Raw genomic sequence first — 113,929 nt, 5'->3', positions numbered from 1 at the left:
TCGCCACGCAAGGTCGAGACGCCGCGGCCGATTCTCCTTTGGACCTATGCCGTCTTCCCAGTTGTAGGCGGACACGAAGTTGCCGCCTGGGTAACGGCAGATCGGCGTGTCGAGCGAGCGCACCAGGTCGATCACGTCCTTGCGCATTCCCTCGGCGTCGGCTTGCGGATGCCCCGGCTCGTAGATGCCGGTATAGATCGCTCGACCGAGATGCTCCAGGAACGAGCCGTAGAGGCGTTTGTCGATATCCGCGACGGCATAAGCCGCGTTCGCCGTGACCCGCGCCTTCATGATACCTCCCCACTGTGGATTAAATCCGCGTTTGCGGTCTATATCCGGATTTTGGGTGAGTTAAGGGCGGAGTCAGTGCGACCGTCAAGTGCTAATGCGTGCTTACGCTCTTAGCAGCCGCAGAATGATGTCTCTGCTGTGATTTCCGAAGCCGCTGCCGAAGATGTTGATGCCGCCGGGATGGCGCGCATCCTCCTTCACGCCGATCCGAATCCGGATCGAGCGGTGACGCTCTAGTTCCAGATCGGCCAGCGAGCATTTTGAGACCTCGGCGCCGTCGCGGTAGGTACCTTTGTTCGTGACGCGCCAGTGCTTGAGGTCGCCATATTGCGATCCTGCGAGCTTCCACCAGTCGGGCGTATGCTTGCCTCTCTTGTCGCCGTAGTCGGCCGGTGCGGTCCAGGTATCTATCTCGTGGCCGTTGATGGCGATCGTGATGTCAGACGGCCAATCCTTGGACGTGCCTGGCACTTCCGACGAAAGTTCCATCGCGAGTTCGAGCCCGCCGACTTCGGCGTGGGCAAGCGTCGCGTTGTTGGGAAACTGGTATTCGACGAAGCCGCGCGTGAACCACAATAGTCCGGCCCGCATGCGGCCGGGATCGAGAAAGGTGTCGGGCACGTCGAGAAGCCCGATCACCTCGTCCCTGGAGCAGAGGCCGCACGGAGCCGAAACTTCGCATCTGGTATAGAGCCCCAGCGGCATTGCCACTTCGATGGCGCTTAGATCTTGCCCGGGGTTGCGCTCCTTGAAAGCGACGACCAATTCGGAGAATGTCGAATAGCAGACCTTCTGGCTGCCCTTTCGGGCCTTCTGTGATTTTGTTTTGATCAAACCCACATCGACAAGAACTTGAATATTTGCCGAAATCGTCGATTGCGGAAGACCAAGTTCATCTGCCACCTGATTGACGTTCCGCGGCCCCCTGCGGTTCAGGAGATCGAGAATCCGCACACGAACCTCGCTCGCGAGGCTTTTCAGCAGGTCGAGCCGTTCGAGCGGATCGACAACGATAATCTCATTCGCCATAAAGCCCCGCGCATCGTCTCACGGGGTTATGTATCAGCCTGTCAGATATAAATAAAGCTGCGGTCGGTGCGTGGCGGTTGCGCTGCAAAGACGAACTTCTTTCTGCATCAATCTCCCGCAACTGGACGCTCCCTTCGCCGGCGCATGTTCCGGTGATGGCGTCGATCATACTCGATATCTGCTTCACTTGGTGTGGTCGGGAAAGCGAGACGATCGGAGAACGGCTGCAGCGCGAATCTTGCCACCATGCGCACGACCAGGCTAGTGCTCATGTCGTGGCCCAGTCGCTGGTGCGCTAAAGGCCACTGACGACATCGGCCGCGCATAAGCATAGTGCGAGTGACGTAGATGGGACATGCAACATATCCAAAAACTGTGCGGCGCGTTTATTTTGATGTGTGCCTGCGCTTTCTCAAGCAGAGTGTGGACTTAAGGCCGGAATTCCGGCGCCCATAGCCGTGACAACAACACACCAGATGCCAAGGCCCGCGAGGTGTTCGCGACAGCCGCTTCCGTGCTTTTGCTCACCCTTGCCGCGCCCGGCGCGACGCAGGCCGCGACGCTCACGGCACGCGGCAACGAGCCGGGCTGGCGAATCGAGATTTCGGACAAAGACATCGTCTTTCACGGGCAAGACGGCGAGACCTTTACGATCGAGCCGCTCCCACAATCCGTTACGGCGAACGGCGCGAAGATCCGTCCGGAAATCATAGTCTGTGCAATCAAGCCATGAATGCACATCGTTGGTTGTTGCGGGCTGTCTGATGTGCTTTCAGCCCTGAAAGATTGGTATCAAGGGCTCGGTGCATTGATGACGGAACCAAGAAATTTAGCACCCCTCTGGATCCTGGCGTTCGCTGCGCTTGTGTGGGTGCTTCAATCTGCGGCGACGGTGATCGCGCCCGTCGCCGGGGCTTTTTTTGTCGTAGCGCTCGCGTGGCCGCTGCAATCTCGCCTTCAACGATTTCTCCCGAAACTGGCGGCTTTGGCGATGGTGGTTTGCATCATAGCCTTCGCCTTCCTGGCGTTCGCATTCATCACGAGTTGGGGCTTCGGCCGCGTCGTTCGGTCGACGGTCGCGGACATTGGTCGCTTTCAATTGCTCTACGGTCAGCTTGTCGCCTGGCTCGAAGGTCATGGCGTCGAGGTAGGGGGGCTTTGGACCGAGCATTTCAACGCAGGTTCGATATTGCGGATGCTTCAGGGTGTTACCCTGCGCCTGAATACTATGTTCTCGTTCTGGGTCGTGGTGATTGTCTACGTACTGTTGGGTCTTCTGGACACGGAAACTGTCGGCAGAAACGCCCGTAAGGCCTTGAGCCCCAAGGCAGCGGCCGTCTTGATCGATGGAAGTGCGCTCACGGCCGCGAAATTGCGCCATTACATGCTGGTGAGGACTCTGATGAGCCTGGCGACCGGCCTGATGGTATGGGTGCTCGCAACCGCATTCGGCCTGCGGTTCGCAGCCGAGTGGGGCGCTATCGCCTTCGCGCTGAACTACATACCTTTCATCGGCCCGTTCGTCGCAACACTCCTGCCTACCTTGTATGCCCTGGCGCAATTCGGATCGCCGCAATCGGCCCTGCTGATTTTCGCCGGACTCAATGTCATTCAGTTCATCATCGGCAGCTACATAGAACCGCGTGTTGCCGGCTACGCGCTGGCGATCACCCCGTTCGTCGTGTTGTTTTCGGTATTCTTCTGGTCGTTCATATGGGGCGTTTTCGGCGCCTTCATAGGCGTTCCCATCACCATCGCGATCCTGACTTATTGCGCGCAATCGCCGTCGACCCGATGGGTCGCGGAGTTGCTGGGATCGCCAACATCCTCTTCCAAAGAGCAGCCGAAATAACGATTGGCAGAGCGAGTACGCGGTCGAACGAAGCGCGATGCGCCTCGCCGTTGTCGATGCGACTATGGCAAATGATAGCGAAACCGCCGAGGAGCTTTTCGTTTCCCCGCCTGAATTGACGCGAGGATTCGGCGGATAGATGTCAGCTTACTGCCGAATTGTCCCTTTCCAGTCCCCTTGCCCTCCCCGAAGTCGGTCATGAATGCCTTGATGTCGTCGCGGCCGCGCCGCGGTTCGTACCGCGAATATTTGAGCAGCATGTCGGGCGCTGGGATCTCATCGACGTCGGCAAAATTCACGTCCTTGCCCCAGAATCCTGTGAATCATTGCACGATGACGGCCACGTCGTCTTCTTCCTTGCTCATTGGAGAGTGGTCTCTTTGCTTTTTTGTGGCCTGCGGGCCTGAGCATTTCAGGTGAGTACCGGATCGCTCCGGCGGACGCCGATTTAGCTTCGATAGCGGCGCAATATGTCCAGCCCGGCGGCAAGAATCAGGACAAGACCGGTAATCATGAGGCCAACTTCAGTGCGTGCGTTCATCAGGATCAAGCCATTGGCGAGCATTCCAAGGAGCACGACGCCCAGCGCGACGCGCAGGAGCGACCCCCGGCCTCCGGAAAACGGCACGCCTCCCAGAAGCACTGCGGTCAGGACGCTCAGTTCCATGCCGACGCCCAACGTGCCTGAAGGGGCGGAGTTGATCCGGGCGATGCTCATCAATGCAGCCAGCGCCGTGGCAAGGCCCACTGCGACGTAGAGCAGGATCGTGGTGCGCTGAACCCGTATGCCCACGAGAAAGGCCGCGCGCTGGTTCACGCCAAGCGCAATCGAATGCCGTCCGATGGCGGAAAAGCGCATGATGACAACGCCCGCCGCCAAGACTGCCAGCATGATCCAGGTCAGGATCGGCAGCCCCAGCACCCGTCCGTAGCCGATATAGGTGAAGGCGTCCGGAAAGCCGAAAAGCGGGTTGGGTGACAGCCATTGTGCCATCCCGCGCATGAGCGTCAGTCCTCCGAGCGTCACGATGATCGGCGACATGGCCAGGCCGCCGATCAGGATTCCGTTCACCAGCCCGACCAGCGCGCCAACAGCCAGCGTCAGGACGATCGTTCCACCTATGCCCAGATGCGGAAAACTCAGGCCTGCCACGACGGCCGAAAGCGCCAGAAGAGAGCCGACACCAAGATCGACCTTGCCCGCCATTACCAATACGGCGGAGGGCACGGCTATTGTCATCAGTGTCGCAACCTGCACCGAAATACTGATGAGATTGTCCACTGTCAGGAAGGCAGGTGACTCGAGCGTGAAGAATAGTCCCAGGAGAAGGACCGTCAACGGCAGGGCAGCGGAGGTTGCATGGTCCAATAGGGCGGAGCGGCCGGCACCCGTGGCGTGCGTGGAAGAGGCGGGAAGGGTCATGATGACGTCTATCCTTGGATCGTTGTGAGCGAGGCTCGCGCCTGCTCGCTCTCAAGCGTGTGAGAGTAGTGGTGGGCGCATTCGACCAGCCGTTCCTCGGTGATGTCCTTGTCCATTTCGAAGGCTTGCCGTCCCTTGGCCAGGATCAGCACGCGATCACACAGGGCCGCGATCTCATCCGGGGCGGAGGAGGCGACCAGTATCGCCCCGCCCGCCGCCGTGAAATCCTGCAGCAGGCGGTAGAGTTCGGCACGCGCGCCTACGTCGACGCCCTGGGTCGGCTCGTCCAGCAGCAGGACCCGGATGCCAAGCTCCGGAAATAGCCAGCGTCCCATCATCAGCTTCTGCGCGTTGCCGCCGCTGAAAAGTTCCCCGGCCTGTCGCGGCAGATGCGGGTGCAGTTGCATGCGCGTGGCGATGTCGTCGAAGAGTTGCGCTTGCCGCCGCGAGCCGCCGGCAAATCCGCCGAAATGGGGCATCAACACGTTCTCAAGCGCCCCCAGCGTGCCGAACAGGCTCTGTTCCTTGCGGTCGGAAGCGACCAGGGCTACGCCTGCGGCCTTTGCGTGACGCGGGCCGGACAGGTGCGTGTCCTTGCCCGACAGGCGCAGCTTGCCCCCGCGGTGCCGCCGCGCTCCAACCAGCCCTTCCAGCAGATCGGTGCGTCCCGAACCCAGAAGGCCATAGAGCCCTACGACCTCGCCGGGACGCAGGCTCAGGTCGACCGGGCCCGTATAGTCCGAACGATACCCCTCGAGTTCCAGGACCGGCAAGGCGTCGAGACGGGCGTTGCTGGCGCGGGCGTGGCCTCGCGCCATATTCGGTGCGATCGCTGCCGTGATTTCGGCATGGGACGCCTCGGCGACCGGTCGGCTCCAGATCACGCGGCCATCGCGCAGGATAGACACCCGGTCGGCGATCATCGCAATCTCGTCGATCAGATGCGTAACGTAGATGATTGCCAGGTTCTCGCTTTTGGCCAGATGCCGCACGACGCGGTGCAGCGCCTCCGTCTCCCGGCTGGAAAGCGCGGCAGTTGGCTCGTCCAGGATGAGAACGCTTGGCTTCAGGTGCAAGGTACGGGCAATTTCGACCAACTGACGTTCGCCGACGCTCAGCGTTTCAATCATCGCGCGCGGATCGAGACGGACACCCAACCGTTCCAGCAACTCCGAGGCAATGCGGTTCTGTTCGGCCGCTCTTACTCGTCCCCAGGACAGGAGTTCGCTGCCGAGGAAGATGTTGTCGGCAACGGTGAGTCCTTCGATCACCTGGAAATGCTGGTAGATGATCGCGACACCCTGCTCGCTCGACTGGTGCGGGGTGAGGGCCTTGTTGATGCGTCCGCCGATCGTGATGGTGCCGGAACCGGGGGTGACCGCCCCCGAGAGGCAACCGAGAAGAGTGGATTTGCCCGCGCCATTGGCGCCCAGGAAGGCGTGAATTTCTCCACTGCGAAAGTCGAGATCAACGCCCTTCAGCACCTCATTCGTGCCGTAGGATTTCCTCAGGCCGCGGATTTCGACGACATCAGACATGACTTTCCTTTCGGCTGCGCAGGCCGTGGGCATGCGCCCACGGCCCCTCGTCGGTCATTTGTCGGCAAAATTGGCGATCAGCTTGTCCAGCAGCGCCTGATCTTTTTTGCTGGCGAGCACTGTCGGGGTATACGCGAAGCTCGGACCCGCGCCGGTAATCGCGTTGAGCGCGAGGTTGACGATGTTGTGCCCAAGGTCGTTGACCATTAGTGCTGAGCTAGCCCTATAGGTGGCACCCTTGTTGATCTCGATCAGTGCCTCGTAGGAACCGTCCTGGCCGCCGACGAAGAATTTGGAAGGATCCTTGCCTGCCATCACCACTGCGCGATTGGCGCCGAGCGCCGAGTCATCGTTCAGGCCGATGATGATGTTCAGGTCTGGATGCTGGCGTAGAACAGCCTCGGCGATCGTCAGGCCGGAGGCCTGGTCGGCGGAGTCCTGCATCGAAACGATGGTTATGCCGGCGTCGGCGAACAAACGCTCGACTTCGGTCCAGCGGGCCGAGACCGAGGGCAGGCCGGTCAGCGTGGTCACCAGCGCCTTGGCCTCGCCATTGCCATTGGCCTTGACCCAATCGATTGCGGCCTGCGCGATCAGTTGGCCGGACTGGGCATGGTCGAAGCCGACGAAGCCGTCCGCGCCCTCCATCGGGCTGACATAGGTGAGCCATTTGATGCCTTTTTGCTGAGCCTGTTTCTGCAAGGGCTTCAGCGCGGCTTCGTCGATAGGCGTAACGACGATCGCATTGACGCCGAGATTGATCCATCCCTGAACGGCGTTGATCTGGGTCTCGAGGTTGTTGGCCTGGGTGTTGTCGTGCATGACGGTCACGCAGCCGAGTTCTGCCGCGCGGGCATCAGCGAAGTCGCGCAGGCGGCGCACGAAAGCGGCTTCGGACACCGAATGGCTATAGGCGATCGTATAGGATTTGCCGCCATCGCAGGCGGTCGACGAAGTCTCGCGCAAGACGGCCGGATCGACCATTTCGATTGTGGACGATTGGGCCATGGCGGCGCTGCAGAAGAATGTCGCAAGAGCTGACGCGAAGAACACGTTTCTGATCACTGTCTTTCTCCTCTGGAAGGGGCTGTTGAGCTTTTTTGTTTTCGTAGTCTTTCAAGATCACAGAGGGCGCCTGGTCCCGGCCTCGCATTCCGGCCGGGAGCGGACCCCTGTGAGGGGACGTCTCAGGCCGCGGTCTGGCCTGCGAAATCACGCAGGACATTGGTGGTGAGCCGGTAGACGGGGTTGTCGAAATCGTTCCAGGCAACCGAGCCGATGTAGGCGATCGAGCCGGCGGAGAAGACTTCGCCGCCTCCGGCGGTCCGGAAATAGACGATGTCCGAGCGCACGACATCCGGCCGGTCGATGCCGTCTTGATTGGGAGCCGTCAGGGTCGTGTCTTCGATGACCAACTGATATTCGCGGCCGAGAGCGGTCGACGTCGCAAGGATCTCGGCATGGTTCGGGCTGCCCAGATTGGCGTCGTAGCGGTCGATCTCGTCCGCTACCGCTCCGCCGAGGATGTGCCCCTGGTCGCCGAAGATTTCGCCCTCGATTCCTTTGAAAAAGCGCGCGCCCTCACCCTCATATGAAGCGGGCAACCGCTTGTAGGCGGCTGCGCGGCCCCAACCTTCGGCGGCGAACCCGATGCCCGCGACCATGTTCGGAGCACGGCCTCTGAGGCGCCAGATGCCACCCAGTTCCGCGGTGGAGGCATGACGCCGCTCGCCAAAAGGAGCGTCCCAGCTTCGGGTGGAGCCGTTGTCCCGGCGAATCTCGATGACCCAGGGGCGATCCGGAAAGCGGGTGGTGACCCAGTAGAAGCCGTTGCCTCCCAGATAGATCAGCTTTCCGCTTTCACCCAGATAGGATTCCAGCGCCTGCAGAGCCCCGTCTTCCCAGTATTCGGGATGAGAGCCGGTGATGACCACCTGGTATTTGTCCAGCAGCGCACGCCCTTCTGTCTCCAGCAGCTCGTCGGTGGCGACATGATAAGGAATGCCGGCCTTTTCCAGCCATTCGATGTAGTAGAGATCGGTCGCGAAATGCCGGTAGCTGTCTGTCAGCCAACTGCGCGCGGCTGGCCGGATCGTCACCAGCGAACGACGTCGGCTTGCATAGCGGGCAGGGGTGCGGTCGGCGTGGGTATCATAGGCAGACCGGCCAAAGCGCGGATCCCGCAGCACCTCCGAGACCTCCGGGTCGATGTCGAGCTGGTGCTCCATCGCGAAGGTGAAGTCCATCGTCGCCAGCCGGTCGTTGCCGTAAGCGAGATAGGTGTTGGTCGGGACCAGGAAGAGAATGGGCGCCTTGTCCGCCTTGAGAGCGGCCAGGAAGAACGGCACATGTACGGTTTCCGTGCCGTCCTCCAACTGCACGGCATAGATTCCGCTCGCCAACCCCGCAGGCAACACGAAATGCAGGTCGTAGTTCCAACCCGCGTCTTCGACGTCGTCGTCATGGAATTGGAGGGCTTGATACTGGTTCGGACGGTCGATGCAGGATTCTGTATCGCCGCTCCAGTTGCGGCCGGTTACCGCCTTTTCGGCACCGTTGAAGGCCCGGCCGTCGGTGGCATTGCCGGTGACGTTGGCGATGCGGACCGTGCCCCAATCCGGGCCGACGCTCCAGGCGACCAGCGCATCGCCACGCGGCGTTTCGCCCTTGGCCGCCATGATCAATTCCGCCTCCGTCAACGGAGCGGAATACAGTCGCGGCAGGTCGATCTTGCCATTGAACGGGGAGAGTGGCGAACCGGCCGTGTCGAAACCGGCTGCCGAAAGCAGAAGCTCCGTGGCAGCGGTCGAGCCGCTCAAGGCCCCTTCGGCCCGGCCTGTTCCCTCGACGTGGAAACCCTTGGACTGCCGTACATCCAGGCTGGCGCGCCCATTGCCGATATGCACGGCGACAGAATACCAGCGCTTGGCGTTCAGGGCGGGCCCGGTCTCGATGCTTCCGGTCGCTCCTGCCAGCCGCAGCCGTCCGCCTGAAAGTTCGAGCCGGAAATCCCCGAGGGTCCAGAGTGTCTGCGGCTGCTGCGCATTAGGCGCCGTCGGCCAGATCCAGCAATGCAGCACGATGTCTGCCGGCAATCCGCTCGGCAACGGCAGTCGCGCATAGGAGCCGATCGCAGTCTGCTGCACTCGACCGGCAAACGTGTGGTCGAGATGCTGTGGGAGCGCCTGGGTCTGCACTTTCCTGTCGTTGCGGGCTCCGGGGCCTCCGACAAACCGGACGAGCGTTGCGCGGACGCTGGCCTGCTCGGAACTGACCGCCAGCCGGGCGGTATCGCCGGGCCGGAGGGTCCACTCTTCGAAATAGGCATGCAACGGCATGGGTCTCCTCCTTTGTCGCGTTGCGGTAGTGTCGGGCACCGGTGGGCTTTAGCGTCTCCTTTGCCGGTGCGAGGCGATGATTTCGCGCGCCATGCGGTCTGCGGCGAAATGGGGCGGGATGTCTTCCTGAGCCCCGCGCTCCAGCACCTCCAGCGTGGTGCGGCGGATGATCTCGGCGCGTCGCTTGCGTTCATCCATGCCAACCGTCTCACCCTTCAGCGGAATTCCCAGCACGCCGCCGGTCATGTGGCTTCGGCTTCGAGCCTCGATGCGCGGCGGCGGACGCGCAAAGGGGAGGGGGCGTTGTAGAGATCACATCCGCATCAGAAGGCCGCCGTCGACGGCGAGTTCGATGCCGGTGACGTAGCCGGCGGCGTCGGACAGCAGGAAAAGGGCCGCATTCGCCATGTCTTGCGGCGTTCCGATCCGTCCCAGCGGCGCATAGGCCGCGACCGCCTTCAGCGTTTCGTCATTGTCCCATCGGGCCTGCAGCGGCGTGGCAGTCATGCCCGGGCAAATGGCGTTGGAGCGGATGCCTTCAGCGGCCAGTTGCATCGCCAACGACTTCGACAACGCGCAAAGCCCTGCCTTGGAAGCCTGATATGCGTCCTGCGGATTGGGATCTCCACGATACCATTGCACGGTCGAGAAATGGACCATCGCGCCACCGCACCCGGTCTTGCGCATGAAGGGCACCGCGAACCGCGCAGTCAGTGCGGGCGCGGTCAGGTTGATGGCGAAAACCTCGTCCCAGGTCTTCATATCCATCTCCAGCACCGACTTGTCGCGTCCGAACCAAAGCACGCCCGCAACATTCGCGAGATAGTCGATGGAGCCGCGGGCGGTTCCGGCCGCGGTGATGGTGGATTGGATGAAGTCGGCATCCGACAGGTCGCCCACATAATAGGTCAGCAGGTCGCCGAAGCCGCTCAGGCTTTCGGGCTGCGGCTTGAGGTCCATGGCGCTGACATAGGCCCCCGCTTCGAGCAGGTTTCTGGCGATCGCCTCGCCCATGCCGCCGCCTGCCCCGGTAACCACGGCATGCCGGCCCGCAAAATTGTAGGTGCTCATCTTCCAACTCCCAGAGGCCGCGTGTCGGACCTTCGCCTTGATTGAGGCCAGCGTAATTCGTCTTGGAAATATTACAAGCAGAATTGGAAAAAAGTTGCCCGTTTGGAAATTTCGCTTATGGTTCGGAAAATTCTCCAATCATGGCGGGCTTTTCATGTCTCTGAATGGTTTCTCGGTTGTTTCCCCGGTTGACGGGTCGATCTACGTGGAGCGTCCCTACGCCTCCGCTTCTGAGATCGAAGCCAAGCTCGCAGTGGCGCAGGCTGTTGCGAAATCCTGGCTGCGCACCCCGCTGGAAGAGCGCGCCACGCTTGTGCTGCGCTTCGGCGAGGAAATGAAGGCGCGCGCCGCGGAACTGGCCGAGGCCGTGACATGGGGCATCGGTCGTCCGCTGTGGCAGGCTGACGAGACATCGCGTTTGGCGCTTGTGGGCGAATTGCTGACGAAGTCGGCGACTGCCACGCTGTCGGACACCGAATTCGAATCCGATCCGGGCATCCGGCGCTTCACGCGACCGGTGGCCAGCGGCTTGCACCTGTCGATCTGCGCCTGGAACTACCCCACCGCCATGCTGGGCTATCTGGTCAGCCAGCCGCTGCTGGCCGGAAATGTGGTGATCCTGAAGCACTCGCCCCAGACGCCGGGCATTGCCGAACTCGCCGAAGCTTCATGGCTTGCAGCCGGAGGTCCGGTGGGGGTGTTCCAGAGCCTTCATCTTTCCCATCCCGACGCCGAGCGGCTGATCGCGGCCGGCACCTTTCGTGCGGTGAACTTCATCGGGTCGGTCGCAGGCGGCAAGCGGGTCCATGCCGCGGCGGGTGGAACCATGACGGCAGTGCATCTCGAGCTCGGCGGCAAGGATCCGGCATATATCCGCGCGGATGCCAATATCGACAAGCTGGTCGCGGATATCGCCGAGGGCTGCTTCTCGAATGCCGGACAGAGCTGTTGTTCCGTCGAGCGGATCTATGTCGACCGCAAGATCGAGACGCGCTTCACGGAGGCCCTGCTGGCCGAGGCGGCCAAGTGGAACATCGGCCATCCGGTCAAGGAAAAGGCGATGCTTGGTCCAGTGGTGAATGCCGGCGCTGCCGGCCGGATTCGCGGGCAGGTGGACGCGGCGCTGGCGGCCGGAGCCAAGGGCTTGTTGCGTGGCGTCAGTGATCTGGGACCGGCCTATGTTCCGGCGACGGTTCTTGCGGGTCTGAATCATTCGATGTCGATCATGCGTGACGAATTGTTCGGCCCCGTGGCCTGCATTCAGTCGGTTTCGGGCGACGAGGAGGCGATCGCACTGATGAACGATTCCGAATACGGCCTGGCTGCCAGCATCTGGACCGAAGACATCGAACGCGGCACCGCGCTGCTGGACGAAGTGGAGGCGGGAACGGTTTATCTGAATCGCTGCGACCATGCTGACCTTTACCTGCCTTGGGGTGGCGTGAAGGATTCCGGCCTCGGCCGTACCAACGGCCGCATTGGCCTGATTGAAACCACCGCAGCCAAGGCTTTCCACATCCGCACCCTGGGGTGAGGTCATGGAACTGGATGCCGATACCGTAGAACGGCTGGCCGTCGACGCTGTCGAAGTGCTGCGCGCCGGCGAAATCAGTCCGCTGCTGCTGCTGTGCGAGCATGCAGGAGCGGTCATACCGGAGCCGTGGCGGAATCTCGGCCTGGCCCCGGCCTTTCTTAGCACGCACTACGCTTATGATCCGGGGGTGGACGGCCTGACGAGGGCGTTGTCCGAAGGATTGCAGGCACCTGCGGTTCTGGCCCGATATTCGCGCATCTTCCTCGACTACAACCGCTTTGCCAGCGATTGGGACCATATGCGTCCCGATCTTGGCGGCATACCGGTGCCGGGCAACCTGGATATCAGCCAAGAAGACAGGGCGCTGCGCGCATCGATCGCGGTGCAACCGCTCGACCGGGCGATCGTGCCGCTGCTGGCCGGCCGCAAAGCCGTCGTATCGGTACATTCCTTTACGCCCGTGATGGCCGGCTACCATCGGCCGGTCGATATCGGGGTGCTGTGGCGAGAGAAGGACCCCTTCGTGCGTTGCGTTCTTGAAGGGCTTGAACGGCGCGCTCCGGCACTCGGGCTGCGCATTGGCGATAACGCGCCGTACGACTGGCGCGAGGTCGAGGCCTATAGCCTGCGGACGCATGGGCTGGATCGCGGGCTGCCCTGCTTTTACCTCGAAGTAAACAATGCATTGTTCCTGCAGCCTGAACGTCTGCCGTTTCTGAACATGCTGTTGACCGAGGTTCTCGCCGAGGCAATCGAGGGCAAGGCGACGTAGTGGTGATCGGCTGACATGCACCGGCGCAGCAACTATAGTCGCACGCGCTTTGAGGAAATGAAGGAGCGACTTTGGAAGACGGTGTTGGAAGTGACCTTGGCGCGGCCATCCGGCTCACGAGGAAGCGGCTCAATCTCTCATTGCGCGCACTCAGCGAACGCTCCGGCTTGACAGTCTCGCAACTTTCAAAACTGGAAAACGGCAAGCAGCGCATCTCCGTCGAACTGGCGCTGAAGATCGCGGGCGTCCTGCAAGTGCCGGTGACCTCTTTCCTCACCGCGCCCAGTACACGGCCGCTCGCGCGCAGGTCGATCGTGCGTGCCGGGACCGGCACACGGCATGAAACGAAGGGAATGGTTTTCGAGGTCCTGAGCAGCGATTTCCGCGACAAGAGCAACCTGTTCTGGAATGTCACCGTAACCGGGCGCAGCCTCGAGGAAACGGGAGGCTGGCGCTCCCATTCCGGAGAGGAATTCCTGCAGATCCTTTCAGGCAGTCTTGTTCTGCATACCCGGCATTACGAACCGCTCTTGCTCGAGACAGGAGACAGCATCCTGTTCGACGGCGAGATGGAGCACGGCTATGTCTGCCATGGAGAAGGCCCAACGGTCCTGTTCATGTCGAATTCGATGCGCGGGCCCATGCCGTTGAATTTTCCTTCCGGAGGGGAATGATTGCGCACCGTCCTGATCCTCAAGGCCGGGACGCTGGCCCCGGTTTCCAACGAATTCGTCCTGCGCCACGGCGATACGGAAGACACCTTCATAAAGTCCGCCGGGCTTGGCGCGGACGAAGTCGAGGTCGTCGATGTGTTTCGCGATGTTGCTCTGCCGCCGGTTGGCCAGCATGCGGCCGTAATCGTCACCGGCGCTTCTGCCATGGTGACGGAGCAGGCGCCGTGGATGCTGCGCACTGCGGAGTGGCTGCGCCAGGCGGTCGCGCAGGAGCAGATGGTGCTAGGCGTCTGCTTCGGACATCAATTGCTGGCCCATGCGCTTGGAGGGACAGTCGGTCCGCTTCCCGCCGGAATAGAGGCCGGTTCGGTATCGGTATCGCTGCACGAGGGCCTGGAAGACGATCCGCTTTTCGGCGCGGTTCCGTCGTCCTCGCGGTTCCAGTCGCATCACTATCAGGTGGTGCTGGCACCGCCGCCGGGCGCGGCCATCCTTGGCCGCACCGCGCTGGATCCGCATCAGGTATTGCGTCACGGCCCAAGGGCCTGGGGTGTCCAGTTCCATCCCGAACTGGACCTTGCCATGATGAAGATGCTGATGGATGCCCTGTGGGACGATCACGCCGCCTTTGGCTTCGATCCTACCGCGCTTGATGCCGGGCTTTCGGAGACTGCCGAGGGACCGGCGCTGCTGCGTCGCTTCGTGGCGCTGTCCCGAGCCTGAGCGCCGCGCTCAAAATGAAAAGGTCCGGCTTTCGGCCGGACCTCTGCATCTAGGGCGCAAACATGCCTCATACCAGCGGCGGTAAACTTTGACCGCCATCGGCATCGGAACGCCAGCGCCGCCAAGCGCGCGGTGCGGATGGCGTTCGCACTGTCGAGAAGCTGGAGCCTAGTCCGAAAGCCGGACGGCAAACACCCGGCCGGCGGTCATGACGTGTCGATGCGCCCCGTGCCGAGAAAGGCCGTTGCGCGCCGCGCCTGCCTTGCGTGGCTCTGCCAGGCAATCGCCGGCACGCTTTGCGCAAGAGGCCGATCCGGCCCGCCGCGAAACGGTCGCCGCCCGGCGGCAGAACCCTGCAAGTCCGCCGTGATGATGGCGGCCAGCACGCGAAAACAGAGAGCAAGGCGCAACGCTTCGGCGCAGCCGTCGCCATCTGGTCCGCAAACCGTAGCCGGAGGCAGCGCGAGCGCGCCGCCGGCCTGTTCCATGGCAAATGCCCGCGCCACGGCCTCGGACGGCCGCAGCAGCGACAGGACAAGGACGCGAACCCGCAACGGCACGATGCAAAGGAACTCGGCCAGAACGGCCAGGCAAAGCAGCGTCGCCGCGATGCCCTTCAGTTCCTGCTGCTCCTCCTCGTATTCCGCCCTGCCCATCCCAGCCTCCCGAAGGTACAATAGCAGAGTGGTCGGAATGAGCAAGGAAATTTTTCCTATAAGCGTCTTCCCCGCCCGACATCGCACGATGTCAGCGAGGAAGAACCGGCAGTACCGGCTGCCGGCTCCGGTCAAATTCAAACGCCGTCGGTATCAGACGAAATAGCGCTGCCATTCGAAATCGGTGATGCGCTGGGAAGCCCAGGTGTCGAAGGCTGCGACTTCGTTGCGGCGGCTGGCGGCATAGTGGCTCACGAAGGTCTCCCCGAAAACTTCGGCACAGAATTCCGAAGCCGCGAAATCCTCCACCGACGCTGCCAGAGACGATTGGAGCGGAACGGTATTCTCGGCCATTCCGGGCGAGACCGGCAGCGGGGCGAGCCCTTTTTCTATGCCATCCGCGCCGGCGGCCAGCATGGCGGCGATCGTGAGATAGGGATTGATGTCCGCGCCTGGCACCCGGTGCTCGAACCGGCAAGCCGAAGCGGCAGGCGTGGTAATCGCACGGATCGCGGCGGTACGGTTCTCGTATCCCCACGACACGTCGGTCGGCGACCACGCGCCACGATCGAAGCGGCGGTATGAATTGATCGTTGGTCGGAAGAACACATGCGTGTCGCGCAGGTGTTTCAGGAGACCGGCGAGAAACTGCTGGCCGACGGGCGAAAGATTGTTCAGCCCGGCGGCCAGCGCGGGCTTGTCGTCTTGCCATAGGCTGAGGTGATGGTGGGCGCCGCAGGCGCTTTCCTTGCCGGGCGGCTGGAAGCGGGTCATGAAGGTGGCGACCAGCCCGCGCTCGGCACAAAGCTCGCGCAGATGCAGCTTGGCGCGCATCGCGTCGTCGGCCGCCTCGACCGCCGGCTTCGGTGTCAGGGCGAACTCGTACATGCCGTAGCCGTATTCGGTGACGAAGGAAGCGACGCCTATCCCCAGCGAGGTCATGCGGTTCATGAATTCGATGACCAGATCCTGATAGTCGCCGCTGCGCACCAGATCGTAGTTGACCAGCGAGTGGCCCCAGGGCTGCAACTCGCGATACCGGCCGGCCTGCATCAGCGCGTGATCGGCATGGAAGATACCGAATTCATATTCCAGGGCCACCTTCGCCTCGTAGCCGAGCGCACGCAGCCGCTGGTCCGCCTTTTGCAGGACATGGCGCGGGTCGACCTCACAGGGCGTGCCGTCGAGCAGGTAGCCGTTCATGATGATCGACGCCGTATCGCGTCGCCAGCCGTGCTGACGGATCGATGCCGGGTCTGCAACGGCCTGGATGTTCGGATAACCATTGTTGCCGGTGGCGAGAGGGGCCGCAAAGGCGGTGTCGCCTATAGGCTGTCCGTCGCCATGCGAGACGCAATAAAGGATGCCGTTCAGCGCATCGCCCGAAGCCGAGAGTTTCAGCGGAGATATCTTCGAGCGGAAGCCGCCGGCCATGTCGACCATGTGGCTCTGCAGGAAGGCGACGCCGGCCTCCTTGAGCTTCTTGTACTGCTCTTCATAATCCTGTGCGAAGGCCGCTGCCTGTTCGGCAAGGTTCATTTTTTACTCTCCCGTTAGGTATTCATAGCCGACGGTTGCGCGTGAAGAAGCTCACGAGCAACTCGTCGACTTCGTGGCGTCCGCAGATCCCCTGCGGGCGCAGCGACATGCACAGCACGATGACCGCGCCCAATGCCACTCCCGAGAGTCCCAGTATGGTCGGCGTCGTAACGCCGCCGATCGTGATTCCGGATTCGACGGTGCGTATGAGTTCCAGCACCACCGACAGGATCATTGCGCCGGCCACCGCGCCCGTCACGCTGCCCATCCCGCCGAGGATCAGCATTGCAAGGGTGAGGAAGACCTGTTGGAAATAGAACAGGCGCGGACTGATGGTGCCGTTGAACAGGGCGAACAGAATCCCGGCAAAACCGCAGATCAGCGCCGACAATATCCAGGCCTGCCACCGCAGGGAATTGGCGTCGATGGCGACCGCTTCCGCGGCCTTGTAGTCCTGCGCGCTTGCCCGCAATTGCAGGCCATTAGGGCTTTCGCGGAACAACCGGGCGATCACGATCACCACAACACCTGCCGCCAGAACCATGGGCAGGTCGATGAGCTTGGGAATGCCAAAGAAGCCCTGATTGCCCTTGAACAGTGCTGGCCAGTGCAAGAAGACCGAATGCACCACAATCAGGAAGGCCAGACTGACAATAGTTGCCGCGATCCCTGAAAGGCGCGAGATCACGCGGCCCGACATCAGCGCCACCACCGCCACGACGAGGAGGCTGGCAAGAATACCCGGGAACCAGTGCAATTCGATCTGAGACAGGCCGAAGGGCGCATTGGGGATCGAAAGCTTCTTCATGGCGAGCGGCGTCGTCAGGATCGCCATCCCGTAGGCGCCCAAACCGACGAAGGCGGAATGTCCAAGATGGACGATACCGGAATTGCCGGTATAGACCTGAAGGCCCACCACGATGATCAGGTTGATGACCGTCGCCGCCGTCAGATGCTGCACCCAGGTCGGCGCGACGGCCAATATCACCAGCCCGACAACCACCATCGGTACGGCCGTCAGCAATCCCCCGGTCAGCCCTCGCTGCCACCAGGGGGCGGGTTTGCCGAGGCTTGACCGTCCCGAAATCGCGTCTGTCAGGTTGGCTGCCATGAATCAGAATTCCTTGTCGCCCAGTTCGCGCCGCGCGCCGAACAGGCCTTCCGGACGGTAGATCAGGATGAGCGTGACGATCACGTAGGTCAGTGCGTCCTTCAGCCCGCCCATTTCCTGCGGCAGCGCGACCACGAGGCCGACCTCGATGAAGCCGAGAAGCATCCCTCCCGCCGCCGCGCCGACCAGTGACCCGAATCCGCCGATGACACAGGCGACGAACGCCTTCAGCACGAGGCCGAAGCCCATATCGGGCGTGACGCCGCCGCGTCGGGCCAGGATAAAGACGCAAGCAATTCCGGCAAGCGCTCCTGAAATCGCGAAGGCCGCGGCCACGACGCGATTGGCGCGAATGCCCATGAGCCGTACCGTGGAGAAATCGCGTGCCGCCGCCCGCATCGCGATGCCCAGCGTAGAGCGGCCCAGAAACAGGAGAAGTGCGGTGACCGCGACAAGCGCCGCCACCAGTTCCAGAACCTGAAGCGAGGACACAGCCCAAGGTCCCACGCGCCAGGTCGTATTAAACGCGTTGAGGGCAGGGAAGGCTTGGGGACGGGGCGAAATCAGCAACTGGAACAGGTTCTGCAGGATGATGCTGACGCCGAACGCGGTCAGAAGGCCGGTCGTCACCGGCGCGTTGCGCACCGGCCGGAACGCGATCCGCTCGAGCGCGACCGAGATGAGGGCAGCCGATAGGATGGCCAGAAGGACGACCAGGGCAGGGGAGGACAGCCCCATTCCGACCGCGAGGAACACGGTGTAGGCTGCAGCTCCGATCACTTCGCCATGGGCGAAATTCACCAGACCCATGATCGAGAAGATCACCGCCAGGCCGAGCGCCACCAGCGCATACTCCGACCCGAAGGCCAGCGCGTTCAGCAACTGCTGGATCAGATACTCCATGGACCCTCAGCCCCCAAGGTAGAGTTTCATCACGTCGGTTCCGGCGATGTCGGCCGGTGTGCCGCGGAATGTGACGCGCCCGGTACCCAGAATGCAGACGGCATCCGCGAAGCGTACCGCCTGCGCGGCGTTCTGCTCCACCACCACGACGGTCAGTCCTTCGGACTTCAGCTTGCCGATGAAGTCGAAGACCCGTGTCACGATCATCGGCGCAAGCCCCAGGGATGGCTCATCCAGAAGCAGCAGCCGGGGGCGCGACATCATCGCCCGTGCGATCGCGAGCATCTGCTGTTCACCGCCCGAAAGCGTGCCCGCAAGCTGGTCGATACGTTCGCCGAGGACCGGAAACAGTTCCAGATAGCGTTCGATGTCGGCGCGGACCCCGGCCGCGTCGCGCCGGGAGGCCGCTCCGAGCCGGAGGTTTTCAGCCACCGTCAGGTTGACGAAAACCTTGCGCCCCTCGGGTGAGACGGCGATACCGCGCAGCGTGCGATCCTCGACTGGCAGGCGGCTGATATCGGTTCCCCGCAGCAGGATGCGCCCTGTTGACGGAACCAGCCCTGTGATAGCGCCGATGGTCGAGCTCTTGCCGGCGCCGTTGGGGCCTAGCAGTGCAATCAGTTGGCCCTCGCCAACCGATAGAGTCAGGTCCTGGACCGCCCGTACCGGCCCATAGCGGACCGACAGGGATTCAAGGCGCAGCATTTCGGCCACGGATCATTTCCATTCCGGCACGAAATCCGGAATGGTGTCCTGGATCAATATGCGCTTTCCGTCCTGGAAGCCGATGACCGGCACTGTCTTGACCGGCGCACTGCCGTTTTCGGCATAAGATATCACCTTCGCCGTCACGCCCGGATTGCCGCCTTCGGCGCGCAGGGCCTTGCGGATTGCCGCCGGATCGACGGAACCGGCGCGCACCGCGGCCGAATGGGCTTCAAGCACCATGTCGGCGCCGAGCGCGTCGAAGATACCCTGCACCGCAAAGCCCCTGGCCTTGCAGTCGGCAAGGAACTCGTCGATCGGCCCGCCGGTGCCAGTCGGACCGTGGGTCGCGAACATCACACGTTCCAGCGTTCCGGAATCCACGACCGTGCCTTCAAGGGAGGGATCGTCGAAACCGTCCGAACCGATCACCCACCCTTCATAGCCGTTGGCTTTGAGCTGGCGGATCAGGATACCTATGTCGGGCAGGACCGAGGAGATCATGATCGCATCCGGCTGCGGCGACATAGCTCGTATCTGGGCGATCTGCGGCGACCAGTCGTTCGTGCCGATGGAATGGTTCAGCCGTCCGATGACCTTGCCGCCCCAATGCTCGAAGCTCTGGCCGAACCACTCGGGCAGCATGTCGGACCAGGAGCCGGCGTCGGCCGACTTCAGGAGAACCGCCGTACGCAGGCCCTTCTTGTAGGCAGCTTCGGCACTCGATGCAGCATTTACCGGATCAGGAACGGCACCGGCAATGAAGTTTTCGAAGCCGGCAACCTGCATCTCCACCTGCGTATTCGGTGCGGAGAAGACGGTCGCTCCATATGGCTCGGCGATCTGCGCGATCGGGATCAACGAGTCCGGGAACGGAATGCCCGTGACGACCTGCGCGCCCTGATCGAGGAACTTCTGCGCGATGGTGACCGAGAGCTGCGGCTCGGACCTTGTGTCCTCCGCCATGATGGTGACTTTCGGGCCGACGCCTGCCACATTCAGCTTGTCGGCCAGGCAGCGTGCGCCCTCGACCTCGACGTAGGGCGCGTAGGCTCCCGTCAGCGAGGCGGCGATACCGATCTTGAGTTCCTGGTCATCGGCAAGTCCGGGCGAGGTCATCGCCAGCAACAGACCCAAGCCTATCCGAGTCCTTCCGTTCATCTGTAGTCCTCCTGTTACTGGTTTTGTTTCTTCATGCGTTGTGCTGGGGCGGTGTTCCCATCTGCCCGCCAGGGCCGACATAAACCTCGATCACCCGTCGATCCGCCCACACGTCCCGAGGCGTGCCGCTTGCGATCAGCCGACCCTGATCCATTACGAAAAGCCGCGCGCAGACACTGTTTATGAAGCGCAGGTCGTGGTCGATAACGACCACGCCGACACCTTTGCTGTTGCGGATCAAGGTGATGACCTGGTGTAGTTTTTCGGTCTCTTCGTCGTTGAGACCGGCAGCCGGTTCGTCCAGCAGCAGGATTTGCGGGGCAGAGGCCATGGCGCGGGCGATCTCCAGCCAGCGCTGCATCCCGTAAGGCAGGCTACCCGCCACCGCGGCGGCCGATGCGGCCAGGCCGAAAGTATCGAGCAAAGCGTCGACCGAGACTGTCGCGGCCCGGTCTGGCCGTAGCTGAACGCAGCGAATATGTGCGACCTCGACATTCTGCCGGACGGTCAGGTCACGGAAGACCCGCAGATTCTGAAAGGTGCGTGCGATGCCTGCCGTGGAAATCGCCCTCGGGTCCAACCCCTGGACATCGCGCCCATCCAGTCGGACCCAACCGCTGTCGGGACTGAGGAAGCCGCTGATGACGTTGACCAGAGTCGACTTCCCCGCACCGTTGGGGCCGATGAGGCCGACAATCTCGTTCGCGGAACAATCGATCCGCGCGTCGTCAAGCGCGCGCACGCCGCCGAAAGATTTCTGAATGCCTGAAACGGACAGCACGGCCCGCGTCCCCTGTTATGGCCGGTCTTTGTCGCCGGCTCTTCGAGCTGAAAGGTTAGCTATCTTTGGCCTTAGAGCAACAACAATTTTCTAAAATCGCAAAGTTTATCGCTTATGGCAATTTTCTTCAGGGTCTGGGCGTCGTCGTCGTTGCGCCATCGAAAGACCGGACCCGCTCCATCCAGGGCGTGGTATCGAGATGCCCTTCTGCGTGGTTTCAAGGATGCCGTGACAGGCGTTCCGCTTCTGCCGGATTTGGGCTATATGCTGTAGAAGCGTTGCGCTACCTGCCCCGGCCCGCCCGCCAATGCCGACAGTGCAACACCTTCAAGTGTGACGCAGGATAGAAAGACATAAACATTTCTTTATATCGCCATTGACATTGGCGATGCGTTGATGTGCATTGACGCCGTCATGGTTCCCTTGGGCCGTTCGTGGTCCAAGGGCTAAGAGGGAAGCCGGTGCCCCAAAACAGGGAAAGCCGGCGCTGCCCCCGCAACTGTAAGCGGCGAGCTGACGTTCATTGATGTCACTGAGGCCATCGGCCTTGGGAAGACGAACGAAGGCGACGACCCGCGAGCCAGGAGACCTGCCGTGACAGATAACGTCCACGGGCGGGGTGTCCTGTTGTGTACGCTGGAGAGCTGGTCCGGTAGGACGCCGCTCGCCTCGCGTCTGCAATCACCCCACCACAACCATATCGGGGTGTCATATGTCTTCCCAAATATCCGTAGCAACGCTCGGCGTGCCGAGGATCGGACGCCATCGCGAACTCAAACTCGCGCTCGAATCCTATTGGTCGCGCAAAAGCTCGGCCACTGACCTGATCGACGCGGCAAAGAAGCTCCGCGTCGCGAACTGGCTCGAGCAGCGCGACCGCGGGGTGACCGCGATTCCGTCCAACGATTTCTCGCTCTACGACCACATGCTCGACACGGCGGTGATGGTCGGCGCGATCCCGTCGCGCTATGGCTGGAGCGGCGGCAACGTCTCGCTCGATACCTATTTTGCGATGGCGCGTGGCAGTCAAGGTGACGCCGAGGCCAACTGCGGCCACGCCCACGCGCATGATCAAGGCCATCATGGCGTCACCGCGCTCGAGATGACCAAATGGTTCGATACCAACTACCACTACATGGTGCCCGAGTTCTCGACCGAACAGAGCTTCGTCCTGTCTTCCACCAAGCCTGTGGACGAGTTTCTTGAGGCGAAGGCATTGGGCATCCACAACCGCCCGGTGCTGGTCGGGCCGTTGACCTTCCTCAAGCTCGGCAAATCGCTGGAAACGGGGTTCAACCCGATCGCGCTGCTGGCGAAGCTGATGCCCGTATACGAGGAGCTCCTGAGAAAGCTGGCGGCGGCCGGGGCTGAGTGGGTGCAGATCGACGAGCCGGCGCTGGCGCTGGATCTCATCCCAAACGAGCGGGAAGCGTTCAAATTCGCATACCGGCGACTTGCCCAGGCGGCACCCGACCTCAAGATCATGCTGAACACCTATTTTGGCGCGCTTGGCGCTGACCTTGACGCCGCGCTGGCCGTACCGGTCCATGGCTTGCACATCGATCTGGTGCGCGCGCCGGACCAACTTGCAGCGGTCGTTGAAAAGGCCCGGCCGGACCTCGTCCTGTCGCTCGGGGTGGTCGACGGTCGCAATATCTGGCGTGCGAACCTGCCTTCGATCCTCGACATGGTCGAACCTGTGGCGGCGCGGGAAGGCGCGGCAGGGATCGAGATCGCGCCATCGTGCTCGCTGCTGCACGTACCGATCGACGTAGAGCTCGAACGCGCGTTGGAATCCGATCTGAAATCCTGGCTGGCATTTGCGGTTCAGAAAATGGAAGAGCTGGCGACGATCGCCGGTGCCCTGGCGGATGGCAGGGCGAGCGTGCAGGCAAAGCTCGACGCGTCGGCGGCCACGCTTGCCTCGCGCGCGTCATCGCTCACGGTGAACGACCCGCTGGTACAGGGCCGCATGGCCGAGATCGGCGAAGGCATGAAGAAGCGGAAGAGCAGCTTCGCTGTAAGGCGCAGGCTGCAAGCGGCAAAACTGCGTCTGCCGGCTTTCCCAACCACTACGATCGGTTCCTTCCCGCAGACGGCGGAGGTACGCAAGGCGCGCTCGAAGCACGCCAAGGGCGAACTGAGCTACATGGACTACGACGCGTTTCTGAAGAAGGAGACAGCGGCCGCGATCCGCTGGCAGGAAGAGATCGGCCTCGACGTGCTCGTCCATGGAGAATTCGAACGGAACGACATGGTGCAGTATTTTGGCGAGCAGCTTTCCGGTTTCGCCTTCACGCAGCATGCATGGGTGCAGAGCTACGGTTCCCGCTACGTGCGACCGCCGGTCATCTTCGGCGACGTCTCGCGGCCCAACCCCATGACGGTCGCCTGGTGGCAGTATGCGCAGTCGCTGGCGAGCAGACCGGTGAAGGGCATGCTGACGGGTCCTGTCACCATCCTCAACTGGTCCTTCGTACGCAACGATCTCTCGCGCAGCGAAGTCTGCCGCCAGATCGCGCTGGCGATCCGCGATGAAGTCGTCGACCTTGAGAAGGCCGGCGCGAAGATGATCCAGATCGACGAGGCCGCCCTTCGCGAGGGGCTGCCTTTGCGCAAGGCGGACTGGAAGACCTATCTCGACTGGGCCGTGGAGTGCTTCCGCATCTGTTCGAGCGGCGTCGTCGACGAGACGCAGATCCACACGCATATGTGCTATTCGGAGTTCAACCAGATCATCGATGCGATCGCCGCGATGGACGCCGACGTCATCTCGATCGAGACCTCCCGTTCCCGCATGGAACTGCTCGATGCGTTCAAGAGCTTCAAGTATCCCAACGAGATCGGCCCCGGTGTCTACGATATCCATTCGCCGCGCGTTCCGGAGGTCGGCGAAATGGCAGACTTGCTGATCCTCGCCCGCGAGCGCTTCGGCGACGATCAGCTTTGGGTCAACCCCGACTGCGGGCTGAAGACCCGAAAGTGGGAGGAGGTGCGGCCAGCGCTCGTCAACATGGTCGCAGCGGCCCGGCAGTTGCGCCAGACGGCGGAAGCGGCATGACAATCGTCGGGGCCGCCGGCTTGCCCGGCGGCCCCGACGGCCGTGTTCATATGAGTTGCAAACAATTCGGCAGCACATTGAAGCATCAAGATGCCTCAGACGTGCATCGTGTTGGTCCGAAATTCCGACGGCGTTCGACCATGGAATTTCTTGAACGTCCTTGCAAAATGCGACGCGCTTTCGAACCCGGCTTCCAGCGCAATCTCCAGCATCGAGGCATCGGTATTCGTGACAAGTGACTTGGCGTGGATCAGTCGGACGCGTTTGTAGGCGTTGGCCGGCGACATGCCAGCCTTTTCCCTGAAGAGACGCTCAAGCTGCCGACGGCTTACACCTACTTGCCGAGCCAATCGGGCGATGGGAACGCGATCGTTGATATGTTGCTCCATGGTCAGCAGAGTTGCCTTGATACGGACATCGTCCGCGCCGTCGGCCAGGGTTCGCCTCGCCTGCAAATGGAATGGAGATCGAGCTTGCTCGATCTGGAGAACTTCAAGAGCGTTCCGCTCCGCATCCTCGCTGATGCAGCGGCGCACAAGCAGTGCCGCCATATCCGCCGAACTGCTGCCGCCGGCGCATGAACCGCGGCTCTCGTCGAGATGGAAAATCCGGTCCGAGCGAACGACATGATCGGGAAACCGGTCCTGAAAATCGCGGACATGCAGCCAGCTTACACAGCACTCATGGTTCCTCATCAGCCCGGCGTTCGCCAGAATGAACGTCCCTGTGCAGAGGCCGATGAGCGGCACCTTGGCCGCGGCTGCGCGACACAGATAGCGTATCGTTTCCGCGTCCACGGGCTCCTCCTCGTTAAGCAGCCCGCCGACCACGACAATGTGGCTGAAGGTCGTGGGATCGACGAAACCTGATGTCGGAATGAGTTGCACGCCGCAGCTGGACCGAACGAGATTCTTCGTACTCGCCAGCACATGCCAGTCCGCGGTTACACGTCCCGATCGATCCAGTTGATCGCTCGCCAGGCGCAACGTGTCGATGAAAAGAGCAAATGCCGACAGCGTGAACGAGCGGCCCAGTATGAATCCAACACGCAATTTCGCGGGGGAGTTCATTTGAGTGTCTCCTGGCTTGTGGTTGCGTCAACGATTCGCGCAACCTGTCCCCAAATAGCTGCAGTACGTAGGTCAGGCCCGTGCGATTTCCTCCAGATACCAGTTGATGTAGCGGAGTTCGTTCTGCTCCATCGGCGCGATCGGGCCGGGGACGAAATAATGCGAGCGAACGCCTCGTGCGGTGTGCTCGATGATCTTCTTGTCTTCCTCGGTGGTGACCTTCCAGAGCCAGGTCAGCCGTGAAAGGTCGTAGTCCCGTCCCTCTTCGGCGTCGCCGCGGACGAGCCAGATCAGTTCCATCTCGCATGTGTCGACCGTCTTCGGAATGAAGCGGTAGATCATGCCGTGGTCGGGGTAGCAGACCAGGAAGCTGGTGCCGCCGAGATGGATCGAGGTGACGCCTCCGTCATATGCGGAGAACCGGCCCATCAGCGGCGCGACCGGCTTGCCGTCCTCGCTGCCGGTCGAGACGCCGTCGTAAAGCGCGTAGCGGAAAGTGTGGATCGCCTCGTGTCCACCGGCTGAATTGCGCCAATGATCGCCGCTGCCGACGTCGATGCCGAGCGCGCAGGTGCGTGCTTCCATCGCCTCGTTGAGTTTCTCGATCATGTGGAGCGGCTGTTCGAGGGCGTGCGTTTGCGAATATTCCGGATGGGCCGGGCCACAATGATAGCACTCGACGTAGTTCTCGACCGCGAGCTTCCAGTTCGCCTGCACAGCGTAAAGCTCGCGATGCGCCACCTTGGCCTCGCCCCAGCCATACTGTCCGCAACTGGTGCGCAGCGACTGCTCGATCGGGTCGAAGTCGAGCGGCGTTTCGGCGAACGAGACGAAGACGAGGCCGGACGCGACGCGCACATGGAGTTTCCTGAGGCCATGCGCGGCACGATCGAAATCCTTGGGCATCAGCCGGGCTGCCCGCAGCGCTCCGTCATTGGTGTAGGTCCAGGCGTGATAGGGACATACGAAGAATTTTGCGTTGCCCTTGGGCTTCGTGCAGACCTCGGCGCCGCGATGCCGGCAGACATTGAGCATGGCGTGGATCGCGCCATCCGCACCGCGCGTCAGGATCACCTGCTCGTCACCGAGCTTGAACAACTCGAAGTCGCCGGCGTTCGGAATGACGCTGGCATGGGCGAGACAGTGCCAATGCCGCCGGAATATGCGTTCCATGTCCCGTTCGAAGATGGTCGGATCCATGTAGAACGGCCGAGCCAGGCCATGCCCGGCGCGGTGCGCGGCGGCCAGCCGGTCGATGGGATCGGCTGGTGGTTCAGTCTGCTGGAGAGGGACGATGCTCATGGCTGCGACCTGTCTGGTTGTCTCAGAGACTTGAAATCGGCCTTGGCCAATCGGCATCGCCCGCCACCGCGACGAGCAGGGTGCGCAGATGACGGACATCTGGGTGCAGGAACAGGGCGGAGCGGTCGATGATCTCGATCTGGTAACGCGCCGCGGCCTCCAGGCAGTCGTCCGGCGGCACCGACATCAGCCAGTCGATGAACACTTCCTCCGGCGGCGGCAGCGGCGATATCGCCGCCATCTTCCTTGCGTCGATCAGATGGGTCGGCATCGCCGTCCCGTAACCGTCGCGCGCGGTCATGCCTCGATCTCCACGGGCGACAACGGCCGGGAACAACAGGCAAGCACATAGCCGCCGGCGATCTCTTGCGCGCTGATGCCGCCATTGTGGCGCATGTCGACATCGCCGGCGCGCTTCAGCACCTTGCAGGTGCCGCAGATGCCGGACTCGCAGGCGGCCGGAATGCGAACGCCCGCCGCACGCGCCGTCTCCAGGATGGTCTGGCCGGGCATGCACGCGATCTGCTCTTCGGAGCCGAGGAAACTGACCATCAGCCCGGCAGCCGTGCCATCGAGCGAGATGTCCGGCGCCTGCTTGTGGACCGCTTCGGCGATCGACGTCGCGCCAAAGCTTTCCTGGTGGTAGCGGCCCATATCGAAGCCTTCGGCCCGCACGATGGTGCTCACCGCTTTCATGAAGGGTTCGGGACCGCAGCAAAAAATCTCGCGGCTCATGAAGTCCGGGACCAGGAGCGCGAACTTGTGGCGGTCGATGCGGCCCATCAGGCCGCCCCACGGCGCGGCTGCCGACCGCGCTTCCGGGAGGAACCCAAGCGACAGGTTCGGCATGCGACGGGCATACATTTCGAGTTCGTCCCGGAAGATGATCTCCTCCGGCCGGCGCGAGGAATTGAGGAACGCGATGTCCGCGCCCGGATCGCAGTCGGACAGCCAGCGCAGCATCGACATCATGGGGGTGATGCCCGAGCCGGCGGAGATGAAGAGGTATTTTTTCGCCGGATTGCGGGCTAGCGTGAAATGCCCGCTCGGCCCGTAGGCGCGAACGCGCGAGCCGGGCCTGACGTTCTCGAACATCCAGCGCGTGCCGATGCTGGTCGGCTGCGCCTTGACGGTGATCGAGATCGAATACGGCCGCGAGGGCGAGGATGAAACCGTGTAGGTGCGGTGGAGGTCGCCACCTTTGGCCCGCAATTCCACGGTGATGAACTGTCCGGGCATGTAGCGGAACCAGCCGCCGCCCTCGACGACGAAGGTGAATGTCTTCACGTCGGCCGCCTCGTCGATGACGCTGGTGCAGACAAGCATCTGCCTGGCCGAGTTCCACGGCTTCATCTCGTCGAGCGGCAGCGGCACGGGCACGGTGCCGGTGACAATCATGTTCATGGCAAGCGGCCTCGGATCAGGCGACGAAGCGCAGCGCCGGGCGGTCGCCCTCGGTCAGCCGGCCTTCCATGAAACTCGAATACCATTCGACGAACTGGGCGACGCCGCCCTCGTGGATTTCCGAATAGGGGCCGGGCTCGTATGCGGGCGAATGGATGCCGCGCGCATTCTCCTCGACGATCTGGCGGTCCTGGTCGTTCGTCTCGGTCCAGACATGGGTCAGTTCGTCAAGACGGTAGTCGATGCCTTCGACAGCGTCCTTGTGGACGAGCCATTTGGTTGTTACCGCCGTTTCCGTCGCGCTGATCGGCATGACCCGGAACGTGATCGCGTGGTCCGACAGAACGTGGTTCCACGTGGTCGGATAGTGGTAGAGAAGCAGGGAGCCGATCCGGTCCATGTTCACATTGTCGGACAGGCGCATCTGAACGGCCTTGCGGCCTGAAATCGTGTAGCTGACCGCCTCGCGAAGCAGCGGCACGCGCGTTGCACGGTATTGGCCGCGGTCATCGATGACGAAGGCGCTGGGCAAGCCGGCGGCTTCGCACTTCTGCCAATGCGCCGCGATTTCAGGATCTTCTTTTGCGCCGTCGATGCCGGTAACGGTCGGTGCTTCCGGGAACGTCTTGCAAAGCTCCGGGTGGTTTCCCGCGCAGTGGTAGCATTCGCGGTTGTTTTCCCAGACGAGCTTCCAGTTGCCCTTCTCGATGATCGTGCTCTCGTAGGCGACCTTCGCGTCGCGCAGACGGTGCGGCAGGAAGTAGGGTTCCATCATCGCCCGGAACGGCGCGAAATCCATCGGCTGGGCGGCGAGGCAGATGAAGATGTAACCGCCGGCGCTCTCGCAGGCGACCTGCTTCAGCCCAAACGTCGACGTGTCGAAATTTTCGCCCATCTGGCGCGCGAACAGCAGCGAGCCGTCGAGGTCATAGGTCCATTGATGGTACGGACAGACGAGCTTGGCCGCACTGCCGCGATGTTCGAGGCAGACGCGGGAGCCGCGATGGCGACAGGAATTGTGCAGCGCGTTGATGCTGCCGTCGTTGCCGCGCACCAGCACGACGGCATAGGCGCCGACCTGAACAGTGAAGTAGTTGCCCGGGCTTGGGATTTCGCAGTCATGGCCGACGAACAGCCAGTCCCTGTACCAGATGTGCTCGAGGTCGAGCTGATGGTATGCCGGGTCGATATAGAATGCCTGGTCGAGACTGTAGCCGGCCTTGCGGTTGCGCAGCCGCGAGAGCATTTCGTTGCGTATGTCCATGTCCGTCCTCGCAAAGCAAAGGACTGAACTTGGTGGTGCTTGAGGATAGATGGCTGCGGGAAGGGTGGCCTGACCCGACCGCAACGCTCTCCCCCTTGACCGCCCACCGCGATCAGTCGAGTTCAAATGGTTCGAGGCTGGTTTCCGGACTCCGAAGCTGTCCTTGCGGGACCTTTCCGACACCTTCCCAAGCCATTCCCGGCCCAGTGGTATCCCGTCGGAATCTTCGCTTCGCTACCGTTGCGGGGGCAGCGCCGGCATCAAACCGGCTTCCCAATTATCCCTTCGGCCAATTCACCGAAGAGCACCTTGAACGATGTGATCTAACCACCGCCGCGCGAGTCCCGTCCATACGAAAGCGACACGAGCCGGGCGTAAAGACGACAAGGCGAGAGTCGTTGGCCGTGCATCCTATTTTGGGGCGGAATACCTCGGGAACGGTTCCTGAATGAATTAAGATTGATATCGACGTTGGCTTTAACGACAGCGGTGATTGTCATTCGAGCGGAACGAAATGAGTATCCGAGCACACACTGTACCTAAATTCCTTTTGGCCGGCTTTGCATCGCCCGAAACGACCATCGGCCACGAGCCATCCATATGGATCGCATCGCTGAAGACCGGAGAGATCAGTCGCCGTTCACCCAAAAATGTCTCGATCGTTCGAGGCTTCTATGACGGCCCCGGCGGCTTTTCGGGCACCGATGCCTCAGTCGAAGTCCATTTGGCAAAAATTGAACGTGAGGCAGCCAAAGCGATCAGACGAATGGCTTTGGAAGGAGAAGAAACCTCAGTCGTTCCTCAACAGGTTTGGCGATTCGTCGCGTGGCAAGCAGCACGTACACCCGGCTTCATAGAAATCGTCGAGCGCGCAGCGAACGAACTTTGGGATACGACGGCTGTCGAATCACCTCCTATTGGCTTCGAAAAAGTTTCAGATCGGCAGTGTCCCCTGAGCGTTGAAGCCCCGGAGGCCGGAGAACTTCGCCAAGTAGACAGCGAAGAAGAATTTCACCAACTACTCCGCAAAGGCTGGAAGTGGAAGCTGCGTAGCGAAGATCGCTTAGAAGCAATACATATGCAGGCATGGTACTTTCAGGTTCGGCACTTCCCTCGACTGTCTTGGCTCAAGCTGACCGCTCCCAAGGGTGAATGCTTTATCATCAGCGATCGCGGTGCTGCATGGATGGTTGATGGATATGCAAATACTCCACCCTCCGCCCTGAGGGACCGAACCGCTCAAATCGTCGCGCCTCTAACTCCGAAAATCGCCCTCGTTGGACGTTACGGAAACCTTCCGCTCAATGTCACCCCGCGAGCAGTGAACCGCTTCGTTGCTTTCGCAAGCGACGCTTGGATTGCTGGTCCCAATCGTGAAGTTTTGGAACAGGCCCTCTCGGATAGAAGAACGACAGACGCGCTGACGCATTGAGGAATGGCAGTCCTCATATCAAAGTCAGAGCTTCTACTCCGCCGCTTCCGCGAAGGGCGTCGGCACGTAGTTCAGGATAGGACCGAGCCAGCGTTCCACGTCCTCGACCGGCATATCCTTGCGCCGCGCGTAATCCTCGACCTGGTCGCGCTCGACCTTGGCGACGCCGAAATAATAACTCTCCGGATGCGACAGGTAGATGCCGGATACCGATGAGCCCGGCCACATTGCCATGCTTTCCGTCAGGCTGACGCCAGCGTTCCGCTCGGCATCCAGCAGCCGGAACAGCGTGACCTTCTCCGTGTGGTCGGGCTGGGCCGGGTAGCCGGGCGCCGGGCGGATGCCCTGATAGGGTTCCCCGATCAGTTCGTCCGGCGACAGGTTCTCGTCCGGCGCGTAGCCCCAGAAATCCTTGCGCACCTTCTCATGCAATCGCTCGGCGAAGGCTTCCGCAAAACGATCGGCCAGCGCCTTGACCATGATGGAGGAATAGTCGTCGTTGGCGCGCTCGAAACGCTCGGCGATGGCGACTTCCTCTATGCCGGCGGTAACGACGAACCCGCCGACATAGTCCGGCTGGCCGCTCTCGACCGGCGCGACGAAATCCGACAACGCGACATTGGGTTTGCCATCACGCTTCGCCAATTGCTGGCGCAGCGTGAACAAAGTGCCGAGTTCACCGGTGCGGCTCTCGTCGGTGAACAGCCGGATGTCGTCGCCCGCGGTATTGGCCGGCCAGAATCCGATGACGCCCTTCGGCGCGAACCATTTTTCGGCGATGATCTTCGCAAGCATCGCCTGCGCGTCCTCGAAGAGCTGGCGCGCGGCTGCTCCCTGCTTCTCGTCTTCGAGGATTTTCGGATAACGGCCCTTCAACTCCCAGGTCTGGAAGAAAGGCGTCCAGTCGATGTAGCGGGCAAGCTCCGCCAGGTCCCAGGTCTGAAACACCTTCGTGCCGAGGAACGCCGGTTTTGGCGGCTGGTAATTCGCCCAGTCGATCCTGTGCGCATTCGCGCGCGCCTTGGCGAGCGGCAGCCGCAATTTATCGGCTTCCGAGCGGTGATGCGCTTCCGTCACCTTCCTGTATTCGGTGCGCACGGTCTCGATGTAGCCGTCTTTCGCCTCCTTCGACAGCAAGGCCGAGACCACCCCGACCGCGCGGCTGGCGTCGTTGACATAGACGGTCTGCCCTTTGGCGTAGCGCGGATGGATTTTAACCGCCGTGTGAACGCGGCTGGTGGTGGCACCGCCGATCAGCAGCGGGATGTCGAAGCCTTCGCGCTCCATCTCGGCGGCGACATGGCACATCTCGTCGAGCGACGGCGTGATGAGGCCGGACAGGCCAATGATATCGACCTTCTCGTCCTTCGCCGTCTGCAGGATCTTGGTCGCCGGCACCATGACGCCGAGATCGATGATCTCGTAATTGTTGCAGGCAAGCACAACACCGACGATGTTCTTGCCGATGTCGTGGACGTCGCCCTTGACGGTGGCCATCAGGATCTTGCCGGCCGTCTTGCGCTCGCCATTGTCGATGCCGTTGGCCGCGTTGGCGAGCTTTTCCGCTTCCATGTGCGGCAGCAGGCCGGCGACCGCCTGCTTCATGACGCGCGCCGACTTCACCACCTGCGGCAGGAACATCTTTCCCGCGCCGAACAGGTCGCCGACGACGTTCATGCCGGCCATTAGGGGGCCTTCGATGACGTGCAACGGCCGCTCGGCCCTCAGCCGCGCCTCGTCGGTGTCGGCGTCGATGAATTCGGTGATGCCGTTGACGAGGGCATGGCTGATGCGTTGTTCGACCGGCCAGTCACGCCATGCAAGATCGCGCTCCTTCGCCTCCTTGCCCGCAGTTCCCTTGAAACGCTCGGCAATCTCCAGCATGCGTTCGGTTGCCGTGCCGCCGACCTTGGGAACGCGGTTGAGCACGACATCTTCGCAGGCCTCGCGCAGCTCCGGCTCAATCGTGTCATAGACGGCGAGCTGCCCGGCATTGACGATGCCCATGTCCATGCCGCGCTGGATGGCGTGGTAGAGGAACACGGCGTGCATCGCCTCGCGCACCGGCTCGTTGCCGCGGAACGAGAAGGAGAGGTTCGAGACGCCGCCGGATATGTGGACATGCGGCAGTGTCGAGGTGATCTCGCCCGTCGCCTCGATGAAGTCGACGCCGTAATTGTCGTGTTCCTCGATACCGGTGGCCACGGCAAAGACGTTCGGGTCGAAGATGATGTCTTCCGGCGCGAAGCCGGCCTGTTCGGTCAAAAGCCTGTAGGCGCGGGTGCAGATCTCGACTTTTCGCACCTTGGTATCGGCCTGCCCCTGTTCGTCGAAGGCCATGACGACAACGGCCGCACCATACATGCGGCATAGCTTCGCGTGATGAAGGAAGGCCTCCTCGCCTTCCTTCATCGAGATGGAATTGACGATCGGTTTGCCCTGCACGCATTTCAGGCCGGCCTCGATCACTTCCCATTTCGAGGAGTCGATCATTACCGGCACACGGGCGATATCCGGCTCGGCGGCGATCAGGTTCAAATACTCGACCATCGCCTTCTTCGAGTCGATCAGGCCCTCATCCATGTTGATGTCGATGATTTGTGCACCATTCGCCACCTGATCGCGGGCGACGTCGAGAGCGGCGGCATAATCGCCGGCGGTGATCAGCTTCCTGAATTTGGCCGAACCGGTGACGTTGGTGCGTTCGCCGACATTGACGAAGGGAATCTCCTTGGTGAGTGCAAACGGCTCCAGTCCGGAAAGCTGCATCAAAGGCTTGTGTTCGGCCGGCTGGCGAGGAGCGTGCTGCCTGACGGCGTCTGCGATGGCGCGGATATGGTCCGGCGTCGAGCCGCAGCAACCGCCGACGACGTTGACCAGACCCTCGCGTGCGAAATCCTCGACCTGGGCGGCCATGAATTCCGGACTTTCGTCATACTGGCCGAAAGCGTTTGGCAGGCCGGCATTGGGATAGGCGCATATGAAGGTGTCCGCGACACCGGAAAGCTCGGCCAGATGCGGGCGCATGGCGGCGGCGCCCAGCGCGCAGTTCAAGCCGACCGTGAAAGGTTTTGCATGGCGGATGGAATTCCAGAACGCCGTCGGTGTCTGGCCCGACAGCGTGCGGCCGGACAGGTCGGTGATCGTGCCGGAAATCATCACGGGCAGCCAGATGCTCTTCTCCGCGAATATCTCCTCGGCCGCGAAGATCGCCGCCTTGGCATTCAGCGTGTCGAAGATCGTCTCGATCAGGATGATATCCGAGCCGCCATCGATCAGCCCACGCAACTGCTCGCCATAGGCGATGCGCAGGTCGTCGAAGGATGTCGCGCGATAGCCGGGATTGTTCACGTCCGGCGAGATCGAGGCCGTGCGGTTGGTCGGCCCCAGCGCGCCGGCGACGAAGCGGCGCTTGCCGTCCTCCTGGCTTGCGCGGATCGCGGCCCGCCGTACCAGCCGTGCCCCATCGCGGTTCAACGCGTAGACCGCGTCCTCCATGCCGTAGTCGGCCTGCGCGATCGACGTCGATGAAAAGGTGTTGGTCTCGATGATGTCGGCGCCAGCGATGGCGTACTGGTAGTGGATGTCCTCGATGGCCCTCGGCTGCGACAGGATTAGCAGGTCGTTGTTGCCCTGCTGGTGGCAGGCGCAGCCGACGAATTTCTCGCCACGGAAATGATCCTCGTCGAAGCCAAGGCCCTGGATCTGCGTGCCCATGGCGCCGTCAAGGATAAGGATACGCTCGCGCGCCGCTGCCTGAAGGGCGGCAAGGATTTCGGCACCGTCCGGCTTTGATGCAACCGGCCCGAAGAGGTCACCGACAGATGCCATTTGCGACGCCCTTCATTCACGACACGACACCTGCTTAGTCACATAACGACATCTTTATGTCAATATATGATTGAGGCATCATTGCCAGGTGACGTCCCCGCCAAGACTTGAGTGGCGGCCGCGTCCATACGTTCGCTGTCTTATGAACGGCTATCTGGAAACGTCGGACGAAAGCTGCGGCGGCGAGTACGTGGCCGGCGTGGCCTGCCGGTTCAAGCGGGGTTTTTACCCGACGCAGGCGATCAGTCATCATGCCGTTTCACAGCGGGTCCTGCGAAGGCTTCTTCATGAGCACGGTGTCCATTATCCAGCCCTTGCCGCGCCGTGCTTCCTCGCGGATGCGTTCGATGTCGTCGACAACCTCCCTGAGCTTGCCCGACACGAGCACCTCGTCCGGCATGCCGATATAGGCCCCCCAGTAGATGTCGAGATCGCCGTCCGCTATCCGCAACGCTTTCTCCGCATTGAGCATGATCACGACGCTGTCGACATTGTTGGGAAAGCCTTCGGCCATGGTCTTGCCGGTCGAGATCAGGATCGATCGGCCGATATTGTTTAACGCCACCTTGTGACGGGCTGCGAGCGCCTGGATGCTGCTGATCCCCGGCAAGACTTCGTAGTCGAGCTCGAAATCCCCGCGCGCCTGAAGCCGATCGAGAATGCGCATGGTACTGTCATAGAGGGTGGGATCGCCCCAGACGAGGAACGCGCCGGTTTCCGACTCGTCGAGTTCCTCCATGATGAGCTTGCCATAGATCGCTTCGACATCGTCGTGCCAGTCCGACACCGCGCCCTCGTAGCACTCATCGCCTCGCCTGCGCACGGGCGCCTTGTACTCGACGGTACGGAACGGCCGGTCGCGAACGCAGCGCTCGATGATTTCCAGGCGCACCCGCGCCAGTTCCTCCCTCTCGATGCCCTTGTTGGGGATGAAGAAAACATCGACCTGGTTCATCGCGTTGACCGCCTGGATCGTAACGAAGTCCGGATTGCCGGCGCCGATACCGATGATAAGCACCTTGCGCCTCATTGAACCCTCGGATGACGGGAGACGGGCTTCAGTGACGCTCGAAAAGTCTTAAACAGGGTCAACAGATGGGCCGGTCCCGGATGTGACGCCGAATATTTGGCGAGACGCAGGATTTCGGCATCGGCGGCAAGGCCGGGGTCGATCGCGTCAGGCAGCGCCACCAGCCATGACAGGAATATATCTTCGGGTTGAGGAAGCGCGGGTAGGGGGCGCTGTTCCGCCGGCGGGTCGAACCTCAATCCCATGCCAATGCTCCGCCGTTCTGGTACTCGATGACGCGCGTCTCGAAAAAGTTCTTCTCCTTCTTCAGGTCCATCGCTTCCGACATCCATGGGAATGGATTGTCGGTCTCGGCAAAGACTGGTGACAGGCCCAGTTGGGCGCAGCGCCGGTTGGCGATGAAGTGCATGTACTCTTCGCAGAGCGCTGCGTTGAGACCGAGGAAGCCGCGCGGCATCGTATCGCGGCCATAAGCTGCCTCGAGTTGAGCGGCATTCGAGATCATCCCGCGCACCTCGTCCTGGAACGCCTTGGTCCAGAGGTGCGGGTTCTCGATCTTGATCTGGTTGATGACGTCAATGCCGAAGTTCAGGTGGATGGATTCGTCGCGCAGGATGTACTGGTACTGCTCGGCGATGCCGACCATCTTGTTGCGCCGGCCGAGCGACAGGATCTGCGCGAAGCCGGTGTAGAACCACATGCCCTCGAAGATGACGTAGAAGGCGACGAGATCGCGCAGGAAAGCCTGGTCCGCCTCCGGCGTGCCGGTGCGAAAATCCGGATCGTCGAGATGCTGGGTGTGCTTCAACGCCCAGGCCGCCTTGTCGGTGATCGATGGCACCTCGCGATACATGTTGAAGAGCTCGCCCTCGTCCAGAGACAGGCTTTCGACGATGTACTGGAAGGTATGGGTGTGGATCGCCTCCTCGAAGGCTTGCCGGAGCAGGTACTGCCGGCATTCCGGGTTGGTGAGATGCCGGTAGATGGCGAGCACGATGTTGTTCGCCACCAGAGACTCCGACGCTGCAAAGAAGCCGAGGTTGCGCTTGATCATGCGCCGCTCGTCGTCAGTTAGCCCGTCCTTCGATTTCCAGAGCGCGATGTCGGCCTGCATGGACACCTCGGTCGGCATCCAGTGGTTGTTGCAGCCGGAGAGATATTTCTCCCACGCCCAGCGGTATTTCAGGGGCAACAGCTGGTTCACGTCGGCGCGCGTGTTGATCATGCGCTTGTCATCGACGGACACGCGCCCCGCGCCGCGATCGATCTCGCCGAGCCCGGTGGCATCGGTGCTTGCTTGCCCGGATTCCAGCGAGACCAATTTGACGGCGTCGGACATGTTCGTTTTCGGTTCAGACCAGTCGAGCATTCATTTTCTCCTTCTTGTTGCTGCTCACTGGCATGCTTCGCACTCAGGATCGTCGATCGCGCAGGCCTTGCCCCACGCTCCTTCGGCATTGACCACGATCGGCTCCGAGACGGATGAGGCGCACACCGCTGCCGACACGGCGTTGAGTTTTCCGTCGGTTCCTTTGAGTGTCGATTTCTCGACATGGGTCGCCGACCGCGACCGCAGGTAGTAGGTGGTCTTCAGCCCTTTTTTCCACGCGAAGCGATAGAGTTCGTCGAGTTTCTTGCCCGACGGATTGGCGATGTAGAGGTTGAGCGACTGTGCCTGGTCGATCCATTTCTGGCGGCGTGAAGCGGCCTCGATCAGCCATTTGGAGTCGATCTCGAAGGCGGTCGCATAGAGCGCCTTGAGATCGTCCGGCACGCGGTCGATCTGCCCGACCGAGCCGTCGAAATATTTGAGGTCCGAGACCATGACTTCGTCCCAGAGTCCGCGCTGCTTGAGGTCGTGGACGAGCTGGGCGTTCACCACCGTGAAGTCGCCGCTCATGTTCGATTTGACGAACAGGTTCTGATAGCCCGGCTCGATGGACTGCGACACGCCGCAGATGTTGGAGATCGTCGCTGTCGGGGCGATCGCCATCGTGTTGGAGTTGCGCATGCCGGTCTTCGTCACGCGCGTGCGCAGTGTCTCCCAATCGAGCGTTGAAGCTCCATCCATATCGACGCCCGGCCGCGCCTCCTCGAGCAGCTTGATGGAATCGATCGGCAAGATACCCTTCGACCACAATGAGCCTTCAAAGCTTGGATAGCGGCCGCGCTCTGCCGCGAGGTCCACCGAAGCCGAGATCGCATGGTAGCTGACGGCCTCCATGCTGCTGTCGGCGAACGCCACTGCTTCCCGCGTCGCATAAGGCAGCCGCAGCGCCTGCAGCGCGTCCTGGAAGCCCATGATGCCGAGCCCGACCGGACGATTCTGCAGGTTTGAGCGTCGTGCTTCGGGGATTGTGTAGAAATTGATGTCGATGACGTTGTCGAGCATCCGCATCGCCGTACTGACGGTGCGAGCCAGCCGATCGAAGTCGAGCCCTTTCTCCGCCACGTGGTTGGCGAGATTGACCGAGCCGAGATTGCACACCGCCACCTCATCCCTGGATGTGTTGAGTGTGATCTCGGTGCACAGGTTCGACGAATGCACGACACCCACATGTCCCTGCGGCGAGCGGATGTTGCAAGGGTCCTTGAAGGTCACCCACGGGTGCCCGGTCTCGAACAGCATGGTCAGGATCTTGCGCCACAGGTCGACCGCGCGGACTTTTCGGAACACTTTCAGACCGCCGCGCGCGGCCTTCAACTCGTAGGCCTCGTAGGCGGCGCGGAACGGGTTGCCGTAGAGATCGTGCAAGTCAGACGTCTCGTCCGGTGAGAACAGCGTCCACTCGGCATCGGCCTCGACCCGCTCCATGAACAGGTCCGGCACCCAGTTGGCGGTGTTCATGTCATGCGTGCGGCGGCGGTCGTCGCCGGTGTTCTTCCTGAGGTCGAGGAACTCCTCGATGTCGACGTGCCAGGTTTCGAGATACGCGCAGACGGCGCCCTTGCGCTTGCCGCCCTGGTTGACGGCAATCGCCGTGTCGTTGGCCACTTTCAGGAACGGCACCACGCCCTGGCTCTCGCCATTGGTGCCCTTGATATGCGCGCCGAGACCGCGCACCGGGGTCCAGTCGTTGCCGAGCCCGCCCGAGTATTTGGCCAGCAATGCGTTGTCCTTGATGCCCTTGAAAATGGCGTCGAGATCGTCGCCGATGGTGGTCAGGAAACAGGAGGAAAGCTGCGGCCTGAGCGTGCCTGCATTGAACAGCGTCGGCGTGGAAGCCATGAAGTCGAACGACGAAAGCAGATCGTAGAACTCGATCGCGCGCGCCTCGCGGTCGATCTCGCGGACCGCCAGTCCCATGGCGACACGCATGAAGAACGCCTGGGGCAATTCCAGCCGTTTGCCTTTCGTATGCAGGAAGTAGCGGTCGTAGAGGGTCTGCAATCCGAGGAACTGGAACTGCAGGTCCCGCTCCGGCTTCAATGCGGCGCCAAGCCTGGCGAGGTCGAAGCGGCGGAGTTCCGGGTCGATCAATTCAGCTTCGATGCCGGCGCTAATGAATTGCGGAAAATACGTCGCGTAACGCGCCGCCATCTCAGCCTGGGTGGCCTGTTCCGACCTGCCGGAGACGAAACTGAGCGCCTCGCGCCGCAGCCGGTCGAGCAGCAGGCGGGCCGACACGAAGGCATAGTTCGGCTCCTGCTCCACAAGGGTGCGCGCAGCCAGGATCGGCGCCAGCGACAGCTCGTCCAGCGTGATGCCGTCGTAAAGATTGCGGCGCGCTTCCACGAGTATCGGCTCCGCCGCCACGTCGTTCAGCCCGGCGCAGGCTTCCTTCACAATGGCCGCGAAACGCGCTTCGTCGAATGGCACAAGGTTGCCGCTGTCGGTCTTGACGTTAAGGGCCGGTATTGCCGCGGTCGCATCTGCAGTCTTTGCAGCGGCTCTCTCCCGCGCGCGTTCCTCACGGTAGAGCACATAGGCGCGAGCCACCTTGTGGTGCTCGCCTCGCATGAGCGCCAGTTCGACCTGGTCCTGTACGTCCTCGATATGGAACGTCCGGCCGTCGCCAACCCGGCGGGTAAGGGCGGAGGCCACCTGATCGGTCAGATCCTGGACGACATCATGCACCCGCCGCGAGCCGGCCGCGGTCGAACCCTCGACGGCCAGAAACGCCTTGGTCAGCGCCACGGTGATCTTGGTCGCGTCGAACGGCGTCACCGTGCCGTTGCGGCGGATGACGCGATAGCCAGGCTCGGCTGGCGCGTTCTGTTCCTGCTGGATATGGATCGAACCCTGTTGGGTCCCATTGGTGTGAAGGACGGTCGCCGGCATCTTTTCCCCGTGGCGTTTCGACGGGGCAGCTGCGGACGCATGCGATCGACGGGAAAAATCCAGCCGGCGCAATGCACCACCAGGACACCCCGCCTGTTGACGTTCATTCCGCCGCGGCAGGTCTCCTGGCTCGCAGGTCGTCACCTTTGTCGGCCTTCCCGGTGCTTCACACACCAGTGGCATTTGTCGACGCAGGCTCGCTGCTTACAGTTGCGGGGGCAGCGCCGGTATCACACCGGCTTCCCTCTTAGCTTCCTTACCGGATGACGATTCGGAAGAACCATGGCGTCAATATGTAGTACCCAGGGCGCCGGCGCTGTCAATGAATAGCGTTGCGATCATCCCCACTATTCCCGCGATTGTTCGACACAGTCGAAGAGGCGGTCGTCGCCCCGCTTTACTGCTTGCGCGTTGATGTCCACGCCGAGTCCGGGCGAAACCGTTGGCACCAAGGACCCGCCTCGCCAAAGACCGATTCTTGAAGGTCAATTCGGCCTATCAGCAGCCCGAATCGCCCGCGCGCAGCTTCGCACGTGGCCGGGCGGCGAGTGAATGGTCCAGCTCTGCCTGACGGCCATCATCAGGACCCTGTGCGAATCAATATGCGCTGCAATATGTTTCTGTGGTGGGACGGGGATGATTGGAATAAGCGCCTGCGGCATGGTCAAGACACGTGATCTCAACGACGCTGTTCTGGCCGGGGCTTGCGGACCCCGGGCATTGCAGGCAGGCACGCTGTATCAGCGGCAAGGGCGGGTGACCGAAGTCGTCGTCGAGGAGAATGGACGCCGGATTACGGCGAGGGTCCAGGGCAACGAGACGCGGCCGTATCGCCAGACGATCGCGATTGAGGAAAAAACGCCCGGCCGGATCGTGGTCTCGGGTGAATGCACGTGCCCGGTAGGCTTCAACTGCAAGCACGTCGCCGCCGCGATCGTTGCCGCCCGCGACGTCGGCGGCAGAACGGGTTCGGTAAATCGGGCTGCCGACTGGGGACAGTCATCACGTCGCGCGATCGAGCCGCCCCCCGGCGTCAAACGCATATCGGCTCCTGCATCGCAGCCGCAAGCCGGGCTGCTGTCCGCCTCCCTGGTCGGCTGGCTGGACAGCCTCGGTGCGGCCGAGCTTGCGGACTCCGAAGACTATCCTGCGGAGGTACATCACAGGCTCGTCTATCTTCTCGACAGCCATGCGAGCGGCGACCGGCACCCGGTTCTCGTCGTCCGCGTGTTCAAGGTGCGCCTGCGCAAGGACGGCACATTCGGAGACGATTCGCAGCCTTTCGATCTGCGGAAAATGTCAGCCAACCCACCCAAATTTGTCAGGCCCTCGGACCTGGCGAATGCAAAGCGCATGTTGATGCTGAGCAGCGAATATTCCAGCACGCCGTCCTTTCTCCTCGCGGACGCCGCGGGAGCCGACTTGCTGCCTTTCCTCCTTGCGACAGGCCGGACACGCTGGCGCAGCCTCGGCGGTCCGGCCATGTCTCCCGGCCCATCGCTCGACGGCAGGCTCGACTGGTCGCTTGGTGAGGATGCCCGGCAGCGCCCCGTTATCGTGTTGGCCGGCGAGAATCATGATGGACTGATCACCTTGCGGGCAACGCCGCCCCTCTGGGTCGATCCGGCGTCCGGACAGATCGGGCAGATCGAAACCGGGTTGAATCGCACGCTTGCCGCTGTGGTCCTTGCCGCGCCACCGATCGCGCCGGGTGATGCGCCGGTGCTTGCCGAAGCCATCCAGAAAAAAGGTGCACATCTTGCCGCCCTGGCGCCGCGGGTGCCGGAAATGGAAGAAACGCTCGGCGGATCGCCGCTGCCGGTGCTGCGGTTGCAGGCCGCCACGCTTCCGGTCGAGCCGCTAACCGGGTCTGGGATTCGCTACGGCTGGACCTGGCCGCCCGCGACCGAGACGGTCGGAGTCGCGCGCGCCGCATTCCTTTATGACGATATCGAACTTGCCGCGGAAGACACCCGGCCGCAGCCGATCCTGGCGCGGCGCGGGTGCCTCGTTAAGGTCAAGCGTGACCTTCGGACGGAAGTAGCACGTCTCAAGCGCCTGTCGGAGTTCGATCTGGTGGCGGTGGCGAAAGCCAGGCCCGGTGCCGCCAGCACGCACGGTTCGGCGCTTGTGCCCCTCGAAGCAGACGCCGGCTGGCTCGATTTTCTATGGCACGACAAGGCCACGCTCGAGGCCGAAGGCTGGCGCGTCATCATCGCTGCCGATTTTCCGGTGCGGCTGGCGAGGCCGGAGACCGGCCTTCAGGCCCGCCTGCGCGAGAGCAGTGGCATCGACTGGCTGGAACTCGACCTCGGCGTGGTGCTGGATGGCGAGACCGTCGATCTCGTGCCGGCGCTGGTCGCCCTGATCCTGTCGCCGGCTTTCGAAGCCACACTTGATTCGTTGCAGACCGACGACGAGGATCTGCCGTTCTATCTGCCGCTGAACGACGGCCGTATGCTCGGCCTGCCGGCTGCACGCATGCAGCCGATCCTGGCGACCTTGGCCGGGCTCCTTCTTCACCAGGGCTCGGGCAAGCCGCGGCTGACCGCCGCCGATGCGGTTGCGCTGGACGCGCTGGAGCAGGCCGGCGTCGTCTTTCGCGGCGGCGACAATCTGCGCGCGCTCGGGCGGCGGTTGCGGGAGCACGGCGGCATTGCCGATGTCGCCCCGCCGCCGTGGTTTTCGGCCGAACTGCGTCCCTATCAGGCGCGCGGCCTCGCCTGGCTGCAACTGCTGGCGCAGGTCGGTCTCGGAGGCATCCTCGCCGACGACATGGGGCTCGGCAAGACGGTGCAGACTCTGGCCCATATTGCGGTCGAGAAGGCGGCGGGCCGTCTCGACAGACCGGCTCTGGTGATTGCGCCGACCAGCCTCGTCGGCAATTGGGTGCGCGAGGCGGAGCGTTTTGCACCCGAACTTGCGTTGCTGGTGCTGCACGGGCTGGACCGCAGGAAGGATTTCGACCGCATCGGTGCGGCCGACCTGGTCATAACCACCTACCCGCTGATCGCCCGCGATCACGAAACCCTCGTCGCGCGCGATTGGAGCGTGATCGTGCTCGACGAGGCGCAGGCGATCAAGAACCCGGAAGCGACCACGACAAAACTCGTCGCCAAACTGTCGGCCCGTCAAAAGCTATGCCTGAGCGGCACGCCGCTCGAAAACCATCTGGGCGAACTCTGGTCGCTGTTCCATTTCGCCAATCCGGGCTTCCTTGGTGACGCCAGGAGCTTCAGGCAGGTTTACCGCACGCCGATCGAGAAAAAGGGCGATGGCGAGCGGGCGCGGCTGCTGGCGCGCCGGGTGCGGCCGTTCACGTTGCGCCGCACCAAGGCGGAGGTTGCCCCCGAACTGCCGGCCAAAACCGAAATGGCCGAGGCGATCGAACTCGGCACCGCCCAGCGCGACGTCTATGAAACGATCCGCATCGCAATGCACCAGAAGGTCAAGGCCGCGATCTCCGCCAAGGGTTTTGCGCAAAGCCGCATCATCATCCTCGACGCGCTGCTGAAGCTGCGCCAGGCGACCTGCGATCCGCGCCTGCTGAAGCTGGCGAACGGCAAGCAGGCGAAGGCGGGTTCCGCAAAACTCGAACGGCTGATGGAAATGCTGGAGGAACTTCTCGCCGAAGGCCGCCGCATCCTGGTGTTCTCGCAATTCACCTCGATGCTGGCGCTGATCGAGGAGCGCCTGACACAGCGCGGGATCGACTATGCGCTGCTCACCGGCGACAGCAAGAACCGACCGGCGATCATCGCCCGTTTCCAGGACGGCGACGTGCCAGTCTTTCTGGTGAGCCTCAAGGCCGGCGGGACAGGCTTGAACCTTACCGCGGCCGACACCGTCATCCTCTACGATCCGTGGTGGAATCCGGCGGTCGAAGACCAGGCGATCGACCGCGCCCATCGCATCGGCCAGCACAAGCCGGTCTTCGTGTACCGGCTGGTGGCGCAAGGCACCATCGAGGACAAGATGGAGACGCTGAAGGACAAGAAGCGGGCGCTGGCCGCAGGCCTGTTCGACGCCGAAGGCGTGCCGACGCTGGCCATGACGGAAGCAGACATCGAGCTGCTGCTGGCTTGAGCAGGTGGTATTTCTTCGCCGGCTGGATGGTCTGTCGCAAGCGCGGCTGAATATTGCCCCCAACTTCTGCCCGATCGGTTTCGCGGCGTCTCGTGTCACATCGGGCTCCGAGCCCGATTGGGACAACGGCTGATTGGCCGCATCCGGGTGTCGAATTCAGGTCAGGGCGGCAACGGCTATGGCATTGGATGTTCATGGTGGCTCGACCAATTTCCGAAGGTGGTGACCAGCATCCCGACATCCGGCAGCATTGGCGCTTGATGCCGCCTCGATTTCAGCCCACATCCGTCCGGATGAAGGATGAGACGTGGGACGAGCACTGGGTATTCAGGTGGGCCTTGCCTGCCTCCTTTGCCTTGCATCTGCTCATTCCCGCGCTCCTGATGTTCGAACTGCCCGCATCGCTGCCGCAGCCGCAGGAAGAGCAGGCGATAAAGGTCGATATCGTGCCGCCGCCCAAGCCACCGGAGGAACCCAGGGCGGAACCGTCGCCGCCCAGGCAAGAGCCCAAGCCCGAAAAGCCGCAGGAAGTAAAGGCCGAGAAACCTCCGCCGGCGAACAATACCGCCCCCCCGCAAGCACCCCAACCTGGCGTGAGGCGAGTCGTCCGATTCGGCGAGAAGGACGCTGGTCCCCGCCAGTCTTCCGATGGTAGCAGCGCGGAGGAAGGCTCGGCGTCAACGACAGCACCGGATGCGCCGGATAAGCAGGATCCCGCGCAACCGCCGGTCCTGGCAGCGGCCGAGGCGAAAAATCAGATCGCGCCGCCCGGCGAACCAGGAATGGCTGCACCCAAAATACGGGCGCCCAAGGCAGCGGATAAGGCCAAGGCGCCAAAAGCCCCGAAGCTTGTGGAAGCAAAGAGATTGTTTTCGCGGAGCGCAACCGGCGATCCGATTGCCACGACCGCGATGGATGGCATGCCGCGCGGACAACGGGCTGGCGAACTGTGCTTCGCGGAACTGAAACTGCAATTGATAAACGCCTCGCCCCCGTATCTGGCCGAGCAATTGCCTCTTTTTGGGCTGAAAGCCGGCACGGTCATTGAAAATGCCGACACAGCCTTCGACGGCAATGGACAATGGCGCCATCTGGGCTTTCGCTGCGAAGTGGACAGCGACGCGACAAGGGTAGTGTCCTTCGCGTTCGGCGTCGGAGGCCCGATCCCGCGCAGCGAATGGGTGCGCTACGGGATCAGGTCGCAATAGAGGCCGGGCGCTGCTTTGCGCCCGCGGCTGCGAAGGTTTGGCTCGCCCATCCCAAGGTAGGCTGGAACTGTCGTCGCCACGCCAGATATCCCGGTCGCAGCCCTTCCGGCCCGATCCCGTCGTGTCGAAGGGCGCGGCCTCACATGCCCCAGCGTAGCGCTGCCGTGTGCACCCTGGCGTCCCACAGGCGCGCCGCCTCATCGTCCAGCATCGACAGCGTGATCGAACAGCCTGCCATGTCGAGCGAGGTCACGTAGGAGCCGACAAGGGAGCGCGCAATCGTGATGCCGCGCTTCTCGAACTGCCGGCGTGCACTGTTGTACATGAGATAAAGTTCCATCGACGGCGTGCCGCCAAAGCCGTTGACGAAGAGCAGCGCATTGCCCTTGGCGGCCGCGCCTAGGTCGCCGGCGATGGCCTCGCAGATCTCCTCGGCGATGGCGTCGGCGGAAGCGAGTTTCGCGCGGCGGCGGCCGGGTTCGCCATGGATGCCGACGCCGAATTCCATCTCGTCGTCGCCGATCTGGAAATTTGGTTTGCCGGCGGCCGGCACGGTGCAAGAGGTGAGCGCCACACCCATCGAGCGGGTCGATCGGTTGACCTTGTCGCCGAGCGTCTTCAAGTCCTTCAGCGCGCGGCCTTCCTCGGCGGCGGCACCGACGATCTTTTCCACCACAAGCGTACCGGCGACGCCGCGCCGTCCGGTCGTATAGAGCGAATCCTCCACCGCAACGTCGTCATTGGTGATGACCTGCATGACGCCTTCCGACATTTCCGCCGCCATCTCGAAGTTCATGACGTCGCCTTCGTAGTTCTTGACGATGAACAGGCAGCCGGCACCGGTGTTGACCTCGGCGGCCGCCTCCATCATCTGGTCGGGGGTCGGCGAGGTAAAGACCTGGCCGGGGCAGGCTGCGTCGAGCATACCGAAGCCGACTAGCCCGCCATGCAGCGGCTCGTGGCCGGAGCCGCCGCCGGAGATCAGCGCCACCTTGCCGGGTTTGAGCACCTTGCGCCGGATGAACTTGTGGCCACCGCCGAGCGCCAAAATGTCGGAATGGGCAGCAGCGAACCCGTCGAGGGTTTCGGTGAGCACCGTGTCGACCGCGTTGATGAATTTTTTCATTTTTCCTCCTCCCGTTCCTGCCTAGCTAGCTGCCCTTGCCAGCGATGCTGGTGATCTTGTGGATGAATTCGTTGATAGCGCGGTCGAGCGCGGCGTTCTGCCTGTCGTCGCCCAAGTCTGGCACCACCAGAGAGATGTGGCGGCTGCGCCTGAGCCCGGCCTCGTGCGCGGCCTTGCCCGGATGCGCGGCGCGGTAGGCGGCGAGGAAGGCGTCGCGCTCCTGCATGCTGAAATGGCAGACGGAAAAGATCGCCTGCAGATGTTTCGCCGGGATTGGTGTCGAATAGGCGGCACTGGTGATCTGGGTGACGAAGCTGCGGTGTTTTCCGAGCGTGTCGGCCAACCGCTGGCGGGTGCCGGACGGACGCTGGTCGATCACCGTGGACAGAACAGTCTTGTAGGCGCGGATCGCCGCCTCGGCGTCTTTCGGCTCGGGCTGCGGGCTCTTCGCCATGGTCAGAGCGTGACGCCGGCGACCGCGGCTTTCGCGAGCGCCAATTGCGCGGGCACGACGGAAAGGTCGCGCAGGCCAGCTTCCAGCAAGGCAGGTATGGCGGTCGGATCGCCGCCGGCGTCCCCGCACAGGCTGACCGGAATGCCGTTCGCCTGGCCGAAGGCGGCGACGGAAGCGATCAGCCGCAGCACCGCCGGATTGTGCACGGAATTGAGCGCCGCCACCGCGGTGTTGTCGCGCGCCGCCGCCATGACATACTGGGTGAGGTCGTTGGAGCCGATGGAAAAGAAGGCGACATCGGCGAAAAGCTCCGGCGCGATTGCCACGGAAGGCACCTCGACCATGATGCCGAGCGGCGGCAGGACGTACTCGATCCCGGCCGTGGCCAAAACTTTAGCCTCCTCGGCGAAAAGCGCGGCGGCAAGGGTATATTCCTCCGGCACGGCGATCATCGGAAACATGATTTTGAGGTTTCCGTAGACGGCGGCGCGCAGCAGCGCACGGATCTGCACGCGAAAAATTTCTGCGCGCGCCAGCGACAGGCGGATGCCGCGCAGGCCGAGGAAGGGGTTGCCTTCTTCGACCGTGTAACCCGGCACTGGCTTGTCGCCACCGGCGTCGACGGTGCGGATCGTGACCGGCTTGCCGGCTGCCCACTCCAGCACCTTGCGGTACGCGAGATACTGCGTCTCCTCGTCCGGCAGTCCTTCAGGCTTGCCGAACAAAAATTCCGTGCGCATCAGCCCGACACCATCGCAGGTCGCGATATCGATACGCTCGACATCGGACGGGTCAGCTACGTTGATGAGAACGCGCACCGGCGTGCCGTCGGCGGTCGAGGCTGGGTTTGCGGAATTCGCCTCCGCCGCGAGCCGGCGCGCCGCAAAGGCCTCCGCCGCCCTATGGAAAAGTTCTTCGGCCTCGTCGCTCGGGCCGAGCAGGACGTGGCCGTGCTCCGCGTCGAGAAAGACCGGAAGATCGAAATCGCTGGGCACCGGCCCAAGACCGACCACCATCGGCACCCCGCGCGCCCGCGCCAGCATGGCGACATGGCTTGCCGAACTGCCCTTTGCCAGTGCGATGCCGCCGCCCTGCGACCAGTCGACCGAGAGAAAACGCGTCGGTGCGATGTCGTCGCCGACAAGTATGGCGCCGGGCGGTAGCGAGAGATCTCCGGCGGGGACAAGCGCGTCAAGGACCTGCTGGCGGATGTCCTTCAGGTCGGCGGAGCGGGCGCGAAAATACTCGTCGTCGGAGGCTTCGTAGCCGGCGATCTCGGCATCGAGCGCGTCGCGCCATGCCCGGTCGGCTAGAGCGCCGTCCTCGATTAAAGCGAAGGCGGGCGCCGCGAGCGATTCGTCGGCGAGCATGGCAAGCTGGAACTCGAGCATGTCGGCTGCCTCGCCGACAGTCTGTGTTGCGAGCGCAGCCAGTTGCTCGGATGCGCCCTCGATGGCGATGGCAAGCGCGCGGGCTTCCTCCGTCGGCGACCCCTTGGCGGCATAGGCCTTCGAGCCGGCGTCGAGGCCGAACACCGGGCCTTTCGCATAGCCGTGCGAAGCGGGGATTCCGCTAAGCCTATGCGGTCCGGACATGCGCTTCGGCCTCGTCGAAATCGCGCTCGACCAGCGCGACCAGCGCATCCACGGCGAGTTCCGCCTCCTCGCCGCTGGCGCGCAGGTGGAGCACGGTGCCCTTCGGCGCTTTGGCCGCCATCACCTTCACGATGCTCTTGGCGTCGAACCACGGACCCTCCGGCGCTAGCGCCATCTCGATCGAGGCCGGGAACGACTTCGCCAGTTTCGTGAACTTCACTGAAGGCCGGGCATGCAGGCCGACCTCATGCGTGATCTCAACCGCTCTTAGTGCAAGCGCCGTCATCAAAAATTCCGATCCATTCAAGCCGGCGCCAATTCGTGCGCCGTTGCCACGACTTCCTTGAGCGACGCTCCTCCCGAAGCCTCCGTCGCAGCCATCACCGCGCCCTCGACGATCGGCGCGTTGCAGACAACGATCCGATTCGCCCTGGGTTCGCCAATCATTTCGATCGCCATCTCGCTGTTGGTCTCGGCGCCGCCGAGATCGACCAGGATTGCGACGCCGGCATCCGACCACGCGCCGTCGATCGCCTGCATGATCGCCTCCACGCTGGTCCCCAGCCCACCCTCCGGATTGCCGCCGCACCAGGCGAGCGGCACCTCGTCGCCGACCATCTGGCGCACCATGTCGGCGGTGCCTTCGGCGACCTTCGCCGAATGCGAGACGATGACGATGCCGACATTCTTCATGCACTGCGCTCCAGGGTTTTGGTGACGGCGCGCACGATGAGCGCGGTGGAACGCGCACCCGGGTCGACATGGCCAATCGAGCGGTCGCCCAGGAAGGAGGCGCGCCCGCGGATCGCCTTCATTGGTTTGGTGGCCTCGGCGGCAGCGTCCGCAGTATCGGCGATTTCGGCGCCGGCGCTGCCAGCGCTAAGTGTCGCCTGCACGGGATAGAGCACGTCGAGCATGGTTTTCTGCCCCGCCTGTGATTTTCCGCGCGCGGCCACTGCATCGACGGCCTTGCCGAAGGCGGCGGCAAGTTCGGCGCGGTCGGGCTCGGCGGGCAGTTCTTTGCCGAGGGTGAGGAACAGCGTGCCGAACAGCGGGCCGGACGCGCCGCCCACGGTCATGACCAGTTTCGTGCCGACCGCCTTCAGCGCATCGGGCAGGGGCTTTTCGGCAAGCGCCGCGCTGTCGGCGCGCACCGCTTCGAACCCGCGCTTCATGTTGAGCCCGTGATCGCCGTCGCCGATCGCCTGGTCGAGCGCGGTCAGTTCCTCGGCATGCGCCGACATCGTGTCCGCGACGGCGGCGATCAGGGCTGAGAGGTCGATCCTGCTCATCGTTTCATCCACACTCATCCCCCGATCCTGTTGCCCGCGCCGTCGAAATAGAGCGGCGCGCGGAACCGCACGGTCACGCGGTCGCCCTTCTGGAAGGACGTATCGGGGTCCGTCAAGGTCACCAGTCTGCGGTCGCTGACGGTCAGGTGCAGGTGGTTCTGGTCGCCGAGATGCTCGATCCAGTCAATCGTGCCGTCGGCGTGGCCGTTGGCCGCCTTCTCGATCTTCAGGTGCTCGGTGCGCGCGCCGACCGTCTTCGTGCCCGCAGGCGCGGCATCCGGCAGCAGGCCGGCGGGCAGCAGGTTGATCGCCGGCTGTCCGAGCCGCGCCGCGACATGCAAATTGGCGGGCTGCGTATAGATTTCGCGCGGCGAGCCGATCTGCACCAGCCGGCCTTCGGCAAGGATGCCGATGCGGTCGGCCATGGTCATCGCCTCGATCTGGTCGTGCGTGACGTAGAGCATCGTCGAGCCAAGTTCGGTCTGGATGCGCTTCAGTTCCAGACGCAAATCGGCGCGCAGTTTTGCGTCGAGCGAGGAAAGTGGTTCGTCCATCAGGTAGATCGCCGGCCGCCGCACCAGCGCCCGGCCGATCGCCACGCGCTGCATCTCGCCGCCGGAAAGCCGTGTCGACTTGTTCTCCAGCTTGTGGTCGATGCGCACCAGTTTTGCGATCTCGGCGACGCGTGCCTTGATCTCGTCCTCGGAGCGTTTGCGCGTCGGCGAGCGCAACGGGAAGGCAAGATTCTCGTAGACGGTGAGATGCGGATAGAGCGAATATTGCTGGAAGACGAAGGCCACGTCGCGCGCCGCCGGCTCCAGTTTCGTGACGTCGCGTCCGGCGATCACGATCGAGCCCTGCTCGGGCCGCTCCAGCCCGGCAATCAGCCGCAGCGTCGTCGTCTTGCCGGCGCCGGTCGGGCCGAGCAGCACGACGAACTCGCCATTGGCGATGTGGAGGTTCAGTTCGGAAACGGCTTCCGTCTCGCCGAAGACCTTCGAGACATTGCGGAGCGATACGTCAGCCATGCGCTGCACCTTCGTTCAACCCGGTGCGGATCGCGCGGCCCGACGCGCGGTCGAACAGCGACACGCGCCCGGCATTGAACGCGAGGCCGACCGGCTCGCCGGTTCGAAGCTGGATGTCTGCCGGCACGCGCGCCTTGATCATGCCGTCGGCGGTCTCGACGGCGACGATCTGCGTCGTGCCGAGATATTCCGTGCCGTAGATCGCGCCGCGCAGTTTCGAGGCATCGTCAAAGCGGATGTGCTCTGGCCGCACGCCGAGCGCGAAACCCGCCGAAGCGAAATCCTCATGGATTTCGGGCACGGAGACGGTTGCACCTTGCACGACGATCTCTTTCGCACCCCTTCGCAGTCCGTTTTCGAACTTAAGGAAATTCATGGGCGGCGAGCCGATGAAATCGGCGACGAACATCGAGGCCGGCCGGTCGTAGATTTCCTTCGGCGTGCCGAATTGCTCGATGAGGCCATGATTCATGACCGCGATCTTGTCGGCCATCGACATGGCCTCCAACTGGTCATGCGTGACATAGACGGTTGTCGCGCGGATGCGGTTGTGCAACTCGCGCAGTTCGTGGACCATTACGTCGCGGAATTCGCTGTCCAGCGTGCCGAGCGGCTCGTCCATGAGGAAGCATTTCGGCCGGCGCACGATGGCGCGGCCGAGCGCCACGCGCTGGCGGTCGCCGCCGGCGAGTCCCGACACCGGCCGGTCGAGCAGATGGTCGATGCGCAGCAGTTTGGCCGTCTCCTCGACCCGCTGTCGGATTTCGGCTCGCGCCATGCCCTGGGCGAGCAACGGGAAGCCTATGTTCTTCCTGACGTTCATGTGCGGGTAGAGGGCGAAAAGCTGGAAGACGAAGGCGATGTCGCGCTCCCGCGCCCGCAGCATGGTAACGTCCTCGCCGCCGAGCAGGATCTTTCCGCCGGTCGGCAGTTCGAGGCCGGCGATCATGCGCAGCGTGGTGGTCTTGCCGCAGCCGGACGGCCCAAGCATGACGAAGAACTCGCCGTCCTGGACGACGAAGTTGGAGTTCTGGACCGCGATGAACGATCCGAATTCCTTGCGAAGGTTTTGCACGCGGATTTCGGCCATCGTCCTAGTCCGGGAATTTCGAGACGACAATGAACATGACGGTGCCGGCGAGCATGGTGACGAACGACCAGGTGTAGAGCTCAATGGCGAAGGGCTGGAACAGCATCAGGAAGCCGAGACCGATCACGACGGTGGCGATGTTTTCAAGCAGACCGCGCCGCAGAGCGCGGGGCCAGGAAGAGCGTTTGGAGGCGACGGATTTGCTCATGCCCCGCCTCCGGCAATTTCAGGATAGCCGCGCCTCGCTGGAACACCCCTCATCCGTCTCGCTTCGCTCGACACCTTCTCCCACAAGGGGAGAAGGGGGAGCCTTGCTTTTCCGCTTCGGCAAATCTCAAACGTCGGCGATTGGCAGAGGCGCAGGTGCCGCGCTCCCCCTTCTCCCCTTGTGGGGTCCGAAGGACGGGCGCGAAGCGCCCAGGGCGGTGTCGAGCCCGAAGGGCGAGACGGATGAGGGGTGTTGGACGGAGTTCGACGGCCGCTCATTTCCGCACCGCCCCGAAGGTAATCCCGCGCAGGAGCTGCTTGCGCAGCAGGATCGTGAACACCAGGATCGGCACGAGGAAGATCGTCGTGCCGGCGGCGACTGCCGGCCAGTCCTGCCCGCCCTCGCCGATGATTGTCGGGATGAAGGGCGGGGCGGTCTGTGCGGTGCCGGAGGTCAGCAGCGCGGCGAAGGCGTATTCGTTCCAGGCGAAGATCAGGCAGAAAATGGCGGTGGCCGCGATGCCGGTCGTGGCCTGCGGAAGCACCACGCGCCAGAAGGCCTGCAGCCGCGTATAGCCGTCGATCATCGCCGCTTCCTCGTATTCGCGCGGGATCTCGTCGATGAAGCCCTTGAGCAGCCAGACAGCCAGCGAGACGTTGACGGCGGTGTAGAGCAGGATCATGCCGAGCGCCGTGTCGGAGAGGCCAATCTCGCGGTACATGAGGTAGATCGGGATGGCCACGGCGATCGGCGGCATGAAGCGGGTCGACAGGATGAAGAACAAAAGATCGTCGGCCAGCGGCACCTTGAAGCGCGAGAAGCCGTAGGCGGCCAGCGTGCCGAGGAACACGGCAAGGAATGTCGAGCCGAAGGCAATGATGATAGAGTTCAGGAAGCGCGGCAGGAAGTTGGACGGGCCGGCGATCACCATGTTTCGCTTGCGCGTGGTCTCGTCGCAGAAGCTCGTCGCCGGCGGCAGGGAGTTTATGTATTCCGCAGTCTGGCGGGTGCGCGTCGTGAACAGGTTGCAATAGCCCTCGATCGACGGCGTGAACACGACCTTCGGCGGATAGGCGATCGAATCCGGCGGCGTCTTGAAGCTGGTGGCAAAGATCCAGAACAGCGGGATCATCGAAATGACCGCGTAGACGATCACCAGCGTGGCGGCGACGCGCTTCGAGGTCGTGCTCGGCTCGACGACGGAATGGGCGGCGGCGCTCATCGGCTCTTCACCCGGTTCAGGACTTTCACATAGATGTTGGCCAGTCCGAAGACGGCGACGAACAGGATGATGGCGAAGGCGGATGAGAAGCCGGTGCGCCATTTCTCGAAGGCTTCGCGTTTCAGCGTGATTGAGGCGACCTCCGTGGTCGAGCCCGGCCCGCCGCCGGTCAACAGGTTGACCATGTCGAACATCTTGAAGTTCTCGATGCCGCGGAACAGCACCGCGAGCATGATGAAGGGCAGGGCCATCGGCAGGGTGATCGACCAGAACTGCCTCCAGTTCGACGCGCGGTCGACCTCCGCCGCCTCATAGATGTAATCCGGAATGGAGCGCAGCCCCGCCAGGCAGATCAGCATGACGTAGGGCGTCCACATCCAGGTATCGACGATGATGATCGCCCAGGGCGCCAACTTTACGTTGGACAGCATCAGGATTTCGGTCGTCGGGATGCCGGTGAAGAACGACACGATATAGGTGAATAGTCCGATCTGCGGCTCGTAGAGGAAGCGCCAGAAATTGCCGACCACCGCCGGCGACAGCATCATCGGCACCAGGATAATTGTGGTCCAGAAGGCATGGCCGCGGAATTTTCGGTCGATCAAATAGGCCAGCGAAAAACCGATCAGCGTCTGAAGCAGGATCGTCCAGAAAACGAAATGCGCCGTCGTCTGCATCGCGATCCATGTGTCCTGGTCGGTCAGGATGCGCTCATAGTTCTGCAGGCCGATATTCTTGACCGCCTCGTTCGGGCGGTTGGCGCGGTAGTTGGTGAAGGAGAGCTGGATCGCCCAGATCAATGGAAAGATGTTGATGGCAAGCAGCAGCAGGATGGTCGGCGCGATGAACAGCCAGGCGACCATCCGGTCGGACAGCCCGCGTACCGTCTTGGCCAGCGGCTCCGGCGTTGCCCGGGCGGCGGCCTCCATGGTCCGATCCAGTAGGGAAGGGTGGGTGTCGGTCACGACGGGCTTTCTGCCGGGCAGGTCTTGCATGATGAGCGATCTCCGTCCCGCGCCAAACTAACACGGCGCGGGGCGGAGTTGGGAGGACGCGGGCTTACATCTTGCCGTCGTCTTCGAACACTTCGGTCCAGTCCTTGACCAGGCCGTCGAGCGCTTCCTTGGCCGTGCCCTGGCCGGCGACGACATAGTCATGGAAACGCTTCTGCGAGGCCTGCAGCAGCGAGGCGTAGCTGGGCTCGGCCCAGAAATCCTTCACGATCGCCATGGAGTCGAGGAAAGTCTGCGCATAGGGCTGGCTGGCCGCGAAGCCAGGATCTTCCACGACAGCCTTCAAACAGGAGAAGCCGCCGAGCGACCACCACTTCTTCTGCACGTCGGCCGTTGCAAACCATTTGATGTACTGAAGCGCGGCGTCCTGCTTGTCTGAGTAGGAAACGACCGAGATGCCCTGGCCGCCGAGCTGGGCGAGCTTTTCGCCGTCCGGACCCGCTGGATTGGCGAAGAAGCCTACTTTCTCGCCCCCGACCATCTCGTCCTTCTGCAGGCCCGGCCATGTGAAGGCGAAGTTCATGTGCAACGCCACCTGGCCGGATTTGAAGGCGTCGATGCCTTCGCCCATGTAGCTATTGGAGGCGCCGGGCGGTGTGCAGCAATCGTAGAGCGCCTTGTAGAATTCGAGGCCCTTCACCGACTTCTCGGAGTTGACAAAACCTTCCATGTCGTAGGGCTTGTCGGGGTTCTCGTATTTGAAACCGAAGGAATAGAGCACGTCCATGACGCCCATGGTGACGCCCTCGGAGCCCCGCTCGGTATAGATCGAGGCGCCGTAGACCTTCTTGCCGTCTACCTCGCGGCCCTGGAAGAACTCCGCAATGTCCTTCAACTCGGCAAAGGTCGCGGGGACGGCCAGATCACGACCGTATTTTTCCTTGAATGCGGCCTGAAGTTCCGGCTTGGCGAACCAATCCTTGCGATAGGTCCAGCCGACCACATCGCCAAAGGCCGGCAGCGACCAGTAATTCGGCGTGTTCTTCGGCCACTGTGAATAGCCGACGACAGTGGCGTCGACGAAGTCGCTCATCTTGATTCCTTCCTTGTCGAAGAAATCGTTGAGCTTGACGTAATGGCCGTTCTCGGCGGAGCCGCCAATCCACTGGCTGTCGCCAATGATCAGATCGCATAGCTTGCCCTTGGAGTTCAACTCGTTGAGGAAGCGGTCGGCGTAGTTGGTCCACGGCACGAACTCGAACTTCATGCCGATGCCGGTCTGCGCGGTAAAATCCTTGGACAGTTCGACGAGGGCATTCGCCGGGTCCCAGGCGGCCCAGCAAAGCGTCAGATCCTCGGCCTGCGAAACGCCCGTCATGGCGGTCGAGGCGGCAAGCCCCGCAGCCAGGCCGAGCGACACTTTCCATGTCAATTTCATGCCTACCTCCCATTTGCGAAACGTGTCCGGATGACCCGTTTCAAGAACCCTCTCGCCCCTCCCGAGGGCGCCCACACGCATCGCGGCGTGTTGAGTAATTTTGTTTAGTTGAAACAGAATTTACTAAACACGCAAGGGGGAAAATGTGCTGCGCTGCACAATCAATTCTCCACGCCTCCGATGATCTGCTCGCCGCGTGTCGAACCTTCGCCGTATTGACGATCCGCCGTCCCGGCCTCACTATTTCGGCAACAGGGTCACGCATCCACGCGAAACGAAACCCTGGGAGGAAATCATGACCACCTCGATCAAGCTCTTCCGGGGCGCGTTCGGGCACGTCTCCGTTCTCAACGTCGCCAGCAACTTCGTTACGCATGCCCATGCCGAGGCGCACATCATCATCTGGCTGGACGGCACGGCGGGAGAGATGACAATCGGCGGGCAGACGGTGCGGCTCGGCCCGGGCATGGCCGCCTGCATCAATTCGTTCCAGCCGCACAGCCACGCGCTGTCCAGCGACGGCGCGCCCGGTCAGTTCCTGGCCTTATACATCGATCCCGAATGGGCGCGCCGCCGGCTTGGCCTCGCGCCCAAGGTGCCGCTGTTTCCGGTCGTATCGCTGCCGCTCGACAATTGGCTCTATCGCGCCGCCGTCGGCCTCTACGACGAGCTCAACGACGGGGCAGGGGACGAACTTGCGGGTTACGAGACCGAGCGGCTGATCGACAGCCTGATCGACGCCGCCGACATGGCGCGACCGCGCAAGGCGCGGATCGCCGGCCAGGGCGCCATGCAGGATTTCCGCGTGCGCAAGGCGATCGAGTTGATGAAGACCAACGTCTGCGAGCGCATCTGCTTCGACGACGTAGCGAGGAGCGTCGGCCTGTCGCGTCCGCATTTCTTTGCGCTGTTCAAGGAGCAGACCAACCTGACGCCCAACGTCTACTGGAACACTTTGCGCATGGAGGAGGCGCTGAAACAGCTCCAGTCGGAGGATTCGCTGACCTCCGTCGCCTGCAATCTCGGCTTCACCTCGCAAGGCAATTTTACCCGATTCTTCCGCGACCATGCCGGCGTGCCGCCGACGATCTATCGTGAAGCGGCGCGGGCGACCGCCTGAACTTTTTCAGACGCATCGATAAGCGTCCAAGACTGATTGATAAGCGACCGCTGACCGTCCGGCTAAGCTTCTCCTAACACGCAATCTGGGAGGAGCGCCTTATGGCCAGTGTCAGGATTTCGAGCGTCATCGACGCACCGGTCGAAAAGGTCTGGGCGCGCATTCGCGACTTCAACGGCCTGCCAAGCTGGCATCCGCGCATGGTTAAAAGCCATATCGAGGACGGCAAGGCCGCAACCGATATCGGCGCCGTGCGCAACTTCGAACTGGCCTCAGGCGCGACCGTCCGCGAAAAGCTCGTCGCTTTCTCGGACGAAGACCGTCTCGTCACCTATTCGATCGTCTCCCATCCCATGCCGATCACCAATCACGCATCCACGCTCAGGCTGGAGCGCGTCAGCGACGGCGACCGTACCTATGCGGTTTGGACGGCGGAGTTCGACGCGCCGTCCGACAAGGCCGACGATATCGCCAAGGGCATGGGCGCAAACGTCTTTCAGGGCGGCTTCAACGCGCTGAAGGACCATTTCGCCGGCAACGGCTGAAAGTTTCGCGGCCAGCTCGGGGAGGATGCGATGCCGCTTGCACTCAAGACATTTGCCAATGTGAACGACGCGGGCGCGGCGCTGAAAGCCGCAGGCGCGCGCTATCTTGGTGGCGGCACTCTGGTTGTGCGCGCCGCCAACGAAGGCGACGTTTCGCTGTCCACCTTCGTGCGCTCGACCGATCCGGTCCTGTCGGCGCTCTCGGTCGAAGGCGGCCGCGCCACCATCGGGGCGTCGGTGACCATGGCGGCCATCGCGCGCCACCAGGAGCTTGCTGCGATCGCGCAGGCAGCGCGCGCTGTCGGCGGGCCGGCAATCCGCAACATGGCGACCGTCGGCGGCAATCTGTTCGCGCCGGCGCCCTATGGCGATTTCGCCGTGGCGCTGCTCGCGCTGGATGCGGAAGTTCTGCAGGGAGACCAGGTAACGCCGATCGACGCCTTCTTGAAGGCTCGGGCCGCGAACGCTGGCCGCATCGTCAGCGCCGTTCGGTTCGATGTGCCGGCGGCTCAAAAATTCCGCTTCGTGAAGGTGGCGCGGGTCAAGCCGAAAGGCGTGTCGGTGCTAAGCATTGCTGCCCTTCTCGACGAGACAGCTGACGGGACGATCCGCACCGCGCGCATCGCGCTGGGCTGCATGGCGGATCGTCCGATGCGCGCTCTTGCGGCCGAGCAGGCGCTGGTCGGCCGCAAGCGTACGGCGGAGGGCATTGCGCCGGCGCTAGCCGTCGTCACGCAAGGCACGTCGCCGATCACCGACGCCATTGCCAGTGCCTGGTATCGCGCCGAGGTTCTGCCAGTCCATCTGGGACGGCTGCTGTTGTCTTAGGTCTGTTCCAAATATCGACGGCCCAGGGAATCGCCGAAATGCGCCGCCTCTTCGGGCCGGCGCGGGAGGAAGAAAAGAATGGCGAAGGTACCGATCCAGTTCGTGCTCAACGGCGACGAAAAGGCCGAGTTCGTCGAAAGCGGCTCGACGCTCCTGAAGGTCCTGCGTGAAAAACTCGGCGACACCTCGCCGAAGGGCGGCTGCCAGCAGGGCACATGCGGAACCTGCTCGGTGCTGGTCGACGGCGAACTCAGGCTTTCTTGCCTCACGCTTGCCGAGACCTGCGAAGGCGCTGAAATCACCACCACGGCCGGACTGGCGGAAGGCGGCGTGCTTCACCCATTGCAGCGCGCCTTCCAGGAAGGATTCGCGACCCAATGCGGCTTCTGCACGCCGGGCATGATCATGGCGGCGAAAGTGCTGCTCGACCGCGTGCCAAACCCGACACGCGACGAGGTGGTCGACGCCATATCGGGCAACATCTGCCGCTGCACCGGTTACGAGCCGATCATCCGCGCGATTCTTTCGGCGGCGCGTTCCAACTCGCATCACGCGGCCTGAGGAGTTTTCCGCAATGGAACTGCGCAAAAACTACTTCGCCGACGAGCGCAAGGACGATCTGCACGAGATCGGCCAAAGCCGGCCGCGTTCCGACGCGCCGGGCCACGTCACCGGCAAGACCGCCTATTTCGCCGACCGCAATTTTCCGGGCATGCTGCACCTGAAGATGGTGCGCAGCCCGCATCACCATGCGCGCATCAGAAGCATCGACATTTCGGAGGCGGAAAAGCTTCCGGGCGTCGTCAGGGTGCTGACGGCCAAGGACATTCCGCACAATCTCTATACCATCCTGATCCTTATCCAGGTCGGGCCGGAAGACGAGCACGTACTGGCCGAGGACAAGGTGCGCTGGAAGGGCGAGGCGGTGGTGGCCGTCGTCGCCGAGACCGAACGCGCCGCGCAGGAGGCGGTGGACAAGGTCAAAGTCGATTATGAGGTGCTGCCCGCCGTCTTTGATATGGAGGAAGCGCTGAAGCCTGGCGCGCCGCTGGTCAATGAATACCATCCCGGCAATTTTTACCTCTATGACAGCGGCGACCACCGCAAAGTGCGGTTCGGTGATATCGACAAGGGGTTCGCCGAGGCCGATCACATCCTCGAGCAGACCTATGCGTCGTCGCCCATCGAGCAGGCGCCGACCGAGACCACCGGCTGCGTCGTCGTGCCGGAGGGCAACGACCGCTTCACCTGCCACACCAACACGCAGGCGATGTTCTTCACGCTCGACAACACCTCGATCATCCTCCAGATGCCGGGCCACAAGCTGCATATGGTCGGCGGCACGGTTGGCGGCGGCTTCGGCGGCAAGGTCGACGTCATCGTCGAGCCGATCGCCATCCTGGCGGCAAAACTGACCGGCCGGCCGGTCTCCTTCATCTATGGGCGCTACGAGGAGATGCAGATTTCCTCGCCGCGCGCGGCGGAAAAGATCATCATCAAGGACGGCGTCACGAAGGATGGGCGGCTCCTCGCCCGCAAGGTGACGGGCTATACCGACGCCGGCGCCTATTCGCGGCATTCGCCCTATGGCGCGCAGAAGGGCGCCGCGCATTATCCAGGCCCATATACGGTGCCGAATGTGTGGATCGACACCTACTGCGTCTACACCAACCGCACGCCGTCCTCGGCCATGCGCGGCTTCGGCGTCACCATCGCCGACTTCGCGCTGGAGGTGCAGATGGACAAGCTGGCGCGGCTGATCGGCATGGACCCGCTCGAGTTCCGCTTCGTCAACGCCTACCGCGACGGCGACATGAAGGCGCATCGCCAGCCGACGACCGGGGCGGCGCTGATCGAGTGCATGCAGGAGGCCTCCCGCGCCGCCAACTGGCCGGTCGCCGAAAAATACCTGCAAATGTCCTCGTACAAGGGAGGCTGAGCGATGGCGATCCGGCGTGGCCGCGGCGTGGCGGCGATCAACTACCCGACCGGCATGAACCTCGGCGGCGATCCCAGCCAGGCGCTGGTCCATTCGACGCCGACCGGCAATTTCATGGTGACGCTGTCTTCCGTCGACCTGGGGCAGGGGTTGAAGCAGGTCATGGCGCAGATCTGCGCCGAGACCATCGGCGTGCCGACCGAGCAAGTCATCATCGACACCGCCGACACCGACACCGGCCCGCACTGCATGGGCACTTTCGCCTCGCGCGGCACGCATCGCATCGGCAATGCCGTGGTGCAGGCGGCGCGGGAGGCGCGGCAGGTCATGCTGGAAGTGGCGGCGGAAGCGCTGGAGGTGAATGCTGACGACCTTGATACCGACGGCACCGGCATCATCCATGTGAAGGGCGCGCCGCAGAAATCCATTTCGATCTTCGACACGGCGCTGATGGCGCATTTCAAACTCGGCCGCTCGATCTCCGGCCGCGGCATGTTTTTGGTGCCGCGCTCCTATCCGGAGGTCGAGACCGGCGCCATGAAGCCCTCCACCTGCTACGCCCATGCCTGCACGGTGGCGGACGTCGAGGTGGACGACGAGACAGGCGAGGTCACGGTCGTCTCGGTAAAGAACGTTTTCGAAATAGGCCGCGCGCTGAACCCGAAGATGGTCGAGCAGCAGCTTGTCGGCGGCTCATGGATGGGCATTTCGCATGCGCTCTATGAGACGACCGAGCCTTATTATCCGAGCCGCGACCACGGTGGCACCGACTTCAATGAATATCTGATGCCTGGCCCGGGCGACCTCGCGGGAACAGAGATCATCGTGCTGGAGCGGCCGGCGGCGGACGGTCCCTACGGCGCCAAGGGGCCGGGCGAGATGTGCGCCAACCCGCAGATCCCGGCGGTGGCCAACGCCGTCTTTGACGCCGTCGGCGTGCGCATCGACATGCTGCCGATCACGCCGGAGCGGATTCTCCGGGCGTTGAAGGAACAGCGGGCGGCATAGCCCGAAGCAAGGTCCGATGAGCGCATCCGCTGAACAGATAGCCGCCTCGCCGGAAGCCATCGCGGCGGCGCTGGAAAATGCCCGCTACATCGCCGACGAAGGTCTTGCCACGGCGGTTTTTTTGGCGATCCGACTGGGAAAACCACTGCTTTTGGAAGGCGCGCCCGGCGTTGGCAAGACGGAGGCCGCCAAGGCGATCGCCGCTGTGCTCGGGCGTGATCTTGTGCGGCTGCAATGCTATGAGGGCATCGACGCCTCGCATGCGCTTTACGAGTGGAACTACCAGCGTCAACTGCTTGCCATCCGCCACGCCGGCGACCAGGAGATCGACATCTATGACGACCGTTTCCTGATCGACCGACCGCTGCTGCAGGTTCTGCGCGCGCCCGAGCGGCGGGTGCTTCTGGTCGACGAGATCGACCGCTCGGATCACGAATTCGAGGCGCTGCTGCTTGAATTCCTTTCGGATTTCCAGATCAGCATTCCCGAGCGCGGCACGCTGTCGGCCGCCAGCCAGCCGGTCGTGGTGCTGACCTCCAACCGCACGCGCGAGCTGGCGGAGGCGTTGCGCCGCCGCTGCGTCTATCACTGGATCGCCTATCCCGACGCCGAACGTGAAGCGGCGATCATCATGCTGCGCGCCGGCGATGTCGCCGAGGCCACGGCGCGCGCGGTGGCGAAGGCGGTCGGCGGTATTCGTGCCCGGCCGCTGGCGAAACCGCCGGGCATCGCGGAGGCGGTCGAATGGGCCAACGCCGCGACCATGTTGGAAAAAACCGGATCGTCTTGGCCACTGGCTTTCCGCCGCGCCATCGGCGTGCTGATCAAGGACGAGGAGGATCTGACCTACATCGCGCCCGAACTGGATCGGATCGTCGAGGAGGCATTGGGGTGATGATCCTAATCACCAGAGTTGATGCCACTTGCAATGCGGCGACTGAGCGGAGCGAGGTCGGATGAGGGGCAAAGGTGCCACGACGTGCGGCGGCGCAACCGTTCCGCCCGCCGCCGCGCCATTCCTCGGCTTCGCCCGCCACCTGCGAAAGTTCGGCTTTCCTGCCTCACCAGAACAGGTGACAAGTTTCATGCAGGCAGTGACGCTGCTCGGTCCCCGGTCGATGCGCGATATTCATGAGGCGGCACTTGCGACACTGGCGCCCGCGCCCGACCGACGCGGCGAGTTCGATGCGCATTTTCGCGCCTTCTTCCATGGCGAGATCGAAAGCCTTGTCGAGGCCGATGGCGAGGAAGAGACCGGCATCAAGGACGATGGTGGCGAGGAAAATCAAGAGGTTGAGATCCGCCGGGACGACGAGAGCGGCGAAAGCGCTTCCACCACCGAGCGGCTCGGGGTACGAGATTTTCGACGCGGCGAGGACGCGCTGGATTTGTTCCGTCGCCAATTGCCGGCGGCGCTGCCGGTGCGCCACTCGTTCCGCAGCGTGCGCACGCATGCGCGTGGAAAACTGGACCTTCGCCGCTCGCTGCGCGAGATCGTGCGGGCGGATGGCGACGTGCCGGCGCCGCTGTTTCGCAAGCGTCAACATGTCCAACGCAAGCTACTGATTCTAATCGATATTTCAGGATCGATGAAATTCTGGACGGAGGATTATCTGGCGGTTGCGCACACTGTCGTGCAGGCAGCGCCAACCGCCGAAATCTTCACATTCGGCACAAGGCTGACGCGCATCACCGCGCCGCTGCGCATCCGCGACCGGGAACAGGCGCTGGCGCGGGCCTCGCCGCTGGTGGAGGATTGGGACGGTGGTACGCGTATCGGCCCGGTTTTGCTGGCCTTTTTGTCGGTCCCGAGGTTTTCGGCTTTTGCGCGCGGCGCGGCGGTGGTGATGCTTTCGGATGGGCTGGAGCGGGGGGACCATGCCGAGATGGAGACGGCGGTGCGGCGGCTAGCGGCGCGAGCGTGGCGGCTGTCGCTGGCGACGCCGCTGGCCGGCGACTCGCGCTTCCGCCCGCAAACCGCTGCGCTAAAAGCGATTTTGCCAGTCCTCGACGATCTGGTCGACGGTTCGTCCGTGGCCGGACTCACCAAGTTCATCCTGTCCCTCGCCCGACCTGCACCGAATGCGGAACATATGTGGAACAAAAGGGTGTAACCATGCGAAAAATCATCGATTCTCACTTCCATATCTGGCGGCAGAAGGACCAGCCGTGGCTGGTCGGGCCGATGGTTCCGCGCATCTTCGGACCCTATGAGCCGATCCGTCGCGACTATCCGATCGAGGAGTTTCTGGCCGACCAGCAGGGTGCGGGTGTCGAGAAGGCGGTCTATGTGCAGACCAACTGGGCGAAGGAGGATTTCGAGAAGGAAGTCGCCTTCCTGACCGAGACGGCGGAGCGCAGCGGATGGCCGCATGCCATTGTCGGATATACGGATTTCACCGTCGACGATATCCGCCCGCAGATCGACCGGCTGAAGAAGTATCCCTTGCTGCGCGGGGTGCGCATGCAACTGCACTGGCATGAGACACCGGCGTTTCGTTTTGCAAAGTCGGCGGACCAGGTGATCGATCCGACCGTGCGCAGAAACGTGGCGCGGCTGAAGGATTATGGCCTTTCCTTCGACCTGCAGCTGTTCCCGGCGCAGATGAAGGACGGCCTGCAACTCGTTGGAGAGAATCCGGAAATCGACTTCATCCTGACCCATGCGGGCATGCTGACGGCCAGCGACGACAGGACCGTCGAGGAATGGAAATCCGGGCTGCGCACGCTGGCCGCGGCGCCGAACTTTTATGCAAAACTCTCCGGCCTGGGCACGTTCGAGCATCGGAACGACCCGGCGCTGATCGCGCTGATCTACGATGCGGCGATCGACATTCTGGGCAGCGAGCGGCTGATGTTCGGCTCCAACTTCCCGATTGAGAAATTGTGGACCAGCCATGCCGAGTTGATCGCCGCGCACAGGGCCGCGGTGGCGCGCAAGAGCTTGAAAGACCAGGACAATATCTTCTGGAACACCGCCGAGCGCGTCTATCGGCCGGTGTGAGGCGGCTTTGAAATCCGTATTTCCGGAAGTCGCGTGAAGCTCGGAATATCGAGCGATTCCGGCGGTTTGACTGGACGCGGCTTGGAAAGCCGCTTGAATCGCTTCACGATGACCCGATTTTTGCGGCTCCAAGCTTCATCCAGATGCGTTTCGCGTTGACGCAACCGTCGTTTGCGTTGACGGCGGCTTGCCGCTTGAAGGCTGTTTCAGAGGAGGGCCACGCGGACGTCGATCCCGTAGACCCCTTCAGAACCAGATCAGCCAGATGAGTTGCAGGACGACGAGCAGGATGATGTCCCAAAAGATCATCTCGCCGATGGTGAACCAGCGGCGGCGGCGATTGAAGCGGTAGAACAGCCAGGCGCAGAGCGCGGTGACCGGGAAGGGCAGGAACACGATCAGAGCGCTCACGGCAGGCGCTGCCCGGTGCTGGCGTCGAAGCCGTGCAGCGCGGCTGGCGGGAAGCGCAGGTGCAGAAGCGCGCCATGGTCGTAGTGGCGGTCGCCGCCCGCCCGCACGATGATCGCGTTCTTGCCGCGCCGGGCAAAGATCAGGATGTCGGGTTCGACCAGTTCGACGACGTCGACCTCGAAGGCGATGGCATCCGGTGCCGATCCGTCGACGATCTCGATCTGCTCGGGGCGGATGCCGAGCGTCATTGGGCCGTCGGAGAATCCGGGCGCGGGGCAGGCGAAGCCGGCGGCAGTGAAGACGCCGGCGCTCGCCGTGCCGTCAAACGTGTTCATCGCCGGCCGGCCCATGAATTCGGCGACGAAGCGGGTGGCGGGCTTGCGGTAGACGGTCTGCGGCGTGTCGAACTGCACGAGCTTGCCGTCACGCAATACCGCGACTCGTGTGGCGAGCGTCATCGCCTCTTCCTGGTCGTGGGTGACGAACACGAAGGTCTTTCGCAACTCCCGGTGCAGGCGCTTCAACTCGGTGCGCATGTGCAGCCGGAGCAAGGCGTCGAGGTTGGAGAGCGGCTCGTCCATCAGGCAGATGTCGGGCTGCCAGACCAGCGCGCGCGCCACGGCCACGCGCTGCGCCTGGCCGCCGGAAAGCTGGCCGGGCTTGCGATGGAGGTAACGGCCGATCTGCAGGAGGTCGGCCATGGCCTTGACGCTGCGCTCGATCTCGTCGCGCCCGACTTTGCGGACGCGCAGGGGGTAGGCGATGTTTTCGTAGACGGTCTTGTGGCTGTAGAGCGCATAGTTCTGGAACACCATGCCGATACCGCGCAGGCGCGGCGGCAATTGCGTGACGTCGCGGCCGTCGACCAGGATGCGGCCGCCGGTCGGGTCTTCCAGTCCCGCCAGCACGCGGCAGGCGGTGGTCTTGCCGGACCCGGACGGCCCGAGCAGCACGATGAACTCGCCGGTCTCGAACTCGAGGTCGAGCCCGTGCAGGGCGGCGGTGCCGTCCGGAAAGATCTTTGATATCCCCTCGAAAACAATGCCCATGCGTGAATCCGGTTCTGGAGCCGAAGCTCAAATCAAATCAGCCTTTGACGGCGCCGAAAGTCAGTCCGCGGACCAGTTGCCGCTGGACGATGAAGGTGAAGACGATGATGGGTAGCGTGGCGACGATCGCCACCGCCGCGACCTGGCCCCACAGCGTGCCGTGCGGCGTCACCAGGCCGGGGATGCCCACCGTCAGCGGCCGGCCCTCGAAGGCGACGAGGATGAAGGCGTAGAGGAATTCGTTCCACGACAGGATGAAGCAGAGCACCGCGGTCGCAGCGATGCCGGGGGCGGCGAGCGGCACGACGATGAACAGGAAGGCGCCGAGACGCGAGCGCCCGTCCATCACAGCCGCCTCGTCGATCTCCTTGGGGATGTCGGCGAAGAAGCCGCGCATCATCCACACCACCAGCGACAGGTTGAATGAGGTGTGGGCGATGACCACCGCATAGACCGTGTCGATCAGCCCGAGCGAGGTGAAGAACAGGAACATCGGCACGGCGATCGAGATCGGCGGCGCCATGCGGGTCGTCAGGAAGAAGAAGAACAGGTCTTCCTTTCCGGGAAAGCTCATGCGCGCGAAGACGTAGGACGCGGGCGCGCCGATGAGAATGCAGAGCGCGGTCGACGAGGTCGAGATGATGATCGAGTTGATCGCCAGCGGCCAGTATTCCTTGCCGATGAAGACCGCGGGATAGTTGGCCAGCGTCGGCGCGAACGTCCATTTCGGGATCGACGAGAATAGGTCGACGCGGTTCTTGAACGACGCCAGCAAGATCCAGAGATAGGGAGTGAGCGCCACTACGACGGCGACGACAAGCACCGCCCATGCGAAGGCGACCCAAGGACGGCTTGCAGGACGGTCCATCAGGAATGCCCTTCGAAGGTCGGGGCGGGCCGGTTGGCCGACCAGTAGACCGCCTTGTAGAAAATCGAGCAGAGGATGAGCACGACGAGGTAGACCATGAAGGCCACCGCCGCGCCGTAGCCGAGATCCCAGTTCCGGAAGTTCACACGATAGGCGTAGATCGACACGAGTTCGGTCAGCGTGCCGGGACCGCCGCCGGTCATGATGAACACCTTGTCGAACTCCTTGAAGGCGTCGATGCCGCGCAGCAGCAGAACGAGAGCGATGATCGGCCGGAGCAGCGGCACCATGACGTCGAAGAAGATGCGCCACGGCCCGGCGCCGTCCATCATCGCCGCCTCGATCGGTGAGCGCGGCAGGCTCATGAGGCCGGCGAGCATGACCAGGGTGACAAAGGGCGACCATTGCCAGACGTCGATGGCGACGATGGCGGAAAACACCAGGTCGGGCGAGGACAGCACGGCGGAGTTCTGGGCGAGCAGCCCGACGGCGCGCAGGTAGTAGGTGACCATGCCGAAATCGCCTTGCAGCAGCAGCCGCCAGATCAGGCCGACGGCGACCGGGGCGATCATCATCGGGATCAGCAGCAGCGTCGTCAGCAGCCGCTGGCGGGCGACGAACTTGAAGATCAGGAAGGCCAGCAAAAAACCCAGCAGGAACTCGATCGACACGGCGATGGCGACGAATTTCAGCGTGAGCAGGAACGAGTTCCAGAACAGCGGGTCGGCGCGCATCAGCTTGCGGAAATTGTCGAGGCCGACGAAATTGCCGTTGCGGCTGGCGTCGGCGAAGCTGAGGTCGGTCAGCGCCGTATACATCATGTAGTAGAACGGGCCGACCAGGAACACGACGACGAGCAGCGTCGCCGGCAGGACCAGCAAAGGTCCGACGCCTCGGTCGAGCAGCAACGTTCCACGGGTGTTGGCGGTCATGGGTTAGCCGGTTCCGAGGGAGTGCAGGAAGAGGGGACGGCCGCCTCGCCGGTGGCTCCAAGCGTTGACTGCTTTACCGCCCCTCATCCGCCTGCCGGCACCTTCTCCCCGTAAGGACGGGGAGAAGGATGCGCTTGCCGGTGCTTTCGCCAATCGCCAACGATGCAGAACGAGGGGCGTGGTTGCAACCGGTGCTCCTCTCCCCGTTCTTACGGGGAGAGGATGGCGGCAGCCAGGTGAGGGGCCGCGCGAACAGTCAATCTTCGAAGCCGCGGCAGGCGGCCGTCGCGCGACGAAAAGACCTTACTGTGCCGGATAGGTCATCGGCGCGCAGGAGCCGAGAAGTTTCGAGATTTCCTTGGCCGCCTCGTCGAGCGCGGCCTTCGAGGTCTTCTCGCCGGTGAGCGAGGACGACAGCTCGCGCACGAGAATGTCGGTCATCTCCGAGGATTGCGGCAGCGTCGCCTTCGGCTTGCCGGCTTCGTGGGCCGCCATTGAGGCGTTGGAATAGGGCAGCTTCTGCACCTCGGGCGAGGCGTAGACGTCCGGACGGCCGGTGGCGCCGCCGTTCAGGTGCTGCTCGAGCTGGCGGTCGTAGCCCATCATCCATTGCATGAACAGGAAGGCCGCCTGCTGGTTCTTCGAATAGGTCGGCACCAGGTAGGTCCAGCCCTCGATCTGGCCGACCTTGCCGCCGGCGCCCTGCGGGGTGATGTCGAAGCCGACCTTGCCGACGACGGTGGACGCGGTCTCGTCGACCGACACGGCGTAGGTCGCATCGTTCCACATGATCAGCTCGGCCACCTTGGCCTGCTGCATCAGCGCCATCACGTCGTCCCAGAAATAGTTCAGGCTGTCCGGCGGCGAATAGGCGAGCAGGCTCTTGTAATAGTCGAGGGAGGCGATCGCCTGTGGGCTGTTGACGATCACCGGGCCGCATTCGGAGCCGCTCTTCACGTCGAGCACGTCGCCGCCGAAGGAATAGAGGAAGTTCAGCCACTCGTACCACAATGCCTCGTGGCGCTTGGCCTGCAGGGCGGTGCCGTAAAGACCCTGGTCGGGGCGGGTGAACCATTCGGCGATGTCGCGATACTGGTCCCAGTTCTGGGCGGGTGCCAGGTCGTAGCCGTACTTGGCCTTGAAGCCTTCCTTCTCCTTGGGATCGGAGAGCAGGTCGCTGCGATACCACATGAACAGGTTCAGCACGGTGAACGGAAAGCCGTATTCCTTGCCGTCGTACCAGGAGATCTCCTTCCAGGCTTTCTGGTAGAGCTGTTCCTCGGGCTTGAAGGTCGGGTCACGCAATGCCGGATCGGCCATGAAACCGGCGATCTCGAGCAGATGGCCGTTGGTGGCGAACTTGCCCATCTCGCGATGCGGCTGGATGATGACGTCGTAGCGGCCGCGCTTAGAGTTCAGGTCGAGCTGCACCTTGTTCACCGCTTCCGAGTGCTCGTACATCTCGACTTCGACGGTGATGCCGGTCGCCTGCTCGAATTGGGGGGCGAGTTTCGCCAGCGCTTCCAGCGGCGGCAGCGCCTCGCCGACGACGCGGATGGTGGCGCCGCTATAGGGTTTTGCTGCTTCTTCCAAAGTCCACGCCCCAGCCTGTGCGACCTGCAACAGGACTGAGGCTGTCATTCCTAGGATGAGTCGGCCTGCCGTCAGTTTAAGCATCGATATTCTCCCGATGTCGTTCCCCTTATCTGCAGGCTTTGTGGCATAGAATGTGCCATGTCGCAAATAAAAATGTGGCAACTTGCAAATTTCTCGCCATCGGTGTTATGAGGTCGAAAGCGCTGCCGGATCGACGTGCGGCCGAAAAAAATGCAAGGGAACGTCATGGACTTTATCTTCATGCTGACGCGCGACGATCGCACGGTGGAAGACAGCCTGGACTTGATGAAACTCATCGAGCCGGTGGGTTTGAAACACATCGGCTTCAAGGATATCGGGGTGCCGGCTACGGTGCTGAAATCGCTGGTGGAAGCGATCGACGCGGCGGGCGCGGTCTCCTACATGGAGGTGGTTTCGACGACTGCCGAGGCCTGCCTGGACTCGGCGCGCATCGCCCGCGACCTTGGCGTGCGGCGGCTGCTGGGGGGAACGCAGGTGGACGAGATATTGCGCCTCCTCGAAGGCAGCCGGACCGAGTATTTTCCGTTTCCCGGCAAGCCGATCGGCCACCCGACCAAGCTCGGCGGCACGGCGGCGGATGTGGAGGCCGACTGCGCTGGTTTCGTCGAGAAGGGATGTGCCGGGTGCGATATCCTCGCCTACCGCGCCACCGAGGCGGATCCCATCGACCTGGTGCGCGCCGCCCGAAAGGGGCTGGGGCCCGACAAGTATCTGATCGTTGCCGGCGCGGTGACTTCGTCCGAGCGGATCAGGGCGGTGAAGGCCGCGGGCGCGGACGCCTTCACCATCGGCAGCGCTGTGTTCAACGGGTCCTATTCGCCGTCCAAGGGCTCGATCATCTCGCAGCTTCGCGACGTGCTGGCCGACTGCGAGAGCGCCTGAGCGTGGCGGTCGTCGGCGTCGATCTCGGCACGCAGAGCCTGAAGGCGATCGTCGTCGATGACGGGCTTGTGCTCCGCGGCGAGGCGAGCGTGCCCTATCAGCCACGTTTTCCTGCACCCGGCTGGGCCGAGCAGGACTCTTCGCTGTGGCTTGACGCGCTGAGGCCGGCGATCGGCAAGGCGCTGGAGAAATCCGGATTGGGGCCGGACGCCGTCAAAGGCATTGCTGTCAGCGGCCAACTCGACGGCTGCGTGCCTGTTGGCGCGGACGGACGGGCGCTTTCGCCTTGCGTGATCTGGATGGACAGGCGCGCCGAGGCGGAGGTGGCTGATCTCGACGCCGGCCATATCCGCGAGCGGACGGGGCTGGTGCTCGACGCCTCGCATATGGCGGCGAAGATCCGCTGGATGAAACGCAACCGGCCTGAAACGCGCGCCTGCCGCACCTGGCACCAACCGGTGTCGCTGGTGGTCGAAAAACTGTGCGGTCGGGCGGTGATGGACCATGCGCTGGCGTCGACGACGATGCTCTACGGCTTGCGCGAGCGCGGTTACGCCGACGATCTGCTGGCGCTGTTCGAGGTCGAGAGCGACAGCCTGCCGGAGATCGCGGAGGCGTCCGCGCAGGCGGGTGTTCTTTCCAGGGCCGGGGCTGAGCTGACTGGACTGCCGGCCGGGATCGTGGTCGCGGTCGGAACCGGCGACGATTTCGCCAACGCGATCGGCGCGGGCGTGGTCAGGCCGGGGCTGGTTTCGTGCAGTCTCGGCACCGGCGAGGTGATCGGTGCGATTTCCGAGAGCCTTGTGCTGGACGGCGAAGGGCTGGTGCAGACGCACGGTTTTCTCGACGAAAGCTTTTACCTCGGCAATCCGGGCTGGCTGGCAGGCGGGGCGGTGACCTGGTTCCTGTCGACCTTCGGCGTCGACACGCCTGCGGAGCTTTCGGTACTGGCGGCGAGCGCGCCGCCGGGCAGCGACGACCTGCTGTTCCTGCCGGCGCTGAACGGAGCGATGGCGCCGCGCTGGATCGCGGGCGCGCGGGGCGCCTTCTACGGGCTGACCTCTGCCCATGGCAAGGCGGCCTGCGCCCGCGCGCTGCTGGAAGGCTGCGCCTTCGCTATGCGCGACGTGGTCGATCGCTACGCTGCGCTGGGGGTTCGCACCGACGCCATCCGGCTCTGCGGCGGCGGGGCCAGAAGCCGTGTCTGGGCGCAGATCCGCGCCGATGTCAGCCAGCGGCCGGTCGAAATCCTCGATGTCGCCGACACCTCGCCGATCGGCGCGGCGATCCTTGCCAGCGTCGCGACCGGGCAGTCGACAAGCGTAGCCGAGGCGGCGTCTGCATTTCCGCGCCGCTTGGAAACGATCGATCCCGATCCCGCGAAGGCTGAGGTCTACGATCGCGGTTATCGCCGCTATCGAACCCTGTTCGACGCGCTGACGCCGCTCTACGGGGAGGGCGCGTGACCATGCGGCCGCTTTCCCAGTCGCCGGTCGAGGACCGCCGAAAAATCTCGGTGGTGCTGACAGACATAGACGACACGCTGACCGAGCACGGCCGGCTGCCGGCCAAGGCCTATTCCGCGCTGGAACGGCTGAAGCAGGCGGGCTTCATCGTGGCGCCCGTCACCGGCCGGCCTGCCGGATGGTGCGACCTGATCGCACGCCAATGGCCCGTGGACGGCGTGGTGGGCGAGAACGGCGCTTTCTTCTTCCGTTACGAGGACGAAAAACGGCGGCTGACGCGCCACTACGCGAAGAGCGCGGACGAGCGCCGGCGCGATGCCGAACGGCTCGCAAGTATCCGGGAAGCGGTGCTGGCGGAAGTGCCGGGCGCGGCCGTCGCCGCCGACCAGGCCTATCGCGAGGCCGACCTCGCCATCGATTTTTGCGAGGACGTGCCGCCGCTAGCGAAGGCGGACGTACAACGGATCGTCGGCATCTTCGAGCGCTTCGGCGCGACCGCAAAAATCTCGTCGATCCATGTCAACGGCTGGTTCGGCGGCTACGACAAGCTGTCGACCAGCCGGCTGTTCCTGAAAACCTGTTTCGGCATCGATATCGATCGCGATTCCCACCGGATCGCCTTTGCCGGCGACAGTCCCAACGATTCCCCCATGTTCGGCTTCTTCCCCAACAGCGTCGGTGTCGCTAATGTGCTTGATTTCGGGGATGATTTGCCCGCGCCTCCTGCCTATGTGGCCAAGGGTCGAGGCGCGGACGGATTTGCCGAACTCGCGGACATGCTGATCGCGGCAAAGGGGCAGGAATGGACAACAGCAGGCTGACCAAGAAGGAAAGGCACGAACTCATCCTTTCCGAGATAAGAACCTCGGCCTCCATCCGCATCTCGAAACTTGCAAAACGCATCGGCGTCGCCGGCGAGACCATCCGCCGCGACCTGATCGAACTCGGCGACGCCGGCCTGATCAACCGCACCTATGGCGGCGCCACGATCTCGCTGGTGACCAGCGAGCCGGCGATCTCCGAACGCGGCCTGACGCTGGTCGAGGAGCGTGCGCGCATCGGCCGCGGCACGGTCGGGCTGGTCGAGAAAGGCCAGATCGTGATGATCGACGGGGGCTCGACCACTTACGAGGTGGCGCGCAACCTGGCGCAGTTCAGCCGCGACCTGACGATCATCACCAACTCGACCGGCGTCGCCTCGGTGGCCGGCGGCAATCCGACCTTTCGCGTCATCCTGTGCCCCGGCACCTATGACAACCGCGAGGGCAGCGTGCTCGGTGAGGACACCGTCGAATATGTCAGCCGCTACAACGCGGACGTCGCCATCATCGGCGCGTCCGGCATAACCGTCGACGGGCCCAACGACATGATTTCCGGCGCGGTCGCGGTGAAGCGGGCGATGATCGGTCAGGCCATGTCGACCGTACTGGTCGTCACCCACGACAAGTTCGGCCGCGCCAGCCTGCAGCGCGTCTGCAAGCTCGGCGACATTTCCGACGTGGTCACCGACGCCGAGCCGCCGGCCGGGTTCCGTGAGGCGATGCAGCAGGTGGGGTCGGAGTTGCATGTGTTTGCGGGGCGGTGACGGCTTCCCGGGAATCATCTCACCTCGCTCCAGGCATGTCGGCCGGCTTCGCGACCCGACGAGCAACGGTGCGTCCTGACAGCACGGATCGTCGTCATGACCGGATCGCCTGGCCAGGGAGCTTGCTGGAAAGCATCGCTTTTCAAGAACAGCCGGCTCGGCCCTGGGGCGGCGTCAGGAGGTGTCGGTGCGCCGAGGGTCCAGCGCATGAACGGCCAGCGGCGGGGCCGGCGTGAGGCTGCGGAAATCCTGAATTATAGTCGTGCGACGCTACACGGTGATAAGCCCGTTATCCGCCCCACGCTTCATCATTGTCAGGTGGAAATGCCTGGAATTTCCATGGAAAAGACAAAGAATTCCAGATGTTTCCAACTGGATGCAATATACGATGCGCGCTTGCTCGGATATAGTATCCGTCCGCCGAAGCCTCCTTGTCTCTGATAAAAACTACAATTTTGAGATAGGTCGCCAAGGGTAGCCCGGATGGGCTTTCCGCTGCTGAATTCAAGGGAACCGAGTCATGCCTGGCATATTCCGCTATACTGCGAACGGGGATTACCGGTCGGCGACTTCTGCCGATATTCTCCGCTTCGATGCCACGACCATGGCGAGCGCAGTCGAAATCAACAATCCCCTCGCGGTGGGAATCAATGGCGATCTGAACCTGCCGCCAGTGAGCATGAACAATGTGTTCTACTATTCGCCAGGCCCTGTTACCACCTTCTCGCTGAGAGACACGGCCAACGCTGTCCTTACGCCGTCCAACGCCGGCTTGTATCTGGATATTACTGGAGGAGCCGGGGTTGCGTCGTTCTCAGGCGGAGACTTCGGCGATCAGTTTATCGGCGGTCTCAATGACGACAGCTTCTTTGGCTACCTCGGGAACGACACGCTTGAGGGCGGGGCTGGCTTCGATTCCCTGAACGGAGGCATGGGCATCGACACCGCAAGCTACGAGCATGCTGGAGCGGGTGTTACCGCCAACCTGTCTAACGCGGGCAGCAATACGGGCGACGCGCAGGGCGATACCTACACCGGCATCGAGAACCTGCGCGGCAGCCGCTTCTCCGATACGCTGACCGGCGACGGCGGCAACAACATCCTCAACGACGGCGGCGTCGGCGGTTCAGACACGTTGATCGGCGGCGGCGGTAACGACAGCTATTCGGTCTACAATGCCGGAGCAGTGATCGTCGAAGCCAGCGGCGAAGGCAGCGACCGCGTCAGCGCCGGCGTGGACTACGTGCTTGCCAGCGGGGTCAGCGTCGAGCAATTGAACACGACATCGCTGCACGCCACCTATGCGGTCAACCTCACCGGCAACGAGCTTGCCCAACTGGTTCGCGGCAATGACGGCGCCAACGTGCTGGACGGAGCCGGCGGCAAAGACGTGCTGTTCGGCATGGGCGGGGCCGACGGTTTCCGATTCTCGACAGCGCTCGGCGCTGACAATATCGACCGGATCGGCGATTTCCAGGCGGGTACCGACACCATCCAGCTCGATAACGCGATCTTCAGCGCCCTGGGAGCGCTCGGCGCTTTGGATCCTTCGGCGTTCAAGGACATCGCATTCGCACCGAAGGATGCCGACGACCGGATCATCTATAGTTCCGACACCGGCGCGCTGGTCTACGATGCGGACGGCTCCGGCACGGTGTTCGGCAATGTCCGGTTTGCGACGATCGTCGGCTCGCCGGTGCTCACCGCCGCCGATTTCGTGGTGGTGTGATCGTCGCCATCGTGCAGGTCGCCGTTAGCCACCAATAACTGTCGTCACTGGACCTAAAGCAGACTTTTTTCTCGAGCTTGAGATGATGCGGGCTGGGCGGGCTATACGCTCGCCTGCCGTCCCGAACCTGCGAAATCCAGCGCTCCACGCAATTTGAGCCCGCCCGCATGATGACAGGCGACCATCTGGCCATCGGCCGTCTCGCGAAGCTCCGGCACGCGCTCCGCGCAGAGCGCGGTGGCATAGCTACAGCGGGTGCGGAAGCGGCAGCCGGAGGGCGGATTGGCGGGGTCGGGGCGTTCGCCGGTGAGCAGGATCGGCCGGCGCGGCGCGTCGGGATCGGGCTCCGGCACCGCCGACATCAGCGCCTCGGTATAGGGGTGCCTTGGCGTGTAATAGACTTGCCGGGTGGTGCCGACCTCGACGATTTTTCCGAGATACATAACCGCGACGCGATTGCAGACATAGGCGACAGCGGCGAGGTCGTGGGCGATGAACAGGTAGGTCAACCCGAGGCTTTCCTGCAGGTCGGCGAGCAGGTTGAGGATCTGCGCCTGGATCGACACGTCGAGCGAGGAGATCGGCTCGTCGCACACCACCAGCGCCGGATTGAGCACCAGCGCGCGGGCAATCGCGATGCGCTGGCGCTGGCCGCCGGAGAAGGCGTGCGGGAAACGCTTCAACTGGTCCTTCGACAGGCCGCATTTCACCGCGATGTCGAGCACGCGGTCGTCGATCTCCTTGCGCGACAGGCGGCCCCAGTCGCCCGCGCCGGCGATCAATGGTTCGGAGATGATGTCGCGCACCGTCATGCGCGGGTTGAGCGACGCATAGGGGTCCTGAAAGATCATCTGCATGTGGTGGCGCGAGCGGCGCAGCGCCTGCTTGTCGAGGCTGGTGACATTCAGCGTGCCGCCGCCCGCGGTGAGCTCGACCGTGCCGGCGGTCGGCTCGACGCCGCGCAGCACCGCCAGCCCGAGCGTCGTCTTGCCCGAGCCGCTTTCGCCGACCAGACCTAGCGTCTCGCCGCGCGCGATTTCGAAGGACACGTCGTCGACGGCGCTGACATAACCGGCCGGCTTGGCGAAAAAACCTTTCGTGCGGGTGGGGAAGCGCACCGACAGGTTTTTGACCCTGAGAAGAGGCGATGCGTCCGAAATTTCGGGCGAGACCGGATTGGGCGCTGTTTCGGTCGTCATGCCAAAACCTTCTCGCCGTGGACGCATTCGACCTCGTGGCGGCCGGCGGCGTGGCGCGGCGGCTGCAACTCGGCGCAACGCGGCAGCACCGCGACCGGGCAACGCGGATGAAAACGGCAGCCGGGCGGAACGTCGAATATGTTGGGCACCGAGCCGGCGATGGGGCGGATGCGCCGGCCGCGATCGATGTCGCCGAGGCGCGGAACGGCGTCGAGCAACGCCCGCGTGTAGGGATGCGCGGGCTTGCGAAAAATGTCGCGCACCGGGGCGCTCTCGATGATGCGGCCGGAATACATGACGGCCACGCGGTCGGCCATCTGGGCAACAATGCCGAGATCGTGGGTGATGAACAGGATCGCCATGCCGAGGTCGCGCTGCAAGGTGCGCAGCAGTTCGAGGATCTGGCCCTGGATGGTGACGTCGAGCGCCGTCGTCGGTTCGTCGGCAATCAGCAGGCTCGGCCCGCAGATGAGCGCGCGGGCGATCATGGCGCGCTGGCGCATGCCGCCGGAGAACTCCGACGGATACCGGTCGAGCGCGCCGACAGGGTCGGGGATGCCGACCTTGCCGAGCAGTTCGGCGGCCCGCGCCCGCGCCGCCTTGCGGCCGACGTCCTCGTGCACGGTGACCACCTCGGCGATCTGCTGGCCGATCGTGTGGATCGGCGAGAAGGAACTCATCGGCTCCTGGAAAATCATGCCCATGCGCGCGCCGCGGATCGCCTCGATGCCTTTTCCACGCGTCCCCAGCTTCGCCACGTCGGCGCGGAAACCGTCGTTTGTCTGAAGCGCGATCTCGCCTCGCGCGACCTTGAGGTTGGCGCCGAGCAACTGCATCAGCGCCAATGCCGTCACGCTCTTGCCGGAACCGCTTTCGCCGACCAGCGCCAGCACCTCGCCGCGCGCTATGTCGAACGACACGTCCTGGGTGATCGGCACGGAATGGCCGTCGCGGGTGTCCAGCGCGATCGACAGGCCGCGCACGGAGAGGATTGGAGCGGTTTGCATTCAGGTTAACCCATTCTGCCGGGCCGGTTTGACCCAAATCCTTCGGGCTTCGTCTTGTCCGGGCCACCAGCCCGGCCTGCGACAAAGCCGTCGACCTTGGCCCAAACCGCCTCCGGCAGATTGGGCGAACCTGAATGCAAACTGCTCCCAAGCTTCGATGGTTGTGATCATCATGACTTTGAATAGGGGTCGGCGGCGTCGCGCAGGCCGTCGCCGACGAAGTTGAAGGCGAGCACGGCGATGATGACGAAGACGCCGGGGATCATCAGCCATGGCGCCTGGTCGATGGCGCGGATGCTTTGCGCGGCGAAAAGCAGTACGCCCCAGCTTTCGACGGGCTCGCGCAGGCCGAGGCCAAGGAAGGACAGCGAGGTTTCTGCCAGCAGGATTTCCGGGAATGCGATCGAGGCGTCGACGATCAGATAGCTGAGGAAGGACGGCAGCAAATGGCGGCGGATGATGCGCGCGTCCGAGCAGCCGGAAAGCCGCGCGGCGAGCACGAAATCTTCGTGGCGGGTTGCGAGCAGCTTGCTGCGCACGGTGCGCGCCAGCCACGTCCAGCCGAGCAGCGCCAGAATGGTGGTGATGGCGAGGTAGGTGGCGAGCGGTCCCCAGTCGCGCGGCATCAATGCCGCCAGCGCCAGCCAGAGCGGCAACGTCGGGATTGAGCGGATGAACTCGATCAGCCGCATGATGAAATTGTCGATGCGGCCGCCGAAATAGCCGGCGATGCCACCGATCGCGGCGCCGAGCACGAACGAGACGGTGACACCGACGAAGGCGACAGCGAGCGAAGCGCGCGTGGCGTGGACGGAGCGCGAGAACAGGTCGAGCCCGGTGAAATCCGTGCCGAAGACATGGATGAAACCTTCGTCGGTGCCGAACAGGTGGATGTCGGTCGGGATGATGCCGAGCAGCCGATAGGGCGCGCCTTCGACGAAGAAGCGGATCGGCCATTTCTGGGAGGTGTCGACCTGATGCGTCATGCGCAGCGTGACCATGTCGCGCACGGCCTTGCTGCCATAGACGAAGGGCCGCAGGTGGATGGCGCCGGTCTCGTCGATCATCCGCGGCAGCATCGGCGCGCCGGCGACGTAGTTCGGATTGCGCTGGCCGGGCGGGTAGGGGCTGATCGTCTCGGCAAACAGCGTCATCGCCAAAAACATGCCGAGCAGTGCCATGCCGACCATCGCCATCTTGTGGCGGCGGAACTTCCACCACATCAACTGCCACTGGCTGGCGAGATCCGGCCGGTAGGGTTTGCGGCGGAAGAGGAAGCGGGAGGGCGCAAGGCCTTCGAGCAGGGACATCGCCGTCACTCCAGCCTTATGCGCGGGTCGAGCAGCACGAGCAGGAGGTCGGACACGAAGGTGCCGATGATCGTGAGCAGGCAATAGAGGAAGATCAGCGCGCCGGCGAGGTACATGTCCTGGTTGAGCAGCGCATTCAGGAAGAGCGGGCCGGTGTCTGGCAACGCCAGCACGTAGCCAACGATCGGCGCACCGGAAATGACGTAGGTGAGCCGCCAGCCCAGCGTCGCGGCGATCGGGTTCAGCGCCATGCGGACAGGATAGCGGATGAGCAATTGCATCGGCGACAGGCCGCTGGCCTTGGCGGCGAGCACATACATCTTGTCGAGTTCGTCGAGCACGGCGGCGCGCATCGAGCGGATCAGATACGCTGTGCCGGCCGTTCCCAGCACCAGCACGGGAATGACCAGATGGGACAGGAAATCCTTGACCCGCGCCCAACTCCACGGCGCGTTGGCGAATTCCGGCGAGAACAGGCCGCCGACGCTCTGGCCGAAGTATCTCTGGCCGAGATACATCAGCACCAGCGCCAGCAGGAAATTCGGAATGGCGAGGCCGAGATAGCCGATCAGCGAGGAGGCATGGTCGCCGAAGGAATAGCGGTGGACGGCCGAATAGATGCCGATCGGGATCGACACCGCGTACATGAAGAGCAAGGTGGAGAAGGCGATGGCCAGCGTCAGCGGCATGCGTTCGCCGATGGCTTCGCCGACCGGCCGCCGCCATTGCCAGCTATAGCCGAAGTCGCCTTGCAGGGCTCCGGAGAGCCAACGCCAGTATTGCTCGTGCCACGGCTTGTCGAGCCCGAGTTCGACGCGCACGGCCTGCACGTCCGCCGCGCTGATGATGGCCCCCGTCGCGGCGCGCTGGGCGGCGACGATTTCGGCATAGTCGCCGGGCGCCGCCTGGATGATGATGAAGGAAACGAACGACACCAGCAACAGGGTGAAGGCGGTGTAGGCAAGCCGGCGTGACAGAAACGAGATCATCGCGCTCCCTGCCTTGGATGGATACCAGGTTGGTTCAATGGCGCCGGGCGCTTCGGGCGCCCGGCCTTGGTCAGGCTATTCCTTGAACCAGGTGTCCGGCTGGTAAGGATAAAGATAACCGAAGTTGTAGTGCACCGTCTTCATGTCCGTCTTGACGTTCTTCAGGCGGTTGCTGACCACGACGGGTTTTGGCAATTCACCGATGGTGCCGATGATCGTCATGTTCTCGAGGTTGAGCTTGATCAGTTCCTTGCCGAGCTCGGTATAGCGGTCCGTGCCCGGAAGAACCGTCTTCCACTCGCGGGCGATCTCGTACATGCGCTTGGCCCAGGCCGGCGGTTCCTCGCCCTGCTTGCCGCCGGTCATGTCCCATTCCCGCCACTGCACGCCGAACAGCGGCGACAGGTCGGAATAGTAGGGAACATAGAGGCCGATATTGGCGATGAGCGTCGGCTCGTAGGGAACGTCCCACTCCATGTTGATGTCGGAGCGGCTGGTGCGGGCATTGTCGCGCGTCGCCTCGCTGGTCAGTTCCTTCGGATTGACGTTCAGGCCGACCGCCTTGAAGTAGTCGGTCATCAGCTTGACGAATTCCGCGTTGGCGAACTGGCTCGAATATTCCCACAGGATGGTGAAGGGCGAACCATCGGGGAGGGTGCGAAAACCGTCGCCGCCGCGCTTCATGCCCATCTCGTCGAGCAGCGCGTTCGCCTTGGCCACATCGTAGTCGATCATGTAATTGGCGTCGGCGTCCGTGGCGAAGGGGAGCTGTGCCGGCAGCGCCTGGCTGGGTTTGCCCAGTCCGAAATACAGGACCTGGTTCATCTCCTCGCGGTTGATCGCGTGGCTGATCGCCTGGCGGAACCGCAGGTCGCCATAGACGGCCCTGAGCTTGGGGTCGACATGGGTAATGTTGAAGGCCAGCGCGTTGCCGATCGAGCCGGGCGGCAGGAGGACCGTGAAGCCGCCCTTCGCCTCGTTTTCCTTGAAGGTCGGATAGGAACTCAGCTCGTTGCCCTGCGCCTTGAAGTCGACCTCGCCATTGAGGATCGCCAGCACCTGCAGGTCGGCGTTGAGGAACCGCTCGCGCACCCGGTCGATATAGGGGAGCTGCTGGCCCATGCTGTCGACCTTGAAATAATAGGGATTGGCCTTCAGCACGCGCTGCTGCGTGTCGGGTGCGATCTCGATGACATGGGCTTCCAGCGTCGGCACCTCGAGAGCGGCGGGCGACACGGTCGCGTCGTCATGATACTTGTTGTAGTAGTTGACGAACCACTTCTTCCAATCCTCGAAGCCCGCCGCCTTGGCGTCCTCGTTGGCCTTGGGATTGTATTTCGGCAGGAATTTCTTGAAGAAATGCGCCGGTGCGAAGGTGCTGAAGTAAGAACCGTTGGTGGCCATGTAGGTCAGAAAGCCGGGGAAGGGCTCGTCGAACGATATCTCGACGTGCTGGTCGTCGATCTTCTTCGCATGCACGTTGACGCCCCACTCGGTCGTCGTCTCGGCGCTCAAGTCCTTGTTCTGGATGATGTCCTCGAAGAAGAAGACCACATCGTCGGCGCCGAAGGGCGTGCCGTCGGACCATTTGTGGCCCTTGCGCAGTTCGAAGGTGATCGACTTGTGATCGTCGGCCCATTTCCACGACCGCGCGACGTTCGGCACGATGGTCTGCAGATCGTCGGAGATGCGCACCAGCACGGCCTGCCGCCAGCTCAATATGTCGGAGGTTCCCGAGGTCGGCGCGCGCGACGTGCCTTCGATCGTGCCGCCATATTTGCCGCATTCGACATAGGGCAGGACGACCAGCGGCTGTTCGGGCAGGCGCTCGGCAACGGGCTTCAGCTTGCCCGCCTTCACGTCGTCGGCAAACAGCGGGTTTTCGGTGAGCGTCAGGCTGGCGCCGGCGGCGGTGGCCTCGTCCATCTCGACCTGATGGGGAAACGCTCCCTTCAAGTTCTGCGGATCGGCGACCGTGGGGCAGGCGGCGGCGAGCGCGGCGGTTGAGCTCAGCCAGAAGATCGAAAGGGTGGACAGGCAAAGCGCGGCGCCGCGCTGCATCCGTCGCTGGTCAGAAAGCTTCATGCTTCAACTCCCCGGTTGCGGCGCATTCGGCCGTCAGGCAAGAACCGGGTGATAGAATGACTAATCGGTCAGTATGTCAATCGCAGTTTTGACCGATCGGGCATTAAAATGTTGAAGGTAGCACATGAATTGTCATGATGCCGTCATCGAAAGCCGCTATGCGCGGGCTCGGCGATCACAAGTTCCACACCTGCCGCCCGTAAGGCGTTCTCGACGGCGTCATCGGGTGCGCGATCGGTCACCAAACGATGCACCTGGTCGGCCTTGCAGACCTGGAAGAGTGCGTGCCTGCCAAGCTTGCTGCTGTCGGCCAGCACGGTGACATGGCGCGCGCTGGCGATCATGGCGCGGGCGATGAAAGCCTCGTCGGCATTGAAGTCCATGAAGGTTCCGCCTTGGTCGACGGCGCCGATTGTCAGCACGGCGTGGTCGGCATGCAACCGCTGGATCTGGTCGACGACCAGCGGGCCGAGCACCTCGTTTCCGTCACCGAAATAGCGGCCTCCGAGCAGATAGACTTCGCTGGGCGATGGGGCCGACCACATTTCCGAGGCGACGGTGAGCGAGTTGGTGATGACGGTGAAACTGCCGGCATTCTTCAGCGCCTCGGCGAAATAGGCGGTGGTCGAGCCGGCGTCGACCAGCAGGCTGTCGCCTTGCCGGAACAGTCCGGCGGCGGTCCGCCCGATGGCGATCTTCTCGGCGCGCGCCGTGGCGCGCCGGTCGCCCAGCGGGCTTTCCAGCGCCGTCTGCGTGAACACGGCGCCGCCATGCACCTTGCGCAACAGGCCCTGTTCCGACAGCAGCGTCAGGTCGCGCCGCACCGTTTCCCGTGACGTGTCGAGCAGCACGGCCAACTCGTCGACGCTGATCCTGGTCGCTTCCTTGACCAGCAGGGTCATTTTCTCACGGCGTTCTTCCGGCTTCATGTTGCAGAACCACCATTGCCTGTTCGGTCACTATGTGACATTAAAATGACCATTTGGTCAAACATAGTGCGTATTTCTCTCATGCCGTCTCACGCCGCCTCTGCTTCTGCCGCTGTCCCCACGCCTGCCCGCAAGGCAGCTTACGAGGTCGCGATCATCGGGGCCGGCGTCGTCGGCTGCGCCATAGCGCGTTCATTCGCGATTCGCGGCTGGAAGACGATCATCATCGAAAAAGCCGATGACATTCTGGAAGGTGCAAGCAAGGGCAACAGCGCGCTTCTCCACACCGGTTTCGACGAGCCGGCGGGCAGCGCCGAGCTGAAACTGATCAAGGCGGGCTGCGCGACCTATCGGCGGATTCATGAGCGGATGAACCTGCCGCTGGTGGAGACGGCGGCGCTCGTCGTCGCCTGGGACGCTGAGCAATTGCAGAAGCTCGACGGGATCGCCGCCCACGCGCAGGCCAACGGCGTCGCCGTCTCGGTGATCGGCCAGGCGGAACTGCGGCGGCGCGAGCCGCATCTGTCGCAAAAGGCGCTTGGCGCGGTCGACGTGCCCGAGGAGGCGATCATCGATCCGTGGAGCGCGCCGCTGGGTTACATCCGGCAGGCAATGATGCACGGCGCCGAACTTTTCACAGGCGCCGCGGTGACCGGCCTTTCGCGCAGGCAGGACGCCTGGCGCATCGAGACGGGCAAAGGCGAAGTCGCGGCAAGGCTGGTGGTCAACGCCGCCGGCCTGTTCGGCGACCGGATCGAGACGCTTGCCGGCCGTCAGCCGGGCTTCACCATCCGGCCGCGAAAGGGCCAGTTCGTCGTCTACGACAAGCCGGCCCACGACCTTGCCAAGGCGATCATCCTGCGCGTGCCGACCGAGCGCACCAAGGGTGTGCTGATTACCCGCACCGTCTTCGGCAATCTGCTGCTCGGGCCGACCGCGGAGGACCAGGACGACCGCATCCATGCCTCCTGCGAGGAGGCGGTGTTGAGGCGCATCATTGGGGAAGGGGAGGCGATGCTGCCCGACCTTGCCGGACAGACCATAACCGCGACCTTCGCCGCCCTTCGCCCAGCGACCGAGCATCGCGATTACGTGCTGAAGGCCGATGCCGACAATGGCTGGATCACGGTTGGCGGTATCCGCTCGACCGGCTTGTCGGCTTCGCTCGGCATTGGCGAATGGGCGGCCGAGCAAGGCTCGAACATTTTCGGCGAAGCGCGCACCGCGCCGCCGGATGACGACCTCGACTGGCCGCGCATGCCGCCGATCTCGGAAGCGCTTCCCCGTCCGTACCGGCAGGCCGGGCGCTCGCCCATCGTCTGCCATTGCGAGTGGGTGACCGAAAACGAGGTCCGGGCGGCGCTTGCCGGCCCCGCGCCGGCAGGCACGCTGGGCGGGCTGAAGCGCCGCACCCGCATCGCCATGGGCCGCTGCCAGGGATTTGGGTGCAGCGGCGCGCTCGCCCGGCTGGCGCCGCACCTGCTCGATACGGCCGCGGCCGACGCCGCGGCATGAACCGCGAGCCCGAAGTGCTGATCGTCGGCGCCGGCCCCGCCGGCCTTTCCGCCGCGCGCGAACTGGCGCGGCTCGGCGTGGGCAACGTCCTCGTCGTCGACCGCGAGGTCGAGGCTGGCGGCATTCCGCGCTTCTGTCCACACCCGACCTTCGGACTGGCGAATTTCTATCGGCCGATGTCCGGCCCGGCCTATGCCGCGAAACTGCGGTCGCTGGTCGATCCGCGCGTGATTTCCGGCGCGACGACGGTGACGGCGCTGGGGCCGGGCCTGGAGACGAATCTGTCGTCGGAGCGTGGCGAACTCGTCATGCGGCCGAAAAGCGTCCTGCTGGCGACAGGCATCCGCGAGACGCCGCGCTCCGCCCGGCTGGTTTCCGGCGACCGCCCGCGCAATATTCTCACCACCGGCGCCCTGCAGCGGCTGCTCGCCGAAAGCCACCGTCTGCCGTTCCGCAATCCGCTGATCGTCGGGACGGAGCTGGTGTCGTTTTCGGCGCTGCTCAGCCTGCGCGATGCGGGCGTGCGCGCGGTCGCCATGATCGAGGCAGGCGAGCGCATCGTCGCACGCCGGCCGGCCGATCTCCTCGCCCGCACGGTCCTGCGCACGCCGATCCGCTACGGCAAGCGGGTCGTCCGCATCAATGCGGCGCCCGACGATGCCGGCAGGATGGCGTCGGTCATCGTCGAGAATGCCGGCAGCGGCCTGAGCGAGATCGCGTGCGACGGCGTGATCTTCACCGGCGGTTTCGTGCCGGAAGCGTCGCTGCTCGGCTGGCGCCGCGACCTTTGCGATCCGGGTTCCAGGGGACCGGCGATCGACCAGTTCTGGAGGCTCGGCGAACCCGGGCTTTATGCCGCCGGCAATGTGCTTCGTCCGGTCGAGACAGCCGCCTGGTCGGCGCGCGAAGGCGCGCTGGCGGCGGCGGCGATCGCCGAGGACCGTTTCGGCGGGACGCCGCTTGGCGGGCGCCGCATCCCGATTCGCGCCGACGCGCCGGTGGCCTTCTCGACGCCGTCCTTCGTTGCCGTGCCCGGATCGCCGATGGGACCGTTGCGCATCGCGATCCGCGTGAGCGCCGCCGCGCGGGGCAGGTTTACTTTCGCTGCCGATGAAAAAATCTTCTGGCGCTCAGCCCGCATGTCCGTCCTGCCGGAGCGAAGGATACTCTTGAGCCCGTCCTTTCCTGCGCTTAGCGATGTCGGTGAAATCCGGATCGGCTTCGACAGGGATGGGCGGGCATGAACATCGTCTCCATCGACCAGGGCACGACCTCGACCAAGGCGATCCTGGTCGACGGCAACGGCCGGGAGACGGCGCTCGGTTCGGTGAGGCACGAACAGATCTTGCCGCGGCCGGGTTGGGTGGAGCACGATCCGGCCGTCCTGCTCGCCAATGTCTGTTCGCTGATCGACGCCGGCGCGGGCAAAGGCGCGCAAGGTATTGCGCTCGCCAATCAGGGCGAGACGGTGGTGGCCTGGGATCGCGTCAGTGGCGCGCCACTCGCCAACGCCATTGTCTGGCAGGACCAGCGCACCGCGCCCGAGGTCGAGGCACTGGCTGCGACCGGCAACGCTGACGCGGTGCGCAAGCGCAGCGGCCTGCCGCTCGACGCCTATTTCTCGGCAAGCAAGCTGCGCTGGATGCTCGATCATGTCGACGGGGCGGCGGCGTTGGCGCACGAAGGCCGCCTGGGATTAGGGACTTCCGACAGCTTTTTCATCGAGCGGCTGACAGGGCGTTACGCCACCGACGTCACCACCGCTTCGCGCACGTCGCTGATGAACCTTGGCACATGCGCCTGGGATCCGGCGCTCTGCGAAATCTTCGGCGTGCCGCTCGACCTGCTGCCGGAGATCGTTGCGGAGGGCGAGCAGATCGGCGTCGTTGCGACGCCTTCCGGTCCGTTGCCGCTGCTCGCCTCGGTGGTCGACCAGGTTGCGGCGCTCTACGGCCATGGCTGCCGCATGGCTGGTGAAGGCAAGGTCACGGTCGGCACCGGCGCCTTCGCGCTGATGCTGACCGGGTTCGAGCCGCCGGTGAGGCTCGGTGACGGCATTGTCCCGACGGCTGCATGGTCGACCGCAAAGGGCCGCGCCTATGCCGCGGACGGCGGCGTCTATACGGCGGCGGCGGCGGTCGAGTGGCTGATTCGGATCGGCTTGCTCGGCAGCCTCGGCGAGATCGACGCGCTGTCCGGCGCGAGTGCGGCAAGCCGCCATGTGTTTTTCGTACCGGCGCTGGCTGGCCTCGCCTGTCCGCACTGGGACCGCAGCGCCGCCGGTCTCTTCATCGGCATGGACACGGCCACCAGCCGCGAGGATCTGGTCAAGGCGGTGCTGGAAGGCGTGGCGTTCCGCATCGCCGAGGTCGTCGACACGCTGGGCTTTGCCGCGGGCGCCGCGATTTCGGTCGACGGCGGGCTGACCCGCTCGGCCTATTTCATGCAATTCCTTGGCGACGTCTGTCGGCGTCCGCTGATCGGCCGGGGCGAGGCGGAGGTGACCGCGCTCGGCGCGGCGCATCTCGCGCAAGCGATTGCAGGCGGTCGTGATCCATCCGGGCCGGCGGATGTGTCTGTCTTGCCGCCGACGGTCCATCCGCAACTGGAGGCTGGCGCATCGGCTCCCCTGCGCGGCCGTTTTGCCGAGGCGCTTTCTCGGTCAAAAGACTGGCGGCGATGAGGCGTGAAGGCCGCGGCTCGGAAGCGCCGAACGTTACCCGGTTGCCGACTGGCGCCGTCTCCAGATTGAACGACGTCCAAACGTCGGAGGGAGCTTTAAAATGTTGATTGCTTACGCATTTGAATGTTGTAACTTCCACATATATTGTGGTACCAACCACCGAACAAATCAAGCGGACGATGGCTCATCGGCAACCGCTTGATTCCCGCCCAACCCATTGCCCAAACCGGCCCGGAGACTGCCTGACAATGAGACACCTTGAAATTCGCCAGGAGATGATCACGGTTTGCAATTTCATGGTCGATCGCGGCATCAACCAGGGGACGGCGGGCAATATCAGCGTCAGGGTCGAGGAAGGGTTTCTGATCACGCCGTCCGGCGTTCCCTATCCGGAAATGGTGCCGGAAGACATCGTCACCATGCATATCGATGCGTCGCATGTCGGCCTGCGCAAACCCTCCACCGAATGGCGCTTCCATCGTGACATCATGGAGAAGAAGCCGGAGGTCGGCGCGGTCATCCACCTGCATTCGCGCTACTGCACGTCGCTGTCGATGCTGCGGCGGGAGATTCCGGCCGTGCATTACATGATGGCGGTGGCCGGCGGCCCGACCGTGCCTTGCGTTCCCTACGTGACCTGGGGCACGCAGGAGCTTGCCGACCTGATCCTCGGCGCCCTTGAGGACCGGTTTGCCTGCCTGCTCGCCAATCACGGCATGGTGGCGGTCGGACCCAATCTGAAACGGGCGGCGTGGCTGGCGGTCGAGATCGAGGCGCTGGCGTCGCAATACTGGCACGCCTTGCAGATCGGCGTGCCTTATGTGCTGCCGGATGAGGAAATCGCGCACGTGGCGGAGCGATTCAAGAGCTACGGCCAGGGCGACGACGGGGCACGCCGCATCATGCCGAGCTGCTGCTGAGGTCATGGGGGCAAGGATGGACGGGGCAAAGAAGATCGAGCGGCTGCTCGAAGGAACCTATGTGGACCCCGACACCGGCAAGCCGGTCGGCGTTGCGACAAGGTCGCTGGCGATCAAGCCGTCGCTGGCAGGCATGGAGGGCGAACTCGTCGCGGCGCTCGGCTTCGGCAAGCGTGTCGCGGTCGTTAGCGACGGTACCACGCATAGCGTGCTCGGCCGGAGGGTCGAGGCAGCGCTGCAAGGCCGGCATGCGGTGCGGAGCATGGTGTTTCCGGACGCGCCGCATCCCGACGACGTCACGGTCGAAGAGATCCGACGCGAGACGGCATCCGCCGACGCCATCATTGCGGTGGGCTCCGGCAGCATCAACGACCTCTGCAAATATGCCAGCGCGCAGGACGGCAAGCCCTATGCCGTCTTCGCCACCGCGCCGTCGATGAACGGCTACACGTCGCTCAACGCCGCGATCACCCAGCACGGCCACAAGATGTCGCTGCCGGCACAGGCGCCGGCAGGCGCGTTCTTCGACCTGTCGGTGCTGTCGGCCGCGCCCGCGCGCCTCATCCGCGCCGGCTTGGGGGACAGCCTCTGCCGCACCACCGCGGAGGCCGACTGGCTGCTGGCGCACCTGCTGCACGGCCTGCCGTTCCGCGAGCTTCCCTACGAACTGCTGGAGGACGACGAGGGGCCGCTGTTCGACAATGCGGCGGCGCTCATGGCAGGCGATCTTGAGGTCATGGAGCGGCTGGTGAACACGCTGGTGCTTGCGGGCTTCGGCACGGCGATCGTCGGCCACAGCCAGCCGGCGTCGCAAGGCGAGCACCTGATCAGCCACTACATCGACATGTTCGCCGACGAGAGCCGGCCGCTGATCTACCATGGCGAGCAGGTCGGCGTGACGACGCTGTCGATGGTGCGCCTGCAGGAGCGGATGCTGGAGGAGACGCCGGTGATCTGGCCGGATACGGAGACGGAAGCCGGCTTCAAGGCGCGCTACGGCGACGAACTGGGCGCTTCGTGCTGGGCAGAATTCCAGGGAAAGCGCATCGACAGCCGCAAGGCGGAAACGCTCAACACGCGCCTGGCCGAGCGCTGGCACGACATGCGCGAGCGCATCGCCGGCGTGCTGCTGAAGTCGTCCTATCTGACCGGCGTGCTGACAGCGGCGGGTGCGGACCTGACGCCGCAAGCGATCCATCTTCCACGCAAATTCTACGACGGCGCGTTGCTGCACTGCCGGGAGATCCGCAACCGCTACACCTTCATCGACCTTGCCGCGAATGCAGGGAGGCTGGAAGGCGCGATCCCGACACTTTGAAGAACCATGGGCGGCGCCGCGCCTTTGCGCGACGCGCGTCCATCCCGGCTTGTGCGCCGCCTGGCTTGCGGGCAGGGAAGGCGAGAGACCCGATTTCGAGGCAGAAGCGTTTTCCGATGACCGAAAAGCCGAATATTCTTCTGATCTGCGCCGACCAGTGGCGGGCCGACTGCATCTCATCCCTCGGGCATCCGAACGTCAAGACGCCGAACCTTGATGCGCTGGCGCGCGACGGCGTGCTGTTCCACAACCATTTCGGCCAGTGCACGCCCTGCGGCCCTTCACGCACTAGTCTTCTCACCGGCCTCTATCTGATGAATCACCGGTCGGGAAAGAACGGCACGCCGCTGGACGCCCGCCACACCAACATCGCGCTGGAGGCGCGCAAGGCGGGCTACGACCCGTCGCTGTTCGGCTACACCGACAACTCCGTCGATCCGCGTGGAAAACACCCGAACGATCCGGCGCTAACCGCCTATGACGAAGGCGTGTTGCCGGGTTTTCGCGCGCCCCTCCATCTGCCGGAGGACATGGGCGACTGGGTCGCCGAGCTTATCAGGAAGGGCTACGATTTCCCCAACGGCCGCGACGATGTCTTTCGTCCGAAGAAGGGTTTTCAGAAGCCGGCGGACAGGGGCTTTCGCTACATCCCGACGGAGTTCCCGGCGGAGGAGAGCGAGACCGCCTATCTCACCGACGAATTCCTCAAATGGCTGCTGGTGCGCGAGCAAAAACCGTGGTTCGCGCATTTCGTGTTCTTCCGGCCGCATCCGCCGCTGATCGCGCCGGCGCCCTACAACGACGCCGTGCACCCGGCCGATGTCGAGTTCCCGTATCGCGCAGCGACGCATCAAGCCGAGGCAGCCCAGCACCCGATGCTCGCCTATGAAATAAACCGGCTGAACCGCGTGGGTGCCTATGACGAGCATACGCCGCTCAACATCGTGACCACCGACGAACTCGAAATCCGCCAGATGCGGGCGACCTATTACGGGCTGGTCAACGAGGTCGATTTCCACCTCGGACGCATCGTCGCGCATTTGAAGGCGACCGGGCAGTACGACCGCACGCTGATCATCGTCACCAGCGACCACGCCGAGATGCTGGGCGAGCATTTCGTCTGGGGCAAGGAGATCTATTTCGACCAGTCTTTTCATCTGCCGCTGGTCATCCGCGATCCGCGCCCCGCGGCGGATGCGATGCGCGGCCGCCAGGTCGAGGCGATGACTCAGGCGATCGATATCATGCCGACCGTGCTCGACTGGATCGGCCTGAAAGTGCCGCGCACCTGCGACGGCGCCTCGCTGATGCCGTTCCTGCGCGGCGAGGCGCCGGCGGACTGGCGCGACGCGGTTTATTTCGAGCAGGATTTTCGCGATGTGCGGTTGCAGCGGCCGGAAACCATGCTCGGCATCACGTCAGACCAGTGCTGCTACGCGGTCGTTCGCGACAAGCGGTTCAAATACATCCACTTCGCCGCCTTGCCGCCGCTGCTCTTCGACCTTGAGGCCGATCCGCACGAGACGAAGAACATGGCGACCGACCCCGCCTATGCATCCGTGATGCTGAAGTACGCTCAGAAGATGCTGGACTGGCGGCTTTCGGCGAATGAACGGACGATGACCAACATGCATCTCGGCGAGGGCGGGGTGTTCTCGCGGGAGTGAGTGGCACGCGAAATGAGGCTTGAAGTGGCCGGCAAATGGCCGTACAATGAGGGCATGTCCAGCAGTCTTGCACAATCGTCTAACCGCCGCGCACGCAACGAGCGTCTCGAGGCGCGCATAACGGCGGATCAGAAGAAACTGATCGAGCACGCTGCCGCGCTGCAGGGGCGAACAGTAACGGATTTTGTGCTCGCCAGCGTACAAGCGGCGGCGCGGCAGGCTATCGACGAACATCAGCGCCTGGACCTTTCCATACGAGACAGTCAGGTGTTTGTGGATGCCTTGATCAATCCGCAACCGGTGAACGATCGCCTGCGTGAAACCGTGCGGCGCTATCGCAAAGCGACCGGCGTCTGATCGGCGCCGATGGTTGGCGACGGGTCTCTGCGGATCGAGATCCTTGGTTCTCAACACGATCGTACTTTGTTCAACTGCGGCGCCGAACCGCTTGATCGCTATTTCCGTACCCAGGCAGGCCAGGATGCGCGCAAGAACATGGCCGCGGTGTTTGTCCTTGTGCTTCAGGAGGGGACGATTGGCGGCTTCTATACGCTTTCGGCCACAGCAGTGAAGCTTGGCGAGTTGCCATCCGAGGTGACACGGAAATTGCCACGCTATCCGCTGGTTCCGGCGACGCTGCTCGGCCGACTGGCGGTTGACCTGCGTTTTCGCGGCATGGGTTATGGCGGATATATGCTGGCGGACGCACTTTACCGCTCCGTGCGAAGCGAAATCGCGTCGTTCGCCGTGATCGTAGATGCCAAAAATGATGACGCACGACGCTTCTATGAGCGCGAGAGTTTCCTAGCTTTACCGGATCGCCCGAACAGGCTGTTTAGGACGATGGCCGACATTGCCGACCTGTTCCGATAGCAGCTTTTGACGGCAAACGACCTCACCCCTTGAAAGCCGGCAAGGTCAGCCCTTTCACGCCCACGTCCAGCGCGAACAGGCCGCCGGGGTTCTTCTGGCCGGCGAAATGCTCGGCGGGCCGTCTCAGCACGGCTGTGGTGACGTAGAGCACGTCAAGATTCGTGCCGCCGAACTCGCAGCAGGTTGGCAGGTCGGTGGGCAGCACCACGGTCTGCATCAGTTTTCCGTCGGGATCGTAACGGCAGACTTTTGACGTGACCGGGATGGTGACCCAGTAGCAGCCCTCGGCGTCGACGGTCGCGCCGTCGGCGACGCCACCGGTGACCGTCATGTCGATGAAGGTGCGGCGATTCTCGATGTCGCCGGTGGCGGGATCGAAGTCGTAGGCGTCGACGCGGCCGGAATAACTATCGGAAAAATACATGGTCTTGCTGTCGGGGCTGAAGGCCAGCCCGTTGGAGCAGCCGACGCCCTCGATCATTTTATGCACCGACAGGTCCGGGTCCATGCGGTAGAGCGAGCCAACGAACTCGACCGTGCGGCCCGGCACCTCGAACATCGAGCCCGACCAGAAACGGCCCTGGCGATCCGGCTTGCCGTCGTTGAAGCGGGTGTCCGGCATGGAGGCTTCCGGATCGGCAATCGCCTCGAAGATGCCGGTCTCTGGATCGAAGAAATGAAAACCGTTTGTCATGGTGAGCACCAGCCCGCCTTTCTCACGCAGGCCGAGGCAGCCGAGATAATTTGGCGCCTCGAAGGTGTCGTTCTGGTCGGTTGCCGGATCGTAGCGGTGGATGTGCTTGCTCCAGATGTCGATCCACCACAGCACGCCGGCCTTCGGGTCCCACAGCGTGCCTTCGCCGAGTTCGGCTTTCGCGTCGACGACGCATGTAATCTCGACCATGGTTCAGCCCCTCAAGTCTTGCGTGTGGATCGGCGCAGCGTGGCGGCGAGGCCGGCAAAGGCCTCGCTGCCGAGCGAAACGGTGATCAGGATGACCGCGCCGTAGACGACGAGCAGCGCGCCGCTCGACAGGTTGAGAGCCGGCAAAAGGCCGGTCAGGATGGTCAGCACCATGGCGCCGGCCACCGTGCCGAGATAGTGACCGCTGCCGCCGAGGATCGACGCGCCGCCGATCGCCACCGCGGCGATGGAGGTGAAGAGATAGGCGTCGCCCATGCCGAGATAGGCGACGCCGGAATAGCCGGTGAGCAGCATGCCGGCGAGCGCGGCCGTGGTGCCGGAAATGACATAGGTGAGCACCGTCGTGCGGGCGGTCGGCACGCCGGAAAATTCGGCGACGGTGGCGCTGGTCCCGAGCGCGTAGAGGTGGCGGCCGAACGCGGCCTTGGAGAGCAGCAGCGTGGCGATCAGCGTCAGCGCCAGCCAGATCAGGGCGATGACCGGCATCCCTCCGATCCTGCCGACGGACAGGAATTTGATGACGGCCGGCGCGGCCGGGCTGGGCGAGCCGCCGGTGACAACCAGGATCAGGCCTTGCAGGATGACGTTGGCGGCGAGCGTCATGATGATCGGCGGCACGCCGAACTGCGCCACGCCGACGCCATTGATCAGGCCGATCGTGGCGCCGGCGGCGAGCACCAGCGGCGCGACCCAGACCAGCGGCAAATCCTGGCCGGCGCAGAGCAGCGCCATGATGATGGCCGCCGAGTTCAGCACCCAGGGTACCGACAGGTCGATGCCGCCGCCGATGATGACTAAGGTCTGGCCGAGCGCGACGATGCCGACGAAGGCGGCGAGCACTACGGTCGAGCGCATGTTGGAGGCGGATAAAAAGCCCGGCGAGAACAGCGCGGTGACGACGAGCAGCAGCACCATGCCGGCATAGGCGAGCAGGATCAGCCGGTTGCGGGCGAGGAAGGAACTCATGCCGACCTCCCGCGCGCCGCCTTTTCGGCGATCGAGCTTGCCAGAACAGAGAGTAGCAGGATGACGCCCGATGCGACAGGCTGCCAGTAGCTGGAGATCTTCAGCACGAATACGAGGTTGCCGATGAGCGTGAGGATGAAGGCGCCGACCAGCGTGCCGGCGAGATGCCCGCGCCCGCCGAACAGGCTGACGCCGCCGATCACCGCCGCCGCGACGGAGGGGAGGATGTAATCCTTGCCGATGGTTGGCGAGCCGGCGCCGGTCTGGGTGGTGAGGTAGAGCGCGGCCCCCGCCGCGAACAGGCCGGAGAGCCCGTAGGTCAAGACGTTGATGCGGATGATCGAGACGCCGGAGAGGAACGCGGATTTCTCGTTGGAGCCGGTCGCCTGGATGGTGACGCCGAGCCGCGTCCAGCGGAACCACCACCAGAAGACGAGCAGGGCAAGAAGCATCCAGACGGGGCTGGAAAGGCCGAACAGGGTCATGTAGCCAAAGCCCAGCCACCAGCCCGGCACGCTGCCGCCGTCGGTGGGCAAAATGATCATCGCAGTGCCGTTGAGGATCGACCAGGTCGCCAGCGTTACCAGGAAGGGTTGGAGCTTGAGCACCGAGATCAGCAGCCCGTTGAGCGCGCCGATGGCTGCGCCCAGCGCCAGGACGAACAGCGACCAGAACAGAACGGTGGCGGGGTCGTCGGTGAAGCGGGTCGCGGCGATGACCGTGCCGAGGCTGATCATGCCGCCGATGGAGAGATCGATGCCGCCGCGCAGCAGCACGATGGTCTGGCCGGTCGCCGCCAGCATCAGCGTCATGGCGGCTGACGTGTCGAGGTTGAGTTCGTCCAGCGTGAACACGCCGGTCTGGTAGCTGCCGTAGACGCCGACGATGACGGCAAGCATCAGGCAGGCGACGAGGAATGGCGCGCGGTCGAGCGCCCAGCCGCGCCAGTCCCTGGTGGAGACGTGGGTGCCGGCGTGTGTGGGCGCTTTCTCGGCGAGCAAGGTCATGTTGTCTCGCCACGGTCAGATCGAGGGACGGTCGCACTCCGTCCAACACCCCTCATCCGACCTCGCTTCGCGAGGCCCCCTTCTCCCACAAGGGGAGAAGGGGGAGTTTCGCACATACGTCTCGGCAAATCTTCAATGTTGGTGATTGGCTGAGGCCAGGCGGCAGTACTCCACCTTCTCCCCTTGTGGGAGAAGGTGGCCTCGCGAAGCGAGGTCGGATGAGGGGTGTTGGACGGAGCGCGGTTCGGGCCGAATTCCACGCACTTGCCTGAACAAACTGGCTCCCGCCAACGACGATTCACCACCATCACGCCGCCTCGCCTTCCAGCATCGCGGCACCCAAAATGCCTTCTTCGGAGATGCGCTCGCCCTCCAGCGTTGCGGCGATGCGACCGTTACGCATCACCATGACACGGTCGGCGACATGAACCAGTTCCGGCATGTCGCTGGAATGGAAGAGGATGGCATAACCTTTGGCTGCGAGATCGCGCATCAGCTGGAAGATCTCGCCCTTGGTGCCGACGTCGACGCCGCGCGTCGGGTCGAACAGCAGCAGCACGCGCGCCTCGGTGAGCAGCATTTTTCCGAAGATCACCTTCTGCTGGTTGCCACCCGACAGCGTGCCGGCCAGTTGCTCGGGCGTCTGGGTCTTGATCCGCAGGAAGTCGACCATCTCCTTGACCAGCGCCTCTTCCTTGCGCGCGCTGAGGAAACCTTTGTCGGTGAAGCGCTTGATGACGGCGAGCGTGAGATTCTCGCGCACGCTCTTGGTCAGCAGCAGGCCCTGGCCGCGCCGATCCTCCGGCACCAGCGCTATTCCGTCGCGGCCGGTGAGCGCGGCGCGCGGGTTGTTAATCGAGGCGGGCTTGCCCCAGAGTTCGATGCCGCCACTCGCCTTGGCCGCGCCGAACAGCGCCTGGAACAATTCGCGCTGGCCGTGGCCTTGCAGGCCGCCGACGCCAAGCACCTCGCCCTCGCGCAGCGAAAAGCTGACGCCATTGAGCCGGCCGCTGGAAAAGTCGCGGACGCGAAGCGCGATGCGGTCGGTGGCGGTCGGGACGCGCTCGGGATAAAGGCGGTCGAGATTGCGGCCGATCATCTGGGTGACGATCTCGCCGTCGGAAACCGCGCCGGCCTCATGCGCGGCGACGGTGCGGCCATTGCGGAAGATGGTGAGGCGGTCGGCGATGGCGCGCACCTCGGCCATACGGTGCGAGATGAAGATGACCAGCCGGCCCTCCGCCGCCAGCCGCCGCGTCAGGTTCAGCAGCCATTCGGCCTCGCGCGCGGGCAGGGCGGAGGTCGCCTCGTCGAGGATCAGCACGCGCGGTTCCTTGGCGAGGCCTTTTGCGATCTCGACGATCTGCCGTTCGGCCAGCGTTAGGCGGCGCAGTTCGTGATCGGGCCTGAGCGCCGGAAAATCGTATTTCTGCAGCAGGTCCAGCGTCTTGCGCCGCAGTGCGGTGCGGTCCACCGTGCCGATCAACGTGCGCGGCTCGCGGCGGAACCAGATGTTCTGCTCGACGCTGAGGTCGGGGATGAGCGACAGTTCTTGAAACACCGCGGCGATGCCGCGCGCCTGCGCGGCGTCCGGATTGGCCGGGCGAAAATCCTGGCCGTCGACGAGGATTGAGCCGCCGTCATGGCGCACCGCGCCGGACAGGATCTGGATGAAGGTGCTCTTGCCGGCACCGTTCTCGCCGAGCAGCGCATGCACCTCGCCGGTGCGGGCGCTGAACTCGGCCTCGCTCAGGGCGACGATGCCGCCATAGCGCTTCGACAGACCGGTGGCGACGACGAGGTCCATGGATTGTGCCCGAACGGATGCCGTGCTGCGAAAAACCTCCCGGCATTGTCATGCCGGGAGGCTTGATTGGCAATCTGCGTTACTTGGTGCCGGCGGCTTCCGCGGCGGTGATGTCCACCCAATCCGGCGTGATCGGCAAGGTGAGGCCCGGCGCCTGGTCGGGGAAAGCGTTCTTGCCGACCTCGATGGTCTGCATCTTGGTGCCGGGGAAGAGTTTGCTCTCGAACGGCGTCGTGGTGACGAAGTCGCCTTCGACCTCGATCGACCGCTTCTCCGGCTTCTTGCCGGTGTCGAGGATTTCGACCGCGAGTTTTATCGCCTCCGACGACAGATAGGCGGGGTTGGAGCCCAAAATGCACTTGGCACCGCTCTCCACGCAGGTCAGCGCCGCGACATTGTAGGAGAAGCCGACCACCGGAACCATCGGCCGGCCGGCATCCTTCAGCGCCTGGATCGCGCCGGAGCCATAGCCCTGGGTCAAAATGCCGTCGACCTGTGGATTGGCAGCAAGCAGTGCGGCCACGCCGGCCTGCTCCGGCCCGAGCGCGTACTCGCCGTTGTAAGAGCCGACGACCTTGATGTCGGGATAGTTGGCCAGAACCTTCTCATAACCCTGCTGGAGCTGGGCCGAGATCGGCGCGCCGGCGAGGCCACGGTCGAGCAGCACATTGCCCTTGCCGCCGAGCTGCACGGCCATCCATTCGGCCATGACGGCCGGGATGCGTTCCCAGTTGGAGGCGAGCGTCAGCGCGCAGGGCTCGGTCACCACCTGGTCGAAGCTGATGACGACGATGCCGGCGTCGCAGGCCTTCTTGATGGTCGGATTGAGCGCGGAATCGGAGGCGGCGTCGACCAGGATGGCGTCCGGCTTGGCGCGGATGATGTTGTTCAGCGAATTGATCTGCGCCTGCACGGTGCCTTCGGCGACCTCGATATGCAGCTCGACCCGGCCCTTGAGCGGACCCTTGTCGACCGACACCTGGGCGACGCGCTGCATCTGCTGGCGCCAGTCGTTGCCGACGAAATTATTGCTGAGATAGATGACGTAGGGCTTTTTGTCCTGCGCCTGGGCAGGCATTGCGCCGATCGTCGCCACGGTGGCGAGCGCCGCGAGACCGGCGCACAAAGTCTTCAGTCCCATGATGTCTCCTCCTGCTGCGTTTCCTGTTTCGCCCGTGGCGGACTGCGCCGCCTTGCGTGACGATAGCTCGAATTGATACCGGTACCAGTATGCCTTGTCAATTTGACGTGGACCCAACAAAGGCCCCGCTGGCAGAGGCAGCCTCGACCGGAACCCAAAATTGCAATCAGGTGCAGAGCAAGTCAAGATATAATGCTATTATAATTTTATGGGCAGGATCGGCTGATGGCGTCGTGGCAGGCGTCGCATCGACGCTGACCGTTCACCGTCGGCTGCATGTCATGACCCTTCGCGCGCCCACATTCTCACATTCATTTCCAAATCCCACCCGTTGACAGGCCAATATGGTACCGGTATCACCCCTGCAAGGATCGCCGCTGGGAGGGCGCTGTATTGTCCGCTGGAAATGATTTTGGCGCGCGGGGCCGCGCGCTGGTCACCGGGGCCGCCGGCGGCCTTGGCCGCGAGGTGGCCGTGCAACTGGCAGCACGCGGCTGCAACGTAGCCATCGCCGATATCAACGCTGCCGGCGCGGCGGAGACGGCAGTATTGGTACGCGGACACGGCGTCGAAGCGGAAGAAATAGTCGGCGATTTCACGCAGGAAGGCGCACCCGAAGCGGCCGTGCAAAAGGTCGTCGAGCGCTGGGGCGGCATCGACATCCTCGTCAACAATGCGGGCTACGGCGTGATCGAGCCCTTCCTGGAGGCCAGTTTCAAATCCTGGACGCGCACCTTGGCGCTCAACGTCACCGCGCTCGCCATGGCTTGCAAGGCGGCGGGGCGGGTCATGCGCGACCAGAGGTCGGGCCGTATCGTCAACATCACCTCGCCGGGCTCGCGCATGGCGCTGCCGGATTACACGGCCTATACGGCGAGCAAGGCCGGCGTCGATTCCATCACCCGCGCCGCCGCCGTGGCGCTGGCGCCTTATGGCGTGCTGGTCAACAGCCTGGCGCCGGGCATGATGGACACCGAGATGCAGCGCTCGACCGAGATCGACCTCGCCCGAGTCGCCGGCCGCAACGACATCCAGGCCTTCCTCGACGAACGCACCCGCCGCATCCCGCTCGGTCGCCGCGCCGAGATTTCGGAAGTCGCCGAGGCTGTGGTCTGGCTGGCGCTCGACGCCCCCGCCTACATGACTGCCGAACGGCTCAACATGTCCGGCGGCCTGGACAAGGATTGACGAAAAAGATGCTGCGGAATTCTCCCCCCGGTGAGGCCGACATCGCCGCGCTCCGGCTGAAGGCGACAAGACTGCGCCGCCACATGCTCACCATGGCGCGCGGCCAGGGCGCAGGCTACATCGGCCAGGGGCTGGGCATTGCCGACGTTCTGGCGGCGCTTTATTTCCACGAGCTGCGCTACGATCCGGAAAACCTCGGCTGGGCCGACCGCGACCGCTTTCTGCTGTCCACCGGCCACTATTCGATCGCGCTGTGGGCCGTGCTCGCGGAAGTTGGCATTATCCCGGTCGAGGAACTTGTCACCTATGGCGCCGACGACAGCCGGCTGGAGATGTCGACGTTGGATACCACGCCTGGCGTCGAAATGATCGGCGGCTCGCTCGGCCACGGGCTGGGGCAGGGGGTCGGCCAGGCGCTCGGCCTCGGCATTCACCAGTCGGACGCGCGCGTCTTCGTCGAACTTTCGGACGGCGAGATGCAGGAGGGCTCGACCTGGGAAGCCGCAATGTCGGCGAGCCATTTCCGGCTGGACCGCCTCGTCGCGCTGATCGATTGCAACGGCATCCAGGCCGACGGGCCGGTCGTGCTCGACATGGAGCCGGTCGCCGATAAGTGGCGGGCCTTCGGCTGGGAGACGTTCGAGATCGACGGCAACGATATGCAGGCGGTCGTCGCCGCACTCGCAGGTGCGCGCGAGAAGAACCGCAAACCCAAGGCGATCGTGCTGCGCACGCTGCCCGGAAAAGGCGTGCCGCGCATCGAGACCAGCGAGAAGTCGCATTTCTTCCGCGTCGACGTTTCGGAGTGCGACGGCATCATCGCAGCCTTCGAGCAAAGTGCGGGAGGCGCGGCATGAGCGGCAAGGCGATGGAGGCGGGCCGCACGCTCGCCATGGGCGAGGACGAGGCGACCGCGCGCGCGCGTTCGACGGTCGAGGCGCCGTTCGGCCGCGCGCTGGCGCGGCTCGGCCAGGCACGAACCGACATCGTCGGGCTGACCGCCGACCTCGGCAAATATACCGACATCCTGCCATTTCGTGATGCTTTTCCGAACCGCTTCTTCAATGTCGGCATGGCCGAACAGAACCTTGTCGCGGTCGCCGCCGGCCTGGCGCGCACCGGGCTGACGCCCTTCGCTACAACCTACGGCGTCTTCGCCAGCCGCCGTGCCTTCGACTTCATCGCCATCGCGCTGGCGCACTCGAACCTCAACGTGAAGATCGTCGCCGGCCTGCCGGGCCTGACCACCGGTTACGGCGGTACGCACCAGGCGATCGAGGATCTGGCGCTGATGCGCATGATCCCTGGCCTGACGGTGATCGACCCGTGCGACGCTATCGAGATCGAAGCGGCGACCGAGGCGATCGCCGACCATCCCGGCCCGGTCTATATGCGCCTGCTGCGCGGTGTCGTGCCGGTGGTGCTGGAGCCGGGTTATAAATTCGAGATCGGCAAGGCGCGAAAACTGCGCGACGGCGCGGATGTCGGCATCGTCTCGACCGGTTTCATGACCGAGCGTGCGCTCGACGCGGCCGAGGCGCTGGCGGGCCGCGGCGTGTCGGTCGCGGTGCTGCATGTGCCGACGATAAAGCCGTTTGATGCCGAGGCGGTCGCGGAATTCGCCGCTGGTGTCGGCCATGTGGTGACGGCGGAAAACCATGTCGTCGTGGGCGGCCTGGGCAGTCTTGTCGTCGAGACGCTATTCGACGCGGGCGTCACGCGAAAAGTGACGCGGATCGGCCTGCCGGACCGTTTCATCGAATGCGGCGCGGTGCCTACCCTGCAGGCGCGCTACGGGTTGACGACGGAAGCGGTGGTCGCGACCATCGCCGGATTGCAGTAGGGTTCGATATGAAGATCACCGAGATCGAAACCTTCACCGTCGGAGCCGGTTGGAAGAACTGGTTGTTCGTGAAGGTGCACACCGACAAGGGCATCCACGGTATCGGCGAGGGGACGCTCAACGGCTTCATCAGGACGACCGAAGCCGGCGTGCACGAACTCAAGCACCTCGCCATCGGCCAGGACCCGCGCCGCATCAATGCGTTGGCGAGGCGAATGCTGGATAGCGTCTCGCTTGACGGCGGCCACATACACCGCACGGTGATCGCGGCGGTGGAGGTCGCGTGCTGGGACATTCTGGGAAAGAGCCTCGGCGTGCCGATCCACCAGTTGCTGGGCGGGCAGGTGCGCGAGACGGTGCTGGGCTACGCCAACGGCTGGTATCGCACCGAGCGCACGCCCGAAACTTTTCTCGATGCAGCCCAGGCCGTCCTCGCCAAAGGCTTCAAGGCCTTCAAGCTCGATCCGTTCGGCACCGCGCAAGGTTTTATCTCGCGGGAAGAACTGGATCTTTCCTACGACATCTGCCGGACGCTGCGTGACAAACTGCCGGCGGACACGCGCATCCTGATCGACGTGCATGCCCGCTTTACCGAGATCGCGGCGTTGCAGGCGGCGCAAAAATTCGCCGACCTCGACATCTACTGGTGGGAAGAGCCGACCTCGCGCGACCGGCAGGAGACGGTGCACGAGGTGGCGCATCGCTTGCCGATTCCGGTGGCCACCGGCGAGATGTACGACACGGTCGGCCAGTTTTATGCGCTGGCGGCAGGTGGCGGCGTCAACATCTTCCAGCCGGAGCCGATGTCGCTCGGCGGCATCACGCCGTCGATACAGGTTGCCAACCTCGCCTTCGCCCATGGCAGCCACATCGCGCCGCACCAGAGCGGCGGGCCGGTGGCGACGGCTGTGTGCCTGCAACTCGCAGCGGCCGTTCCCAACTTCCTGATCCAGGAGCATTTCGACGCCTTCAACGACCCGTGGACGCGCGAGCTGGTGACCTGGCATCCGGCCGTCGATCCGTCGAACGGGCATCTTTCGCTGCCGGATGCGCCGGGCTTGGGCATCGATCTGAACATCGACGCGATCAGAGAGCACCCTTACGATCCGCATGCCTATCTGAACGTGCACGCGGAGGGGTGGGAGAAGCGGCTGGGGACGAGAAAGGGGTAAAGTCAGGGGACAGTTTACTTTCTTTCCGCAGAAAGGCGGATGCGCTTCAAGGCTGGCGCGGGCGGAAAAAAGTAAACTGTCCCCGGCACTTACTCACGCACTCTCCCTGTCGACGATCTCGAAACCGAGGCTCGTAATCGTCGGCACTTTCGCGTCGCCGGAAAGCCGCGCCAGCAGTTGCCGCACGGCGCGTCGGCCCATCTCGTAGCGGTTCACCTTGACCGTCGTCAGCGACGGCACGAGTTGCGCGGCCAGATCCATATCGCCGTATCCGGCGATCGCAATGCGTTCCGGCACCGGCCAGCGACGGCGGTGGCATTCCTGGATGGCGCCGACGGCCAGCGTGTCGCTGGAGAAGAAGATGGCGTCGATGTCGGCGTGCCGTTCCGTCAGGGTGACCAGCGCCTCCGCGCCGCCCTGCGCAGTGATCGGCACTTCGACCTCCATGTCGCCGAAATTGTCGAAGCCGAGTTCGGCGAGCGCGGCGTGATAGCCGGTGCGGCGCTGTTGCAAGCGGTCGTTGCCGTGGATCGGCGTCGATACGAAGCCGATGCGTTTGTAGCCCTTGGCAGCGAGATGCATGGTCATCGCATAGGCGGTCTCGAAGTTGGACACGCCGACGACCATGTCCAGTGGCTTGCGCCCCTTGATCTCCGAGATTTCCACAACGGGCGCGCCGCTGGAAAGCAGCAGCGCCCGAGCCGTCTCGCTTTGCACGAAACTTTGCAAGATCATGCCGGCCGGCCGCCAGCCGAGAAGGGTGCGGATCGCCTGTTCCTCGGCCTCCTGCGTGAATTCTCCCTGCACCAGAAGCATGGAATAGCCGCCTTCGTGGCACTCGTCCGACATGCCCTGCACCTGTTCGGCGATGCCGGAATTGATCAGCGGCGGCACGACCGTGCCGATCATGCGGCCATTACCGCGCATCGAGGATGCCAGCCGGTTGGGCACGAAGCCGGCTTCCTCGATCGCCTGCAGAACCTTGGCGCGCGTTTCGGCCGAGACCATGTCGGGGTTGGAGAGCACGCGCGAAACCGTCATCGGCGCGACGCCGACGCGCCTGGCGATCTCGCGGACGCCGAGTCGTTCGCCTGGCTTTTTGTCCCCGCCGCCGTTGCCCGGTTTCTCCGCCACGACTCGCTCCGTGTTTACCTCGGCATCATAGGAGGCCAGGCGAACGGTTTATAGAGACGGTCACAGGCTGCCTCAGAGACGCACTCAGCCGCTCGCCAGTTTTGCCGTGCCGGTGAATTCGTCCCGCCAGGTCGTGTCCCACAGCGAGGGAAACGCCAGCGGCTTGTAGGGATGCGCGGCGATCGCCGCCGCGTCGAGTTCGATGCCGAGGCCGGGTCTGTCCGGCAGGCTGAAGGCGCCGTGCCGCAGCGGGTTCCAGCTGCTGACGAGATCGTTGCGCCAGTCGACATCGAACTCGGCAAAACTTTCCAACATCAGCATGTTGGGCGTCGACCAAGCGAAATGCAGCGCCGCCGCCAGCGCGACCGGTCCGATCGAACAATGCGGCGAGACGGCGATGTCCTGCGTTGCCGCGAGCGCAGCAATCTTCTTCGCGGCGGTGATTCCTCCGCAATGCGCGACGTCCATCTGCACCACGTCGCAGGCGCGCAGATTCACCAGCCGGGCGAAGTCGGCCATGCTGTAGAGGCGCTCGCCGGCAGAGATCGGCAGGTTGCTCGCATCCTTGACCGACTTCAGCAGGTCGAGGCTTTCCGGCGCGACCGGCTCCTCGCACCAGTGAATGTTGTAGCCTTCGAGCTTGCGGATGAAGCGGGTGGCGTCGCCGGCCGCCAGCCGTCCATGGATCTCGATCATCAGCCCGATATCCGGCCCCACCGCCTTGGCGACGGCATCGACAACTCCCAACGCATGCCGTTCCTGTTCCGGTGTAAGAATCTTCCAGGCCGTGGTGAACGGGTCGAATTTCATCGCCCGGTAGCCCAGTGCGACGACCGCGCGGGCGCGGGCGGCAAAATCCTGCGGCCGTTCGCAGCCGCCATACCAGCCATTGGCGTAGGCCAGCAGTTGCGGCTTGGCCTTGCCGCCGATCAGCCGGTAGACCGGCTCGCCGGTCGACTTGCCGATGATGTCCCACATGGCGATCTCAGCGGCGGAGATCGCGGTCATGACTGTCGAGCCGCCCTGATACTGGTCGCGGATCATGTCGCCGACCACTGCTTCTATGTCGAAGGGGTCCTTGCCGACGATGCGCGAGGCGACCCATTCGTTGAGCAGCACCTCGACGGCCTTCTCCTGCCACTCCAGCGTCGCCTCGCCGATGCCGGTGAGGCCGGTGTCGGTGGTGAGCCGCACGAACAGATAGTTGCGCAGGCCCGCATTGGCCATGAAGGTCTCGAGCTTCCTGATCTTCATGAAAGGGGCCTTTCAGCAATAAGGTCGATTTCGCAGCCTTGCGCCAGCGAGCGCCGGGTGGCGTCGATGAGCGCCATGGCCGCAGCGCCATCGCGGCCGGTCACGGCAAGCGGCGTCACGCCGCGCACCGCGTCGAGGATATTTTCGAGCAGGCCGGAATAGCCGCCAAAGCTCTCGTCGAACATCAGCGTGTTTGGGATGGACGGCCGCCAGGTTTTCGCCGGTCCGGTCTCGTCGTCATGCAGCGTCAACTCGAACTGGTTGTCGACGACGAGGAAGGCGTTGCAGCCAAAAATCTCGACGCGCTCCCAGGGGCCGAAGCTTAGCCCGGAGGCGCTGGTCATCACCGTGCCGACGGCACCGGAGCGGAAGGCGCATGAGATCACCGCGCTTTGCAGCCTGCCGTCATCGAAGAACGTGCCGCGCGCATTGAGTTTCGCCACCGGCCCCATGAACCAGAGCATGAGGTCGAAGAGATGCACGGTGCCGCCCGAGAGCAGGTCGACATAGGGATAGCCGAGCGTGAACTTGCCGGTGAAGACGGTCGGCGACGATTTCAGCGCGCCGGCCTCGATCAGCGCCTTGGCTTGCGCATAGGGCGGCGAGAAACGCTTGTTGGCGACGGCTGAGAGCAGCACGCCCTTGTCGCTGGCGAGCCGGACCAGCGCCTCGGCTTCGGCCTGGGTAGCGGCGAGCGGCTTTTCCACCAGGCATGGAATGCCGGCGTCGATCGCCTGGCTCGCAATCGGCGCGTGAAAAGCATCTGAGGCCAGGACCAGAAGCAGGTCCGGTTTCGTTTCGGCGATCATTTCGCCGAGGTTGTCGAAGGCCGGCGCGCCGCAGATCGCGCCAGCCTTGGCACGCGTCGCCGCGTCCGGGTCGGCGACGCCGGCGATCTCGACCGGTTCGCCGATCGTCTGCAACCGTCGGATCGCCGGAATCCATTTCGCCTGCGCGACGCCGCCGCAGCCGGCGATGGCGAGTTTCAACGGCTTCTTGGCCGTACGTTCGGCCTTGATGCCGACATCATAGACATCGCCCCGCCCGAACGCGGTCTCGTAGGGCGTATGGCCGAAATCGATGGAGGGCAGGGGGCTCACCCGTGCACCGCCGGGCGTGAAAAATAGAGCTGTGCCAAGGCTCTCAGCGTCAGCGCCACCAGGATCGCGCCGCCCTTGATCAGGAAGAACTGGGCGTCGCCCATCTGCAGGCCCGACAGGCCGTTGTTGAGCACCGCGAGGAACAGCACACCGACCGCCGTGTCGCGCAGCCGCCCGGTGCCGCCGCGAAACGAGGCGCCGCCGATGATCACCGCGACGATCGCGTCGAGTTCCAGCCCGAAACCGGCCGTCGGCGCCGCCGCGCCAAGGCGCCCCAGCATGACGATCATGCCGGCGGCCGTGAACAGCGACATCAGGACGAGCACGATGAAACGCAGGCGCTTCTCGTTGACGCCGGCCTGGCGCAGCATGCGCGGATCGCCGCCCAGCGCGTAGATGCGCATGCCGATCGGCAGCCGCGTCAGGATCAGCCAGCCGGCGAGGAAGGCGAGCGCGACGAACAGCACCGCCGGCGTGAAGCCGAAGACGATAGGCGTGTTCATGACGCCGACGAAACTCATCGGGAAGGCGACGGTCGTCGCATTGGTCAGCGACACCGCCAGTCCGCGCGCCCAGATCCAGGCGGCCAGCGTGACGATCAGCGGATCGAGGCCGAGCCCGCCGACGATCAGCCCGTTGACGGCATAGACGCCGATGCAGGTTGCGATGCCGGCGGCGAGCGCCAGAGGCACCGGCACGCCGTGGCCGGCGGCAAGTGCTGCCACCACGGCGCCGAGCACCAGCACCGAACCGGGAGAGATATCGACGACGCGCGAGACGATGCCGATCATCGCGCCGACGGAGACGATCGCCAGGGCGGCGTTCTGCTCGACCATCGCAATCAGGTTCGGGACCGTGAGGAAGCGCGGGCTGATCATGGCGAAGATGACGATCAGCGCGACGGTTGCCGCGGCCATCGAGCCGCGCGCCATCGCGGCGCCGGTTTTCGACATGGCGGCGAAATCGTCGCGGAACGCTTCGCCGAGCGCCACGTCGCCGCCGCTGTTCCGCTGCAGCAGGCGTCCGCCGACCATGGCGGCGAGCAAGAGCAGGCCGGTGACCGTAGTCTGCCATGTCCCGGGCACGCCGCGGATGGTCATGTAGTTGAAGATCATCATCAGGATCAGCACGCCGACGACGCATTGCGCGATGCTGACCCGGCCAGCCGGCAGGCCGCCGGCGCCGAGCGCCACCACGGCGATGGCGAAGAATTCCAGCCCGCCGCCGATCGACGGGCTGATCAATCCGGTGCGCGCCGCGACCAGCACGCCGGCGGCGCCCGCCAGCGCGCCGCATCCGGCATAGGCCCATATCCGCAAGCGGTTGACGCGCAGCCCCGCGAGGCGCGAGGCGACGGGTGCGTCGCCGACCGCGTGCAGCGTGCGCCCGGACACGGTCCGCCTCAGCACGAACCACAGGACGCCGGCCGTGATTGTCGCGACCAGCGCGTCGAGCGGGACGCCGATCACCGTGCGGCGCGCCAGATCGTCGAAGACCGGCCCCTTGATCTCCAGCCAGGAATTGTAGCGGCCGAGCGCTACGAGGCTGAGGCCGCGCACCATGATCATGGTGCCGAGCGTGACTATGACGGGGCTGATGCGCAGTCCCTCGACGAGCGCGGCGTTGAGCAGCCCGACCGCCGCGCCGATGCCGATGCCCATGAGCACTGCGACCGCGGGATGGAATCCCTCGGCAAGGCCGATGCCGGCGAGCGTCGCCGAGGCCAGGACGACGGACCCGACCGACAGGTCGATGCCGCCGACCAGCACCACCAGGGTCATCGCCAGCCCAAGCATCAGGACCGACGCGGACTGCCGAAGGATGTTGGCGGCGTTGCCGGGAGTGCCGAATACGGGCGAGGTGAGGATGAAGACCAGGCACAGCAGGATGGCCGCCGCCAGCATCGCGTGTCGCGACAACAGGCCGGCCAGGGCCGGCCGGCCGCTTGCACTAGTGGTGACGGTGGCGGCGCTCATGACAGGGCCGCGCCCTGCACGAGAAGGTTCAGCCGCTCTTCGTCGACCTGTTGCGGCGTAGTCTCGGCGCTGATCCTGCCGTCTCGGACGACGAGGATGCGGTCGGCCAGCGCCAGGACTTCGCCGAGTTCGGACGATACCACGATGATCGCCTTGCCGGCCCTGGCCAGGGCGTCGAGGCGGCGATAGATGTCCGCCCGCGCGCCGACATCGACGCCGCGTGTCGGTTCGATCAGCACGAAGATGTCGGCGTCCGCCAGGTGCCAGCGCGCCAGCAGCGCCTTCTGCTGGTTGCCGCCGGACAGCGTGCGGATCGGCGCTTCCGGCGACGCCGCGACCACGCCGAAATCCTCCGCCGCCCTTTGGGTGGACTTCCGTTCATCACCGCGCCTGATGACGCCGCCGAAACCGGCGCGAGCGCCGAGCGAGGCGACGGCGATGTTTTCGCGGACCGGCAGGTTGGGCAGGATCGCCTCGTGCTTGCGGTCTTCGGTGAGCAGGCAGATGCCGGCCTCGACCGCGTCGTGCGGCGAACCGAAGGATCGGCGTTTGCCGGCTACTTCGATCGTGCCGACGTCGGCGCGCAGGTCGCCGCCGATCAGCCGAGCAATCTCGTTCTGCCCGCCGCCGAGCAGGCCGGTCAGCGCAAGGATCTCCCCGCGATGCGCGGTGAAACTCGCGTCGCGCACCGACTTTCCCCAGCCAAGCCCGGCGGCCTTGACGAGCACGTCGCCAGCGGCGCGCCGGCTTGCCTCATAAAGTTGCGACTGGCGGCCGATCATGGTTTCGGTGAGCCGTGCCTCCGACCAGCCCGCAAGCTCGACCGTCGCCACGCATTTGCCGTTGCGCAGCACCGTGGCCGTCTCGCAAAGGTCGAGGATTTCGGCGAAGCGGTGCGAGACATAAAGAATCGCGACGCCCTGCGACCTCAATTTCTCGATCGCGCCGAAAAGCTGCTTCGCTTCGCGCGACCCGAGCGGCGCTGTCGGTTCGTCGAGGATAAGAATCTTTGGCTCGGTCGACAGCGCCTTGGCGATTTCCACCATCTGGCGCTGGGCCAGCGGCAGGCTGCTGACCTTGGCATCGGGATCGATGTCGAGGCCGAGCCGGCCGAGAACCGCGGTTCCGTTCCCGCGCATCGCGGCGACGTCGAGCAGCCCGAACCGTTTCGGCTCACGCCCGAGCGCAAGGTTCTGGGCGACCGTCAGATTGAGCAGCAGGCTGAGTTCCTGATAGACCGTGGCGATGCCGAGCGACAACGCGTGCCGCGTGCTACCGATCTCGACGGCGACGCCGCCAATGGCGATCCTGCCCGCATCGGCGGTATACATTCCCGACAGGATGTTGATCAGCGTCGATTTTCCCGCGCCGTTCTGACCGATGAGTGCGTGCACCTCGCCCGCTCGCACCGCCAGCGAAACATCGTCGAGCGCCAGCACGCCGGGAAAGCGCTTTGTCAGCCCTTTCACCTCCAGGGCGAGCGGGCCTGACGTTGCCGGTATGGCGTCTCGCGGCGGCGGGGTCTTCTCGGCCTGAGCCATCATTTGCGGGTCATCGATTTCCAGAAAACATCCCCGCGCCAGGCGCGGGGACGATGCATCATCACGCGCCGGTCAATAGCCGGCGACGATCTCGACCAGCGGCTTCTCGAACGGGAATTTCTCGATGTTGCCGACCTGGTCGGCGGCGAGTTTCAGCGCGGCGTCGACATTGTCCTTGGTCACCAGCACGCCCTGGATCAGCACTTCCTTGCGGTCGTCCTTTTTTGTGGCGACCAAAAAGGGGAAATAGGCTTTCCAGAAGCCGGAATATTGCGGGGCGAGCATCACGGTGCTTTCCATTGCGCCGCTCTTCACGGCCTGAAGCCCGGGCTCGGTGCCGTCGACGGAGACGATAAGCACCTGCTCCTGCTTGCCGGCGCGGTCGACGACGTTGGCCGCCGGCACGGTCAGGCTGTCGCTGTTGCCGTAGATCAGGTCGAGGTTGGGATAGGCGGTCATCCAGTTCTCGGCGATCGACACGGCCTTCGTCGGATCCCAGCTTGTCGGCTCCTGCGCCACGACTTTGACGCCCGGATACTGCGCCATGACGTCGGTAAAGCCGCCCGAGCGGTCGGTGTTGAGGCCCTGGCCGAGCAGGCCCTGCAGATTGGCGACCTCGCCCTTCACTTCGCCATTGTAGCGCTTCTTCAACAGTTCGGCCGCGTATTCGCCGACGATCTTGCCGGTGTAGCGCTCGTCGAAGCCGAGCATCGCCGCGCAGCCTTCGATCTTCGAGTGCAGGCAGATGACCGGGATGTTGGCGGCTGCCGCCTTTGCCATTGTCGGCCCAAAAGCGGCGGAATCGATGAAGTTGATCGAGATCGCGTCGACGCCCTCGTTGATCAGGTTCTCCATGGCCTGGATCTGCTTGGTCACGTCGCCTTCGCCGCTGGTGACCACAAGGTCGAAATTGGCGCGGCGCGCGGCTTCCTTGGCGCCCTCGACCTCGCCGAGGTGGAACGGGTTGGAAAGGTCGATCTGGATCAGGCCGATTTTCGGCTTGTCCTGCGCAAAAGCGCTCGTCGTCAGCAGCGCGACCGCAGCGGCGGCCGCCAGAACAGATTTGAACATGTAGTCCTCCCTTGTGCGCCAGCCGGTGTGGCGCTGCATCCGCTTCTCCCACGGATTGATTAATGTTACCGGTAACTTTAGCGGGTGTCAACCAATCGCGGTTTGATGCGCTTCTGGAATTCACGCTGCGACGCGGCGCGTGCTGTCTCGCTGCAGGATAGTGAAGCCGAGTTCGTCGCGGGTGGCAATGTCATTGCCCGACAGCCTGGCGAGGATCATCTCGCCGGCCCGCCGCCCCATCTCCATGGCAGGCACATGCACGGTGGTGAGGGCAGGGAAGACCACCCGGCCGATTTCCAGATCGTGGAAACCGGCGATGCCGAGGTCAGGCACGGCGATGCCGCTTTCGCGGCAGGCGAGGATGGCGCCGACGGCGAAAACGTCGCTGGTGAAGAACAGCGCATCGGCATCCGGTATCTCGGACCGCACCGTTCGCAACGCCTGCGCGCCGGTTTCCGGTCGGATCGCGCCTTCATCGTGCACGACATGGACGGGCAGGGGCGCGATGCCGGCCTCCTGCATGGCCGCGAGATAACCCTCGGCGCGGTGCCGGGCGCGTTCGTTGTTGTCGCTCGGTCCGTTGACGAAAACGATCCTCCGGTAGCCGGCGTTGAGCAGGTGCACGGTCATGGCATGCGCGGCCTTGCGATTGGAATAACCGACGACCATGTCGACCGGCTCGTCGCCGGTCTCCCAGGTCTCGACCACCGGCACGCCGAAGGTACGCAGCAGGTCGCGCGTTCCGCTTGTGTGGGTGAGGCCGGTCAGCACCATTGCGTCCGGCCGGCGCTCGAGGATCGAGCGGATCTGGTTCTCCTCGATATCGGTGCGGTAGGAACTGGATGAAACGATCAGGTCGAGCCCGGCTTCCGAGAGCACGTCGCCAAGCCCCTCCAGCGTGTCGGCGAACAGCGAATGGCGCAGCGTCGGCACGATCGCTGCGACCAGCCCGCTGACCCCTGCTGTCAGGCTGCCGGCAAGACGGTTGGGCACGTAGCCGAGGCTGGCGATCGCCTCGGAAACGCGGGCGCGGGTGGCCGGCGTCACCTTCTCCGGATGACGCAGCACGCGCGACACCGTCATCTTGGTGACGCCCGCAAGTGCGGCCACCTCCGCCATCGTTGCGCCGAAACCCGGACGGCCGGCTCTCTCGTTATCTGACACAGATGCTTCCTCTATCCCGACGATGACGATTAGACTCCACTCGTGCGGTTGCGTCCAGAGCAGCACGCCTTTTATGATACCGATAACACGGGAGGAATTCATGCAGCTGTTCGGCAATGACGGGGAGGAACTGCGCCGCCGCGTCGGCCATATGTCGCAATTGGCAGGCGTTCGGCTGCTGACCTCCGACAACGGCCCGTCGCGCGGCGTGCGGCTGATCGAGTTCCGGACGGGAACCGGATTCATCTTCGAGATCGCTGTCGATCGCGGCTTCGACGTCGGGCGCTGCGAATATCGCGGCGCGTCGGTCGGCTGGATCCCGCCGACCATGCTGCCGGCGCCCTGGTTCTTCGAGGATCAGAGCGGTTTCGGCTGGTTGCGCTCCGGCCTCGGCGGCCTCAACAACACCTGCGGCCTCGTCCATATCGGCAATCCGGAGGAGACGTCGGTCGCCCACTACAATTTTCCGGCGCGGCCGACCGAGCGTTATGGCGTCCACGACCGCGCCGCGCTGCTGCCGGCGGAACTTGTCTCCTTCGGCGAGCGCTGGGAGGATGGAAAACTGATCCTCGAAGCGGTGGGGCGGGTGACTCAGGCACAGACCTACGGCGAGAATCTCGTGCTCACCCGCACCTATCGCGCCGAAATGGGCGCGTCCTGGTTCACCATGGAGGATGTCGTCGAGAATCGCGGCTTCCTGCCAACCGAGCACATGCTACTTTATCACATCAACATCGGTTTTCCGTTCGTCGACGACGGCTCCGAGTTCATCGCGCCGGTCGCAGGAGCGCCCGACCTGCTGTTCGGAACCGCGGATGTGAATGACCTGGCAAGCTGGTCGCGTTTCATCGCACCGCAGAAGGACTGGGTGCAGCAGACGTTCGAGCACAGGATGGCGCCGGACGCGGACGGCCAGGTCGAGGTGGCGATCTTCAACCCGAAACTGTTCCATGGCACCGGCGTCAGCATACGGTACGACCATGCCGCCATGCCGCGCTACATCGAATGGCGGATGATGGGCGAAGGCCAGTATGCCGTCGGTGTTGAGCCTTGCACCAACGGGTTTGGCCGCAGGCAGGTAAAGGAGGCGGGTGAATTGATCGTCCTGCAGCCGGGCGACCGGCGGACCTATCGCACGCGGCTGGGCATCATCGGCAACACGCAGGCGCAGGCATTGCGGGCGCGCAAGGTCTGAAGCGGGTGCGGTTTTCGCGGGCGCATGAGACGCGAAAACGCAGGGATTGCAACGCGACCGGCCTTGTCTGTTGTGATCAGCCGCGATCGTTCGGCGCGTCGTAGGTGATCGAAAACCGATCGGCCGGGTGGCGGGCGATCGACAGTTCGACGTTGCGGCCATCGGCGGACTGGTAGAGCATCTCCACCGTCAGCAGCGCCGTACCGGCTTCCACGTCGAGCGCCTCGGCGGTCGGCTTGTCGGCGATCTCGGCTCGTACGGTGAGGTGGGCGACCGCCAGCCGCAGGCCGAACTTGCGCTGCACCGTGTCGAAGATCAGCACGTCGGTGAAGTCGCGGCGGCTCAGCCGCTCGCCGATATCGGCCGGGAAATAGGTGCTGATATAGGCTTTCTTCTCGTCGCCGGCGAACAGGACCGAGCGCAGGCAGTAGCCTGCCTCGCCCTTGCGCGCCCCGAAGAAGTGCTGCGGGACGGGCGACATTTCGCGCCTGTAGGAGACGAGCTGCAGCGAGGCGTCGCGGGCGAAGGCGGCGATGTCGGTGAAGTTCGACATGTGCCAGACCGGCCCGGCCTCGGTCTCGCGCGCCGCCACGACAGCCGGCTTGGCCGACCGCTTGCGGATCAGGCCACTGCCTTCCAGATCCCGCAGCGCATGGCGGACGGTGATCAGGCTGACGCCGAAATGGTCCGCGATGCTCGCTTCCTTCGGCAGTTCTTCGCCCACCGCCAGCGCCCCTTCTGCGATCGGGCGGCGCAATATGTCGGCCAACTGCCGGTACAGCGGTCCACCCTCGCGGGCGAGCGTACGCTTGGGGAAGAGTTCGAGAAGCGAATTCAACTCGCGCATTTCCAGTCCCATGAGGCCTTGCGGCTTACCCCGAGCATCTGTTTGGGCCAAATGGCCCATGAAACGCAAGACAGTCGGGCATATCGGAGCGCTGGAAATCTCCTTTAATTTTGGGTGTTTGGGGCTCCAGCAGGGGGTTTTTGGAACGACCGGACGGTTACTAGGCTACAGATAGCCCATACTTGGACTTGAACGGGCTACGCCGTGGCTATCCTTGGCGACCGGCCGGACGGGTGAGTCGCGGCGACGCTGGCGTCCCGCCGCCCAAGTGGCCGGACCGTATCCGTGGCTGGAAGCGAAGCCGCGATGGTCACGCCGCGCGCGGCGTCTGTTTCAGATACTCGCGGTTGACGCAGTTCATCAGAACGCCCTCGCGGAGATAGGCGACGATGACCTCGATCGCCTTGCGCTGCATGTCTTCCAGCGCCGACGGGCTGTAGAATGCGGCATGCGGAGTGAGCGAAAGCTTGCCCTCCGTCCATGGCTCGCGCGCCCTCCATGCCTTGATCAGCGGGTGATCAGGATCGGCCGGCTCGCGCGGCAGCACGTCGAGGCCGGCGCCGGCGATGCGGCCGGCCTTCAACGCTTCCGCGAGTGCGTCGAGATCGACGATCGGCCCGCGCGCCGTGTTGATGACGATCAGCTCCGGTTTCGCCCTGGCGAGCAGCTTCCCGCCAACCATGCCGCGCGTCTCCTCGGTGAGCGGGGTGTGCACGGACAGGATGTCGGCGCGGGCCATCACCTCGTCGAGGGTGCGCACCCGCTCGTAGCCGACGGCGAGTTCCGTTCCGTTCGGCAGATAGGGGTCGTAGAAGATCACCTTCATGTCGAAGGCGGCGGCACGGCGCGCCGTCGCCAGCCCGATGCGGCCGAGGCCGAGCACGGCAAAAGTCTGGCCGCGCAGGCGGCGCACCAGGGGCGCGGCGGCATAGTGCCAGCCGTCGGTGCGGTCGCGCACCGCTTCCTGGTAACTGGTTGTGCCGCGCGTCAGCGACAGGAGCAGGCCGAGCGCATGGTCGGCGACCTCGGTGGTGCCGTAGTCGGGCACGTTGCAGACAGGCACGCCGCGCCTGCCCCAGCCGGCGAGGTCGAGCGTGTCGTAGCCAACGCCCTCGCGCACGACGATCTTGCACCGCTCGAACGCTTCGACGGGGACGCCGATCTGCAAGGTCGCGGCGCAGTTGATCACCGCGTCGGCGGCGCGGCAGCGCTCCAGCGACGGCGGCTCCGTCGCCTCCGCGCCCGAGCGGTGGATGTCGAAGACCACGTCAGGCCCGAACGCCTGGTAGAGCGCCGTGTCCGGTGCGTAGGTGTTTACTTTTAGAATGCGCATTGGCCCTCTCTTCTATCGTCCGGCAGCAGAGGCTGGCAGTTGTCCATTGTTGACTGTATCCAGATGACATGACCGACGATTCCTTCGATTTCTCGCCGACGCCGCGCCGCGTCCTCACGGACGAGGTGGTCGACGCCATCCGCAACGCCATCCTGTCCGGAAAAATCCGTCCCGGCGCGCGGCTGATCGAGGAGGACCTTGCCGCATCGCTGAAGGTCAGCCGCGGCCCGGTCCGCCAGGCGATCTTCCGCTTGCAGCAGGAAGGGCTTGTCGTCCACGAGCCGCATCGC

Annotated in this window: 100 protein-coding genes, 1 pseudogene and 3 riboswitches (2 of these 104 only partly in view); of the genes and pseudogenes, 38 read left to right on the top strand and 63 right to left on the bottom strand. The window is 63.8% G+C overall.

Translation table 11 applies throughout. The annotated features are described in order from the left end of the window. Together arfA and ACSBOB_RS26020 are read right to left on the bottom strand one after the other, a co-directional pair. Positions 1-291, bottom strand: the 5' portion of a protein-coding gene (gene arfA, locus ACSBOB_RS26025) for an arabinosylfuranosidase ArfA (RefSeq protein ID WP_442578949.1). It extends 1,215 nt beyond the left edge of the window; 291 of the gene's 1,506 nt are visible here — the first part of the coding sequence; it begins with the start codon at positions 289-291; its stop codon lies off the left edge, out of view. A 102-nt stretch (positions 292-393) separates the two neighbouring features. After that, positions 394-1,320 carry an ArsR/SmtB family transcription factor gene (locus tag ACSBOB_RS26020; RefSeq protein WP_442578948.1) on the bottom strand — a complete coding sequence of 309 codons (927 nt, stop codon included), beginning with the start codon at positions 1,318-1,320 and terminating at the stop codon, positions 394-396. A gap of 520 nt (positions 1,321-1,840) precedes the next feature. Here ACSBOB_RS26020 and ACSBOB_RS26015 point away from each other — a divergent pair. Next, complete coding sequence (locus tag ACSBOB_RS26015; protein ID WP_442578947.1) at positions 1,841-2,053, top strand: hypothetical protein; 213 nt, start codon at positions 1,841-1,843, stop codon at positions 2,051-2,053. A gap of 78 nt (positions 2,054-2,131) precedes the next feature. Next, positions 2,132-3,172: an AI-2E family transporter gene (locus ACSBOB_RS26010; RefSeq protein WP_442583831.1), complete on the top strand. Its 1,041-nt coding sequence runs from the start codon at positions 2,132-2,134 to the stop codon at positions 3,170-3,172. Between the two features lie 62 nt (positions 3,173-3,234). On the opposite strand, the gene ACSBOB_RS26005 is transcribed toward ACSBOB_RS26010, so the two are convergent. The 7 genes from ACSBOB_RS26005 to ACSBOB_RS25975 all read right to left on the bottom strand — a co-directional run bounded on the left by ACSBOB_RS26005 (position 3,235) and on the right by ACSBOB_RS25975 (position 10,542). Beyond that, on the bottom strand, positions 3,235-3,471 hold the full coding sequence (locus ACSBOB_RS26005) for a hypothetical protein (RefSeq protein WP_442578946.1): 237 nt from the start codon (positions 3,469-3,471) through the stop codon (positions 3,235-3,237). Between the two features lie 149 nt (positions 3,472-3,620). Further along, entirely contained in the window at positions 3,621-4,595 is a 975-nt protein-coding gene (locus tag ACSBOB_RS26000) for an ABC transporter permease (protein WP_442578945.1), read from the bottom strand. 8 nt (positions 4,596-4,603) lie between these two features. Next, the gene (locus ACSBOB_RS25995) at positions 4,604-6,133 is read right to left on the bottom strand and encodes a sugar ABC transporter ATP-binding protein (protein ID WP_442578944.1); all 1,530 of its coding nucleotides are present in this window, start codon (positions 6,131-6,133) and stop codon (positions 4,604-4,606) included. A 54-nt stretch (positions 6,134-6,187) separates the two neighbouring features. Next, entirely contained in the window at positions 6,188-7,198 is a 1,011-nt protein-coding gene (locus tag ACSBOB_RS25990; protein ID WP_442578943.1) for a sugar ABC transporter substrate-binding protein, read from the bottom strand. Positions 7,199-7,320: 122 nt separating this feature from the next. After that, entirely contained in the window at positions 7,321-9,471 is a 2,151-nt protein-coding gene (locus ACSBOB_RS25985) for a N,N-dimethylformamidase beta subunit family domain-containing protein (RefSeq protein WP_442578942.1), read from the bottom strand. 48 nt (positions 9,472-9,519) lie between these two features. Then, positions 9,520-9,717, bottom strand: coding sequence for a hypothetical protein (locus tag ACSBOB_RS25980; protein ID WP_442578941.1), 198 nt, complete (start codon positions 9,715-9,717; stop codon positions 9,520-9,522). A gap of 66 nt (positions 9,718-9,783) precedes the next feature. Continuing rightward, complete coding sequence (locus ACSBOB_RS25975; RefSeq protein ID WP_442578940.1) at positions 9,784-10,542, bottom strand: SDR family NAD(P)-dependent oxidoreductase; 759 nt, start codon at positions 10,540-10,542, stop codon at positions 9,784-9,786. A 154-nt stretch (positions 10,543-10,696) separates the two neighbouring features. Between ACSBOB_RS25975 and ACSBOB_RS25970 the strand changes: the two genes are divergently transcribed. The 4 genes from ACSBOB_RS25970 (at position 10,697) to ACSBOB_RS25955 (ending at position 14,245) form a co-directional block, all read left to right on the top strand. Continuing rightward, entirely contained in the window at positions 10,697-12,076 is a 1,380-nt protein-coding gene (locus ACSBOB_RS25970) for an aldehyde dehydrogenase family protein (RefSeq protein ID WP_442578939.1), read from the top strand. Positions 12,077-12,080: 4 nt separating this feature from the next. Next, positions 12,081-12,848, top strand: a complete 768-nt coding sequence (locus ACSBOB_RS25965) for an N-formylglutamate amidohydrolase (protein ID WP_442578938.1) — start codon at positions 12,081-12,083, stop codon at positions 12,846-12,848. Positions 12,849-12,919: 71 nt separating this feature from the next. Next, on the top strand, positions 12,920-13,522 hold the full coding sequence (locus tag ACSBOB_RS25960) for a helix-turn-helix domain-containing protein (protein ID WP_442578937.1): 603 nt from the start codon (positions 12,920-12,922) through the stop codon (positions 13,520-13,522). Further along, a complete protein-coding gene (locus ACSBOB_RS25955) occupies positions 13,523-14,245 on the top strand; it encodes a glutamine amidotransferase (protein ID WP_442578936.1) in 723 nt (240 codons plus the stop codon). Between the two features lie 206 nt (positions 14,246-14,451). Here ACSBOB_RS25955 and ACSBOB_RS25950 read toward each other — a convergent pair whose 3' ends face one another. The 7 genes and pseudogenes from ACSBOB_RS25950 to ACSBOB_RS25920 form a co-directional block, all read right to left on the bottom strand. Next, positions 14,452-14,901: a hypothetical protein gene (locus tag ACSBOB_RS25950; protein ID WP_442578935.1), complete on the bottom strand. Its 450-nt coding sequence runs from the start codon at positions 14,899-14,901 to the stop codon at positions 14,452-14,454. 153 nt (positions 14,902-15,054) lie between these two features. Then, entirely contained in the window at positions 15,055-16,440 is a 1,386-nt protein-coding gene (locus ACSBOB_RS25945) for a glutamine synthetase family protein (protein ID WP_442578934.1), read from the bottom strand. Between the two features lie 22 nt (positions 16,441-16,462). After that, positions 16,463-17,551: a branched-chain amino acid ABC transporter permease gene (locus ACSBOB_RS25940; protein ID WP_442578933.1), complete on the bottom strand. Its 1,089-nt coding sequence runs from the start codon at positions 17,549-17,551 to the stop codon at positions 16,463-16,465. Between the two features lie 3 nt (positions 17,552-17,554). Then, a complete protein-coding gene (locus ACSBOB_RS25935) occupies positions 17,555-18,394 on the bottom strand; it encodes a branched-chain amino acid ABC transporter permease (RefSeq protein WP_442578932.1) in 840 nt (279 codons plus the stop codon). 66 nt (positions 18,395-18,460) lie between these two features. After that, the gene (locus ACSBOB_RS25930) at positions 18,461-19,159 is read right to left on the bottom strand and encodes an ABC transporter ATP-binding protein (RefSeq protein WP_442583830.1); all 699 of its coding nucleotides are present in this window, start codon (positions 19,157-19,159) and stop codon (positions 18,461-18,463) included. A gap of 12 nt (positions 19,160-19,171) precedes the next feature. Then, positions 19,172-20,320, bottom strand: a complete 1,149-nt coding sequence (locus ACSBOB_RS25925) for an ABC transporter substrate-binding protein (protein WP_442578931.1) — start codon at positions 20,318-20,320, stop codon at positions 19,172-19,174. 31 nt (positions 20,321-20,351) lie between these two features. Further along, positions 20,352-21,002 (bottom strand): annotated as a pseudogene (locus ACSBOB_RS25920) (ABC transporter ATP-binding protein); the annotation flags it as partial. Positions 21,003-21,499: 497 nt separating this feature from the next. Next, a riboswitch (cobalamin riboswitch) is annotated at positions 21,500-21,712 on the top strand. A 101-nt stretch (positions 21,713-21,813) separates the two neighbouring features. On the opposite strand from ACSBOB_RS25920, the gene metE reads away from it, so the two are divergent. Further along, positions 21,814-24,162, top strand: coding sequence for a 5-methyltetrahydropteroyltriglutamate--homocysteine S-methyltransferase (gene metE, locus ACSBOB_RS25915; RefSeq protein WP_442578930.1), 2,349 nt, complete (start codon positions 21,814-21,816; stop codon positions 24,160-24,162). Positions 24,163-24,257: 95 nt separating this feature from the next. Here the strand turns inward: metE and ACSBOB_RS25910 are convergent, their stop codons facing one another. From ACSBOB_RS25910 to ACSBOB_RS25890, 5 genes are all read right to left on the bottom strand, one after another. Next, on the bottom strand, positions 24,258-25,232 hold the full coding sequence (locus tag ACSBOB_RS25910) for a GlxA family transcriptional regulator (protein ID WP_442578929.1): 975 nt from the start codon (positions 25,230-25,232) through the stop codon (positions 24,258-24,260). Positions 25,233-25,304: 72 nt separating this feature from the next. Next, complete coding sequence (locus ACSBOB_RS25905; protein WP_442578928.1) at positions 25,305-26,534, bottom strand: aromatic ring-hydroxylating oxygenase subunit alpha; 1,230 nt, start codon at positions 26,532-26,534, stop codon at positions 25,305-25,307. A gap of 22 nt (positions 26,535-26,556) precedes the next feature. Then, on the bottom strand, positions 26,557-26,835 hold the full coding sequence (locus ACSBOB_RS25900; RefSeq protein ID WP_442578927.1) for a hypothetical protein: 279 nt from the start codon (positions 26,833-26,835) through the stop codon (positions 26,557-26,559). Continuing rightward, positions 26,832-27,938: a 2Fe-2S iron-sulfur cluster-binding protein gene (locus ACSBOB_RS25895; RefSeq protein ID WP_442578926.1), complete on the bottom strand. Its 1,107-nt coding sequence runs from the start codon at positions 27,936-27,938 to the stop codon at positions 26,832-26,834. The genes ACSBOB_RS25900 and ACSBOB_RS25895 overlap by 4 nt, the downstream gene beginning before the upstream one ends. A 16-nt stretch (positions 27,939-27,954) precedes the next feature. Further along, positions 27,955-29,202 (bottom strand): aromatic ring-hydroxylating oxygenase subunit alpha, encoded by a 1,248-nt coding sequence (locus tag ACSBOB_RS25890; RefSeq protein WP_442578925.1) that lies wholly within the window; start codon positions 29,200-29,202, stop codon positions 27,955-27,957. 118 nt (positions 29,203-29,320) lie between these two features. Then, a riboswitch (cobalamin riboswitch) is annotated at positions 29,321-29,529 on the bottom strand. 187 nt (positions 29,530-29,716) lie between these two features. On the opposite strand from ACSBOB_RS25890, the gene ACSBOB_RS25885 reads away from it, so the two are divergent. Further along, positions 29,717-30,634 (top strand): DUF4238 domain-containing protein, encoded by a 918-nt coding sequence (locus tag ACSBOB_RS25885; RefSeq protein ID WP_442578924.1) that lies wholly within the window; start codon positions 29,717-29,719, stop codon positions 30,632-30,634. Between the two features lie 33 nt (positions 30,635-30,667). On the opposite strand, the gene metH is transcribed toward ACSBOB_RS25885, so the two are convergent. From metH to ACSBOB_RS25860, 5 genes are all read right to left on the bottom strand, one after another. Beyond that, positions 30,668-34,465: a methionine synthase gene (gene metH, locus ACSBOB_RS25880; RefSeq protein ID WP_442578923.1), complete on the bottom strand. Its 3,798-nt coding sequence runs from the start codon at positions 34,463-34,465 to the stop codon at positions 30,668-30,670. Positions 34,466-34,724: 259 nt separating this feature from the next. After that, positions 34,725-35,495: a precorrin-6A synthase (deacetylating) gene (cobF, locus tag ACSBOB_RS25875; protein WP_442578922.1), complete on the bottom strand. Its 771-nt coding sequence runs from the start codon at positions 35,493-35,495 to the stop codon at positions 34,725-34,727. Further along, a complete protein-coding gene (locus tag ACSBOB_RS25870; protein WP_442578921.1) occupies positions 35,492-35,740 on the bottom strand; it encodes a hypothetical protein in 249 nt (82 codons plus the stop codon). The genes cobF and ACSBOB_RS25870 overlap by 4 nt, the downstream gene beginning before the upstream one ends. Continuing rightward, positions 35,731-36,864, bottom strand: a complete 1,134-nt coding sequence (locus ACSBOB_RS25865; protein WP_442578920.1) for a ribonucleotide-diphosphate reductase subunit beta — start codon at positions 36,862-36,864, stop codon at positions 35,731-35,733. Before ACSBOB_RS25865 ends, ACSBOB_RS25870 begins: the two co-directional genes overlap by 10 nt. A 24-nt stretch (positions 36,865-36,888) precedes the next feature. After that, a complete protein-coding gene (locus ACSBOB_RS25860) occupies positions 36,889-39,777 on the bottom strand; it encodes a ribonucleoside-diphosphate reductase subunit alpha (RefSeq protein ID WP_442578919.1) in 2,889 nt (962 codons plus the stop codon). A 98-nt stretch (positions 39,778-39,875) separates the two neighbouring features. Then, positions 39,876-40,077, bottom strand: a riboswitch (cobalamin riboswitch). 360 nt (positions 40,078-40,437) lie between these two features. On the opposite strand from ACSBOB_RS25860, the gene ACSBOB_RS25855 reads away from it, so the two are divergent. Further along, positions 40,438-43,863 (top strand): DEAD/DEAH box helicase, encoded by a 3,426-nt coding sequence (locus tag ACSBOB_RS25855; RefSeq protein ID WP_442578918.1) that lies wholly within the window; start codon positions 40,438-40,440, stop codon positions 43,861-43,863. Positions 43,864-44,051: 188 nt separating this feature from the next. After that, a complete protein-coding gene (locus tag ACSBOB_RS25850) occupies positions 44,052-45,071 on the top strand; it encodes a DUF930 domain-containing protein (protein WP_442578917.1) in 1,020 nt (339 codons plus the stop codon). 139 nt (positions 45,072-45,210) lie between these two features. Here ACSBOB_RS25850 and dhaK read toward each other — a convergent pair whose 3' ends face one another. The 12 genes from dhaK to ACSBOB_RS25790 form a co-directional block, all read right to left on the bottom strand. Beyond that, complete coding sequence (gene dhaK / locus ACSBOB_RS25845) at positions 45,211-46,197, bottom strand: dihydroxyacetone kinase subunit DhaK (protein ID WP_442578916.1); 987 nt, start codon at positions 46,195-46,197, stop codon at positions 45,211-45,213. 25 nt (positions 46,198-46,222) lie between these two features. Then, on the bottom strand, positions 46,223-46,651 hold the full coding sequence (locus tag ACSBOB_RS25840; protein WP_442578915.1) for a hypothetical protein: 429 nt from the start codon (positions 46,649-46,651) through the stop codon (positions 46,223-46,225). 2 nt (positions 46,652-46,653) lie between these two features. After that, positions 46,654-48,246, bottom strand: coding sequence for a phosphoenolpyruvate--protein phosphotransferase (ptsP, locus tag ACSBOB_RS25835; protein WP_442578914.1), 1,593 nt, complete (start codon positions 48,244-48,246; stop codon positions 46,654-46,656). Further along, on the bottom strand, positions 48,230-48,532 hold the full coding sequence (locus ACSBOB_RS25830; protein ID WP_442578913.1) for an HPr family phosphocarrier protein: 303 nt from the start codon (positions 48,530-48,532) through the stop codon (positions 48,230-48,232). The genes ptsP and ACSBOB_RS25830 overlap by 17 nt, the downstream gene beginning before the upstream one ends. A 17-nt stretch (positions 48,533-48,549) precedes the next feature. Beyond that, positions 48,550-48,939 (bottom strand): dihydroxyacetone kinase phosphoryl donor subunit DhaM, encoded by a 390-nt coding sequence (dhaM, locus tag ACSBOB_RS25825; protein ID WP_442578912.1) that lies wholly within the window; start codon positions 48,937-48,939, stop codon positions 48,550-48,552. Continuing rightward, a complete protein-coding gene (dhaL, locus tag ACSBOB_RS25820; protein ID WP_442578911.1) occupies positions 48,936-49,538 on the bottom strand; it encodes a dihydroxyacetone kinase subunit DhaL in 603 nt (200 codons plus the stop codon). Before dhaL ends, dhaM begins: the two co-directional genes overlap by 4 nt. 14 nt (positions 49,539-49,552) lie before the next feature. Further along, positions 49,553-50,566 (bottom strand): ABC transporter ATP-binding protein, encoded by a 1,014-nt coding sequence (locus tag ACSBOB_RS25815; protein WP_442578910.1) that lies wholly within the window; start codon positions 50,564-50,566, stop codon positions 49,553-49,555. Continuing rightward, the gene (locus ACSBOB_RS25810; protein WP_442578909.1) at positions 50,559-51,656 is read right to left on the bottom strand and encodes an ABC transporter ATP-binding protein; all 1,098 of its coding nucleotides are present in this window, start codon (positions 51,654-51,656) and stop codon (positions 50,559-50,561) included. The genes ACSBOB_RS25815 and ACSBOB_RS25810 overlap by 8 nt, the downstream gene beginning before the upstream one ends. Before the next feature lie 4 nt (positions 51,657-51,660). Further along, positions 51,661-51,864, bottom strand: a complete 204-nt coding sequence (locus ACSBOB_RS25805) for a hypothetical protein (RefSeq protein ID WP_442578908.1) — start codon at positions 51,862-51,864, stop codon at positions 51,661-51,663. 274 nt (positions 51,865-52,138) lie between these two features. Next, on the bottom strand, positions 52,139-53,086 hold the full coding sequence (locus tag ACSBOB_RS25800) for a carbohydrate ABC transporter permease (RefSeq protein ID WP_442578907.1): 948 nt from the start codon (positions 53,084-53,086) through the stop codon (positions 52,139-52,141). Further along, on the bottom strand, positions 53,083-54,015 hold the full coding sequence (locus ACSBOB_RS25795) for a carbohydrate ABC transporter permease (protein WP_396647360.1): 933 nt from the start codon (positions 54,013-54,015) through the stop codon (positions 53,083-53,085). The genes ACSBOB_RS25800 and ACSBOB_RS25795 overlap by 4 nt, the downstream gene beginning before the upstream one ends. Positions 54,016-54,145: 130 nt before the next feature. Beyond that, positions 54,146-55,477, bottom strand: a complete 1,332-nt coding sequence (locus ACSBOB_RS25790) for an ABC transporter substrate-binding protein (RefSeq protein WP_442578906.1) — start codon at positions 55,475-55,477, stop codon at positions 54,146-54,148. Positions 55,478-55,772: 295 nt separating this feature from the next. On the opposite strand from ACSBOB_RS25790, the gene ACSBOB_RS25785 reads away from it, so the two are divergent. The 9 genes from ACSBOB_RS25785 (at position 55,773) to ACSBOB_RS25745 (ending at position 63,921) form a co-directional block, all read left to right on the top strand. Beyond that, positions 55,773-56,597, top strand: coding sequence for a helix-turn-helix domain-containing protein (locus ACSBOB_RS25785; protein ID WP_442578905.1), 825 nt, complete (start codon positions 55,773-55,775; stop codon positions 56,595-56,597). A gap of 101 nt (positions 56,598-56,698) precedes the next feature. Then, the gene (locus ACSBOB_RS25780) at positions 56,699-57,142 is read left to right on the top strand and encodes an SRPBCC family protein (RefSeq protein WP_442578904.1); all 444 of its coding nucleotides are present in this window, start codon (positions 56,699-56,701) and stop codon (positions 57,140-57,142) included. 30 nt (positions 57,143-57,172) lie between these two features. After that, entirely contained in the window at positions 57,173-57,970 is a 798-nt protein-coding gene (locus tag ACSBOB_RS25775; protein WP_442578903.1) for an FAD binding domain-containing protein, read from the top strand. A gap of 78 nt (positions 57,971-58,048) precedes the next feature. Beyond that, complete coding sequence (locus ACSBOB_RS25770) at positions 58,049-58,531, top strand: (2Fe-2S)-binding protein (protein ID WP_442578902.1); 483 nt, start codon at positions 58,049-58,051, stop codon at positions 58,529-58,531. Between the two features lie 13 nt (positions 58,532-58,544). Further along, complete coding sequence (locus tag ACSBOB_RS25765; RefSeq protein WP_442578901.1) at positions 58,545-59,909, top strand: xanthine dehydrogenase family protein molybdopterin-binding subunit; 1,365 nt, start codon at positions 58,545-58,547, stop codon at positions 59,907-59,909. A 3-nt stretch (positions 59,910-59,912) separates the two neighbouring features. Next, complete coding sequence (locus ACSBOB_RS25760) at positions 59,913-60,917, top strand: xanthine dehydrogenase family protein molybdopterin-binding subunit (RefSeq protein WP_442578900.1); 1,005 nt, start codon at positions 59,913-59,915, stop codon at positions 60,915-60,917. A gap of 16 nt (positions 60,918-60,933) precedes the next feature. After that, positions 60,934-61,812: an AAA family ATPase gene (locus tag ACSBOB_RS25755; protein ID WP_442578899.1), complete on the top strand. Its 879-nt coding sequence runs from the start codon at positions 60,934-60,936 to the stop codon at positions 61,810-61,812. A 61-nt stretch (positions 61,813-61,873) separates the two neighbouring features. Then, positions 61,874-63,031 carry a vWA domain-containing protein gene (locus tag ACSBOB_RS25750; protein ID WP_442578898.1) on the top strand — a complete coding sequence of 386 codons (1,158 nt, stop codon included), beginning with the start codon at positions 61,874-61,876 and terminating at the stop codon, positions 63,029-63,031. Positions 63,032-63,033: 2 nt separating this feature from the next. After that, positions 63,034-63,921 (top strand): amidohydrolase family protein, encoded by an 888-nt coding sequence (locus ACSBOB_RS25745; RefSeq protein WP_442578897.1) that lies wholly within the window; start codon positions 63,034-63,036, stop codon positions 63,919-63,921. Positions 63,922-64,167: 246 nt separating this feature from the next. On the opposite strand, the gene ACSBOB_RS25740 is transcribed toward ACSBOB_RS25745, so the two are convergent. The 5 genes from ACSBOB_RS25740 to ACSBOB_RS25720 form a co-directional block, all read right to left on the bottom strand. Beyond that, the gene (locus ACSBOB_RS25740; RefSeq protein ID WP_442578896.1) at positions 64,168-64,332 is read right to left on the bottom strand and encodes a hypothetical protein; all 165 of its coding nucleotides are present in this window, start codon (positions 64,330-64,332) and stop codon (positions 64,168-64,170) included. Beyond that, entirely contained in the window at positions 64,329-65,381 is a 1,053-nt protein-coding gene (locus ACSBOB_RS25735; RefSeq protein ID WP_442578895.1) for an ABC transporter ATP-binding protein, read from the bottom strand. The genes ACSBOB_RS25740 and ACSBOB_RS25735 overlap by 4 nt, the downstream gene beginning before the upstream one ends. Positions 65,382-65,418: 37 nt before the next feature. Next, a complete protein-coding gene (locus ACSBOB_RS25730) occupies positions 65,419-66,249 on the bottom strand; it encodes a carbohydrate ABC transporter permease (RefSeq protein WP_442578894.1) in 831 nt (276 codons plus the stop codon). Next, positions 66,249-67,181 (bottom strand): carbohydrate ABC transporter permease, encoded by a 933-nt coding sequence (locus ACSBOB_RS25725; RefSeq protein WP_442578893.1) that lies wholly within the window; start codon positions 67,179-67,181, stop codon positions 66,249-66,251. Before ACSBOB_RS25725 ends, ACSBOB_RS25730 begins: the two co-directional genes overlap by 1 nt. A 303-nt stretch (positions 67,182-67,484) precedes the next feature. Beyond that, positions 67,485-68,822, bottom strand: a complete 1,338-nt coding sequence (locus ACSBOB_RS25720) for an ABC transporter substrate-binding protein (RefSeq protein WP_442578892.1) — start codon at positions 68,820-68,822, stop codon at positions 67,485-67,487. Positions 68,823-69,023: 201 nt separating this feature from the next. Between ACSBOB_RS25720 and ACSBOB_RS25715 the strand changes: the two genes are divergently transcribed. The 5 genes from ACSBOB_RS25715 (at position 69,024) to ACSBOB_RS25695 (ending at position 74,481) form a co-directional block, all read left to right on the top strand. Then, positions 69,024-69,701 carry a 4-hydroxythreonine-4-phosphate dehydrogenase gene (locus tag ACSBOB_RS25715; RefSeq protein WP_442578891.1) on the top strand — a complete coding sequence of 226 codons (678 nt, stop codon included), beginning with the start codon at positions 69,024-69,026 and terminating at the stop codon, positions 69,699-69,701. A gap of 2 nt (positions 69,702-69,703) precedes the next feature. Next, positions 69,704-71,167, top strand: a complete 1,464-nt coding sequence (locus ACSBOB_RS25710; protein WP_442578890.1) for a xylulokinase — start codon at positions 69,704-69,706, stop codon at positions 71,165-71,167. A 2-nt stretch (positions 71,168-71,169) separates the two neighbouring features. Continuing rightward, entirely contained in the window at positions 71,170-71,988 is an 819-nt protein-coding gene (locus ACSBOB_RS25705) for an HAD-IIB family hydrolase (protein WP_442578889.1), read from the top strand. Next, a complete protein-coding gene (locus ACSBOB_RS25700) occupies positions 71,970-72,752 on the top strand; it encodes a DeoR/GlpR family DNA-binding transcription regulator (protein ID WP_442578888.1) in 783 nt (260 codons plus the stop codon). Before ACSBOB_RS25705 ends, ACSBOB_RS25700 begins: the two co-directional genes overlap by 19 nt. A 520-nt stretch (positions 72,753-73,272) precedes the next feature. Further along, complete coding sequence (locus ACSBOB_RS25695; protein ID WP_442578887.1) at positions 73,273-74,481, top strand: calcium-binding protein; 1,209 nt, start codon at positions 73,273-73,275, stop codon at positions 74,479-74,481. A gap of 101 nt (positions 74,482-74,582) precedes the next feature. On the opposite strand, the gene ACSBOB_RS25690 is transcribed toward ACSBOB_RS25695, so the two are convergent. The 6 genes from ACSBOB_RS25690 to ACSBOB_RS25665 form a co-directional block, all read right to left on the bottom strand. After that, positions 74,583-75,680, bottom strand: a complete 1,098-nt coding sequence (locus tag ACSBOB_RS25690) for an ABC transporter ATP-binding protein (RefSeq protein ID WP_442578886.1) — start codon at positions 75,678-75,680, stop codon at positions 74,583-74,585. After that, a complete protein-coding gene (locus ACSBOB_RS25685; protein ID WP_442578885.1) occupies positions 75,677-76,687 on the bottom strand; it encodes an ABC transporter ATP-binding protein in 1,011 nt (336 codons plus the stop codon). The genes ACSBOB_RS25690 and ACSBOB_RS25685 overlap by 4 nt, the downstream gene beginning before the upstream one ends. A gap of 170 nt (positions 76,688-76,857) precedes the next feature. Next, complete coding sequence (locus ACSBOB_RS25680; RefSeq protein ID WP_442578884.1) at positions 76,858-77,997, bottom strand: ABC transporter permease; 1,140 nt, start codon at positions 77,995-77,997, stop codon at positions 76,858-76,860. Between the two features lie 5 nt (positions 77,998-78,002). Then, on the bottom strand, positions 78,003-78,986 hold the full coding sequence (locus ACSBOB_RS25675; RefSeq protein ID WP_442578883.1) for an ABC transporter permease: 984 nt from the start codon (positions 78,984-78,986) through the stop codon (positions 78,003-78,005). A gap of 75 nt (positions 78,987-79,061) precedes the next feature. Further along, positions 79,062-81,071 carry an ABC transporter substrate-binding protein gene (locus ACSBOB_RS25670; RefSeq protein ID WP_442578882.1) on the bottom strand — a complete coding sequence of 670 codons (2,010 nt, stop codon included), beginning with the start codon at positions 81,069-81,071 and terminating at the stop codon, positions 79,062-79,064. Positions 81,072-81,214: 143 nt separating this feature from the next. Then, positions 81,215-81,973 (bottom strand): DeoR/GlpR family DNA-binding transcription regulator, encoded by a 759-nt coding sequence (locus ACSBOB_RS25665; RefSeq protein WP_442578881.1) that lies wholly within the window; start codon positions 81,971-81,973, stop codon positions 81,215-81,217. 108 nt (positions 81,974-82,081) lie between these two features. Between ACSBOB_RS25665 and ACSBOB_RS25660 the strand changes: the two genes are divergently transcribed. The 8 genes from ACSBOB_RS25660 to ACSBOB_RS25625 all read left to right on the top strand — a co-directional run bounded on the left by ACSBOB_RS25660 (position 82,082) and on the right by ACSBOB_RS25625 (position 90,976). Further along, complete coding sequence (locus tag ACSBOB_RS25660; protein WP_442578880.1) at positions 82,082-83,515, top strand: NAD(P)/FAD-dependent oxidoreductase; 1,434 nt, start codon at positions 82,082-82,084, stop codon at positions 83,513-83,515. Beyond that, positions 83,512-84,759: an NAD(P)/FAD-dependent oxidoreductase gene (locus ACSBOB_RS25655; protein WP_442578879.1), complete on the top strand. Its 1,248-nt coding sequence runs from the start codon at positions 83,512-83,514 to the stop codon at positions 84,757-84,759. The genes ACSBOB_RS25660 and ACSBOB_RS25655 overlap by 4 nt, the downstream gene beginning before the upstream one ends. Further along, complete coding sequence (locus ACSBOB_RS25650) at positions 84,756-86,198, top strand: FGGY family carbohydrate kinase (RefSeq protein ID WP_442578878.1); 1,443 nt, start codon at positions 84,756-84,758, stop codon at positions 86,196-86,198. The genes ACSBOB_RS25655 and ACSBOB_RS25650 overlap by 4 nt, the downstream gene beginning before the upstream one ends. Before the next feature lie 248 nt (positions 86,199-86,446). Next, positions 86,447-87,118 carry a class II aldolase/adducin family protein gene (locus ACSBOB_RS25645; protein WP_442578877.1) on the top strand — a complete coding sequence of 224 codons (672 nt, stop codon included), beginning with the start codon at positions 86,447-86,449 and terminating at the stop codon, positions 87,116-87,118. 16 nt (positions 87,119-87,134) lie between these two features. Beyond that, positions 87,135-88,436: an iron-containing alcohol dehydrogenase gene (locus ACSBOB_RS25640; RefSeq protein ID WP_442578876.1), complete on the top strand. Its 1,302-nt coding sequence runs from the start codon at positions 87,135-87,137 to the stop codon at positions 88,434-88,436. A gap of 116 nt (positions 88,437-88,552) precedes the next feature. Beyond that, positions 88,553-90,103, top strand: coding sequence for an alkaline phosphatase family protein (locus ACSBOB_RS25635; protein ID WP_442578875.1), 1,551 nt, complete (start codon positions 88,553-88,555; stop codon positions 90,101-90,103). A gap of 54 nt (positions 90,104-90,157) precedes the next feature. Next, positions 90,158-90,460, top strand: a complete 303-nt coding sequence (locus ACSBOB_RS25630) for a type II toxin-antitoxin system TacA family antitoxin (RefSeq protein WP_442583829.1) — start codon at positions 90,158-90,160, stop codon at positions 90,458-90,460. 9 nt (positions 90,461-90,469) lie between these two features. Then, entirely contained in the window at positions 90,470-90,976 is a 507-nt protein-coding gene (locus tag ACSBOB_RS25625; protein WP_442578874.1) for a GNAT family N-acetyltransferase, read from the top strand. A gap of 22 nt (positions 90,977-90,998) precedes the next feature. Here the strand turns inward: ACSBOB_RS25625 and ACSBOB_RS25620 are convergent, their stop codons facing one another. From ACSBOB_RS25620 to ACSBOB_RS25600, 5 genes are all read right to left on the bottom strand, one after another. Next, the gene (locus ACSBOB_RS25620) at positions 90,999-91,880 is read right to left on the bottom strand and encodes an SMP-30/gluconolactonase/LRE family protein (protein WP_442578873.1); all 882 of its coding nucleotides are present in this window, start codon (positions 91,878-91,880) and stop codon (positions 90,999-91,001) included. Between the two features lie 11 nt (positions 91,881-91,891). Further along, positions 91,892-92,866 (bottom strand): ABC transporter permease, encoded by a 975-nt coding sequence (locus tag ACSBOB_RS25615; RefSeq protein ID WP_442578872.1) that lies wholly within the window; start codon positions 92,864-92,866, stop codon positions 91,892-91,894. Continuing rightward, positions 92,863-93,873: an ABC transporter permease gene (locus ACSBOB_RS25610; protein WP_442578871.1), complete on the bottom strand. Its 1,011-nt coding sequence runs from the start codon at positions 93,871-93,873 to the stop codon at positions 92,863-92,865. Before ACSBOB_RS25610 ends, ACSBOB_RS25615 begins: the two co-directional genes overlap by 4 nt. Before the next feature lie 307 nt (positions 93,874-94,180). Continuing rightward, the gene (locus ACSBOB_RS25605) at positions 94,181-95,680 is read right to left on the bottom strand and encodes a sugar ABC transporter ATP-binding protein (RefSeq protein WP_442578870.1); all 1,500 of its coding nucleotides are present in this window, start codon (positions 95,678-95,680) and stop codon (positions 94,181-94,183) included. 79 nt (positions 95,681-95,759) lie between these two features. Then, positions 95,760-96,821, bottom strand: coding sequence for a substrate-binding domain-containing protein (locus ACSBOB_RS25600; RefSeq protein WP_442578869.1), 1,062 nt, complete (start codon positions 96,819-96,821; stop codon positions 95,760-95,762). A gap of 393 nt (positions 96,822-97,214) precedes the next feature. On the opposite strand from ACSBOB_RS25600, the gene ACSBOB_RS25595 reads away from it, so the two are divergent. From ACSBOB_RS25595 to ACSBOB_RS25580, 4 genes are read left to right on the top strand one after another with little or no spacing between them, the layout of a single operon-like run. Next, positions 97,215-98,009, top strand: coding sequence for an SDR family NAD(P)-dependent oxidoreductase (locus tag ACSBOB_RS25595; RefSeq protein WP_442578868.1), 795 nt, complete (start codon positions 97,215-97,217; stop codon positions 98,007-98,009). Between the two features lie 8 nt (positions 98,010-98,017). Continuing rightward, complete coding sequence (locus tag ACSBOB_RS25590) at positions 98,018-98,866, top strand: transketolase (RefSeq protein WP_442578867.1); 849 nt, start codon at positions 98,018-98,020, stop codon at positions 98,864-98,866. Further along, positions 98,863-99,852, top strand: a complete 990-nt coding sequence (locus ACSBOB_RS25585) for a transketolase family protein (protein ID WP_442578866.1) — start codon at positions 98,863-98,865, stop codon at positions 99,850-99,852. The genes ACSBOB_RS25590 and ACSBOB_RS25585 overlap by 4 nt, the downstream gene beginning before the upstream one ends. An 8-nt stretch (positions 99,853-99,860) precedes the next feature. Continuing rightward, the gene (locus tag ACSBOB_RS25580; RefSeq protein ID WP_442578865.1) at positions 99,861-101,024 is read left to right on the top strand and encodes a mandelate racemase/muconate lactonizing enzyme family protein; all 1,164 of its coding nucleotides are present in this window, start codon (positions 99,861-99,863) and stop codon (positions 101,022-101,024) included. Between the two features lie 93 nt (positions 101,025-101,117). On the opposite strand, the gene ACSBOB_RS25575 is transcribed toward ACSBOB_RS25580, so the two are convergent. The 7 genes from ACSBOB_RS25575 to ACSBOB_RS25545 all read right to left on the bottom strand — a co-directional run bounded on the left by ACSBOB_RS25575 (position 101,118) and on the right by ACSBOB_RS25545 (position 110,264). Next, a complete protein-coding gene (locus ACSBOB_RS25575; RefSeq protein WP_442578864.1) occupies positions 101,118-102,158 on the bottom strand; it encodes a LacI family DNA-binding transcriptional regulator in 1,041 nt (346 codons plus the stop codon). An 84-nt stretch (positions 102,159-102,242) separates the two neighbouring features. Continuing rightward, on the bottom strand, positions 102,243-103,412 hold the full coding sequence (locus ACSBOB_RS25570) for a mandelate racemase/muconate lactonizing enzyme family protein (protein WP_442578863.1): 1,170 nt from the start codon (positions 103,410-103,412) through the stop codon (positions 102,243-102,245). After that, positions 103,409-104,512, bottom strand: coding sequence for a Gfo/Idh/MocA family protein (locus ACSBOB_RS25565; RefSeq protein WP_442578862.1), 1,104 nt, complete (start codon positions 104,510-104,512; stop codon positions 103,409-103,411). The genes ACSBOB_RS25570 and ACSBOB_RS25565 overlap by 4 nt, the downstream gene beginning before the upstream one ends. Next, complete coding sequence (locus ACSBOB_RS25560; RefSeq protein ID WP_442578861.1) at positions 104,509-106,488, bottom strand: ABC transporter permease; 1,980 nt, start codon at positions 106,486-106,488, stop codon at positions 104,509-104,511. The genes ACSBOB_RS25565 and ACSBOB_RS25560 overlap by 4 nt, the downstream gene beginning before the upstream one ends. Continuing rightward, positions 106,485-108,032: a sugar ABC transporter ATP-binding protein gene (locus ACSBOB_RS25555; RefSeq protein WP_442578860.1), complete on the bottom strand. Its 1,548-nt coding sequence runs from the start codon at positions 108,030-108,032 to the stop codon at positions 106,485-106,487. The genes ACSBOB_RS25560 and ACSBOB_RS25555 overlap by 4 nt, the downstream gene beginning before the upstream one ends. A gap of 69 nt (positions 108,033-108,101) precedes the next feature. Beyond that, the gene (locus tag ACSBOB_RS25550) at positions 108,102-109,139 is read right to left on the bottom strand and encodes a sugar ABC transporter substrate-binding protein (protein ID WP_442578859.1); all 1,038 of its coding nucleotides are present in this window, start codon (positions 109,137-109,139) and stop codon (positions 108,102-108,104) included. A gap of 81 nt (positions 109,140-109,220) precedes the next feature. Beyond that, positions 109,221-110,264, bottom strand: coding sequence for a LacI family DNA-binding transcriptional regulator (locus tag ACSBOB_RS25545; protein WP_442578858.1), 1,044 nt, complete (start codon positions 110,262-110,264; stop codon positions 109,221-109,223). Positions 110,265-110,364: 100 nt separating this feature from the next. On the opposite strand from ACSBOB_RS25545, the gene ACSBOB_RS25540 reads away from it, so the two are divergent. Next, the gene (locus tag ACSBOB_RS25540; protein WP_442578857.1) at positions 110,365-111,459 is read left to right on the top strand and encodes a DUF4432 family protein; all 1,095 of its coding nucleotides are present in this window, start codon (positions 110,365-110,367) and stop codon (positions 111,457-111,459) included. Positions 111,460-111,535: 76 nt separating this feature from the next. Here the strand turns inward: ACSBOB_RS25540 and ACSBOB_RS25535 are convergent, their stop codons facing one another. Both ACSBOB_RS25535 and ACSBOB_RS25530 read right to left on the bottom strand, forming a co-directional pair. Continuing rightward, positions 111,536-112,318, bottom strand: coding sequence for a GntR family transcriptional regulator (locus ACSBOB_RS25535; RefSeq protein ID WP_442578856.1), 783 nt, complete (start codon positions 112,316-112,318; stop codon positions 111,536-111,538). 298 nt (positions 112,319-112,616) lie between these two features. After that, positions 112,617-113,639 carry a C-terminal binding protein gene (locus ACSBOB_RS25530; RefSeq protein ID WP_442578855.1) on the bottom strand — a complete coding sequence of 341 codons (1,023 nt, stop codon included), beginning with the start codon at positions 113,637-113,639 and terminating at the stop codon, positions 112,617-112,619. A 68-nt stretch (positions 113,640-113,707) separates the two neighbouring features. On the opposite strand from ACSBOB_RS25530, the gene ACSBOB_RS25525 reads away from it, so the two are divergent. Beyond that, on the top strand, positions 113,708-113,929 hold the start of the coding sequence (locus ACSBOB_RS25525; protein ID WP_442578854.1) for a GntR family transcriptional regulator. The gene runs 480 nt beyond the window's last position; only the first 222 of its 702 coding nucleotides appear in the window; the start codon lies at positions 113,708-113,710; its stop codon lies beyond the right edge, outside the window.

Origin of the sequence: Mesorhizobium sp. KACC 23794, from assembly GCF_052180275.1 — a bacterium.
Lineage (GTDB): Bacteria > Pseudomonadota > Alphaproteobacteria > Rhizobiales > Rhizobiaceae > Kumtagia.
This window is presented reverse-complemented; position numbering and strand designations above follow the sequence as displayed.

What these genes read in the sequence shown, in the direction of transcription:
- ACSBOB_RS26020 (WP_442578948.1), bottom strand. Translation starts at nt 1,320, where the DNA reads ATGGCGAATGAGATTATCGTTGTCGATCCGCTCGAACGGCTCGACCTG.
- ACSBOB_RS26010 (WP_442583831.1), top strand. Translation starts at nt 2,132, where the DNA reads ATGACGGAACCAAGAAATTTAGCACCCCTCTGGATCCTGGCGTTCGCT.
- ACSBOB_RS26000 (WP_442578945.1), bottom strand. Translation starts at nt 4,595, where the DNA reads ATGACCCTTCCCGCCTCTTCCACGCACGCCACGGGTGCCGGCCGCTCC.
- ACSBOB_RS25995 (WP_442578944.1), bottom strand. Translation starts at nt 6,133, where the DNA reads ATGTCTGATGTCGTCGAAATCCGCGGCCTGAGGAAATCCTACGGCACG.
- ACSBOB_RS25985 (WP_442578942.1), bottom strand. Translation starts at nt 9,471, where the DNA reads ATGCCGTTGCATGCCTATTTCGAAGAGTGGACCCTCCGGCCCGGCGAT.
- ACSBOB_RS25980 (WP_442578941.1), bottom strand. Translation starts at nt 9,717, where the DNA reads ATGACCGGCGGCGTGCTGGGAATTCCGCTGAAGGGTGAGACGGTTGGC.
- ACSBOB_RS25975 (WP_442578940.1), bottom strand. Translation starts at nt 10,542, where the DNA reads ATGAGCACCTACAATTTTGCGGGCCGGCATGCCGTGGTTACCGGGGCA.
- ACSBOB_RS25970 (WP_442578939.1), top strand. Translation starts at nt 10,697, where the DNA reads ATGTCTCTGAATGGTTTCTCGGTTGTTTCCCCGGTTGACGGGTCGATC.
- ACSBOB_RS25965 (WP_442578938.1), top strand. Translation starts at nt 12,081, where the DNA reads ATGGAACTGGATGCCGATACCGTAGAACGGCTGGCCGTCGACGCTGTC.
- ACSBOB_RS25950 (WP_442578935.1), bottom strand. Translation starts at nt 14,901, where the DNA reads ATGGGCAGGGCGGAATACGAGGAGGAGCAGCAGGAACTGAAGGGCATC.
- ACSBOB_RS25945 (WP_442578934.1), bottom strand. Translation starts at nt 16,440, where the DNA reads ATGAACCTTGCCGAACAGGCAGCGGCCTTCGCACAGGATTATGAAGAG.
- ACSBOB_RS25940 (WP_442578933.1), bottom strand. Translation starts at nt 17,551, where the DNA reads ATGGCAGCCAACCTGACAGACGCGATTTCGGGACGGTCAAGCCTCGGC.
- ACSBOB_RS25930 (WP_442583830.1), bottom strand. Translation starts at nt 19,159, where the DNA reads ATGCTGCGCCTTGAATCCCTGTCGGTCCGCTATGGGCCGGTACGGGCG.
- ACSBOB_RS25925 (WP_442578931.1), bottom strand. Translation starts at nt 20,320, where the DNA reads ATGAACGGAAGGACTCGGATAGGCTTGGGTCTGTTGCTGGCGATGACC.
- metE (WP_442578930.1), top strand. Translation starts at nt 21,814, where the DNA reads ATGTCTTCCCAAATATCCGTAGCAACGCTCGGCGTGCCGAGGATCGGA.
- ACSBOB_RS25910 (WP_442578929.1), bottom strand. Translation starts at nt 25,232, where the DNA reads ATGAACTCCCCCGCGAAATTGCGTGTTGGATTCATACTGGGCCGCTCG.
- ACSBOB_RS25905 (WP_442578928.1), bottom strand. Translation starts at nt 26,534, where the DNA reads ATGAGCATCGTCCCTCTCCAGCAGACTGAACCACCAGCCGATCCCATC.
- ACSBOB_RS25900 (WP_442578927.1), bottom strand. Translation starts at nt 26,835, where the DNA reads ATGACCGCGCGCGACGGTTACGGGACGGCGATGCCGACCCATCTGATC.
- ACSBOB_RS25895 (WP_442578926.1), bottom strand. Translation starts at nt 27,938, where the DNA reads ATGAACATGATTGTCACCGGCACCGTGCCCGTGCCGCTGCCGCTCGAC.
- ACSBOB_RS25890 (WP_442578925.1), bottom strand. Translation starts at nt 29,202, where the DNA reads ATGGACATACGCAACGAAATGCTCTCGCGGCTGCGCAACCGCAAGGCC.
- ACSBOB_RS25885 (WP_442578924.1), top strand. Translation starts at nt 29,717, where the DNA reads ATGAGTATCCGAGCACACACTGTACCTAAATTCCTTTTGGCCGGCTTT.
- metH (WP_442578923.1), bottom strand. Translation starts at nt 34,465, where the DNA reads ATGGCATCTGTCGGTGACCTCTTCGGGCCGGTTGCATCAAAGCCGGAC.
- cobF (WP_442578922.1), bottom strand. Translation starts at nt 35,495, where the DNA reads ATGAGGCGCAAGGTGCTTATCATCGGTATCGGCGCCGGCAATCCGGAC.
- ACSBOB_RS25870 (WP_442578921.1), bottom strand. Translation starts at nt 35,740, where the DNA reads ATGGGATTGAGGTTCGACCCGCCGGCGGAACAGCGCCCCCTACCCGCG.
- ACSBOB_RS25865 (WP_442578920.1), bottom strand. Translation starts at nt 36,864, where the DNA reads ATGCTCGACTGGTCTGAACCGAAAACGAACATGTCCGACGCCGTCAAA.
- ACSBOB_RS25860 (WP_442578919.1), bottom strand. Translation starts at nt 39,777, where the DNA reads ATGCCGGCGACCGTCCTTCACACCAATGGGACCCAACAGGGTTCGATC.
- ACSBOB_RS25855 (WP_442578918.1), top strand. Translation starts at nt 40,438, where the DNA reads ATGGTCAAGACACGTGATCTCAACGACGCTGTTCTGGCCGGGGCTTGC.
- ACSBOB_RS25850 (WP_442578917.1), top strand. Translation starts at nt 44,052, where the DNA reads ATGTTCATGGTGGCTCGACCAATTTCCGAAGGTGGTGACCAGCATCCC.
- dhaK (WP_442578916.1), bottom strand. Translation starts at nt 46,197, where the DNA reads ATGAAAAAATTCATCAACGCGGTCGACACGGTGCTCACCGAAACCCTC.
- ACSBOB_RS25840 (WP_442578915.1), bottom strand. Translation starts at nt 46,651, where the DNA reads ATGGCGAAGAGCCCGCAGCCCGAGCCGAAAGACGCCGAGGCGGCGATC.
- ptsP (WP_442578914.1), bottom strand. Translation starts at nt 48,246, where the DNA reads ATGTCCGGACCGCATAGGCTTAGCGGAATCCCCGCTTCGCACGGCTAT.
- ACSBOB_RS25830 (WP_442578913.1), bottom strand. Translation starts at nt 48,532, where the DNA reads ATGACGGCGCTTGCACTAAGAGCGGTTGAGATCACGCATGAGGTCGGC.
- dhaM (WP_442578912.1), bottom strand. Translation starts at nt 48,939, where the DNA reads ATGAAGAATGTCGGCATCGTCATCGTCTCGCATTCGGCGAAGGTCGCC.
- dhaL (WP_442578911.1), bottom strand. Translation starts at nt 49,538, where the DNA reads ATGAGCAGGATCGACCTCTCAGCCCTGATCGCCGCCGTCGCGGACACG.
- ACSBOB_RS25815 (WP_442578910.1), bottom strand. Translation starts at nt 50,566, where the DNA reads ATGGCTGACGTATCGCTCCGCAATGTCTCGAAGGTCTTCGGCGAGACG.
- ACSBOB_RS25810 (WP_442578909.1), bottom strand. Translation starts at nt 51,656, where the DNA reads ATGGCCGAAATCCGCGTGCAAAACCTTCGCAAGGAATTCGGATCGTTC.
- ACSBOB_RS25805 (WP_442578908.1), bottom strand. Translation starts at nt 51,864, where the DNA reads ATGAGCAAATCCGTCGCCTCCAAACGCTCTTCCTGGCCCCGCGCTCTG.
- ACSBOB_RS25800 (WP_442578907.1), bottom strand. Translation starts at nt 53,086, where the DNA reads ATGAGCGCCGCCGCCCATTCCGTCGTCGAGCCGAGCACGACCTCGAAG.
- ACSBOB_RS25795 (WP_396647360.1), bottom strand. Translation starts at nt 54,015, where the DNA reads ATGGAGGCCGCCGCCCGGGCAACGCCGGAGCCGCTGGCCAAGACGGTA.
- ACSBOB_RS25790 (WP_442578906.1), bottom strand. Translation starts at nt 55,477, where the DNA reads ATGAAATTGACATGGAAAGTGTCGCTCGGCCTGGCTGCGGGGCTTGCC.
- ACSBOB_RS25785 (WP_442578905.1), top strand. Translation starts at nt 55,773, where the DNA reads ATGACCACCTCGATCAAGCTCTTCCGGGGCGCGTTCGGGCACGTCTCC.
- ACSBOB_RS25780 (WP_442578904.1), top strand. Translation starts at nt 56,699, where the DNA reads ATGGCCAGTGTCAGGATTTCGAGCGTCATCGACGCACCGGTCGAAAAG.
- ACSBOB_RS25775 (WP_442578903.1), top strand. Translation starts at nt 57,173, where the DNA reads ATGCCGCTTGCACTCAAGACATTTGCCAATGTGAACGACGCGGGCGCG.
- ACSBOB_RS25770 (WP_442578902.1), top strand. Translation starts at nt 58,049, where the DNA reads ATGGCGAAGGTACCGATCCAGTTCGTGCTCAACGGCGACGAAAAGGCC.
- ACSBOB_RS25765 (WP_442578901.1), top strand. Translation starts at nt 58,545, where the DNA reads ATGGAACTGCGCAAAAACTACTTCGCCGACGAGCGCAAGGACGATCTG.
- ACSBOB_RS25760 (WP_442578900.1), top strand. Translation starts at nt 59,913, where the DNA reads ATGGCGATCCGGCGTGGCCGCGGCGTGGCGGCGATCAACTACCCGACC.
- ACSBOB_RS25755 (WP_442578899.1), top strand. Translation starts at nt 60,934, where the DNA reads ATGAGCGCATCCGCTGAACAGATAGCCGCCTCGCCGGAAGCCATCGCG.
- ACSBOB_RS25750 (WP_442578898.1), top strand. Translation starts at nt 61,874, where the DNA reads ATGAGGGGCAAAGGTGCCACGACGTGCGGCGGCGCAACCGTTCCGCCC.
- ACSBOB_RS25745 (WP_442578897.1), top strand. Translation starts at nt 63,034, where the DNA reads ATGCGAAAAATCATCGATTCTCACTTCCATATCTGGCGGCAGAAGGAC.
- ACSBOB_RS25735 (WP_442578895.1), bottom strand. Translation starts at nt 65,381, where the DNA reads ATGGGCATTGTTTTCGAGGGGATATCAAAGATCTTTCCGGACGGCACC.
- ACSBOB_RS25730 (WP_442578894.1), bottom strand. Translation starts at nt 66,249, where the DNA reads ATGGACCGTCCTGCAAGCCGTCCTTGGGTCGCCTTCGCATGGGCGGTG.
- ACSBOB_RS25725 (WP_442578893.1), bottom strand. Translation starts at nt 67,181, where the DNA reads ATGACCGCCAACACCCGTGGAACGTTGCTGCTCGACCGAGGCGTCGGA.
- ACSBOB_RS25720 (WP_442578892.1), bottom strand. Translation starts at nt 68,822, where the DNA reads ATGACAGCCTCAGTCCTGTTGCAGGTCGCACAGGCTGGGGCGTGGACT.
- ACSBOB_RS25715 (WP_442578891.1), top strand. Translation starts at nt 69,024, where the DNA reads ATGGACTTTATCTTCATGCTGACGCGCGACGATCGCACGGTGGAAGAC.
- ACSBOB_RS25705 (WP_442578889.1), top strand. Translation starts at nt 71,170, where the DNA reads ATGCGGCCGCTTTCCCAGTCGCCGGTCGAGGACCGCCGAAAAATCTCG.
- ACSBOB_RS25700 (WP_442578888.1), top strand. Translation starts at nt 71,970, where the DNA reads ATGGACAACAGCAGGCTGACCAAGAAGGAAAGGCACGAACTCATCCTT.
- ACSBOB_RS25695 (WP_442578887.1), top strand. Translation starts at nt 73,273, where the DNA reads ATGCCTGGCATATTCCGCTATACTGCGAACGGGGATTACCGGTCGGCG.
- ACSBOB_RS25690 (WP_442578886.1), bottom strand. Translation starts at nt 75,680, where the DNA reads ATGACGACCGAAACAGCGCCCAATCCGGTCTCGCCCGAAATTTCGGAC.
- ACSBOB_RS25685 (WP_442578885.1), bottom strand. Translation starts at nt 76,687, where the DNA reads ATGCAAACCGCTCCAATCCTCTCCGTGCGCGGCCTGTCGATCGCGCTG.
- ACSBOB_RS25680 (WP_442578884.1), bottom strand. Translation starts at nt 77,997, where the DNA reads ATGTCCCTGCTCGAAGGCCTTGCGCCCTCCCGCTTCCTCTTCCGCCGC.
- ACSBOB_RS25675 (WP_442578883.1), bottom strand. Translation starts at nt 78,986, where the DNA reads ATGATCTCGTTTCTGTCACGCCGGCTTGCCTACACCGCCTTCACCCTG.
- ACSBOB_RS25670 (WP_442578882.1), bottom strand. Translation starts at nt 81,071, where the DNA reads ATGAAGCTTTCTGACCAGCGACGGATGCAGCGCGGCGCCGCGCTTTGC.
- ACSBOB_RS25665 (WP_442578881.1), bottom strand. Translation starts at nt 81,973, where the DNA reads ATGACCCTGCTGGTCAAGGAAGCGACCAGGATCAGCGTCGACGAGTTG.
- ACSBOB_RS25660 (WP_442578880.1), top strand. Translation starts at nt 82,082, where the DNA reads ATGCCGTCTCACGCCGCCTCTGCTTCTGCCGCTGTCCCCACGCCTGCC.
- ACSBOB_RS25655 (WP_442578879.1), top strand. Translation starts at nt 83,512, where the DNA reads ATGAACCGCGAGCCCGAAGTGCTGATCGTCGGCGCCGGCCCCGCCGGC.
- ACSBOB_RS25650 (WP_442578878.1), top strand. Translation starts at nt 84,756, where the DNA reads ATGAACATCGTCTCCATCGACCAGGGCACGACCTCGACCAAGGCGATC.
- ACSBOB_RS25645 (WP_442578877.1), top strand. Translation starts at nt 86,447, where the DNA reads ATGAGACACCTTGAAATTCGCCAGGAGATGATCACGGTTTGCAATTTC.
- ACSBOB_RS25640 (WP_442578876.1), top strand. Translation starts at nt 87,135, where the DNA reads ATGGACGGGGCAAAGAAGATCGAGCGGCTGCTCGAAGGAACCTATGTG.
- ACSBOB_RS25635 (WP_442578875.1), top strand. Translation starts at nt 88,553, where the DNA reads ATGACCGAAAAGCCGAATATTCTTCTGATCTGCGCCGACCAGTGGCGG.
- ACSBOB_RS25630 (WP_442583829.1), top strand. Translation starts at nt 90,158, where the DNA reads ATGTCCAGCAGTCTTGCACAATCGTCTAACCGCCGCGCACGCAACGAG.
- ACSBOB_RS25625 (WP_442578874.1), top strand. Translation starts at nt 90,470, where the DNA reads ATGGTTGGCGACGGGTCTCTGCGGATCGAGATCCTTGGTTCTCAACAC.
- ACSBOB_RS25620 (WP_442578873.1), bottom strand. Translation starts at nt 91,880, where the DNA reads ATGGTCGAGATTACATGCGTCGTCGACGCGAAAGCCGAACTCGGCGAA.
- ACSBOB_RS25615 (WP_442578872.1), bottom strand. Translation starts at nt 92,866, where the DNA reads ATGAGTTCCTTCCTCGCCCGCAACCGGCTGATCCTGCTCGCCTATGCC.
- ACSBOB_RS25610 (WP_442578871.1), bottom strand. Translation starts at nt 93,873, where the DNA reads ATGACCTTGCTCGCCGAGAAAGCGCCCACACACGCCGGCACCCACGTC.
- ACSBOB_RS25605 (WP_442578870.1), bottom strand. Translation starts at nt 95,680, where the DNA reads ATGGACCTCGTCGTCGCCACCGGTCTGTCGAAGCGCTATGGCGGCATC.
- ACSBOB_RS25600 (WP_442578869.1), bottom strand. Translation starts at nt 96,821, where the DNA reads ATGGGACTGAAGACTTTGTGCGCCGGTCTCGCGGCGCTCGCCACCGTG.
- ACSBOB_RS25590 (WP_442578867.1), top strand. Translation starts at nt 98,018, where the DNA reads ATGCTGCGGAATTCTCCCCCCGGTGAGGCCGACATCGCCGCGCTCCGG.
- ACSBOB_RS25585 (WP_442578866.1), top strand. Translation starts at nt 98,863, where the DNA reads ATGAGCGGCAAGGCGATGGAGGCGGGCCGCACGCTCGCCATGGGCGAG.
- ACSBOB_RS25580 (WP_442578865.1), top strand. Translation starts at nt 99,861, where the DNA reads ATGAAGATCACCGAGATCGAAACCTTCACCGTCGGAGCCGGTTGGAAG.
- ACSBOB_RS25570 (WP_442578863.1), bottom strand. Translation starts at nt 103,412, where the DNA reads ATGAAGATCAGGAAGCTCGAGACCTTCATGGCCAATGCGGGCCTGCGC.
- ACSBOB_RS25560 (WP_442578861.1), bottom strand. Translation starts at nt 106,488, where the DNA reads ATGAGCGCCGCCACCGTCACCACTAGTGCAAGCGGCCGGCCGGCCCTG.
- ACSBOB_RS25555 (WP_442578860.1), bottom strand. Translation starts at nt 108,032, where the DNA reads ATGATGGCTCAGGCCGAGAAGACCCCGCCGCCGCGAGACGCCATACCG.
- ACSBOB_RS25550 (WP_442578859.1), bottom strand. Translation starts at nt 109,139, where the DNA reads ATGCAGCGCCACACCGGCTGGCGCACAAGGGAGGACTACATGTTCAAA.
- ACSBOB_RS25540 (WP_442578857.1), top strand. Translation starts at nt 110,365, where the DNA reads ATGCAGCTGTTCGGCAATGACGGGGAGGAACTGCGCCGCCGCGTCGGC.
- ACSBOB_RS25535 (WP_442578856.1), bottom strand. Translation starts at nt 112,318, where the DNA reads ATGGGACTGGAAATGCGCGAGTTGAATTCGCTTCTCGAACTCTTCCCC.
- ACSBOB_RS25530 (WP_442578855.1), bottom strand. Translation starts at nt 113,639, where the DNA reads ATGCGCATTCTAAAAGTAAACACCTACGCACCGGACACGGCGCTCTAC.